We start from the raw sequence: 115,343 nt of genomic DNA on the forward strand, positions 1-115,343 counted from the left end.
CCACGGCCAGTTCAGAACCGAAGGTAGCGAAGTAAAGAACGTTCAGAACGGCCACCTGCTTGAACTGATACTGGTGAATAGCTGGCACAGGCTCGGAGAAAATGTGCTTGTTGACCTGCCAGACTTTCCAGACATCAAACAGGTAGATAGCAGTCAGACCGACATAAATAGCCGTTGAAATCCCGGCACTCAGCATGGCAACACCCTTAGGTGAAAGCTTCCAGGTCAGCAGAGCTAATGCCGCATACATGGGAATCTTCATGATCAGCAGCAAGGCAAAGTCGCCTTTGCTGGTGACTTCCATGGCGCCAATGTTCTTGGGGCGGAAGTAGGTAGCACCTTTAGGGGTATCTGTGACGTTTATGTAGAAGACGACACTGAACAGCAAGGAGATTAATCCGGTCAGGCCAATGGCGTAACGCCAGCCATCTTCTCCACCAAAGAGCAGTGCAATGGTGGGCAGAGACATGGCAGCAGCAGCAGAGCCAAAGTTGCCCCAGCCACCGTAAATACCTTCTGCGGTACCCAATTGGCGAGCGGGGAACCACTCAGATACCAGACGAATGCCGACCACAAAGCCTGCACCAATAGTACCCAGCATAAAGCGGGCTATGGCGGCCTGGGTAAAGTCATCTGCCATGGCATACATAAAACAAGGAATACTGCAGATGGCCAGGAGTCCGGAATAGACTTTTCTGGGACCGTAAACATCAGTGAGCATACCGATGATGACTCGAGCCGGAATAGTGAGGGCTACGTTCAGAATCAGCAGGGTTTTCAGTTCTTCACGAGTCAGGCCCAGAGACTCGGAAATAGCCAGGGCCAGAGGCGCATGGTTAAACCAGACCACAAAGCTAATAAAGAAAGCAATCCAGCTAAGGTGCAGAATCTTGGTCTTCCCGCTAAAAGAAAACAGGTTAAATGAATCGGGGTTGCTCATACATCCTCCTTGTTTAAGAAATTCCCCAAGCAAAAGCAAACATCAGGCCAATATGATAAATGCACCGATTTGACTTGCATTTTTATGCGTATTTAATGAATTTTCTCTTCTATGCAAGAAAGTTCTTTATTTGAGTGCGGGAAGTTTCTGAGAATTTTTATTCTTCTCACCAAAATGGTGCTCTTCAGCTGTTTGATTATTTTTGCGTGCATTATTTTTGTGCGAGCAGCTAAAGTTTCAGGAAAGAATTTCCTGTTTTTATCGTGTTTTGAAAGTGGGCACGGCAGTTGCATAGGCAGAAGAATTAGAAAAGAGGCTGGCTCTAAAGGATGCAGTTGCACCGGCCCAATGCTAGATACTAAAGAGGATGTCTGGGATGATCGGAAAAGAAACCCTGGTGGTTGTCGGTAACGGCATGGTAGGTCACCGCTTTCTGGAGAAACTGGTAGATGCTGGCGGTCTGAAACGCTTCGATGTGGTGGTATTTGGAGAAGAGATCCGTCCTGCCTATGACCGGGTTCATCTCAGTGAATTTTTCACAGGCCGCTCAGCGGATGACCTGTCTATGGTTTCTGAAGGCTTTTATGAGCAGGAAGGCATTAATCTTGTTCTAAATGAAGCTATCACATCAATAAATCGTGAGTCCTGTGAAGTAGTGACAGCCAGTGGCATGACTCAAAAGTACGATCAGCTGGTACTGGCGACAGGTTCCTATCCATTTGTTCCTCCCGTACCCGGGCATGACCGTAAAAACTGTTTTGTCTATCGTACCATCGAAGATCTGGAAGCGATTAAAGAAGCTGCCCGTAACAGTAAGATCGGTGCCGTTGTGGGTGGCGGTCTGTTGGGGCTTGAAGCAGCAAAAGCTCTGAAAGATCTTGGGCTTGAAACCCACGTGGTCGAATTTGCTCCCCGTCTGATGGCTGTTCAGGTGGATGATAGCGGTGGTGCCATGCTCAGACGCAAGATCGAGGGTCTGGGGGTCACGATTCATACCTCCAAAAATACCCGACAGATTGTTGATGGTGAAGGCGCTGTTCACCAGATGCAGTTCGCTGACGGCGAACAACTGAATACCGATATCGTACTGTTTTCAGCCGGTATTCGCCCAAGAGATGAGCTGGCGAAAGCTTCCGGACTGGAGTTGGGTGAGCGAGGCGGTATCGTTATAGATAACGACTGCCGTACATCTGATGAACGTATATTTGCCATTGGTGAGTGTGCACTCTGGAGTGGCCGTATCTTTGGTCTGGTGGCACCGGGCTACCAGATGGGGCAGGTGGTTGTAGATCAGTTGACGGGTAAGGACGGTAATCAGTTTACTGGTGCCGATATGAGCACCAAGCTGAAACTGATGGGTGTTGATGTTGCCAGTATTGGTGATGCCCATGGCAATACCGAAGGTTCCCTGAGCTACCAGCTGATTGATGAAGAGAAAGAAGTTTATAAAAAACTGGTGGTTTCCAGAAATAAGAAAAAGGTTCTGGGAGCTGTATTGATAGGCGATGCTGAAGAGTACGGCAGCCTGTTGCAGATGATGCTGAATGACATGCGTCCCCCGGAAAATCCTGCTGAACTCATTCTGCCTCAGACCGATGGTTCTGCAGCGACAGGTTTGGGCGTGGCTGCTCTGCCAGAAACGGCTCAAATCTGTTCCTGCTATGACGTCAGTAAAGGTGATCTGGTCAACGCGGTAGCCGGTGGCTGCATGGATATGGGGTCACTGAAAGCCGAAACCAGTGCCGGAACCGGCTGTGGTGGCTGTACGGCTCTGGTCAAACAGGTTCTGGATCATGAGCTGACGGAGTTGGGTGTTGAGGTCAAAAAAGATATCTGTGAGCACTTTCCACACTCCAGGCAGGAACTCTATCACCTGGTTCGTGTCGGTGAATTAAAGTCTTTCGACGAAGTTCTGGCAAAGCATGGCAAGGGGCGTGGCTGCGATATCTGTAAGCCTACCATTGGCTCTGTTCTGGCTTCCTGCTGGAACGAATATGTGTTGAAAGATCAGCATGCTCAACTGCAGGATACCAACGATTATTTTCTTGGAAACATGCAGAAAGACGGCACTTATTCCATTGTGCCAAGGGTTCCGGGCGGTGAAATTACGCCCGATAAACTGATCACCATTGGTGAAGTAGGACGGGACTTTAACCTCTACACAAAAATCACCGGTGGCCAGCGTATCGATCTTTTTGGTGCCCGTGTGGAACAGTTGCCAGAGATCTGGAAACGTCTTGTCGATGCCGGTTTTGAAACCGGTCATGCCTACGGTAAATCACTGCGTACCGTGAAATCCTGCGTCGGCAGTACCTGGTGTCGTTATGGGGTGCTGGACAGTGTCAGTATGGCGATTGCAGTTGAAAATCGTTACAGGGGCGTACGTTCTCCTCACAAAATCAAAATGGCTGTGTCCGGATGTACCCGTGAATGTGCTGAAGCCCAGAGTAAAGATGTGGGTGTTATTGCCACGGAAAAAGGCTGGAACCTCTACCTCTGCGGTAATGGTGGCATGAAGCCTCGTCATGCCGACCTGTTTGCCACCGAGCTGGATGATGAAACGCTGGTCAAATACATCGATCGTTTCCTGATGTTCTACATTCGCACTGCAGATCGTCTGCAGCGTACTTCTGTCTGGATGGAAAATCTGGAGGGTGGTCTCGATTACCTGCGCGAAGTGATTATTGAGGACAGCCTGGGTATCTGTCAGGAGCTTGAAGATGAGATGACCTACCTGGTGGGTACCTATCAATGTGAATGGAAAACCACCCTCTCAGATCCTGAGAAACTCAAACGTTTCAATCACTTTATTAACAGTGATGAAAGCGACACTAATGTGGTGTTTGTGAACGAGCGAGATCAGATTCGTCCGGCTACCCGTGACGAAAAAATTGCCCTTAAACAGCTGTAAACGAAGTGCCTATAGCGCTGAAAAACAGGAGACTTTAATCATGACTCAAGTGCTCACAGCCAGTACAGCCAATAAAGGTTGGACAACCGTTTGCAGTGAAAGTGATCTTATTCCTAACCTGGGTGTCTGTGCTCTGGTGGATGGTGTGCAGGTTGCGTTGTTTAAAGTAGACGACCAAGTCTATGCATTGGATAACTATGATCCATTCAGTCAGGCCAATGTTATCTCTCGTGGTCTGGTAGGTGATCTGGAAGGGCGTCTGGTAGTGGCATCGCCCATTTACAAGCAGCACTTTGATTTGACTACGGGTCAGTGTCTGGAAGATGAGAGCGTGGCGCTGAATGCTTATCCCGTAGAAGTGGTGGACCAGAGGGTTCAGGTCTCACTGGTATCGGTTTCCATTGAGGCAGCCTGATATGACAGCGGTATTCAAGGCGGCTGACGTTAGTCGTCAACCGCCATTGCAGCGGAAGCTGCTGGTGGTGGGAAATGGCATGGGCTCAGTCCGTTTTCTGGAAAAGCTGGTTGAGCAGAGCGGTCATCAATATCAGGTCACCGTCCTATCTGAAGAACCCTGTCCGGGCTACAACCGAATCCAGTTATCCAAGCTGTTGGCAGGCAGCGTCGATCTCCAGGGGATTCAGCTGCAGCCTGAGTCCTGGTATCAGGATCAGGATATCAATCTGTTATCGGGCTGTGACTATCGGGTCAGTGATCTCAATCTTGAGTTGAAGCGAGTCGAGACAGAGGGTGGTCAATGTTTTGATTACGATCATCTGGTCCTGGCGACGGGATCTCTACCCAATCGTATTCCCGTACCCGGGGCCGATCTGGAAGGCGTTATGGCTTTCAGGAATCTCGATGATGTTGAGCAGATGCTGACCGCTTCATCCGGTCCTGAGGCAAAGGCTGTGGTGATTGGTGGCGGACTTCTGGGGCTTGAATGTGCCAGTGGTCTTGCCAGACGGGGCATGAAAGTCACCGTGGTGGATACCATGTCCATTCCCATGGCCCGACAACTGGATGAAAAGGCCGGTAAGCTTTTGCAAGGAGCACTGGAAGAAAAGGGCATTGAGTTTCGTTGCAGTGCCATGCTCGATTCCTACACGGGCGAAAATGGCAAAGTGACTGGCGTGCAGCTGAAAGATGGCGAGTGCTTGCAGGCTTCACTGGTGGTCGTCACAGCAGGGGTTCGGCCCAATATAGAACTGATCAGGGAAACCGGGCTGGCGTGTGACAGAGGTATTCTGGTGAATGACAGAATGCAAACTTCTGACCCTTCAGTAACGGCAATTGGTGAGTGTGTTCAGTTGAATAGTGACCTGTTTGGTCTTGTGGCGCCGGTTTATGGGCACGCTCAAGTGGCCGTGCATCGCCTGTTGGGTACCTCGGGAGAGCGGTTTGAGCCGGTTCCGATTCCTACCAGCCTGAAAGTTGACGGTATTGATCTGTTTTCCAGTGGACAGTTTGTTGCGCAAGAGAGTGATGAAGAGATCATCATTGATGCTGCAGGGGTTGGCATCTACCGAAAACTGGTGATCCGTGATAACAAGTTGATGGGGGCTTTGCTCTTTGGAGATGCTTCCGATGGTCTCTGGTATCAGGAATTGATGGAAACAGGGCAGGATATTTCAGATATTCGCGACCGACTTGTTTTCGGCAAACGTTATCTGAATTCCTAGGAAACTATTAATAAAGGAAGTATGTCTATGTCTGGCAGCATCGATATCTGCAATAACCAGCAACAAGTCATCCATACGACGTGTGCCTATTGCGGTGTTGGCTGTGGTATCAAGGCGACGGTCACCAATAAAGATTTGCATCTTGTAGATATAGAAGGCCGCAAAGATCACCCCGCTAATTTCGGGCGCCTTTGTTCAAAAGGCAGCGCTCTTGGGGAAACGGTTTCTCTGGAAAATAGACTGCTAACGCCTTTTATAGGTGAACAGAGAGTCAGCTGGGATTCTGCTCTGGATGAAGTCGCTGAGCGACTGAAAGCCACAATAGAAGAGTACGGCCCTGAAGCGGTGGCTTTATACGGCTCTGGTCAATTACTGACAGAAGATTACTATGTGGCCAACAAACTAATGAAGGGTTTTATTGGTTCCAGCAATATGGACACCAACTCACGCCTCTGCATGGCTTCTACGGTAGCAGGTCAGAAGAGATCACTGGGTTCCGATACGGTTCCCGGCAGCTACGAAGATCTTGAATTGGCCGATATGATTGTTCTGGTCGGAGCCAATACGGCCTGGTGTCACCCGGTATTATTCCAGAGAATAAGAGCTGCAAAAGAGCAGCGTCCGGACATGAAGGTGGTTGTTATTGACCCCCGTGCCACTGACACCTGTGATATTGCAGACCTGCATCTTCCGCTGAAATCAGGCACGGACACCGCTCTCTTTAATAAGTTATTCAGTTATCTCGATAAGCACAATAAGCTGGATCAGTCGTACATTGATCAGCACACCCAAGGTTTTAATGAGGCTCTGAAAGCCGCCAGAAAAATAGGAAGCTTTTCAGAGGTCGCTGAACTTTGCGGGATTGAAAAACCTGCGCTCAAGCAATTTTGTGAGTGGTTTGCCGAGACCGATAAAGTCGTCACGGCCTGGTCTCAGGGTGTGAACCAGTCGGTTGCTGGCACCGATAAAGTCAATGCCATTATCAACTGTCACCTGATTACGGGTCGTATTGGTAAGCCGGGATATGGACCCTTGTCGCTTACAGGTCAGCCTAACGCAATGGGAGGGCGAGAGGTTGGAGGTCTGGCCAATCAGCTGGCTGCCCACATGGATTTTTCAAACACAGACGATGTAGATCGGGTCAGACGGTTTTGGAAGGCACCGAATATTGCCACTGTGCCGGGTAAAACAGCTGTCGATTTGTTTAATGCCATGGATAAGGGCGACATTAAGTTTGTCTGGATTATGGGCACCAATCCTGTAGTCAGTATGCCTGATGCCAATAAGGTTATCAGTGCGCTGAAAAAGTGTCCGACGGTTGTCGTGTCTGATTGTATTGGGAAAACAGACACCTCTGAGTTTGCCCATATTCGTCTGCCAGCGGCCGGCTGGAGTGAAAAGGATGGTACGGTCACAAACTCGGAGCGAAGAATTTCCAGACAAAGGGCCCTTTTTGATCTTTCCGGAGACTCTAAACCTGACTGGTGGATTATTTCAAAAGTGGCAGAGAAAATGGGTTTTGGTGACGCCTTTGATTATCAGAGGGCTGCTGATATTTTCCGCGAGCATGCGGCTCTTTCTGCTTTTGAAAATAATTCTGAGGGTCGTAGAAGAGATTTTAATATTGGTGCTCTGGCAGCTATCTCAGATGCAGAATACGAAGCGCTTGAGCCATTTCAGTGGCCACTGGTTTCAGGGCAGACGTCTCATCCACATACAAGATTGTTTGCTGAGGGTGGTTTCTTCACTGAAACAGGTCGTGCAACTATTGTTTCGACGAAGTTTGAGGTCTCCTACCATCAGCCCAATGCTGATTACCCGCTGTTGCTGAATACCGGCAGGGTTCGTGATCATTGGCACACTATGACACGCACCGCACTCTCTCCCAGGTTGAGTCAGCATATTGATGAGCCTTTCCTGGAAGTTCATCCTGCAGATGCTCAAAAATATGGGCTGGTTGATCAGGCATTGTGCCGATTGTCCACAGCCTTTGATTCCATTTTGATCAGAGTGGTTGTGACATCTACAGTAGGTAAGGGTAATGTTTTTATGCCCATGCACTGGACACGTCAGAACAGCAAGACCGGGCATTGTGGTGTGCTGGTGAAGCCTGCGGTAGACCCCTGGTCAAAACAACCGGGCTGTAAACACACCCCTGCAAGGATTGAGGCTGTATCTCTGAAACAACAGGCTGTGTTACTGAGTCGCAAAAAACAGGATTTTGAGCCATTTGATTATGCGACAGAGGTGAAATTCCAGCAGGGATTCCGATATGAGCTGGCAGGTCAGGGCATTGATTCTTCCATGCTGGAATCTATCGGCCCTGAGAGGGAAAGAATTGATTACACCGATCCGAAGACAGGCAGCGCCCGTAGCGCCTGGTTTGCTCTCGGCCAGCTACAGGCTCTTCTTGTTGTCGGCGAGTCATTGTCAGACTGTGATCGTGCATGGCTACAGGCTGCCTTTGAAAAAGAGGATATTCCTTTTTCGGAGCGCTGGCGTTTACTGGCAGGTATGCCACCTCAGGGAGAAGATACCGGCAAAGTAGTGTGTGCCTGTTTTGGTGTGGGGGAGAAAACCATTTGTCGTGCAATTGAAGAGGAAGGCTTCAGTGATCCTGCTCAGGTGGGCCTGTCTCTGAAAGCCGGAACAAACTGTGGCTCCTGTATTCCTGAGATTCGCAAATTGATCACCAGTGCGGCAGCACTGGCATAGACACACACTTCATTCATTCTGAGTTTTCGTCGAAGAGCGACCCGCACTTCGACAAGCTCAGCGTGAACAGTGTGAAGTAGAACCCTTAGCTGAACTAAATAATACCTGAGCCGATTTCACTTTCTTCTAATATCGGATACAGGTCGGCATCAGGCAATTGATAATGCCACCATTCGTTTTGTAAAGAGTCGAATCCAGCGACATTCATGGCACCTGCCAGTATTAACCGGTTTTTCTGTGCGAGCTCGGAAATCTGGTCATTGCCATGGTGAGCCAGAGGACGAAAGTCGTCAAACTCGGTACCCATTTCCAGTGTCCGCCCAAACCGATCAACCAGCGTGAGATCGATAGCTATTCCTCTGCAGTGGGTTCGCAAACCGGTTTTCGGGTGCGATACATATTCAGGGTCTGGTACACAGTTAAAGAGTTCTTGCTGGGCTTCCAGGGGGCGAAAGGCATCCCATATTTTTAATTTGAGCCCCATGGGTTGAAGAACTTCAATGACGTTTTGCAATTTGTTGGCGGCTTCTTCGTGCATCAGGCAGAGAGGTTTTTTATAAACCTGCTTACCGGTGAAGTTGTTCTCGGTGGCGTAGACTATCTCGAGAACAAGGTCGTGACTTTGCGGCGTGACTTCAACCAATGGATGCGAGTTCTTCATATGTTGATCTAACCTTCAGGCATTTTTAATTCAGGGTAAAGGTAATTATCGTCGACAGGTTCTTAAAGTTCTGGTTTTACAGGTTTTAACAGGTTGACAGCCAGAGCTGTTACCAGTGCGCCTGCGATAGTGGCCAGAATGTACCAGGAGCGACCGTCGACAACCGGTAGAACGATCCAGCCTCCCCAGGGAGCGTAGTTGATAACTTCGGCCATGAAACCTATAACATTGCCTGTAATACCTCCCAGAACAATGGCGGGTATGACCCGTATCGGGTCAGCAACAGCGAAGGGGATTGCCCCTTCTGATATACCTATCATACCCATGGCCAGAGCGGCCTTGCCAGCCTCTCGCTCTTCAGCAGTGTATTTGCCGGGTGACAGCAGAGTGGCCAGCCACATACCCAGTGGCGGGGTGCATATGGCGACGCCGACACCGCCCATAAGGTAGGGGTGGTTCTTTACCTGAGTCTGAGCAAACAGGGTAGCGACTTTATTGATTGGGCCGCCCATGTCAAAAGCGGTCATTCCTCCAAGAATGACCCCCAGTGAAACCTTCGATAATCCCTGAAGACTATGCAACCAATCGTTAAGGTGACTCATCATATTGGCGATGGGTTGTCCAATCACCCAAATCACCAGAGCGGAGGTCAGAAAAGTACCTGCCAGAGGGTAGACAAAGATGGTAGCAACAGGTTGCATGTTCGATGAGAAGGGGATTCTCTTGAGGGCATTGACGATATAGCCCGCGATAAGCCCGACAATCATAGCCCCCAGAAAACCGCATCCAAACTGAGCTGCCAGCCATGCTCCGATCATGCCAGGTGCCAGGCCGGGGCGGTTGGCAATAGACCAGGCTATGTAGCCTCCCAGAACCGGGATGAAGAGGGTAAAACCAGCGACTCCCATCTCCCACACATCTTTGAGAAAACCGGATTCGGGCGGGGCTCCCTTGCCATGAAACATAACAGACACCGATAGGAGCACTCCGCCAGCTACCACGAAGGGAATCATGTGGCTGGTGCCTGTCAGTAGATGGGATCTGAGCTTAATGAATTCTGCTTTCACGCTATTCATTAATATCACCCGTTTTAGTCATTGATGCCCTTTGAGGTGTCTGGGTAGAAGAATCTCCGGGGCAGGCCAACAGGCACAAGGGTCCCGGAGACTGGCTGCTTTTAATCCCGAATAAATTCCGTGAGAAGTGGCCAGGGAAGCCATATCTGAAACAGTTGAGCCTCATAGGGGTCTGTCCGGGCTTTAAATGTGAAAGCTGAAGTCTAGCAGCTCAGACGGATTGTCAAGTATGAAAGCGGGCTTCGCGTCTTCAAGAGTTTTACGGTTATGCCACCCCCAGCTGACTGCAACGGGAACAGCGCCAGCTTCTCGAGCTTCATGCAGGTCTCCTGAGGTGTCGCTAACGAAATAACAGGGCTGATCCGGGTGCTGTTTCATCACTGTTCGGATTTTGTCCGTTTTGATAAAGCTCTGTTCCATACCCATTATTCCCCTGAAACACCGGATATTCTGATTATTCAGGAAATGCTCTGCAGCTTGGGTAAAATTGGAGGTGATCAGGTACAGAGGGAAGTGTTGGCCAAGGTGCTGCAAGCTCTCATTGACATCAGGAATAGAGCGGCAGTTTTTCATGAACTCCAGGTGGGCAAGTCGTGCATGATTCATAAGAGCGTGTTGCACTTTGTCTCCGGCGACTTGCTGGCTTAGCTTTTTAAAAAAATTGCCTTCAAAAAGGGCGAGAACTTGCTCTTCTGTGGCCAGGTCTTCTGCGTCCAGTTTGATCAGAACTTCTGACCAGAAAGAGAAGAAGGGTTGCCAGGAGTCGGCAATCACGCCACCCATATCAAACAGAATCGGACAGGACATAACAGCTCCGGTGATAAGAGGGTGTTGCTCAATTGTTTGAGAATACTCCAATGCTACTTGTTTGTCGCAGACTGTCTCGATCGCAAACGGGTGTTGAGCATCTCGACGGCCATAGAAAAGGCCATGGCAAAGTAGATGTAGCCTTTTGGAATATGAAAGTCGAGACCTTCTCCCATAAGGGAGACTCCCACCAGAATCAAAAAGGAGAGCGCCAGCATTTTGAAGGTAGGATGATTGCTGACAAACTCTCCGATAGGGGCTGCAGCAAACATCATGATGCCTACCGAAATAACAATGGCGGTGATCATGACCCAGAGGTGTTCTGCCAGTCCCACTGCTGTAATGACTGAATCCAGGGAGAAAACAATATCGATGAGAGCAATCTGGATCAGGGTTATAACATACCCTCGTGGTTTAAGGTGAGATCCTTCATCTTCGCCGGGCTCAATAGAATCGTGAATCTCGTGAGTGGCTTTAATCAGCAGGAAGAGCCCGCCTCCGAGAAGAATCAGGTCGCGGCCGGATAGGGCATGATTGAACAGATGGAATAGAGGGGCAGTGAGACTCATGATCCAGGTAATGGAGAGCAGCAGGGCGATCCTTGTGAACATGGCCAGTAACAGCCCGAGTCTGCGGGCGCTGTTGCGTTGGTGTGCAGGCATTTTGTCGACAACGATCGTAATAAAAATGATGTTGTCGATGCCCAGAATAATCTCCAGAAGGGTCAGTGTTGCCAGAGCTATCCAGGGCTCCGGGGTCAGAAAAAGTTCAGTCATTGTTTCTATCGTATTCGCTCTATCGTATTAGCCGTTCTTGCCGGGATGCTCTTCCCTGAGCTACTCGTTAATAATATCGGTTAAAAATAGACGAGGCTGATAGCTGTGAAGAATGTTTTGACCCCCGGAAGTCTGAAAGGTTGTTCTGTCGGTGTTGTAAGCAATCAGCTCGAGGCGTTGTTTTTGGCCGCTTTCGAGAAAATGCTGGTCACGTCGCGAAGATGATGAAAGTGGGCAAAAAAGTCTGAGGCAGAAGGGAGGGCTGAAAGCCAATAAGACTTCGGCTTTCAGCAGGTAACGGGTATAGCAGTGATTAGCGATCGGAAACCGGGATAAAGTCTCTGGAAGTCTCGCCGGTGTATAGCTGACGCGGACGACCAATGCGGTATTCACCACTGATCATTTCATGCCAGTGAGCGATCCAGCCCGGAGTACGACCGGTTGCGAAGATTACTGTGAACATCTCTGTTGGAATGCCCAGGGCTTTCAGGATAATGCCGGAGTAAAAGTCTACGTTCGGGTACAACTTTTTCTCGACGAAGTATTCGTCTTCCAGGGCTATCTTTTCCAGGCGCTTGGCGATCTTGAACAGTGGATCGTCTTCCAGGCCCAGTTCACTCAGAACTTCGTCACAGGTCTGCTTCATAACCTTGGCACGTGGGTCAAAGTTTTTGTAGACTCGATGGCCAAAGCCCATCAGGCGGAAGGGATCATTCTTGTCCTTGGCGCGATCAATGAATTCATCGATGTGTTTCTCATCACCAATTTGGTTCAGCATCACCAGCACTGCTTCGTTGGCACCACCGTGAGCCGGTCCCCAGAGAGCTGCGATACCAGCAGCAATACAGGCGAATGGGTTGGCACCACTGGAGCCTGCCAGACGAACAGTCGAAGTTGATGCGTTCTGTTCGTGATCAGCATGCAGCAGGAAGATGCGGTCCATGGCGCGTGCCAGTACAGGATTAACCTCGTACTCTTCACAGGGAGTAGCAAACATCATGTGCAGGAAATTGCCGCCGTAACCCAGGTCATTGCGCGGGTAAACGAATGGCTGGCCGATGGAGTATTTGTAGGTCATGGCTGCCAGCGTAGGCATTTTGGAAATCAGGCGATAGGCGCAGATTTCACGGTGACGTTCGTTGGTGATGTCCAGTGAATCGTGATAGAAGGCAGAGAGAGCACCTACTACACCGCACATCACGGCCATGGGGTGAGCGTCACGACGGAAACCGGAGAATAGATCCACCATTTGTTCATGTATCATGGTATGACGCATGATGGTGTCTTCAAAATGCTTCTTCTCTTTGCTGTTAGGAAGTTCGCCATAAATCAGCAGGTAGCAGGTTTCCAGGTAGTCAGAGTGCTCAGCAAGCTGCTCAATCGGGTAGCCACGGTGCAGTAGCACACCCTTCTCACCATCTATGTAAGTGATCTTTGACTCGCAGGAAGCGGTAGATACAAAACCGGGGTCGTATGTGAACAGACCATTGGCAGTCAGGCTGCGAACATCAACAACATCTGGGCCCAGGGACCCCGTATGTACAGGAAGTTCCAGTTGTTTGCCGTCAATCGAGAGGGTTGCTTTCTTTTCAGCCATCATAGGCTCCTGTCTTGCCGTTTATTCTGTCGTTATCGTCTTCTCGGACCCATAATTATTATGCGTACAGAATAAGTTTTTTTGGTTGGGGCCCTTTACGGTTCGACCACTATAGGGCCAGAAATTTGTTTGTCAAACCTGTGTATCTGTGAAAAAGTCTGCGCAATAAGTTCAGAGGTCTATAGTAAATTTGCCTAGAGTGTTAATCAATTGTAATTGAAAACCGAACTGTTTATACTCCTCAGCCGAAGTCGTGGAGGACTTCATGAGGGGGGTGAGAAAAGAACGTTAACATGAATTAACGCGGCTTCTTAACCTGCATTCAGGGTAGCCTGTTCAGGCAAGCCTGATAAAAAGAGGGTATGAACCCGAGTGGGTCGTAGTCTCTGGATATTGTTGCTGATTCAGCTGTGCACGCCTCGGGCGTTGGGACAAAAAACGTGAATAGCAAAAGACCTGTCAATCTAGACATAACCACAATTAAACTACCTCTGCCAGCGTATACCTCGATCCTGCACAGGATTTCGGGAATATTGCTGTTTGTTGGGGTGGGTTTCCTGCTCTATGCACTGGATCTGTCGCTGTCTTCAGAGCAGTCCTTTGCCGAACTGAAAGCGCTCATGTCGGGTGGCCTGGTCAAATTTATTGTCTGGGTGTTGCTTTCCGGGCTGATCTACCACTTTGTTGCCGGTGTCAAGCATTTGTTAATGGATATCGGTATTGGTGAAGGTAAGGAGTCAGGTAAGGCTGGTGCGATCGTCACCGTTGTTTTATCAGCTGTACTGATTGTGCTCGCGGGGGTGTGGTTGTGGTAACAAATATTACCAACTTGTCCCGAAGTGGACTCTACGACTGGATGCTGCAGAGGTTGTCTGCCATCATTCTGGCTGCTTACACGTTGTTTTTAGGCGGCTATGTTCTTATAAATCCTGGTCTGGATTTTCAGCAATGGAACGGACTGTTCGAGCAGACCTGGATGAAGGTATTTACCTTGCTCGCCATTCTTTCCATTGCTGCCCACGCCTGGGTGGGTATGTGGACCATTGCCACTGACTACCTGAATGCTCGTGCACTTGGGAACAAGTCTGTTCTGATTCGTTTCCCCTTCCAGCTGATCTGTTTTGTAGCAGTATTCAGTTACATTGTCTGGGGCATTCAAATTCTCTGGGGGAATTGATCTATGACAGCTCTTCGCACACTGACTTACGACGCCATCGTAATCGGCGGCGGTGGCGCTGGCATGCGCGCTGCACTGCAACTGACTCAGGCCGGTATTAAAACGGCCTGTGTGACCAAAGTGTTTCCAACTCGCTCTCATACTGTATCTGCCCAGGGTGGTATTACCTGTGCTATTGCCAGTGCAGATCCTCAGGATGACTGGCGCTGGCATATGTTCGATACCGTAAAAGGTTCGGACTATATCGGTGACCAGGATGCAATCGAGTATATGTGTTCAGTAGGTCCCCAGGCTGTGTTTGAACTGGAGCATATGGGGTTGCCTTTTTCTCGTACTGAAGAAGGGCGTATCTACCAGCGACCATTCGGTGGTCAATCCAAAGAATTCGGTAAGGGTGGTCAGGCTGCTCGAACCTGTGCGGCTGCTGACCGCACAGGGCACGCTCTTCTGCATACTCTGTATCAGGCCAACCTGAAAGGTGGTACTACATTTCTGAACGAATGGTACGCCGTAGATCTGGTGAAGAATCAGAATGGTCAGGTGGCCGGTGTTATTGCGATTTGCATGGAAACAGGCGAAACCGTTTATGTTAAATCCAAAGCAACTGTTATGGCTACCGGCGGTGCTGGACGTATCTATGCTTCCACCACTAACGCCCTGATCAATACCGGTGACGGTATTGGTATGGCTCTGCGTGCTGGCTACCCAATGCAGGATATGGAAATGTGGCAGTTCCACCCAACCGGTATTCACGGTGCGGGGGTTCTGGTGACTGAGGGTTGTCGTGGTGAAGGTGGTTACCTGATCAACAGTGAAGGTGAGCGTTTTATGGAGCGTTATGCGCCCAATGCCAAAGATCTGGCTGGCCGTGATGTAGTAGCTCGCTCCATGATTCTCGAAATTCTGGAAGGACGTGGCTGTGGACCGGATAAGGACCACGTGCTGCTGAAACTTGATCATCTGGGTGAAGAAACTCTGAATCTGCGTCTGCCAGGTATCTGTGAACTGTCCAAGACCTTCGCTCATGCTGATCCGGTTAAAGTGCCTGTTCCGGTCGTTCCAACCTGTCACTATATGATGGGTGGTATTCCTACCAATGTGGGTGGGCAGGCTCTGTTTCCGGATGCTGAAGGTAACGATAAAGTTGTAGAAGGTCTCTATGCCTGCGGTGAAGCTGCATGTGTATCTGTTCACGGTGCTAACCGTCTGGGTGGTAACTCTCTCCTGGATCTGGTCGTGTTTGGTCGTGCAGCAGGTATCCAGATCGAGAAAAACCTGAGAGAGGGTTTCGATGGTGTTGATGCTTCTGACAGTGATGTTGAAGCGGCCATGTCCCGTCTGGATCGGCTGAACAAGTCCGGTAGCGGTGAAAAGGTTGCCGACGTCCGTAAGGATTTGCAAAACACTATGCAGCTCTACTTCGGTGTATTCCGTGAAGGCGATAGTATGCAGGAAGGTCTGAAGAAGCTGAATGAGTTGGGTGAGCGTCTGAAAAATACTCACCTCGAAGACAAGAGTCAGGCATTTAATACAGCCCGCATTGAAGCTCTTGAACTCGAGAATCTCTATGAAGTAGCTTATGCTACTGCGGTTTCTGCCGAAGAGCGTAAGGAGTCTCGTGGTGCTCATGCCCGGAACGACTTTACCGAGCGTGATGATGAAAACTGGTTGGCACATTCCGTGTATTTTCCGGCTGAAAAACGGGTCGGCAAGCGTCAGGTCAACTTTGCTCCTAAAACCATGGACGCTTTTCCACCGAAAGCCAGAACCTACTGAGGAGGAGGCAGGAATATGTTGGGTAGTTCATTAAGTGTCAGTGTCTATCGCTACAATCCGGAGACTGACTCCAAACCTTACATGAAAGACATTGAGGTGGATATTCCTGAAGGCAAAGACCTGATGGTGCTCGATGTATTAAACCTGATCAAGGAAAAAGACGAAACCTTAGTGTATCGTCGCTCCTGTCGTGAAGGTGTTTGCGGTTCCGATGGTATGAGCATTAATGGTACTAATGGTCTGGCTTGCGTAACATCTTTGTCGGAAGCCATGGGTAGCAAGAAGAAGTTGATTTTGCGTCCCTTGCCTGGACTGCCGGTCATCCGTGACTTGATCGTGGATATGAGTCTTTTCTATAAGCAGTACGAAAAGATCAAGCCCTTCTTGATCAATGAAGAGCCTGCACCGGCCATAGAGCGTCTGCAGAGTCCTGAAGATCGTGAGAAGCTGGATGGCCTGTATGAGTGTATTCTCTGTGCATGCTGCTCCACAGCCTGTCCATCTTTCTGGTGGAATCCCGACAAGTTTGTTGGTCCATCCGGCCTGCTGCAGGCCTATCGTTTTCTGGCTGACAGCCGTGATACTGCGACTCAGGAACGACTCGCGGAACTGGATGATCCGTTCAGCGTTTTCCGTTGCCGTGGTATCATGAACTGTGTGGCTGTGTGTCCAAAAGGCCTGAATCCAACCAAGGCAATTGGTCATATTAAACAGATGTTGTTTGATAGTGCATCCTGATCGGTTACTCTAAAAGGCGGCCTTAAGCGATTAAGCAGACAACAGGGGGGGCTCTTTTATTGCTGCACAAGAGACTCCCTGGAAGAGGAAGTTGTCGGAGAACTCGATTTTAGATCAATTTGAGGGTGGTCCGATTACATGAAATGTGCGAATGTTATGTGAGCGCACGTTTTTTCTATCAGCAGTATCTACACTGGTTTTCAAAACTAATTTTCAACATAAAGGGTCTGACGCTGACGCCAGAATTCTGGAGGAGCTGACGATCCAAAGAGAATTTCTGGCTATGGTCCCACTGTCGCACGAATTAAGTGGAACTGTAGTTTATTCTAAGCCTGACTGACTTCTGACTCTCCAAACCAATGAAGGGCAGGTCAGGCAGGTTTTATCAGCGGGACGGCCGGTCAATCACCGGTCTATCTGTGGAGTTTGAATAAGCGGGGGAGGCGAAAGCCCCGGTTTTCAGCGCTCTGCCTGTCAGGACAACAGACAGGCAGACCACAGTGCGACTCTCATGATTAGACAGCCCTTCATTCACGGGGTAGTGATGATGCAAGAAGGTGTGATGCAGCAAATGTGGGATACCTCACATATATCCGGGGGGAATGCTGCATACGTCGAAGAACTTTACGAACAATTCCTTCGCGATCCGAATTCGGTCTCTGAGGAGTGGCGTGATTATTTTGAAAAACTTCCTCAGGTCAATGGTGGTGGTCCGGATGTACCTCACTCCACCATCCAGGAAAATTTTGTCCTGATGGCGCGTCAGCGTCAGAGCACCCGCCCAATCCAAGCCGGCACCATTTCCAGCGATCATGAGCGCAAGCAGATTCAGGTGTTGCGTTTGATCAGTGCCTTCCGAATCCGGGGGCATCAGCAGGCCAGAATAGACCCATTGGGTTGTATGCAGCGTGAACAGTTTCCCGATCTGAGCCTTGAGTATCACGGGCTGAGCGAAGCAGATCTGGATACTGAATTTCAGACCAGTACCATTTTTATCGGTAAAGAGCGGGCAACGCTGCGCGAGATTATCGACTCTCTCATGGCCACCTACTGCGGCTCCATTGGTGTTGAATACATGCACATTGTCAACACTGAAGAACGTCGCTGGTTCCAAAGCCGCATGGAAAGTGTTCGAGGTCGTCCGGATTTGGGCCTTGAAGGTCGGCAGCATCTGCTGGAACGCCTGACTGCGGCAGAAGGTCTGGAAAAATACCTGGGAACCAAGTACCCGGGCACCAAACGTTTTGGTTTGGAAGGAGGGGAATCATTGATTCCCATGCTGGACGAAATTATCCAGCGCTCCGGTTCTTACGGCGCCAAGGAAATCGTGATCGGCATGGCCCACCGTGGTCGACTCAACGTATTGGTTAATATTCTCGGAAAGAACCCTTCTGAACTGTTTGACGAGTTCGAGGGTAAGAAAATGGCCGATACCGGCTCTGGTGACGTGAAGTATCACCAGGGCTTTTCCTCCAACGTCATGACACCGGGTGGTGAAGTTCACCTGGCACTGGCATTCAACCCTTCTCATCTGGAAATAGTGTCCCCTGTAGTAGAGGGCTCTGTGCGTGCTCGTCAGGATCGTCGTAACGATTCTGCCCGTGGTCAGGTTATACCGATTGCCATTCACGGTGATGCCGCATTTGCTGGTCAGGGGGTAGTCATGGAAACCCTGCAGATGTCCCAGACCCGTGCTTATAAGACCGGTGGTACTCTGCATATTATCGTCAACAACCAGGTGGGTTTTACAACCAGTAAACAGGAAGATGCCCGTTCTACAGAGTACTGTACGGATGTAGCCAAGATTGTCGGTGCTCCTATCCTTCATGTGAATGGTGATGATCCTGAAGCCGTCCACTTTGCGACCAAAATGGCGCTGGATTACCGAATGGAATTCAAGCGCGATGTTGTTATTGACATGGTCTGCTACCGTCGCCGTGGCCACAATGAAGCCGATGAACCTTCCGGTACCCAGCCACTGATGTATCAGATTATCAAGAATCACAAGACTACCCGTGATCTGTATGCAGAGAGACTGATGGAAGCAGGCATCATGGATGCAGAGAAGGACAAGGCGCTGGTAGACAGCTACCGTAATGCTTTGGACAACGGTGGTCATGTTGTTAAGTCGCTGGTAAAAGAACCCAACAAAGAACTGTTTGTTGATTGGGCTCCTTATCTTGGACATGAATGGACTGCGCGTCACGATACCCGCGTAGCTCTGGCTACTCTGCAGGGACTGGGGCAGAAGCTGTGCAAGGTGCCTGAAGGTTTTGTTGTTCAGCGTCAGGTCAGCAAGATTATAGATGATCGACTGAAAATGGCTGCGGGAGCACAATCCATCAACTGGGGTGCAGCTGAAACATTGGCATACGGTACCCTGATTATGGAAGGTCATCCGGTACGTATTACCGGTCAGGATGTTGGTCGAGGCACTTTCTCTCACCGTCATGCGGTGCTGCACAATCAGAAAGACGGTTCTACCTATGTACCACTGGCCAATATTTCCGAAAAACAGCCTGACTTCCAGATCTGGGACTCTTTGCTCTCGGAAGAGGCTGTGCTGGCTTTCGAATATGGTTATGCGACTACGACACCGGGCGCACTGGTTATCTGGGAAGCCCAGTTTGGTGACTTTGCTAACGGCTGTCAGGTAGTTATTGACCAGTTTATTACCAGTGGTGAGCACAAGTGGGGGCGTCTCTGTGGCCTGACCATGCTGTTGCCTCACGGTTATGAAGGTCAGGGCCCGGAGCACTCTTCAGCCCGTCTTGAGCGTTATCTGCAACTGTGTGCAGAGCACAATATCCAGGTGTGTGTGCCAACCACTCCGGCTCAGGTGTTTCACATGCTGCGTCGTCAGGTGTTGCGTCCGCTGCGAAAGCCATTAATAGCTTTTACTCCCAAGAGCCTGCTTAGGCACAAGCTGGCAGTTTCCACGTTGGAAGAGCTGGCTGAAGGCAGCTTCCAGACCATCATTCCAGAGGTTGATGTGCATGAAGCAGCGGAAATTACCCGTCTTGTCATGTGCAGCGGTAAGGTCTATTACGATCTGCTTGAGTATAAGCGTGCAAATGAACTGAAAAATTCAGCCATCATTCGTATCGAGCAGCTGTATCCTTTTCCTCAGGATGACCTTGATGAGGTGATTGCGCACTATCCAAACCTGAAGGATGTTGTCTGGTGCCAGGAAGAGCCGATGAACCAGGGCGCCTGGTATTGCAGCCAGCATCATATGCGCCGTGCTCTCGATAATCACTCTAACAACCTGCGTCTGGCCTATTCAGGTCGTGATGCTTCAGCGGCACCAGCATGTGGTTATATGTCCAAGCATGTAGAAGAGCAAGAAAAGCTGGTAGAAGACGCTTTTAACGTTTAATTGATGATGCCCCGGTAGCTCCGGGGCGATCGGTCGCAACCCCGAAAGGATCCATAATGGCCACTGAAATAAAAGCACCAACGTTTCCGGAATCTGTCGCTGACGGTGTGGTTGCCACTTGGCACAAGAAGCCTGGAGAAGCTTGCTCTCGTGATGAGCTGCTGGTCGATATAGAGACCGATAAGGTAGTACTGGAAGTTGTTGCTCCAGCGGATGGCGTGCTGAAAGAGATTCTCAAGAATGAAGACGAGACGGTCCTGAGCGAAGAGGTTATTGCCGTTTTTGAAGCCGGTGCAGCATCCACAGCCTCCGTTCCAGCAGCTGAATCAGCGTCGGCAACCAGTGAAGTGTCACCTAGTACGGAAGAGCCAGTATTGAGCCCCGCTGCTCGTAAGATCGCTAATGAAAAAGGCATTGACCCAACGACTATTTCTGGCACTGGCAGGGGCGGTCGTGTCACCAAGGAAGATGTCGTTCGTCATGCAGAGCAGCGGCCAGCTCAGGTAGCTGCTCCTGCTCCAACAGTCCATGCTTCTTCTGCGCCTGTGGTAGAAGCTACAACACCGGTATTTGCTGGCGAGCGCACGGAAAAACGTGTACCAATGACACGTCTGCGTGCTAGAGTTGCCCAGCGTCTGGTAGAAGCACAGCAGACAGCCGCCATGCTGACCACCTTCAATGAGGTCAATATGAAGCCGGTTATGGAACTGAGAGCCCGTTATAAAGATCAGTTCGAGAAGCGGCACGGTGTTCGTCTCGGGTTCATGTCCTTCTTTGTCAAAGCCTGTGCTGAAGCCCTGCGTCGTTATCCTGCAGTTAATGCCTCCATTGATGGTAATGATATCGTTTACCACGGCTATCAGGATATTGGCGTTGCTGTCTCCAGCGATCGTGGTCTGGTAGTACCTATTCTGCGTAATGCTGAAAACATGAGCCTCGCCGACGTCGAGGCCAAAATCCGTGAATACGGTAAAAAAGCCCAGGGTGGCAAACTGGATATTGAGGACATGACCGGTGGAACCTTTACTATTTCCAACGGCGGTGTGTTTGGTTCGCTCTTGTCTACACCGATTCTGAATCCACCTCAGTCCGCTATTCTGGGTATGCACAAAATTCAGGAGCGCCCCATGGCCGTCAACGGTCAGGTGGAGATTCTGCCCATGATGAATCTGGCTTTGTCCTATGACCACAGGTTGCTGGATGGCAAGGAAGCAGTCACTTTCCTCGTTACCATCAAGGAGCTGTTGGAAGATCCAGCCAGAATCCTGTTGGAATTGTAAGTTTTTATGGGTTATGCGGCGGCTCACAAGGCCGCCATTCTCATTTTCTTGGAATAGAAGATATGGCGAATCAGTTTGACGTTGTTGTCATCGGAGCAGGTCCTGCGGGTTACGTTTGTGCAATTCGTGCAGCGCAGCTGGGCCTTAAGACTGCTTGTATTGAAAAGTGGACTGATGACAAAGGAAAAACAGCTCTGGGCGGAACCTGTCTGAACGTAGGTTGCATTCCCTCCAAGGCGCTGCTGGACAGTTCTCATAAATTTGTTGAAGCTCAAAAAGACTTCAAGCTGCACGGTATCAATCACTCTGGTGTGGAAATGGACGTGCCGCAAATGATCGCCCGCAAGAGCAAGATCGTTAAAACCCTCACTACCGGCGTCGGTGGTCTGTTTAAAGCAAATGGTGTAACTCTGCTGGAAGGTGCTGGTAAAGTTCTGGCGAACAAGCAGGTTGAGCTGACCAAGGCTGATGGCACTGTTGAAGTTTATGAAGCGGGTAATGTTGTTATTGCTACTGGCTCCCGTCCGGTAGAAATTCCCCCTGCACCGACTGATGGTGATTTGATTGTTGATTCCACCGGAGCCCTCGAATTCCAGGAAATACCCAAACGACTGGGGGTCATTGGTGCTGGTGTTATCGGCCTCGAGCTGGGTAGCGTTTGGGGTCGTCTTGGCTCTGAAGTCATTGTTCTGGAAGCCATGGATCGTTTCCTGGCAGCTGCCGACGAGCAGATCTCCAAAGAATCCATGAAAATCTTCAAGAAGCAGGGACTGGATATCTGCTTGGGTGCCCGTGTCACTGGATCTGAAATCAAGGATAAAGAAGTACACGTTACCTATGCGGATTCTGATGGCAATGAACAGGTTGTTGTATTCGACAAACTGATTGTTGCTGTAGGCCGTCGTCCATACACAGAGAGCCTGCTGGCTGCAGACTGTGGTGTGAACCTGGATGAGCGTGGCTTTATTTTTGTCGATGATCACTGTGCTACTGACGTACCCGGTGTATACGCCGTTGGTGATGTGGTTCGCGGTCCAATGTTGGCGCACAAGGGCAGTGAAGAAGGCATTATGGTTGCTGAAATCATCGCTGGTCAGAAAGGCCATATGAACTACGATTTAATTCCTTCTGTGATCTATACCCATCCTGAAATTGCATGGGTTGGCAAGACCGAGCAGGAACTGAAAGCCGAAGGTGTTGATTACAAAGTAGGCACTTTCCCATTTGTAGCCAGTGGTCGTGCGCTGGCTGCTAATGATACGGAAGGTATGGTTAAGGTAATTGCTGACAAGGCAACTGATCGTGTTCTGGGTGTGCACGTAGTAGGCCCAAGTGCTGCTGAATTGGTTCAGCAGGGAGTTATTGCCATGGAGTTTGCTGCCAGCACTGAAGATCTGGCTCTGACTATCTTCTCTCACCCAACACTGAGTGAAGCTTTGCACGAAGCAGTTCTGGCTGTAGACGGTCATGCGATTCATATTCCTAATCGTAAACGTCGCTAGCTGAGCTTACGGGAATCATTTACTGATGTGTGTAAGACCTACTTGTATCAGTAAGCTTTCTCAATGGATAAACTGATTCGAAGAAGTGTCAGAGGGAATCTTAGCCTGTAGGACTTGAGACAATTTCATATCGAAAGTACAAGTTAGACAGGCGTCAGGACCCAAAGTTTAATTTCGATGCCTGAAGAGTTGGGGTCGAAACAAAGAAACCTTTTTATCCACGGATGTGGATAGGAATTTGATTAAAACAACAATGGTATTGTCAGTATGAATCTCCATGAATATCAGGGTAAGCAGCTATTTGCTGAGTATGGCCTGCCGGTATCCAAGGGTATTGCCTGCGATACACCGGAAGAAGCAGCTGCAGCCGCAGACCAAATTGGCGGAAATCAGTGGGTTGTTAAAGCACAGGTTCATGCAGGTGGACGCGGTAAGGCTGGGGGCGTAAAGCTGGTCAGCTCCAAGGACCAAATTCGTGAATTTGCCGAGAAGTGGCTGGGTAATAATCTGGTCACTTACCAGACAGACGAAAATGGTCAGCCAGTTAGCAAGATTCTGGTAGAAAGTTGCACCGACATCGCTCAGGAACTTTACCTGGGTGCTGTTGTAGACCGTTCTACCCGCCGGATCGTTTTTATGGCCTCCACCGAAGGTGGCGTTGAAATCGAGAAGGTGGCAGAAGAAACGCCAGAAAAGATTCTGAAGGCAACTATTGACCCTCTGGTCGGTGCTCAGCCCTATCAGGGTCGTGAACTGGCTTTCAAACTGGGTCTGAACGCTACACAGGTTAAGCAGTTTACCAAGATCTTCCTGGGTCTGGCGAAACTGTTCCAGGATCTGGATTTGGCTCTGCTGGAAGTCAATCCATTGGTTATCACTGAAGCCGGCGATCTGCACTGTCTGGATGCCAAGCTGAACATTGATAGCAACGCCCTTTACCGTCAGCCTCGTCTGAAGACCATGCACGATCCTTCTCAGGAAGACGCACGTGAAGCCCACGCTGCTCAGTGGGAACTCAACTACGTAGCTCTGGATGGTAACATCGGCTGCATGGTAAACGGCGCTGGTCTGGCTATGGGTACCATGGACATCGTTAAGCTGTCCGGTGGTGCTCCCGCAAACTTCCTGGACGTGGGCGGCGGTGCTACCAAAGAACGTGTCAGTGAAGCTTTCAAGATTATTCTGTCTGACGATAGTGTTAAAGCTGTACTGGTTAACATCTTCGGCGGCATCGTTCGCTGTGACCTGATTGCTGACGGCATCATCGGTGCAGTGAAAGAAGTCGGTGTTGAAGTACCTGTTGTTGTGCGTCTGGAAGGCAACAACGCTGAGCTTGGTGCTCAGAAACTGGCTGAAAGTGGACTCGATATTATCGCTGCAAGCAGTCTCTCCGACGCTGCAGACCAGGTAGTAAAAGCAGCGGAGGGTAAATAAGAATGAGTGTCCTGATTAATAAAGAGACCAAGGTGATCTGCCAGGGCTTTACTGGCTCTCAGGGAACTTTCCACTCCGAACAGGCGATTGCTTATGGTACTCGTATGGTCGGTGGAGTTACTCCAGGTAAGGGGGGGCAGGAGCATCTGGGTCTACCTGTATTCAACACGGTTGCCGAGGCAGTGGCTACAACCGGCGCTGAAGCCTCTGTAATCTACGTGCCTGCCGCTTTCTGTAAGGATTCCATCCTCGAAGCTGCCAATGCCGGTATTAAGCTGATTGTCTGCATTACTGAAGGTATTCCAACTCTGGATATGTTGGACTGCAAGGTTCGCTGCGACGAGCTGGGTGTTACTCTGATTGGTCCCAACTGCCCGGGTGTTATCACTCCGGGTGAGTGTAAGATCGGCATTATGCCAGGACACATTCATAAACCAGGCAAAGTTGGTATCGTTTCCCGTTCCGGGACCCTCACTTATGAAGCGGTTAAGCAGACCACTGACTTTGGTTTTGGTCAGTCCACCTGTGTCGGTATCGGTGGTGACCCGATTCCTGGCTCTAACTTCATCGACATTCTGAAGCTGTTTCAAGAAGATCCACAGACTGAAGCGATCGTTATGATCGGCGAAATCGGTGGTACAGCTGAAGAAGAAGCGGCTGCTTACATCAAAGAAAATGTAACCAAGCCAGTTGTTTCCTACATTGCCGGTGTTACTGCACCTCCGGGTAAGCGTATGGGTCATGCGGGTGCAATTATTTCTGGTGGTAAAGGGACTGCTGACGAGAAGTTTGCTGCTCTGGAAGAAGCCGGTGTAAAAACCGTTCGCTCTCTGGCAGAAATCGGTCAAGCTCTGAAAGAGAAAACAGGTTGGTAAGAGTCCGATCAAATTAGCTTTGGCTCATTATACGGCTCATCTCAGAGGAGATGGGCCCACTTTTATGAGTTCCTGAGTGACTAATCTCTTTCCTGTTTACCTACATGCTATCCGGGTTTCGGAATATCACCGTAGGCTCCAGCCGCTCAATGGTACTGCATAGTCCCGCATTTATCGCCACCCTCAGGGAATCCTCCAGTGGATACACCCAATCTTAATCCTGATAAATACCGTTTTGCGAGGGCGCTTAGGCCTTTTTCCTTCTCTGTTGCACTGATCACTTGTGGATTAGGGGTCGCCGTGGCTTTCTCAAAGGGAGAGGGTGACATTGCCAGAGCTGTGGCTGTTATGATTGCGGGTTTTTTTTTACAGGCAGCCAGTAATCTGGCCAATGATCATGCTGACTTACATTTCTGGGATGGCAAGACAGGCCAATTGGCAGAGCAGGTGATTCAGCAAATTCGCAGGAACTTTGCTTTTGCCGGACTTTTTGCCATGGTAGCAACTGCTATAGGACTCTGGCTTGTCTGGAAAACGGGCTGGCCTTTATTCTTACTGGGACTTTTAGGTGTGACTGCAGGGTACTTCTATACAGGAGAACCTGTCGTCTATAAACATCTCGGTCTTGGGGTTCCAGCCGCTTTTATTCTGACTGGTGTGCTGATGGTAAGCGGGTCTTACTATGCGGTTTCTGGTGTCTGGAATAATAAGCTACTTTGGGTTTCTATACCCGTGAGTCTTTTAACAGCTGCTCTACTGGTGTCGAATGAAATCCGAGATTATCTGGAAGATCAGTCTTCCAACATCAGAACCCTGACTGTCAGAATAGGGTTTGATACAAGTAAGAAACTATACGCTATATTGTTGCTGTCGGTATACCCGATCAGCTATTACCTCTACCTAAACAACTTGCTGATAAAACCTGTTTACCTGATATTTTCGTTATTACTCATCTTGCAGCCGATTAAATTGTTAAGATGTTCGCCGGGTGATTACGAGCTAAACAAATTGCCGCCTTTGTCTGGACGTTTTTTTCTGGTGTTCGGTATCTGCTTCATATTGAGTGTGTTTAGACCTTCTTGGGAATGAACGTCTGATGAAGGGCTCTTTGTTAAAAAAAATCAGAATGGTGAATTAATTTAGTTTCGACGGATAGATTTCAAAATAGACGACTTTTTTCTTTTTTATTGTCAGTTTTGTGAAAATTATAAGTCAAAAGTTTGCAAATAATTTTAAGGCAGTAAGCCTTTTATGAAAAACAGAAAAAGCCAGACTTCATAATCTGGCTTTTTCTAACTGGAAACTATTACTTGAATCCAGTATCAGTCACTACTTTGCCAGGCTTTTTTATCTTTCTTGCGCAGATCAAAGGCTTCTGGTTCGAACAGGGTAGATGGCTCTTCCGGTAGCATGTCAGGTGCCTTTTTGTTGTGCTGAATCACTTTCAACTTGGTGTAACGATCTTTGGTGGCTTTGGCCAGTGTTTCAGAGTTTCTCATGATGGTCGGTCTTATAAACAACATGAGATTTCGCTTCTGGTTCTTATCCTGTTCGAAGCGGAACAGGTTTCCGATGATAGGGATATCACCCAGAAGCGGGATTTTCTTCTTGGTCTGACTCTTGACGTTTTCAATCAGGCCACCAATGACAATGGTCTGGCCATCATCTACCAGAACGGTGGTTTTCAGAGTTCTGTTATTGAAGATCAGGTCATCATTCTTTAAAAGGGATTCTGAAGTACGAGTGTCCAGAGAAGAAACCTCCTGCTCCAGCTCTAGCCTGATGCCGTTACCTTCACTGAGGTGAGGGGTGATCTTTAGCTTAATGCCGACATCCTTCCGGTCAGTCGTAGTGAACGGGTTGTTGCTGCCACCACCGGCTGAGGTTTGATAAGAGCCTGTCTTGATAGGAATATTCTGACCTACAAGGAATTCAGCTTCCTGGTTGTCCAGCGTCAGCATACTGGGTGTAGATAGAATGTCGTTGTTAGACTTTGAACTCAAGGCAGATACCAGCACACCAAAATTATCCGCTCTCAAAGCCAGAGAGCCCAGGGTGATTGCCGCGTTATCGAGAATGTGTCCTGTTATGCTGCTCTTGCTGCCGACAACGGTTTTGGTTGATTTACCAGAAGGGTCTGTCTCGGTTGAGCCGCGAATGGTTTCCTTGCCATCAATACCCCACTGGACACCCAGAGCATCATCTATACCGCCAGAGACTTCTACGATGACGGCTTCCAAAAGTACCTGTGATCTTGGTACATCAAGCTGCCGAACGATATGCTCCATCTCTGCCAGAGTGTCCGGATCAGCAATCATGATGAGGGCGTTCTGGGATTCGTCGGCTTTAACGAACACGTTCGGTGCTGCTCCGGAACCCCTGCTTTTTCCGGAAGGCTGACCTTTGGTCTGAACCTTGGGAACAGAGGGGTGCGGTGGAACAGGCTGTTGTGATGAAGCCGAAGAATTGGATTTCTTTTCCTGACTCTCCTGAATCGTGGTAGATGCTTCTGCAAGGATTTCTGAAATATTCTTGGCATCGCCATAGCTGAGGAAGATCACCTTGGTAGTGGACTTGCGAATACCTTCCTTGTCCAGCGTTTCTACCAGTTTCCTGACTCTCTGGCGCTTACTGGAGTTACCTTTGATGACCAGTCGGTTGCTGCGCTCATCAGCAATGACTTGCAGTCCGCTTGGCATTTGCCCCTTGGCAGCTATCAGTGTGTCCTGAATGATTTTGGAAACATCACCCACCCAGGCATGCTTCAACTGAAGCACTTCGTAATCATTATTACCTGTCTTGTCCAGCTCCCTCACCAGCTTGGTGATTCGCTCAACGTTGTCTGCAAGGTCACTGACTATAACAGCGTTACTGGATGCGGAAGCGGCTGCGTGCCCATACTGGGCGATCAGAGGGCGAATAATGGGTATCAGTTCAATAGCCGATACACTGTGAAGTTCCAGAACCCGTGTGGTCATGACAGCATTACGTGGCTTCTGATTTCCACTGGGAGAGCTGGTTTTTGCTGTAGTACTGGGCACTATATTGATGATATTGCCCTTGGGTATTACGGCGTAGCCATTAGCTGACAGTACTTCGAGGAAAACATCGTAAACTTCGTCGCTGCTCAACGGTTTGGAAGAAATAACCGTTACAGTGTTACCCCCCTTGATTCTGGGGTCTATGACAAAGGTCTCACCAGTGATCTTGGCGATTTGGCCAATGAATTCACGAATGTCAGCGTTCTGATGATTCAGAGTCCACTTTTTGTCCCTGGCCGTTTCAGCCTTGAGGGCTTTTGTGGGAGGGGGTGCAGCCAGATTGACTACAGCAGTTTCAGCAGAAGGGGCCGCTGATACATTGCTCTGAAGGCTAAGGGCAAGCAATGCAGCAAACAGAGGTCTGAAGGCCATGCATACAAATGGACAGTCTTTAGTTTTCATCACTTAACCATATGAAAAAGTTTTAATTCTTGTATCAAATCCCTTGATTAGCCTGCTGAAGTTTATCTCTCAACTCCTGCATGCGCTGTTCAAGTGATTTTCCATCCGGCTCCTGAGTGAAGCCGGGGCGTTCTGTATTCTTATCCGTAGTGTCTGAGGGGCTCTTGAATTCCTGCAAAGCCCTGTCATCTTTACCTGCATCCGGAAAATAAAGGATTTCAAGCTGGCCATTGCGACTTAAAACCACATGATCTGAATGCACTTCCCTGAGTATGGCACCACCGGGCAGTGTGTCTTCGATGCCATAAAGCTTGTCCTGATTGTTGCCTTGGATAATAGCACTTGAATACTTATTCTTCTGGTCACGTTCTCCAAGAGTACCTCTGAGTACCAGATTTAACTTTGTTTTAGGAATATCGGCGGACTGTTTCGCGACTTCAGGCTGATGATTGGCACCAAAGAGTAATTCGAAGTCTTTAGGAGTAAGAATTTTTTCTTTTGGTTGATTTTGGTACACTTGTTCATAATTATCAAAAGCATCTTCCTTCGCCAGTGATTCATAAAAGAAAAATGACTGAGCGCCTAATGAAACAATCATGGTGATCGCCAGAAGGCAGGTCAGTGCTATGCAATTTTTTCGATGGCCCCATTTTAAGTAGGTGGCTATGACCTCTGAATTCATACTGTTCTCTAATTTCTCTATTTGATGTGTACTTGATTAAGGAAAGCGTTATGGGTCATGGGCTATTCTTAACCTAAATAAAGCATAAGAGTGCTATTTTTAAAAGCTGATGCTTTCACTAAAAACAGTTTTTAATTAATCATTTTTGATCAGGAATATCTTCTGGATCAAAAAAGTTGGGTTTGTGTTTGAATCATTTTTAAAATTCAGTTGTAAAATTTGGATATTGGATCACACTTCCTGTGACGTGCTTGAAGAATAATTCAATTTCCAGGGTTCAGAGCAAAAAATATCGGATTGTTTCTGGTTGTCCTCGATCAACCTAATAGAAGTTCTGGAATTATTAATTATCCAAGGAGTTAGCCTTGACTGACACAGCCAGCCTTCCAGAAGATCAGGCATCCCAAAATCAGGGACTGATTTTGCGTCGTCTGCCATTTACTTTTGCCAAAAGGCATGGGGTGGTGTTGGTCTGGGAGCAGGAACAGCCGGTGCTCTATTTTCGCTCGGTGCCTTCAGCTGATATCTTCTCTGAAGTCACACGAATTTCCTGCCAGTCTCCTGTTTATCGCAAGGTGGGAGCAGACCGGCTCTCCGAAGTCTTGTCCGAGTGTTATCACAATGACAGTTCCGAAGCTCTGCAGAATGCTGCCGGTATTAGTGATGATCTGGATCTGAGTAGTCTTGCTGAAGCAGTGCCGGTAACAGAAGACCTGCTTGAGCAGAGTGACGATGCCCCGGTGATTCGCCTGATCAATGCTTTATTGACGGAAGCGATCAAGGAAGGCGCATCGGATGTCCATATCGAAACTTTCGAAAATGTTCTGGTTGTCAGGGTGCGGGTAGATGGTGTTCTGAGAGAGATTCTCAGTCTGCAACGAACACTGGCTGCACTCCTTGTTTCGAGGATCAAGGTTATGGCTCGTCTGGATATTGCTGAAAAACGCATTCCCCAGGATGGCCGTATCTCTCTGAAAGTTGCGGGTAAAGAGGTGGATGTCAGGGTCTCAACACTACCTTCCAGTAATGGTGAGAGAGTGGTACTGCGTCTTCTTGATAAGGCAGCCGGTCGTCTTGAACTGAAGCATCTGGGTATGGAAAATCAGGATCTCCAATGCGTATCAAGCCTGCTGGCCAAACCCTATGGCATTATTCTAGTCACGGGGCCTACCGGTTCTGGTAAAACCACCTCTCTCTATGGTTGCTTGACCTCATTGAATGATAAATGTCGAAATATTCTCACCGTAGAAGATCCCATCGAATACAACCTCGAAGGTATTGGCCAGACTCAGGTGAATACCAAGGTTGATATGACGTTTGCAAGGGGGCTGAGAGCCATCCTACGTCAGGACCCGGATGTGGTCATGGTGGGGGAAATACGCGATACCGAAACAGCTGAAATTGCCGTGCAGGCCAGTTTGACCGGTCACCTCGTGTTATCGACACTTCATACCAATACTGCCATTGGTGCATTGACCCGCTTGCAGGATATGGGAATTGAACCTTTTCTACTCTCTTCCAGCTTGCTGGGTGTGATGGCTCAGCGTCTGGTCAGAGTTCTCTGTAATCAATGTAAACAGCCCTACCAACCTGATGAGGCTGAATGCAGGGAGTTGGGGGTTGAGTTAGCCAATGCGCCTGAACTGTACCACGCAAAAGGCTGTAAAGATTGCAATCACAGTGGATACCGGGGCCGGACCGGCATCTACGAAGTGGTCATGGTCGACGAGCAGGTCAGAAGAATGATTCATGCAGGAGAGGGAGAGCAGGTGATTACTGACTATGTCAGAAAGAGCTCTCCTGGCATAAGGGAAGATGGTGCCAAGAAAGTATTGGCTGGTCTGACAACACTGGAAGAAGTGCTCAGAGTGACCCAGAAAGATTAATCCGTATCGGAGGCGGATCACCGCACGACATGGCTGCATATGAATACATCGCCCTCGACCAGCAGGGCAAACAGCATAAGGGAACACTGGAAGCCGACAGTAACCGGCATGTCCGGCAGATGCTTCGTGATAAAGAGTTGACCCCCCTATCGGTCAATCAGGTCTCAGAGCAGAAACAGAATGCCGCCGGTGGGTTGTCCACGTTCTTTCAACGCGGTGTTTCTGCTGTTGAGCTAGCGACTCTGACTCGTCAGTTAGCCACTCTCATTCAGGCGGCCATGCCCGTTGAGGAAGCGCTTTATGGTGTCGCTTCCCAGCAGGAAAAGCGCAGGCTTAAAAATATTCTGTTGGCGATTCGTTCCAGGGTACTTGAAGGTTTCACATTGGCCCAGAGCCTTGAAGATTTTCCTCATATTTTCCCCCAGATGTTCCGGGCCACGGTGGCAGCCGGTGAGCATGCTGGATATTTGGACAAGGTGCTGAATCGGTTGGCGGACTACACCGAAGCCAGAATGAAATCCACCCAGAAAATTCAACAGGCTCTTTTGTACCCCGTCATATTGTTGATGGCGGCTCTGGGGATCGTTAGTTTCCTTCTGGGCTATGTGGTGCCGGATGTCGTAAAGGTCTTCGTCGACACGGGTCAGGATTTGCCCGGCATTACGGTTGCACTGATCGCTGCCAGTGAAGGATTCCAGACCTACTGGCCTGTTATTTTCGGTATTATTTTCTTTGGGATTGTTGCCTTCAGGCAGGCGCTGAAGAAGCCGGCCGTCCGGATGTCATGGGATCGTTTCTTTTTACGCTTACCCATTCTTGGTCGCTTCAGTAGAACATTAAGTGCTGCAAGATTTGCCAGCACTCTAAGCATACTCACCCGAAGCGGTGTTTCGCTGGTGGAAGCCCTGATCATTGCGGCACAGGTTATCGATAATCGGGCAATTTGTGATGCGGTTAAAGATGTTGCCCGAAGGGTCAGTGAAGGTTCCAGTCTGAATCGAGCCTTGGCTGAAACCGGTTATTTCCCACCTTTGATGCTTCACATGATTGGCAGTGGTGAATCGACAGGTGAGCTGGACGAAATGCTGGACAGAACAGCCCAGAATCAGCAGATGGAGCTGGATGGAAGAATATCCCTCCTGCTCGGACTTTTTGAACCCTTAATGTTGGTGGTTATGGGCGGTGTAGTCATGATGATTGTATTAGCCATTCTGCTGCCCATTCTTAACATGAACCAGCTTTTAAACTGAATGCGGTGAGCATGACTTTTACAGCAATGTTCGTAAAGGTTGAAACAGGACGTACACGACAGAATCTGCCGATTGACTGACAGATTTCTGGAAATGGAGGCAGTGATCCCATTTCCTCGGTACGGAATCCATTGATGAGGTCGTGAAAATGATGACAAGACAGGTACAAAGAGGTTTTACCCTCATAGAGATCATGGTGGTTGTTGTGATCCTCGGGATACTGGCTGCCATGGTGGCGCCAAAAATTCTCAGCCGTCCTGATCAGGCCAAGGTTACAGTGGCCAGGTCGGATATTGAAACGCTCTCCCAGGCGCTTGAATTATACAGACTGGACAATGGTTTTTATCCTTCGACGGATCAGGGTCTGGATGCCCTGATCAAGAAGCCTACCATCGCTCCTGAGCCTAGAAACTGGAATCCGGATGGCTATTTGAAAAAATCTCCGGTTGACCCTTGGGGAAATGCCTACATTTATCTGCAGCCTGGTGGTCATGGAAAATACGATCTCTATTCTCAGGGGGCTGATGGCCGTGAAGGCGGTGAAGGTCTTAATGCAGATATTACCAACTGGGAAGAGTCTTGAACTCAATTTTGATATCGGATTAATTCAAAGTTAACGGGGCTCAGTGAACAGTATGGTATCGGAAGTAAGCAGGGCAGGTAGTAACAAAAAACAGGGTTTTACTCTGGTAGAATTGCTCGTTGTCATTCTGATCATAGGCATATTGCTGGGTATTACGCTATTAAGCCCAATGACCGGCAATGTACAAAAAACAGTTCAGGAACAGGCGGCAAGATTACAGATTTTATTCTCTCAGGTCAGGGACAAAGCGCTCCTGGATAATGCCGAATACGGTTTTTCTATTGATGAGAATGGGCAGTACTACTGGTGGGTATTGCCACTGGAAAGTAATGAATGGATTGTGATCACAGAGACACCTTTTCAGCCCTACAGGATGCCGGAAAGTCTGGATGTTTATCTGTATACAGATGAGGACGATCTACCCTTTCTCGAACCCACAGATGTCGGCCCTGATGTTGTTTTTTATTCAGACTATCAGGTGACCCCTTTTTCTCTATTCGTGATCCCCAGTGAAAACAAAAAGCAGAGGGTGGTGCTGATAACCGATGGCTTGTCCGATGTCGAAGTCGTCCGCTAGTATTTTTGGTTTCACCCTTATTGAGGTGATGGTGGCTGTGGTCATTTTTGCTTTAGCCGCTTCCATGTTGATGCTGGCAGACGGTAACAGTATCCGCCAAACCCGCTATATGCAGGAAAAGGTTTTGGCTGCACAGCTGGCTGACCAGTATCTGAGCCGTATCCAGGCAGAAAAAAACTGGCCTGATAAAGGGGTCAGAGGAAAGGTTGAAAACTATGTTGGGTATGACTGGTACGTTCGTCAAACCGTCAGGGATACCACCAAGAGAGACTTCAGAAAAATTGTTGTGGATGTCTTTGTGGGTGTGCAGAAGCCTGATGGTGACGATATTCCGATATTCTCTCTGGAGTCCTATCTGAGGAAGCCCAGAAAATGAACGGAAGCAAGGGGTTTACACTGCTTGAGCTGATGATAGCCATAATGCTCTTTGCCATGATCAGCACGGCGGCCTACAAGTTGTTCGATTCAGTGAGTCGGGCTCAGCAGGTGACCGATGGCATTCTGGACAGTTTGGATGAAATTCAGCGGGCGAAGCTGATTCTGGAGAAAGATCTGTTCCAGTTGGCGGCAAGACCGGTACGGGATGAATTTGGTGAGATTCTACCAGCCGTCAAGTCTCCCAGTCTTGATGGCTTTGTTCTGGAATTTACCCGTGCTGGCTGGCGTAACCCGCTGATGGAGCTGAGGAGCAACCTGCAACGAGTTGCTTATAACCTGGAAGACGATGAGCTGGTTCGTTACTACTGGTTAATGTTGGACAGGGCTCCTGATCCGGTTCTGATAAGGCAGGTTATTCTCGACAATGTGCAGGCATTGAAAGTCCGTTTTATGGACGAAAAGAAGCGCTGGAAGAACAGCTGGCCACCGGAAAAAAAATCCCGGAGACCGAAACCGGCAACTGGAGCAAAGAAAACAGAAGATCCGGTGATGCCCCACGCAATAGAGCTGACGATGCAGCACGGGAATTTTGGAAAACTGGTAACGATTTTGCCAGCTCTAGACTACAAGTCCCCGAATGCTCATACAAAACCGGATCAGGAACAGGGTAAAGATCAGAATAGATCAGGGCGAATGTCTTTCATACCAGAGCTGTATGAGAGTGACTATGAAGAAGGTGATGAGAAAGAGGAAGAACGATGAGGCCAGTTAACCGGCAGCGTGGCATTGCCCTGATCTATGTGCTCTTGATCTTCGCGATGATTACCTTGATGGCTTCCCAGATGATGACCAGTCTCTGGCTCCACACTGAAAAAAATACCCATTATCTGGAGCGTATACAGGCCAGACATCTGGCTCTGGGGGCTGAAAACTATGTTGCTTTATTGCTAGAGCAGGATGCGGAAGAAGACAAGAAAAAGAAAAAAATCATGGATCACGAAAGTGAACGCTGGAATATACAAGAAGTGGGCTATGCCGTTGATCAGGGGGATATCGAGTTGGTCATTGTTGATGAAACCAGTCGGTTTAACCTGAACTGGCTCGCCGCAGATGCACTGGACGGACAAAAGTTTCGTGGAATGTTCGAGATCATACTGCAAAATCTGGGCCTGAATGTACAGATTGCCTCAGCCATCAAGGACTGGATTGATCATGACCAGGAACCCTCAGAAGACGGTGGAGAAGATAATAATTATCTGTCCATGGATCCGCCGAGAAGAACTTCTGATGCTCCGTTTGTTTCATTATCCGAGTTAAGACTGATTAAGGGCGTTGGTATTGATGAGTTTGAATTGTTAGCTCCTCTGGTAACCGCTTTGCCAGACACTACCAGTATCAACGTCAATACGGTGCTGCCTGAAGTAATGCGTTCACTGTCTGATAAACTCACAGAAAGTGATGTAGAGACTATTATTGATGCTCAGAGTGCAGAAGGGTTCGTCAGACTGGAAGATCTGGCCAGGCTGCCGGCCCTGAAAGATAAAACTGCCGCTCTTAAAGAAGTGCCTCTGGATGTTGCCAGTCAATATTTTACTGCTTACATCAAGGCAACGTATCGAGATACGTCATTCTATTTAAAAACCCTTATGTATCGTAATACAGAGGGACAGGTTCAAATCGCCGGTCGTGAGATTGGACCCAACGACTACTGGGTAAGTGCCAAGAAGGAATCCTGAGGTCTAATAATGAAAAACATCCTGTTGATTCGGATACCACCGCCGGTTTCCCGGATTGAGACGAACACTCGAGTTCAGTGGGGGGCTTTTGCCAGTAACGGACAGCTCTTGGGAGATGTCCATATCTCGGAGCTGGGTCAAGTCAAAAATGACTGGGTCCAGTTTGTTATCCATAAGCCTGATAACAAAGAGCTGGACGAGACCACTCTGGAAGATGAAATGCCGGACCAGGTGTTAGTGCTTTTGCCAGGGACTCTGGTCATGCACAAGCGGCTGCCTATTAACAGTGGTCAGCGAAAGCATCTTTCAACCGCGCTGCCCTTTATGATTGAAGAGGAACTAGCCGATGACATCGAGTCTATGCACCTGGCCAGTTATCTAAACAGGAAAAGTGAACAAGTTTACGTGTCGGCTGTTCCCCATGAGCAGATGCAATCTCTATTAGCCTGTCTTGACGAGCAGGGGGTTTCCGCCCAGCAAGTTATGGCTGAGCTACAGTTTTTTCAGGGCGTTCCGCGAGAATTAAACCTCCTTCTTGAAAATGATTCCTCTATTCTTTCTGCACCCGACCAAGCCAGTGTTTGTCTCGACTACGAAGCTCTCAAGTTTGTTTTGGGTCATTGGGGGGAAAAGGTCAGTGAAGATATTATTCACACGGATGAGGAGCTGATAGCTGAAGATGCTGAGGCTCTTGTTAGTGCCAGAATAAGATTTGCTGATGGTCTGGTGTCATTGGCTACTGAGAAGAGAGATCAGGTGAAACAATGGCTGGAAGAAAACGGCTGGCTGGTGGAAGAAGAACCATTGACTGGCACTGTTTTTGAGTATCTGGCGGCGTTGTATTTTTCATCCAAAAGATCTGCCGACTTAGTTGACCTTCGTTATGGCCCTTATCAATGCCCTAAAAGAGCTACCCGCAAGATGCGCCGCTGGAAGCCTCTGGCCCTGGTGGCTTCCATCTGGTTGCTGCTTGAGCTGGGTTTAAAAGTCGGGGAAGGAGTTTTGTATCAACAGAAAGCCCAAGAGTACTGGCAGGATAGCGCAGAGCTCTACTTGGAAGTCTTTCCACAGGATCAGCAGGTGCTTGAGGCCCAGACACATTCAGTTGGAAGCATTAACCTGAAGGGGCGTATGGAAAGTCGATTGAAAAACGTTGGTCAAAGTGCCACTGGAGAAGCCTTTTTACCTTTGCTGCAACAGGTTTCTGCTGTGTCATCTTCTTTGTCAGATTTTAAGCTGAAGCCGGTCAGCATGGATTTCAATGAAGCGACAGGAGCACTGGTGCTGGAGTTGAAAGCAGACAATCTTGAAGGGGTTGATAAGCTGTTGGCGGCAGTAAAATCATCCGGGCTAAGCGCACGCCTGGATAGTGCCAACCAGGAAAAAACGGGCGTCAATGCTCGAATGACGATAGGCAGGTGAAGCTGATGAAACTGACTCATCTACTCGAGAGAAGTCCGCTCTGGCTCCAGCTTCGGGCTAAGTACGAGCTGATGCCGGAGAAAGATCGAAGAGCATTGCATCTTCTGACAGCACTCCTTTTGTTGGCTTCAGTCTATCTGTTCGTTTGGAAGCCTATAACCGAATGGAGTGAAAAGCAGCAGGAAGAGTTCACTCACCAACAATCCATTTATGAATGGATGGCAGATAATGTTGATCAAGCAAAACAAGCTCAAAGGAAACAAAGGGCTGCAGGTGCAAAAAAAGACCTTTCTACTATTGTATCGGGCAGTGCCAGACAATCAGAACTGACATTAAGTCGTGTTCAACCTGATCGTAAAGGTTTGGGAGTCTGGATAGAAGATGCGGCCTATCAGAAGCTTCTGGCTTGGATGGTTGCATTGGATACCCGTTATGAAGTGACTATTCAGCAGATAAAAATCGATCGAGGTAAAGAAGAGGGTCGAGTGAAAGTCTATATGCATCTTGCAAATTGATTCTGGCAGATACGGGGGCTCCATCAAAAGCTTTCGTATCTCTGAATAAACGACAGCTTTAAGATTGAATTTTGGTGCTTTCTTCTTGGTTTTAAAGGAGAGTTTGAGTTGTCAAAAATAGACTCATGTTTTTGTAAACTCATTGATAGCATATCGCTGATATTGAAAACACAGAAAAACTCTCAGCTAGAACACAAAAGTTCTTCTTTTTACGTGTTTTTTTCCTTGACACTTTCATCTGATCTGCATAACATTCGCTCCACTTCAGCGCACTGCACCGCGCAGAGAGAGAAGTCGGGTGATTAGCTCAGCTGGGAGAGCATCTGCCTTACAAGCAGAGGGTCGGCGGTTCGATCCCGTCATCACCCACCAGTTTCTCTAAAGGGGTTGCGTGACCGCATACTGGCTACTTTGGGCGGTATGTGAAGGGTTCAGCGGACCGGTAGTTCAGTTGGTTAGAATGCCGGCCTGTCACGCCGGAGGTCGCGGGTTCGAGTCCCGTCCGGTCCGCCATATATCAAAAACCCTGTAGTCTGTCGTCTACAGGGTTTTTCTGTTTTGGCCCTACGTTTAAAGGGTTTTTGCAACTTTTGCCGGTTTTGCAAAACGGGCTTTTTCACTGTTTTTCCTCCTGTTCCTCTCTGTTTTTCTCTCTTCTCGGTTTTTTTGGAGGAACTGGGGTGTCACTTCCTCCACTTTGGTTTTTCTTTTCAAATCAGTACGTTAGTTTGGTTTTTGGGCTGGAGGTCGATGTCGGGTTCGTGGGCGATTTTATGGTGGGCAGATAAAACTGATTACAAACCAGAGTCTACTAATGTTGCGGTGGTTTGCTTTCTAAAATGTTCCCGCTGCTCAGACCAAAGCATTGGGAAGGGTTTCATACAGTCTTTCATCGACAGCTGCCACTTACCCTGGTAGCACAGAATATCCTCCTGAATATCCGGGGCCAGACAGGTCAGGCGGATGCACTTTGAGATCCTGGCCTTGTCCACCTTCTCTTTCTCAGCCAGCTGCTTGATGCCAGGGAGCGTTCTTTTCTAACCAGACAATCAATTTACTGATGTTGTCAAGCTAACCAGATCATGATGGCTGCTATCTGAAGCATTTTCATATAATTGCGTGCCAAGCGTTCATAGCGAGTTGCAACTCGCCGAAAGTTCTTGAGCTTTTGGAATAGTCGCTCAATTAGATTTCGCTACTTGTAGATTTCTTTGTCATATTTTCGCTGATCTATCCGATTTCGCTTCGGAGGAATCACTGCTTCAGCACCTGACTTCTTGACCTCGAGGAGGAGTGCATTTGAGTCATATCCCTTGTCAGCAAGAACGAAGTCCGCTGAAAATCCCTCTATCATGGCATTTGCCTGTTCTTACTCTGATGCTTGTCCAGCTGTGAGAATGAAGCGAACAGGATTACCAAGTGCATCCGTTGCAGTGTGGATCCTGGTTGTTAAACCTCCCCTTGATTTTCCAACTGCTTCGGCACTGTTATCCGTTTTTTTGGAGCACCGTGTTGATGAACACGGGTGATTGATCCGTCAACCATGAGGTATTCCGTATCACAATCCTGACTCAGTTCTTCAAAGACTTGATTGCATATTCCTTTCGAGCTCCAGCGACTGAATCGGTTGTATATTATTGTGCCAATCACCGAACTCTTCAGGCATGTCTCTCCACGGTACTCCGGTACGAGCAAGCCAGAGAATCGACTCAATGAATAACCTGTTGTCAGCTGTTGGTCCGGGGTCAGAGACTTTACCCGGCAGCATGTCTTTGACCCGATCCCATTGTTTATCTTTGAGTACTGTGCGAGTTGTAGCAGACCTAAACGCCGCATTCTAGATCACTTTCAGGTGTCTTTCCGGTCAGGTTACTGATGTTTTTATCTGTTCGGTCGGTTGGATAATAACGCGCCCTGGTCGAGGTTCAGGAGGATGCAGAGAGTTGGAGGACATTGTGCCTTTCAGCAAGCGTAAAGGCAGATTCTGGACGAGTGGTACAAATCATCGAGCCAGAAAGGCACTACTCACAGAATTAATGCTAATTGAGTAGTTACCACCGTTAATGATTGTTTTATACTCGTTGTTAAAAGCTCGAAGCCGTGTAAAATGGGCACCAGGTTATAAGTGCGTTTGATTCTTTATGTATAGATTTAGTGTTCTGAGCGTAGTGGCTCGTCCTGTTCTTCATAAGCGATAACAAAACTTCTAGCTTTACCGCCTTATCCGTGGCATACACGGCAAGGTATTTTGCTTAAAAAAATCAGGATATGATTATGTCTACTACTACCGGTACTGTTAAGTGGTTCAACGAAGAGAAAGGTTTTGGTTTCATCGCTCAGGAGAATGGTCCTGACGTGTTCGCCCATTTCCGTCAGATCGTTGGCGACGGTTTCAAAACCCTGACTGAAGGCCAGCAGGTTGAATTTCGAGTGACCCAGGGTCAGAAAGGTCCTCAGGCAGAAGACATCCGTCCTCTGTAAAGATTGAGCTACGTACTATGTAGCTGAGATGCTTCACATTGGTGAAGGTGAAAAGGCAATGCCTCAGGGTGTTGCCTTTTTTGCGTTCAGGGAAGAGTAAAAGGGAAGACCATGGCCACTACCAACATCTGGCAACAGTTCAGGCGCTTATCCCGGAAGGAAGCAAGGTTATAGCTACAATCACCGCGCTCAATGGCAATGGAACGAGTCAGTCAGAGCTAAGCGGTGGTTCAGTCGTGACAGTGAGAAGAGAGTCTGTGGGACTAGGGCAGAAGGCTTTTATTCAGGGGGAGAGGTAAAGGGGGCTGCGCCGGATTTGGCGCTGCATGAGGTGGAGGTTTGAGAACATCAGGCATCAGGGCGCAATTCAGGTTCTCGTAAATTTATTATTACCCGTCATTGTTTATTCCCCCTCCTGAACTGAAACTGTCATCGTATGAAGAACCAAATGAGCCATCAAATGATGAACTTAAAGAGCCATGCATATCGGAATCCAGGGAGTCATTCATATTTGTACCATTCAGGCTTCTGCCTATATCAATGCCGCCAATGCTGTCGTCCACCATTTTATCATTCTGATGACTATCAAGCTTCAGGCGGGTAATGGTTTTTCGAGCCAGTGCCTTTTGCTTGGCTGGCAGGGCTGGGTTAGGTGATATTTCATCGGGTGAAAAATTGATCACAAAGGTATGCTCCGCCATGCCAATAGTGCCTTCAACTGCTGATAAGGCTTCTTCTTTTCTTTCTGCCAACTGGCCCAATCCCGAATCAACCCGTTGCAAAGGGAAGCATTGCCAGCCCCCGCCAGTCCATCCCACACGTCTGAGGGTGAGAACACAAAAGCCGGGGTTCGCTCCTGAATATCTTCACCGTTCTTTTGCGGCAGCCAATAATTGCGGTGAGGGTCCCACACCGCAAAACGGCCATCAGTCATGGCGTAAAGCACCAGGCCAGGGTTGGCAGGGCGATCAGTTTAGCAAAATCGTCGTAAACCCTCGCCCAATCGAGGGTGTCGCAAAACTCTCTCCGGCGAGGGAACGCGTTGACTCCCGTCATTGCCGGCTTCATTCTCGTCATTCCCGCGAAGGCGGGAATCCACAATGACTCTCCACCAGAACCATACTGCCCGGTGTCCCCCTAGCCTTGTCATCCCCGAAAAGGCAGAGATCCACCGTTGGCGCTGGATTCCCGCCTTCGCGGGAATGACGACTTCAGAGCGTGAGAACGAGCTGTTGAAGTTTTGCGACACCCTCAATCGGGCGGGGATATAAGACGGGAACGCAGAGCGTTCCGGTTGAGTATTTGTACGTAGTTGGTTATATTTTCCATCGGTCTGTCTCTATGCAGAGACTCACGGTGACGAAAACCAAGCACTGTTAACAAAAAATTAAGGCAGAGAAAACTGCCCAACCGCCCTTGAAGAACCAGACGAGCCCATACCTGAGTGACCCGTTAAGGCTGCGGCAAATCAAACAAAAGACCAATAAATAACCGAGGGGCACCCGGTTACTGCTGATGGAGGCTTCTGTGTAAGTCCAGTCGCTATAGGCTGGCTGTAGCCTGTGAAGTGAGAAGCCTCGCCTGACAAGGCGGGGGAGTGTCACATGGTTGACAGCCATCAGTCGGTTACTGATTGTGGCTGGTTGCATAAGCTTGTTGTTAACTGTTGTGGGTCAAGCTGGCTACTGTATTGCTTGTATTAAGAAAAGACTGAGATACTGAGTCGTACACGCTATCAAGTGTTTTTTCCTATCCGGCTAAACATGTACGATAGTCTATGTTAAATGATTTTTTGACCAGAGCAGAGGAAGCTTTGGAGGGAGTTCAATATGTTTATTAACCTTGTTTGAGTAATCTTGATCACGCTTTAATAAACGTCTATGTTTCAGCTGTTTTTTTCTATACTCTTACCTGTTATTGGCCTAACGTCGGTTAACGGATGAAGATTAAGCAAGGTGTTGTTCTCGGTGAAGGGGGCAGATCACTAACAATAGAAAAAATAAACGCGGAAAATATCTATATACGAATGGCGCAAGGTAACCAATTGCGCATCATACCGGTCATCGTTGTTGGGGCGTTGTTAAAAGCGTTGGAAACAGGAAAAATTACGCTCCGGGACATTGATCGAACATATCGTAAAGAACATGATCTACCCCCTTTATTTGATTATCTTCATATTGATTTTGACAAGTATATTCTTGGTTATGACTCAACTATCAAGAGGATATGTGAGTACGAGTTGAGTGCGGTTGAACCTGCAGAAGTATCTGAAAACAATCGACTCAACCTCCCCAAACCCTTCCTCCTTCTGGCCGGAATCTCCGGCACCGGTAAATCCCGTTTTATCAGAAAGCAGGCAGAGTTCCATGATCCGGATGACCCTGAAGGGAACTTCTGTCTGATCCCGGTAAGGCCTGACTGGCATGAGCCTTCTGATCTGTTAGGTTATGTCTCCCGGGTTGATAAACCGAAATACATTGCCACCAAAGTGCTCGCGTTTATTATCCGTGCCTGGAAGTCGGTTGCGCCTGATGCCTCCGCAGCCGGAACCGGAACTCTGAATTCTGCTTCGCCTCCCTATTGGCTCTGTCTGGATGAGATGAATTTGGCACCGGTGGAGCAATATTTTGCGGATTACCTATCGGTATTGGAAACACGGGATTTCAACGAGGTTGGAGAGTATTGTTGTGAACCGTTGCTGGACTTGCAGGCACTGAATCAATCCGGTGACCTGGAGCTTCAGGCGGATTTAGGGCTGATGGATGATCCGCTGTGGGGTTACTTTCAACAGCACGGCATCGGCATACCACCCAATCTGTTGGTGGCCGGTACCGTTAATATGGATGAAACCACTCATGGTTTTTCCCGCAAGGTGATTGACCGGGCACTGACTTTGGATTATGGCGAGTTTTATCCTAATGATTATGGTCAGTTCTTTGAGGGACAACCGGAGAATAGAGTATTTCACTGGTCAGTGTTGACCTCGGCCAGGCGGGAGCAGCTGACAGGTACCTTCGACACTGATGGAAAGCGTACGGTTGCCTTTCTTGAGCGGGTGAATCAGGTGCTTAAACGAACCCCTTTTGAGTTGGCCTATCGCGCCCTGAACGAGTTGTTGCTCTATGTGGCGTGTTTGCAACCCGGAGATGAGCAAGCGCTGCAAGCGGTTTGGGATGATTTCATGATGACCAAGGTACTGCCCCGCATTGATGGTGATGAGGATAAGCTGCGAGTGGTGATCGATGAGGATGCGGTTAACCTGTTGGATAAACTGACCGACGAGCTCAAAGGCTTACTGCCCGATATCTGGGATGGGCAGCGTCCGGACCTGTTCCGTGATGTGGAAAAAGGCATCCCGTGTCGCTCCCGCAAAAAATTGGAGTGGATGAAAGCGCGGCTTGAGAGTCATACCTTTACCAGTTATTGGCCCTGAGTGAGTAGAGATTATGCCGGAACTGGCCGTTATTGAAACCGGGCATTTTGATTGCGTCATTTGGTCAAAAGATATTCGTACCAGTCAGCGGCGGCTGGAACGAACGCTGACGGAGCGTGGCAATGCCGTGCCGACTTCTGAGGTGCGGTTTTCTCCCCCGTTATTGTTAAAACATGCCACAGAGCCGGTGTTTGAATTATGTCTTGGTGAAGCGGTCTTCTTTGAAAACAAATATTACGAGATTGAGTTTCTGTTTCACCAGCCACCGGAAGCGGGTGATCCGCTGCCGACGGTGCAACATAAGCTAAAGGTTATTGAAGAGTCTTTTCGTTTCAGTCCCCGTAGCTGCTCTTTACGGGGAAGTATCAATGCGGGCAACCATGTCGGCACTTTTCAGTTTAAACTGGCCTATTCCTACCAGGGACGGCTAATAGAACAGTCGATTGCTTTCGATATTTTGCCGGTGAAGATGGATATGCAGTCGGATTTCAGGGCAATGAACGAGGCTGTTGATGCTGCGTTTCCACTGTGGCGTTACTCATTGGCAGAAGGCACCAGTCATTTATTAAGCGCCGTTAAAAAGCCGCACTCCCAATTCTTGCTGTTGTGGTTTGCACGATTTGAATCCCTTCATAAGGAGTTGTTGGCCGGGCTGAAGCATGTGGTGAATGCGCCGCATAGTCGGTTGATGGAGTATAAGCACACCGTTCCGATGAGTCGGTTGAGGGGCAGACTATCCAGACAGCAGGAAGAGCGGCTGGCGCTGGAAAAGGCCAATAAAAATTATGAGAAGTCTTTTACGCTGAGCAAAAAGCGACTCCACGTGGATACGCCGGAAAACCGTTTTATTAAAGCGGTGATTGGTCATGGCGTCACCAGGCTGACCCGGGTTCAACAGCTGGCGTGTCTGGCTCCGGAATCCGGTAAAGTGCGTTTTTCCGCCAGCTTTATGAAAGAGCTGGAAAGTTGGCAGAAGGCTTTGCGGCATTTTCAGAAACAGCCGTTTTTCAGGGACGTTGGAGAATACCGGGGGCTGAAGCGTGAGTCGTTGGTATTACAGCAAAAGCCTGGTTACTCGAAAGTTTATAAAATCTGGCAACAGCTTAAATGGTATCTCGAGCTTCTGGATGGGGCCGATCAACTCTCCTTGCGCAATGTGGCAGAGATGTATGAAGTCTGGTGTTTTCTGGAGATACGCAGGATTATTGTGGACCTGGGCTTTGAGGAGGTTCCTTGTGGGCGGATACCTCTGGTAGACAGTGGAATCCGTGTTTCGTTAAAGGATGGTATGGCCGGAGCTTTTCATTTCAGGCGGTCTGACGGGGTGAAAATCCGTTTGGCTCATGAACCGATATTCAGAAAGAAAGACGGTCAGATCAGAACCTGGTTGGTGACTCAAAAACCGGATATTTTGCTCGAGGCTACCTTTCCTGACGGGGCCGGGATTATCTGGTTATTTGATGCCAAGTATCGGATTGAGACGCCTGCGGATGATCAGGGAATCCCCTCAGGTTACGACCGGGTGCCTGATGATGCCATCAATCAAATGCATCGTTATCGGGATGCCCTGATTCATCGTTGTAAGTTTGATGACAGAGGGTTTGTGAAAACCCGTCCGGTGTTTGGTGCCTATGTGTTGTATCCGGGCTATTTCAATCAGCTTTGTGAATGCAACCCATACAGTGTCGCGATTAATGAAGTGGGCATCGGTGCTTTTAGTCTGTTACCTCAGGTTGATAACAAGGGGAGTCATTGGCTATCTGTTTTTTTGCAACGAAAACTGGGTGTTCCTGAGACAAAATATCCGTATGCGACCAGTGAACGGTATTTTGCGGAGGACGCTGCACGAATTCCGGGTAAAGGTTATTCGATCGCCCATTATCAGGGGCTGACTATTCTGGCAAATCAGTTGGGACCTGACCGGAATCAGGAGTATATAAACCAGTTTAAAAACGGCGATGCCCGGTTTTATCACACAAAGCTCGTTGCCTTTGAGCGAGAGAAAATCCAGCAACATATCGCTACCGAAGCTCGTTACCTTGCAGTGGCTCTGGATGATGCTGATGGTGTTCAGCGACGGGTGAACTATATTTATCCGATCCTGAAAGCAGAGCGTGTGCAAAGGGGGAACCTCACGGAAGAACAGACGGGTACTCCGGTTGTTTCCAGCCCGGATGAGTGGTTCTGGCTATTTAGCCTGGGATCTGCCTTACGTTTGAAAATACCGTTGTGGCAAGAGCGTAAGGTGCATTTTGAGTTAAAACTGGTCTCCAGGGATGACCTGACAGCAGGTTATGGATGGGATGAGCTGCCTGAACTTTATTCATCGTTAGTGAAGAAGTAAGGGGTAGATGTTTGCTTCTGGCAGATCACAGAGACCTGCCCGTTAGATCGACTCGGCTAACGACAATTGTCGGTTAAGAAATATGAGTTGATGAAAACTGCAGATGAGGGCGTTTAGTTACATTTTCATGCAGATGTTCCTGCCGATCTGAAAGCTTGTATGGATCTGGCTGTTTTAATGGCCTCTTGCGTGGAGCCCAATAGTCAAGGTTTCTTTGGCGCCACTACTCTCAGCTTTGAACCGGCTCATTAGATTCTTTATCAGCCGGACAATGCTTTTGCCAACCGCTAAACCTATGCCGGATGGTAAATACCCGATTTGTGCATTTTACACCATTGCGCCGGGCTCTATTTCGAGAAAAACGCTTCCAGCGTCGTTAGCCAAAAAACTACCGGGCTATCCTGTGCCTGTTTTTTTGCTAGCACAACTTGCGGTTCATAAAGGCTTCAAGGGTAGGGGGCTTGGAAAGATTGCTTTGATCAAAGCTCTTGAATACTTATACGACATTAATGCTCATATGGGGGCTTATGCTGTTATTGTTGATTGTTTGAATGATAATATTGCGGCCTTATATGAACAGTTTGGCTTTGAATCCTTAACGAAAGAAAGCGACCGGGAACGTATGTTCTTGTCCATGAAAACGGTGCAATTACTGTTTGATAAATGATGAAAAATAGTTGCACTCGTTCTTGTTGGTTTTGACATAAGGCTTAACAAACTGGGATGAGATTAACTTGACAGTATGCTCATATGTCTTAAGTAACTGATCCTGGCAATGAGCACTGCCACAGGCTTTCACGATAATAATACATGGCTCAAGATTGGCTTAGTATTCCAGCAGATGTTTCCTGGACAACTTCTTTCTGATAACTTTGCGACCCTGTTCATCAACACCAAACGATGGTAGCTGTTCTTGCCAATATTGATACCCAGTACTGAAATAGTCATGGGTGGTTCGCTCGGACTAATCCAGTTTAAATGGTTAACTCCATTTTGGGCTCATTTAAAGCCGTTTGGGAGGGGGAGCATCCCATGTTCTGGGTTGATGGACGCTATTATGACGATCGATGATCTTCTGGAACTGGTGTCGGGGGAATAGCCCTGAGCAACTGTTGGAAAACACTGTTACAACGTTTCCTTGTTAAAGTGGACAAAGCTTCCGAGCTTATCCCCGCTACCTGACTCTCAGGCACGTGGCTTGGAATTGCGACAAATCAGAAAGCTTCCGGGGTTCTGTTACATACGGTGCAGGACTTACCTCCTCGTTTTGTTATTTTGAACAAAAGAATAAAAACATTGTCTAAAGGAATAGGTGGTTTATAAGGTAGTAATCAAAAATGAATCTTGACCTAAGCATATCAGCCAAAAGTACGGAAAGTATAACAAGAGAGCATTGTAATTCAGCTTCTAAACAAGAATTTTCTGGTAATTTTTCACATTATACTGTGAGAGGGGTTGCTGAGAAGCTTGCAAAGCGTTTTCCTATTTCGGAAATAACAAATCTTACTCCAGAAACAACTTTCTGGTTCACTAACGAGTATCCGGGTGGTATTAGAGGCAGTGAACTTTCATTAGTCAGGACGATAACCGGGCTTCGTGAATTATGCCCCATAAGCGCAAGAAGAGTATCAATTGTCACGGGTGAGTCAGGCTTATTATCTTGTATTCCTGAGCTTTCATCCATATCAGAATTAATAATACAAGTTGACATTGATCCAGTACTTTTGAATTTTACTGGAGAGTTGCTAAAGAATTTAAGTAATTTAACTTCGGTTAATTCAAAAAAGTATTATGAGGTGGTTCATTTATCTTTGGATTTTTTAAAGCGTAAAGGGATTCCCATTGAGATATACGAATCAAAAGTTCTGAAATCTGCTGAAATGTACAAAGAAGCAATGGGAGAGCTACACTGCTTTTCATCTCAAAGACGATTTGATGAATTTAAGTCAGCCTTGAAAAATGCTATATACAGGCTCTAGAAGCAAACTATTTTTCAGAAAAAGACATGGCTAGTTTATTTAAAATACTGGTGGGAGAAGGACTTGAAGTGTCTTATTTCAATATTTCCAATGCCTATGAATACTTGTTTGATTTCTATGACATGAACCCTTATGTTGGATTGGTTAAGGGGCTGGAAAGTACCGCTTACATGAGAGCTATGCCTCTCGCTGAAGATGCAGTTTGTGCTTATTCTTCCCTTCTTTCAACTCACCACCATACTGGTACCAGCAGGAAAGATTTATTTTTTGACCGATTGCATAAAATAAATAAATCAAGGGCTTTATGTAAGATAAATCTGTTTTCCGGTACGAATGGATCTGATGCAGATAATATCACTTCTGCCTGTGTAGCATTAGCCAAAATTGATCGTATGAAGGTAAAAACAGCTATGTGTTTTTTAAGGCTGCTTTTGGCGAATATTACTAAAGAGGAATCTATCGCCTTGTCTTTCAAGGTGGCAGAAATAGATCAAATTCTAACAGAAAATAAAATGTATGACTCTGAGTCCGGAGATAAATTTATGGAAGTAATCAGAGCTTCGACAAAAAAATAAAAGTCATAGGCTTATGTTTTCGTCTCTATCACTCAACGTATCTTGAGTTGCTGTATTAGAAATTTTCTTTTCGTCTTTGTTTTAGGGGTGTTGCCGGTAGTTGAACTTTCACAAGGTATGCCATTGGTGCTTAATCCAGTTTGTCGGAATCAAAGAACAACTGTCTTTAAACGTAGAAGTGAGTACTTGCGCCTGATAATGTTTATTACATACCTTACTTGCCGAACTTTAAAACGGTAGAGCATCGCGTGAACATGAAGGCAAAGAGTGCCCCCATCCCTGAATTGATGAACGCCAGATCTGGCAATAAAGTAAATGTTTCCACCCGCTGAGACATAGATTCCGTATTTTACCTCGCTGTAATCTTCCGTTTGAAAATAAATAAAATGATAGGAATTCATTTCCAGTCGAATACTGGAAAGCTGATTGTGACTGTGCTGGCGACCAATGGTAATTTGAGCGATCGAGAATCCTCGCCCAGAGTGAAGCGATGAGCGGGGAGTGTCAGATATTTGAATATGTTAAGCATGATCCAGCTGGGTAGGTGGCCAGCCGAGGGATTGAGAAAGTTGCGCGTTCTCAGCCCTGACGGTTTTGTTTCTGACTATCACTGTTTGACCCATATTAACTGGTCAGTATCAAATCTGAGCTTGGCGGATTGTTGGATAAACCGTTCTTTTAACTTCTGGCTCACTTCAGGGGTTCGGGACAAAAGCCATAGATAATGCTTGTTATAACCGCTGACAAAAGCGTACTGGTAGTCCTTCTGGTCCAGTTCGAAGATGACATAAGAGGCATAAAAGGGGCCAAAGAAAGAGACTTTTAAATAGCCTTCATCACTGTGTCGAACGAACTTTGCCGTGCCTGTTGCCTGACGGTATTCATCGTCTTTTTCAGAGTAGCCAGAGTTGATCACTTTGACAGAACCATCCCGTTGTAGGGTGTATTCGGCAGTGACATGACTCAGTCCTCGCTCAAAGGAGTGATCCAGTCGGGCAATTTCAAACCACTTGCCCATATATTTTTCGATGTCAAAAGGTTTTACTGGCTTTACGTGTTCAGGAATTCCTGTGCAGCCTGAAAGTAGTGCGAACATAGCCAGGCAGGCAATGAGTTTCACAAGTAGTCATCCTCTTTTTATTCATGGTAATGATATGGGGATTTTAGGGGATTGGAAGCAATTAAACATCTATTGTCGTGAAGATGGGGTTTCCCCTCTGTCCAGAAAGATTATTGACCTTTACGTCCTCGGCAGCATCGCCAACGAATTGATGATTATGGTACTGATGGATTTATGCCAGAATTCGTTGGCTTTCGATCGAGACAATAATAACCACCCTGTATTAGCAGAACAGACCTTATCTTTCGCCTATCCTGAAGCATCTGGTCAATACGCATTAACGCTCTGATTCCTGACGAAAAGGTAAAATATCATGAAAAGATACTGGTACAGCCTATGGGCTATTCCACAGCTGGTTTTTGCCATTGGCTTTGAGTTCCCACCTTATCCTAACTACGACACAATGCCCCCGCCACATGTATTTGGACATGCGATTACTCCCTGCGCTATTCCAGCAGGGACCTACAGGCTTGATGCTAAATATCTGGCCAAAGTGCATAACATAGGCATTAACAAACTCCTCCTGAAACTGCATGTGAATCCTGGCGGTCTTATGATTTTGACTCTGCAACTGGTCCCTGATGGCAGAGAAGAGTATTTTTTGGTTAATCCCTATGGTAACTCAGCGGATTTGGCCAACCTGTGCAATGGCAATCATTTCAGCTTTTGGTTTCAGAACATCAATCTTTATGGGAAGACGCTAAGTGGGGAGATTAATGGTGAATTCACAGGAAAGGGTTCTAAGAGTTATCTGACAGTGCGAGGTGTTGTGGAGAGGTATGATCCTTCATGGCAATCAAAGGTGACTATAAAGCTTTCTAACCATCGAATGACGCTTGCATATCCTTACGTAGAATAAGGGTGGAGCCATGGATGGCTATCAATAACGATGATGTGGGACTTATGTTTGGGCATGCAGCTGTAGCCCTGAATTTTATCGGGTCCATCAATGGGGAGCTTGCTGGAAGGAAGGCTATATGGATTGGCACCCAGCACAAACTGCACTTCAGCGGAAGTGCAGATCGGGAAGTATCGATCAGCTATCGTTCATATACTGGCTTGGATCAATGTAGATACCCAGCGAGCGTTTGTCGATACGCTTTTCATTGCTCTGTTCTTTATAGCGGAAGACGATGGTATCGCCCACATTAACATCCAAGGTCTTGTCGGCTGAGAGGTACTTATACTCATCATCGGATATGGTCAGTGTATGAATGTAATAATCGGGCATACCCAGCCAGTCACTGTGAGGGCCTTCGGTGCTGATGTTCTCAAGCACACCGCGACCTTCCAGCTTTGGCTTGCGCTTTTGGAAGCTTCTTTGCATGGCAGTATTTGGATTACCGAGAAGTCAAAAAAAGTTTTCGAAACGTGAGTGCTTTAACTCATGGCGATAACTATAGGAAGACAGCGATCTCCTGTCCATAGTAATAGAATAAAAATGTCGCATTTTAAGTGAAATTTACCCTTTTATAACCCTGGACTGGAATACTGGCCATAGGGAAACTTGGGCAAAGAAGGGTCTATGACTTTTTGCATATTGTACGTTTGCGTCGCTGGCGCCAATTGTGAACGACATTCCAGCGCCAGTATAGCCTGATCAGCAGGTAGCCAAGAAAACCCAGAATTACACCGGTAACTAATGAACCCAGATACAGAGGTTTCCAGATTCTGGCCAATTCAACACCCACGCTATGTGCCGAGAGCTCAAAAGAGGTTTCGCTGATGGGGACATCCAGAATGTAGCATCCCACCTTATAGGTGAAATAAAATATGGCTGGCATAGTGACCGGATTGGTGATCCAGACCAGAGCCACCGAGAGGGGCAGGTTGCAGCGGAATACAACGGCCATGGCAGCAGCCACAACCATTTGGAAAGGGATGGGGATAAAAGCACAAAACACACCCACAAAAAAAGCACTGGCTGCAGAGCGTCGATTCAGGTGCCAGAGGTTGGCGTCATGGATAGTACTGCCCAGAAACCGAAGATGTCGGTTGTTCTTAATGGTTCCCGGATCCGGCAGATAGCGTTTTATCAGTTTCCTCGCCATGTCCCTTAACTGTACTCTTTCTTTGATCTGAGACTGACTTCCAGTCTTCAGTGTGGAAATACCGTTCCATAAGCAGCGAATCAAGTTTAGTGATTCTCACCTTAAAAGTCGGTCGTCTCCGGTTGTTTTGATCAGGCAATCTTGTGAGTGTTTATCACTCAGCCTGTCATTGCCTTGCAGAATTGGTTGGTTAAAAGCCATCTAACCAGCACACCTTTCAGCATAATCCAATCTTGATGACTATGCTGAGAGCCTGATCCAAGCGTTAAACTCATCATGGGTCTGACCCTTGTCTTCTCTGCAAAAAGCGCGACATTATGCACTGATTAAATGAAACACACTATCAATCTTCCCACAGGGTACTGTAGCTATTTATCGGGAATAGTGCTGACGGTTCTTTTTCCGACAATACCAGGCGATATGTCTATCAGGGTTATCGGCGTCCTGGGCGTGCTGTTGATTATAACGGGGCTGCTGTCTGTCATCATGGAGGCTGGAGCCGCCCAAACCGCAGATTCAGTGCCATTAAGCAGAGTGTCGAGATTCCGGAGGTTTTATAAAGTTTATCGAAGCCTTCGGAGCATTTTGCCCGGTGCTAGTTATTTCCCGAATGATTTTTCGGTGCCTGTTCTCCTTTATGTCGGGTTGGGGTTAACAGGAATCTTTACAGGATTTTTACATGCTGATGGGCTTAAGAAGAGCTGGATCAACACGGAGCAAGAAAGTAGAGCGATGATAGTAACAGGGTTTATCTCTGATATTCCTGCTTATCACCCGCATCTTACCCGCTTTGATTTTAATGTGAAAACGCTGGAGGGAGAGACTGCCGGGTATCTTAAAAAGATTCGACTCAGCTGGTACCGGGCACCTGAAGTTCAGGCTGGAGAGTTATGGACATTACAGGTTCGGATCAAGCACCCTCACGGCAATCGAAGTCCCGGGGCTTTCGACAGAGAGGCCTGGGCAGCCAGAGAGAATATTCAGGCTACGGGGTATGTCAAAACAGGCGAGAAAATAGCGACTTCAGATAGCATGGTTTTCTTCAGAAGTCGCCTTAGAAGTGCTGTGCGACACTGGCTCTATCAACATTGCAGCGAGCATTCTGCTGGCTTGTTATCGGCGCTGTTAATTGGTGACAAGTCAGGAATCTCTCAGCAGCAATGGCAGTGGTTGAATCAGACGGGTACCACTCATTTAATGGTGATCTCGGGTCTGCACATAGGTCTTATGGCAGCAGCAGGTTACTGGTTAATGATGATGCTGGCACGAACAGGCGTTGTTCCTCTGAGGAAGATTACCTTACCCCGGTACGCCGCTGGAGCAGGGCTCCTGTTTGCCCTGATGTATGCCTTTATGGCAGGTTTTACGGTACCGGTTCAGAGAGCACTGGTGATGACCGGTCTGGCATTATCAGGCCCTTTACTGGGTATTAAAGCCAGACCCCTGACGTTGTTCCTGTTGGCGCTTTGTGTCGTATTGTCTATCGAACCTCTGGCTATAACCAGTGCCGGATTCTGGTATTCCTTTTCGGCGGTGGGTATTTTGCTTTTCGGTTGTTGTGGACGGCTTTGCATGAAAGCTGATGACGATGTCAGTATGGGAGGCAGGTCGAAGCTTTGGCTGAGGCCTCAATGGCTGGTTTTCCTGATGCTGGCTCCCATGTTGTTATTCAATGAGCAGTCAGTATCTCTGTTTTCACCGCTGATTAATCTCGTTGCGATTCCTGTTATGGGACTGCTGGTCGTGCCTGCAGCTTTTCTTGCTTTGGCCCTTCAGCCAGTTTTCACTTCGGTCTCTAACGGGATTCTTCATTTTCTGGATGGTGCTTTCAGGTTATGGGATATGGGATTAGCCGCCGTGTCATCATTACCAGTCTTTTTGCCCGAGGCCAGCATAGGACTGATACAAGTTGTCCTGATGGCAGCAGCTGTATTGATTCTGGCTTCACCCAGAGGGCTTGGGTTAAGAGTGCTTTTCCCCTTTTTTCTTCTGCCTCTGTTTTTCCCCATCAAGGATTATCCTGAAACAGGTGAAGTGAAAGTAGCCGTACTGGATGTGGGGCAGGGTGTTGCAGTGGTCTTGCAAACTCGTCGAAAGACACTGCTGTATGATACCGGAGTGGCTTCCAGAGGTCGTTTCAACTCGGTGGATGGCATCATTGTTCCTTACCTTAATCGCTTTGGTATTGACCGGGTGAACCGTGTCATGATTTCCCATGGTGACAATGATCATTCCGGTGGGCTTGACGTGATTCATCAGCGATATCCTGAAGCAGAGATTATTTCAGGCTCTGCGGTTGCCGGGTTTGAAGGGGCAATGAGTCCCTGTCTGCCCGGAATGAAATGGCAATGGGATGGAGTGGCGTTCGAGGTGTTGTCAGGCAGTCGTTTATCGGTGACTGATAATGAGCGATCCTGTGTTTTGAAAGTGACAGCAGGCACTGAAAAGTTGCTCCTGACCGGCGATATTGGCAAAAAAACCGAGTCTTATTTAATCAGTCAGGTTGAAAACCTTGAGGCAGATTATCTTCTGCTTCCCCATCATGGCAGCCGCTTTTCAGGCTCAAAGGCGTTTCTATCTCAGGTCAACCCATCACAGGTATTGGTGTCATCGGGTTATCGAAATCCATTTGGACACCCGGCGGCAGAGACCCTGAGCCGGGTTGAACAACTGGGAGCGACTCTCTTCAGCACGGCCAGTTCAGGAACCCTCAGCTTTGTTATGGGGAAGGAGCCTGAGACCGTGAAGAAATACAAAAGTGAAAGTGCCAGATACTGGTGGCGCTGAGGAGGGGGTCTCCAATGTTTGCACTCGTGTTGTTGGCAATATTAGGGTTGATACGCAGGTGTGCGTGGTTTTAAACCGATGCTCTGTGATAAAGTCTTTCCATTAAACAGGCTTCTGGAAGGGAATGAGCTGTGTTCGAGTTGGTGAAATCCGGTGGTTGGCTGATGTTGCCAATCCTGCTTAGTTCTGTCATTGCCATGGCGATTATTTTTGAACGTCTCTGGACACTCAGACCGTCGCGTATTGCGCCCAGAAATACCTTGTCTCAGGTCTGGAAGTGGATAAAGAATAATGATCTGGACAACAAGAAAGTCAGTGGCTTGAGGGGTGGGTCTCCGTTGGGTGAAATCCTTGCTGCAGGCATCAGTAATGCCCGCTATGGCCGCGATATCATGAAAGAAAGTATTGAGGAGCAGGCTGGCAGGGTTATCCATGAGCTGGAGCGTTATCTCAATACTTTGGGAACGGTGGCTGCCATTGCCCCTTTACTGGGCCTGCTGGGCACGGTTATTGGCATGATTGATGTGTTTACAGTGATCATGCTGGAAGGGACAGGTAATGCCGGTGTGCTGGCCGGGGGGATCTCCAAAGCCCTGATCACCACTGCAGCCGGTCTGACCGTTGCGATTCCCAGTCTGATCTTTCACCGTTATTTTACCCGTCGTGTGGATGAGCTGGTGGTGACCATGGAGCAGGAAGCCACCAAGCTGGTGGAAGTGCTTCAGGGAGAGCGTAAGCTGAAAGACCGCGAGGGCAAGTGATGAAATTTCGTCGCCAGTCCCGGGAAGAAGTCTCGCTGAACCTGACACCGCTGATTGATGTGGTCTTTCTGTTGCTGATCTTCTTTATGGTCTCGACGACCTTCACCAAAGAGACCCAGCTGGCCATTGATTTACCGGAAGCCAGTGGCGAGCAGAGCGCGTCTGTTGAGAAAACTCAGGTGGAAATTACCATCAGCCGTGAAGGTCATTATGCGGTGAATGGCCAGTCTCTTGTGAACAGTGGTTTGGAGACATTGAAAAACGCTCTGGCAAAAGTCAGTGAGGGAGACTCCAATCTGCCTCTTACTATTACGGCAGACGCCAAGACACCTTATCAGTCAGTAGTCACCGCCATGGATGCTGCCGGTCAGCTCGGTTTTGCCAACCTCAGTATGACAACGCGCAAACCAGTAGAATCGGAACAGTAAGGGTAAATGAGCCTGAAAGGCCTGTTACCTCTGGTACAAACGCAGTCACGAAAGACTGCGTTGGCATTTTTTTCTTTATGAGAGCAACTGACCCCTCATGGAAAGCAAGGAATCTCGTCGTTGGCAGGCAGTACTCAGTGACTCGGTTCTCAAGTCATGGTATGGCCGTGGGTGCTGGACCCGACTGTTGCTTCCATTGTCCTTTTTATACGCTCGAATAGCCCAAAACCGCAGGTTAAAACTAGAGCGCTCCGAGCGCTGGCAGTCGCCTGTTCCTGTTGTTATCGTTGGCAACATTACGGTAGGGGGCACCGGTAAAACGCCTTTTGTGGCCAGTCTGGTGGCAAAATTAATCCAGCAGGGATTCAAGCCCGGGATTGCCAGTCGGGGCTTTGGGGCCGGAAAGGGTATTCATTTACCCGCAGAAGTATTGCCTGACTCTGATCCTGCTCTGGTCGGGGATGAGCCTGTGATGTTGGCTCAGCAGTTGAATATTCCGATTATGATCGACCCGGATCGGGTTTCAGCAGCGAAGGCGTTGATTGAACAGAAAAATTGTAATCTGATCATCGCTGATGATGGCCTTCAGCACTATAATCTTGATCGCCATGTTGAATTGGTGGTGATTGATGGCCAGAGAATGCTGGGTAATGGTCTTATTCTGCCTGCCGGACCTCTCAGGGAACCCCCCGGCAGACTCCGGGAAGTGGATCAGGTGCTGATCAATGGCGAGCCCTCCGGAACGCTGGATTGTCACTCTGAGCATTTTTCCCTTGAGCCAGGTGCGCTTAAGCCTGTCAATGGGCAAAAAGCAGGTCTGCCTCCTGCCTCCGGAAAAATACATGCAGTGGCAGGCATAGGTAATCCTGAGCGCTTTTTCAGAACGCTGGAAAAGCTCGGGTATGAGGTGATTCCCCATCCTTTTCCCGATCATTATGGGTTCAGGAAAGAAGATTTTCAGTTTCGGGACAATCTGCCCGTTATCATGACGGCCAAGGATGCAGTAAAATGTTCTGCTTTCGCAGAATCCCGTTTCTGGTTTCTGCCGGTCCAGGCACAGGTGCCTGAGCCGGTTTTTGAACGAATTCTGACACTGATTGAAACTCGAGGGCCGCAGAGCCGGCCTGATAAGGATACCCATGGACAAGAAGCTGTTTGAGATTCTGGCCTGTCCCCACTGCAAGGGCGATCTGAAATACGACAAATCAGCGGCTGAGCTGATTTGTCGTCCCTGCGGCATGGCCTATCCCATTCGTGATGGTATTCCTGTTATGCTGGAAAACGAAGCCCGCACCCTGACTGCTGATGAGCGGCTTGAAGGTGGTGAGGCGACTTCTTCCCAAGAGGATACGTCAGCCTGATGAGTGCTTCCAATGCTGCGTTTACTGTTGTTATTCCTGCCCGATTCAGCTCCAGTCGTCTGCCCGGCAAGCCGCTGATTGATATCTGTGGTAAGCCCATGATTCAGCACGTCTATGAGCGGGCCTGTGAGAGCCACGCCACTCGCGTCATTATCGCGACGGATGATGAGCGTATTGTCAAAGTGGCTGAAAGTTTCGATGCCGAGGCCTGCATGACGCTCTCCGGCCATCCTTCCGGAACCGATCGTCTTCAGGAGGTTACCCGCCTTTATGAGATGGGTGACAATGAGGTGATTGTTAACGTGCAGGGGGATGAGCCATTGATTCCGGCAAAAGTCATTAATCAGGTGGCTAATAATCTCATCCAGGCTGACTCGGCCGGTGCTGCGACCCTTTCGGAGCCTGTGCGAAATCGGGAAGATCTGTTTAATCCCAATGTAGTCAAGGTAGTAACTGATCATGAAGGGTTTGCTCTCTACTTCAGTCGTGCTCCTGTGCCATGGGCCAGAGATGACTTTGCTGACAGTGCTAAAGCTCTGCCTAAGGTGGATATTTTCAGACGCCATATCGGTATCTATGCCTATCGTGTCAACCTGTTGAATCAATACGTGCAGTGGCAACAGAGTCCGGTTGAGTCCGCTGAGTCGCTTGAGCAGTTGCGGCTGCTTTGGAATGGTCATCGTATTCATGTGGCCGACGCCATGGAGTCACCTCCCCATGGGGTTGATACGGAAGATGATCTTGAAGTGATCAGGGGGCTTATGGAGAACAGGCTGGCAGATATTTCCTGATTGGCAGCCAAGCAAGGGTAAAAGAATGATTCGGGTACTTTTTGTCTGTCTGGGTAATATTTGTCGTTCTCCCACCGCTCACGGTGTGTTTGTTCATTTAGTGGAGCAGGCCGGTTTATCTGGTCAGATCGGGGTGGATTCAGCCGGTACCAGTAGCTGGCACAAGGGAGCAGAGCCCGATGGCCGGTCAATAGCAGAAGCTTCACGTCTGGGCTATGATCTGTCGTTTATTCGTTCACGGCAGGTCTTGACCTCCGATTTTCAAGAGTTTGACTATGTGTTGGCCATGGATGAGAGTAATCTCGGGGATTTGCTGGATATATGCCCGCCTGAGTACCGCCATAAAGTACAACTTTTTCTGTCTTTCAGTGATGTTTCTGAACGTGAAGTGCCTGATCCCTATTATGGTGGGGCGCAGGGTTTTACCGAAGTGTTGTCTCTGGTTGAGAAAGGAGGGGCGTCACTGTTGGAGCACATCACAGATCATGATCGGAGCAAATTGCAGTAGTTCATGAGAATTCTTGAAAATTATTCCCTCCAGGCCCTGAATACCTTTGGTTTCAGGGTCAATGCCCGTTATTTTGTTGATGCCGTTTCGGTTGAGAATCTCCGTGAGGCCATTGCTTTTGCAAGCACAAAGAATCTACCCCTCGTCCCCCTGGGTGGTGGTAGCAATCTGGTGTTAAGTGGTGATCAGGAGGCTCTGTTTGTCCATATCAATATTCCTGGCAAAAAGGTCATCTCTCGTGAAGATGAATGTGTCACCGTGACTGCGGGAGCGGGTGAGAATTGGCATGAGTTTGTCCGCTGGACTCTGTCTGAACAGGCTTTCGGTTTTGAGAATCTTTCCCTGATTCCGGGGAGTGTGGGTGCAGCACCGATTCAGAACATTGGTGCCTATGGTGTTGAAATCAAAGATTACTTCCGGAGTTTGGATGCACTGGATATCCAGTCCGGAGAACTGAAAAGCTTTTCTCTTGAGGATTGCCGGTTTGGCTATCGTGACTCGATCTTCAAGCAATCAGCTCGAGATCGCTTTATTATCACGTCTGTTTCGTTTGCTCTTGATGCCAGGTGGTCGCCCAGACTCTCTTATGGCGATTTACAACAGGAAGCAGAGCGGCGCTCAGACGGGAGCCCAGACGCTTTTGTGATCAGTGAAGCTGTCTCTGATATTCGCAGGGAAAAATTGCCTGACCCTCTGAAACTGGGTAATGCCGGTAGCTTCTTTAAGAATCCTGTAGTGAATGAAGCACTTTTGAAGAAGATGCAGGCAGATTACCCTGATATCGTCGCTTATCCCTTTGAAGGCCGCTGGAAGCTGGCCGCTGGCTGGCTGATCGACAGGGCGGGTCTGAAAGGTTTTCGTCAGGGATCGGTAGGCACTTATCACAAGCAGGCTCTGGTACTGGTCAATCATGGTGGAGCAGAGCCCGATGATTTGCTGGGGCTGGCCAAGCATATTCAGTCTGTGGTTCGTAATAAATTTGGCGTCGAGCTGGAGATGGAGCCAAGAGTCTATTAATTTCTTGAGCTTTTCCAATCACGAGTGCCAGTTTTCTGGCATTCCCCTTCCCTTCTGATGATAAAGAAAAACTCCCTTTTTCAGGCTGTCTACTCTTAAGAAAGTACGAGATGTTTTCTGTTCGATGAAAGCCTTTTATGCAGTGAGGCTTGTACTGTAAATGGAGCTTTCATGCGTGGTTTTCTATCGTTAGTATTGCCGTACCTCTTTGTTAACCTATCTGCTACAACCGTGTCCGCCGAGGACTGGTTATCAGTCCCTTCAGTATCTTCAGATCCCGAAATCCAAATCAAGAGTGAAGGGTATTCACAAGCTGCTTCCAGTGAGCAGTTGATCAGCTGGATGTCGACAGCACCCCTGCATGGTATTGAATTTCCACAGAGTCAGTGGTTGCAGCTGGCGATTGATCCCTCCGAGCAGAATGTTCGAAAAGTCGCTTACGAATTTGCAGCTTATCTGGATACCGGGCGACTGGACAGAAGGGTTTATCAGCCGGGGTGGAGAATTGCAGACACAGCTACTTTGCCTGTATTGCAGGAGCATATGGACTCTAACTCGCTTGATATGATTGAGCCCAGGCTGCCGCAATATGAGTTGTTGATGAGAGCGCTACAACGGTTTTATACCTATCTGGAGGCGGCTGCTGATCACTTTCCGTCCAGTATGGTGCTGCAAGAAGGGGATCGGCATCCTTCCATTTTGATTCTGAACCAATGGTTATTTGATCTGGATCTGGCTGATCGTCTGCCGACAGGGTATTACAGTCGATCCCACATGTCAGTGGTCAAGACATTACAGAAGCAGTATCGAATTCGTGCAGACGGATATGTAGGTGAGCGCACTCGTCAGGCTCTGATTGCATTAACCCTTCAGAGAATCAAAGTCCTGAAGGTGAATATGGAGCGAATGAGGTGGATGCCCAGATCCTTGCCTTATCCTCATGTGCTGGTGGATATTGCCGGTTTTAATGTGGCCTGGGTGACGAGTCAAAGAAAACAGAGGCTTTATCGCGCCATTGTTGGCAAGCCTTCTCGCCAGACTCCGATTTTTCAGGAAAGTATAGAGAGTATTACAGTGAATCCATACTGGCGGGTACCTAGCTCTATTTCCTCGACTTCGATATTGAGGAGGGCTCAGAAAGATCCTGCATTCCTGAAACGTGAGGGTTTTTCTGTGTATGAAAGTTGGAAGTCAACTGCAAGAGAGCTGGATCCTGACACGATTAACTGGAAAAAATACAATCGCAGAGTCTTTCCCTATCGTCTGGAGCAGAAGCCGGGGAAGGTGAATCCACTGGGCAAATATAAGCTCGACTCTCCCAATGCCTACAGTATTTACCTGCATGATACTGACAAGCCGGATCTTTTTAAGGAATCTGTCAGAGCCTTCAGTTCCGGTTGCACCCGGGTTGAAAATATTGAACATTTAATTGGCAATATTCTTAAAAGCCAGGGAATGGAAAATGAAGCAAGGACTTTGCAAGCCACTTCGGAGACGGGCAAGTTAAAACTCAGAAAGCCTGTTCCACTCTATTTTGTTTACTTCACTGCCTGGCCAGACAGTCATGGTCGTGTCCGCTTCAGGCAGGATATCTACAATCTGGATGATGCATTGCTGTCCGGACTGTAATTGCAACCACTGGAGACGTTCGAATTTTCTTCGCCACGAGCATTTGAAGTTGGTATCCTGAAGGGATTGATTGGAATATCTCCATGGATTGACACTCTGCTGCGCAGGGTGTTTTAGCTGACAAGAGTTTTCGGATGACTGCCAAGACAGCTGCTGTATCTTCTATACCTCAGACCCATCGTCAGGAATTGATTGTTGATTTGATTCGTCAGCATGGCTTTATGACGACCGATGAATTGGTGCAACACTTTAAAGTGGCTGCCCAAACGATTCGCAGAGATTTGAATGAGCTGGACAAAAAGAACCTGATCTCAAGGCATCACGGTGGTGCAGGTATGCCGTCCAGTAGTACAGTCAACACGGCTTATTCAGAGCGCAAGATGAGCCTGAGTGAAGAAAAGGCTTGTATTGCTGCCGAGCTGGTAAAAAGAATCCCCGATGGTGCATCACTGTTTATCAATATCGGTACTTCAACTGAAGCTGTGGCCAGGGCATTGTTGAATCACAAGGCGTTAAGAGTCGTTACCAATAACCTTCATGTGGCGTCAATTTTGCTGCAGCGCGAAGACTTTACCGTTGTCATTGCAGGGGGGGAAGTCCGTAATCGTGATGGCGGTATTGTCGGTCAGGCAACCCGGGATTTTATTGAGCAATTCAGAGTGGATTATGCCGTCATGGGCATCAGTGGCATCGATATGGACGGTGCCCTGATGGACTTCGATTACCATGAAGTCAGGGTCGCTCAGGCCATGATTGGTAATGCCAAACACTGTTTCCTGGCAGCGGATCACAGTAAATATGGTCGCAGTGCTATGGTCAGGCTGGGTCATCTTGAGCAGATTGATGTCTTATTCACGGATGTTGAGCCTCCTGAGCCGCTTAAAGAGGTTATGGCAAATTGCGCGATAGAGATGGTAATTTGCGAATAACGGATCATTGTTGCGCATAAAAAGTGTTTTTTTCAAAAAAGGTTAATGGTTAAAGAGCACCAAATCGCCCTTATAGCCATACAAGATTCAACCTTCATCTGTCTAAGGACTTTCAGCCATACACCAGCCAGAATCCGGCGGACTTTCAGGTAAAGAGGATCAAGCTCTTATCTCAATGAGTAAGGCCCGTTGGTTTACATACTATCGCCATTCCTTCAGCTGTAGCGAGCTTCAATCAACAAATTTAAAAAATGCAAGTCATTGAGGTCAGGGTCCACCAAGTGCAGGATAGGTGTGAAGTTACCAGCCTCTCTTAAGATCTGAACAAATGGGTCCTCTTGCTGGATAGTCCTATCCTTGAGGGGAGTCCTACACATAGCACATACATCTCCATGCTCTAGCCAGGTTTCCAGACAGGATGTGTGAAAATTGTTGGCGCATTTGGTAACCGATACTTCTTTTTCTGCAAAACTAAAATAACAAATAGCACATTCGTCCTCTTGCATATATTCAGTAGCGGGCCAGTAATATTGGTCAGAAGGGGTTGTGATTCCGTTCATGATATTTACTCCTGTTTGCTTGGCTTATATTTATCTGACTTGCGTTATCTCTTTTAGTTCCCTGATCCTCTGTATTTTTTGTGGTTATTGAAAGCGGTAACGATGTAATCGGAGTTGCAACGTCAATCGTGTTTTCCAACTCCCGTAATAAGCATGAAGATATGAGTTTTAAGACAAGAAAGGAGGGGCATTGCCTCTCCTTTTTCTATGGGCGTCATTGCAACATGACAGCTTGAAATGATGAACTCTCATCACTGGAGTCATAACAGCCCGATGATAGTCCACCGGGCTTGATGATTAATTTTCCTGTGATGCAGAGACAGCAGGTTGCTCATCTTCAGATGGCTTGCTTTCGGGCTGCTGGGCTGTTGAAGCCTGCTGTTGCTCCTGACGACGCTTCATGCGAGGGTCGTTGTGAGCCCTGCTGCGTCTGCGGCGGGGGGCAGGTTCTTCTTTCTTGCTGAACTCAACAACATTTGATGTTGGCTCGGCTGCTGCTTCGGGTTCGGCAGCTTTGCGTGCTTCCTGCTGTTGAGGTGCTGCTTCAGCAACCGGTGCCGGAGCGGTTTCCCTGCTGCTCTCAATTGCTGGAGTTGCGGGCTTGGCAGGTTCTTCTGCTTTTGCGACTGTGGGTTCAACGCTTTGTTGAACCGGAACATTTGGCTTCTGGAGAGGGACTGCATCCCTGTGGCTGCTGGCAGCGACTGCCTTGGCCATTTCAGTCATGCGAGGCGCTGCAGTTTCAGGTGCCTCAACAACTGGTGGGTTAGCAGGTCGGGTATCTTCAGCCTGAGGCTTCTGCCCGTTGGCAGGAGCTGCCTTGCTAACCGCTTCCTCAGCCTGTCTTGTTGCTGGCGTTTCGGCAATAGCATCGACCCTTTCTGGCTGGTGGGATGCTTTCTGTTCAGATTCTCTGGCAGCCATCTTTTCAGTCGGTGCTTCCAGTGGGGCTTCTACTTCCTGAGAGGCCCTTAGGTCCTGCTGAAGAGCCGGTTTAGCACTCTGTTTTTGAGAGGTCTGTTCTACAGGTTCTTTTACAGCTGCACTCGTTCTGGCGGCAGCAGGTTGCGATGGTACTTCCGTCTTGCCTTCTTCAGGCTGAGACAGAGAGGGTAGTGAGGGCTGTTCCAGTTGGCTACGATCTCTCTGGGAGGGACGGTTGTTTCTTCTGCGATGTGCAGAGCCGGGACGACGACGGCGACGGTTATCTTCCTGCTGCTCGGAAATGGCCTGATCCTGATGTTTCTGATCTGTCAGAGGCTCACGGCGATCTCTTCTTTCCTGTTGCTGGCGACGAGAGCTGCGCTCCTCCGGCTGCTGGCGAGCAACGCGTTCCTGACGGGGCGAGTTCTCTCTTCTCTCGTCCTGTTGGCGACTACTGCGACGGCGCTCATTCCGAGCCTGACGATCATCAGCCTGCTCTTTGCGGTGCGGTGGCTTGTTGCGTTGCTGGCGTTGGCCACGATGATCTCGCTGCTGAGAGTCGCGCTGTTGACTATTGCGATCTCTTGGCTGGCGCTGCTGAGGAGCAGGCTTTTGGGTTTCAGCCTGGGTAGGCTTTTGTGAGGCTTCTTCGGCCGTAAAAAGACCACCAATTGCTTTGACAAAAGACTTCAGCAGGCCTTGTTTTTCAGCCAGAGCGGGTGCGGGTTGAGATGGAGCTAGGTTTTTAACCGCCGCTTCCTGACGTGGAGTTGCCCTGGTCTGTGAAGAGGTTACTTTTTCTTCCTGTGGCTCGTCAGCAGTGATGATTTCGTAGCTGCTCTCGGAGCCTTCCAGCACGTGATCATCTCTCAGACGCTGTACGTCGTAATGCGGTGTTTCCAGGTTTGGATTGGGAATCGCAACAATGCGAATCTTGTGACGCTTCTCAATCTTGGCGATGGTCTGGCGTTTCTCATTCAACAGGAAGGCAGCAACAGCGACCGGCACCTGGGCACGGATTTCAGAAGTCTTGTCTTTGAGAGCTTCTTCTTCCATCAGGCGCAGGATTGACAGGGCCAGGGATTCAATATCACGGATAGTGCCCTGGCCAGAGCATCTTGGGCAGACCACACCGCTGGTTTCACCCAGTGACGGGCGCAGACGCTGGCGAGACATTTCCAGCAGTCCGAAAAGAGAAATACGTCCGGTCTGCACGCGTGCGCGATCCATGGAGAGTGCCTGACGAATGCGATTCTCGACTTCACGCTGATTGCGGTTGTGGCTCATGTCGATGAAGTCGATCACGATCAGCCCGCCGATATCACGGAGCCTGAGCTGACGGGCGATTTCATCGGCCGCTTCCAGGTTGGTGTTGAGTGCCGTTTCTTCAATATCGCCACCACGGGTTGCCCGGGCGGAGTTAATATCTATGGAAACCAGGGCTTCAGTGGGGTCAATGACAATGGAACCACCCGAAGGCAGCTCAACTTCACGCTGAAAAGCTGTTTCGATCTGAGATTCGATCTGGAAGCGGTTGAACAGCGGGATGCTGTCTTTGTATAGCTTGACCTTGTGCTGGTACTGGGGCATAACCTGCGTGATGAAATCCACTGCTTCGTCAAATACGCTGGATTTGTCGATCAGAACTTCGCCAATGTCCTGACGCAGATAGTCCCTGATTGCCCGGATAATGACGTTGCTTTCCTGGTAAATCAGCATAGGTGCTGGCTTTTGTGCCGCATCCTTGATGGAACTCCAGAGTTGAAGCAGGTAATCGAGGTCCCACTGCAGTTCATCTCCGGAGCAACCGAGACCTGCTGTGCGGACAATAACACCCATTTCGGAAGGGATCTTGAGGTTGCTCAGGATTTCACGGAGTTCAGCCCGTTCATTACCCTCGATGCGACGCGAAATGCCGCCGGCTCTTGGGTTGTTGGGCATCAGAACCAGATAACGACCGGCCAGACTGACCAGCGTCGTGAGAGCAGCGCCCTTATTGCCGCGCTCTTCCTTATCTACCTGAACAATGACTTCCTGCCCCTCTTTGATAACGTCCCTGATGTTGGGGCGACCACCTTGATGAGGGGAGCTGAAGTATTCCCTGGAGATCTCCTTAAGGGGGAGGAATCCGTGACGTTCAGCACCAAAATCGACAAAAGCTGCTTCCAGGCTGGGTTCAACCCGGGTGATTTTTCCTTTGTAGATGTTAGCTTTTTTCTGTTTACGAGCGCCGGACTCGATGTCCAGATCGTAAAGGCGCTGGCCATCAACCAGCGCGACGCGCAACTCTTCAGACTGAGTTGCGTTGATTAACATTCTCTTCATAGAGTACCGAATACATTAAGAGGCTATCCTCTCAAGCCGGCACTGCCCGTTTTCTTGTCTTCCGGTCCGTCACTGATGCGGAACTGCCGGTTTATAATCTGTGCTATCAGGGTTACTTCCCAGTACTTCTTTAACCAGCTTTGTAACTATTTAGCATCAAACCGGTGACCAGGTCTTAATTCAGACGGGTCACCCTGGGCGGGGAAATTCAGTTTTACCGGGAATTTTCGGCGTTTATCGATAGCGATTGGCTCGATAAAAAAGTAGGCCGATTATAATGTCAATCTTCCCGGAGTTCTCCTCACGCCCGGAATCCGGGGGTGCACTGCTTGACAGAGAGTAGCGCTGTTTATCTTACACGGCTGGGCCGTGATGGTGTTTCATCTGTCCTGAGTGTCATCGGCTCTGGTTCAAGTGGCTTTATGGCTCTTTCGTACTTGCCAATTCCGCTGTCGGCCGCTCTCAGGATTCGTAAATCGAACTGCCTACTCGTATATGCATAAGGCAGTGCAACAACTATACCAGTAATCTGTAAGTGCTTCAAATGACGGAAAGCTGATACTATAGCGCAATGGATAGACATCAGAACGACTCCCGGCAAGCCGGAGAACCCCGCCCAGCGGTAAAAATGATCAATATTGACAGCGAAGATGCCGGGCAACGGGTCGATAATTATCTGGTACGGATTCTCAAAGGTGTGCCTAAAACCCGGGTTTACAGAATCATCCGTAAAGGTGAAGTACGAGTAAACAAAAAGCGCGTAACTGCAGATTACCGGCTTCAGGATGGAGATCTGTTAAGGGTTCCACCTGTCAGGATTTCTGAAAAGGCTCTCATGGCAACGCCTGGGGCTGTTATTATCCAGAAGCTGGAAGATGCCATCCTCTATGAAGACAAATCTCTGATTATCATCAATAAGCCAGCCGGTATTGCTGTTCATGGTGGCAGTGGTATCTCTTATGGCGTTATTGAGACTCTGAGAAACATCCGCCCTCAGGATCGAAGTTTGGAACTGGTGCATCGTTTGGACCGGGATACTTCGGGCTGCCTGATGATTGCCAGAAAGCGAAGCATGCTTCGTTATCTTCATGCTCAGCTGAAGGAAGATAAAATCAGTAAAATCTACAACGCCCTCGTCCTGGGTCGCTGGCCGAGCAGGAAAGTTCTTGTGAATGCCCCTTTGCTGAAAAATACCCTTCGATCCGGAGAGCGGATGGTGACGGTGGATATAGAGGGTAAGCGTTCAAAAACCCTTTATCAGGTGCTTGAGAGATTCAGTTACGCCAATGAAGCAGCCACTCTGGTAGAGGCCAGTCCGGTTACTGGTAGAACGCACCAGATCAGGGTGCATTGTCTGCACGCCGGGTACCCGATTCTTGGAGATGATAAATACACGCCAGATGAAGATAATAAACGATTCAGGCAGTTCGGGCTGAAGCGACTGTTTCTTCATGCCGCCAAACTTAAGCTGGTTCTGCCAGATGGCCAGCCTTTGACAATTGATGCCCCTTTGCCGAAAGATCTTGAGGATTTACTTGAGACGATCAGGAATTAATATTTTTTTGGATATTGATGGCGTCTTTTTTCTCGTGTTACAGACATCTGGACAAGCAGTAGAAGATTGATCAGGTATGAAGGAAAGAAAAGAGTATTCACTGGTTGTATTTGACTGGGATGGAACCTTGATTGATTCTGTGCCCAATATCGTAACCGCCCTGGTCAGGGCGGCAGAGAACATGGCGTTGCCTGTTCTTTCAAATGAGACTTATAAAAGCATAATTGGACTGAGCCTGGGGGAGGCGGTTGCAAGACTCTATCCTGAGCTGGATGACGGGCAGGTCGCCGCTTATCGTGAAGCGTACCGGTTCTTTCATCTTAAGCTGGAGCAGAAGCCATCCCGTCCTTTCCCCGGGGTTACCCGGGGGTTGGAGCATCTGAAAGGTACGAGGATCAAAATGGCGGTGGCTACGGGTAAAAAAAGAGCGGGCCTGGAGCGCTCAATGACCGCTAACGGTTACCAGTCATTCTTCGAGGCCAGTCGGACAGCCGATGATGCCCATTCCAAACCTCATCCGATGATGCTTGAACAGTTGCTTGCTGAGTTCGGTGTAACTGCAGATCAGGCGCTTATGGTTGGAGATTCCGGGTTTGATATGGCCATGGCTGCCAATGCTGGTATGGATAGTGTGGCAGTCACTTATGGCGCTCAGGATGAAAGCAAGCTGAAAGAGTATGATCCGGTGTATACGGTGGACTCTTTTGATGATTTGATTGATTGGCTGGGCAAACACTGACAGCCATAGAAAAAGAACTTTTTTTGTGCTCCGTTCGAATAAGGGACAGAGAAGTTTGTTGAAAATAGCAGGAGTGAGTTGAGTGAGTAGTTCATGGAATGAGAGTGATGACTATGAACAGTCAGGTGATAAAGAAGGGCGTGCCTGGAAGCTGGTTGAGAACCTGGCCCAGGGTGCTTTGAAAGAGCAGCGTCGTGCACGTCGCTGGGGGATTTTCTTCAAGCTTCTGACTTTTATCTGGTTGTTTGTATCCGTTGGTGTTTTCTACAACGCCATGCATGTAGATCTTTCTGGTGCTCCAGCCAGTGCATCCCATACTGCCCTTGTAGAGTTGGACGGTGTTATCGGAACCGATGATGTCAATGCCGACTCTGTGGTTACCGGGCTGCGTGCAGCCTTTGAAGATAAAGGTACCAAGGGGGTTATTCTTCGTATTAACAGCCCCGGTGGCAGCCCGGTTCAGTCTGGCTATATCTATGACGAGATCAGGCGGCTGAGAGGCTTGTATCCTAAGACTCCCCTCTACGCAGTAGTCATGGATATCGGTGCTTCTGGTGGCTACTACGTGGCGGCGGCGGCAGATAAGATTTATGCAGATAAAGCCAGTCTGGTCGGTTCCATTGGAGTGATTTCTTCCGGTTTTGGCTTTGTCGAGGCTATGAAAAAGCTGGGCGTGACCCGCCGTAACTATACGGCAGGTGAGTTCAAAGCCTTCAATGACCCCTTTCAGCCCGAGGACTTTGAAGCGACTCAGCGCTGGCAGCAGTCTCTGGATACGATCCACAATCAATTTATTAATGTCGTAAAACAGGGGCGTGGTGATCGTCTGTCTGATAATAAAGATATCTTTTCCGGCATGGTCTGGACAGGAGAACAGGCAATAAAACTGGGTTTGCTGGATGGTCTGGGTAGTGCCGGTTATGTAGCACGCGAAGTAATTGGTGAAGAAGAAATTGTCGACTTTTCTCTGCGTTTGACTCCTTTCGAGCGTTTTGCGAGAGATTTTGGTGCCGGGGTTGCTTCGACTGCGGTTAAGGTGCTTGGGTTGAACTCCTTATCGTTGCAGTGATGTTTTTCGAGTAAGACCCATCGTGCTTTCTAACTCCCGGGATGAGCATGGATATTTGAGCCTTAAGGCAAGGCGACGATCGCCAACGCAGGATTAAGGCTCAAATCTTCAGTGCAATAGGGAATTAGAAAGTTCGATTGGTATAATTAAACCTGGAAAGGCCAGCGATTTGCTGGCCTTGTTTGTTGCAGATCCAGTTGAGATCAGCTTTTCCAGCGTACAACGGAACCTCTGTCTTCTGGTCGTTTTCCAGTCTCTCTTTGAAGTTCCACTCACCCTGAATCCAGTCGTCACCCATGTCTTCTGGATTGAATCAATTTGGCTGCTTGCCCACGCTCCTCAGCAATTTAGTGACTCGTACTGTTTTGTCCTTACTGGTGGTCACCACATGGCGTTGGTCGGCGCTGAAGAAGGCTGATGTGATGGGCCCCTCGTGGGAAATGGTGGCTTTTTTTACCCATGATCCGTCGGCCATCTTGCCGTAGACTATTGCTGTGTGATCGTCACTGGCCGTTACCACATGGTTCCCATCAGCGCTGATGTTGGCTGATATGACCTTGTCATTATGGGAAATGGTGACTTTTTCTGTCCATAATTCATCGGCCCCCAGTTCATAAATTTTCGCCGTGCAATCGTCACTGGTGGTCACCAGATGGCGGCCATTGGCGCTGAAAGCAGCTGAACTGATTCGACCCTCATGGGTAATGGTGACTCTTTCTACCCATGATCCGTCGGCCATCTTGTCATAGACTTTGGCCGTGTGATCGTCACAGATGGTCACTAAGTGACAACCATCAGCGCTGAAGATGGCTGATCTGACCTTGTCCTTATGGAAAATAGTGGCTTTTTCTACCCATGATCCATCGGTCTCCCTGCCATAAATTTTTGCTGTGTGATCGTCACTGGCGGTTGCCAGATGGCGACCATCGGCGCTGAAGGTGGCTGAGTTGATCTTATCATTATGGGAAACGATGGTTTTTGCTTTCCATGATCCATCGATACCCCAGTCGTAGATTTTCGCTCTGTAGTCGTTACTGATGGTCACCAGGTGGTGGCCCTTGATGCTGAAGCTGGCTGAGTTGACAGGACCTTTATTAGAAATGGTGGTTTTTTCTACCCATGATCCATCGCCGTTCCGGCCAAGGATTGTCGCAGTGCCATTGTCCTTGATATCAATTGCATAGAGGCCTTGCTCGCTATAGACCGTTGAGCGGCTCCAACCAGTCACGGCGACGGTGTCTTCTTCTATCCATGATCCACTGGCCCCCCGGGTATACATTCTCAACCTGTTATCGCCACTGAGGATTATCAAATGGCGACCATCGTCACTAAAGCTGGCTGACTTCATGGGAGCATTATGCAAAATGGTATCTTCTTCGACCCATAATCCATTGAGTTTCAGATAGATTTTCGCCGTGTTATCGCTACTGAAGGTCACTACACGACAGCCATCGGCACTAAAGATTGTTGGTTTGTCCAAACCATTATTGGAAATGGTGGTTTTTTCTACCCATGATCCCCCAGCTTTATGGCTGTGGATTTTCACCGTATGATCGTCACTGGTGGTTACGACATGTTGGTTGTCGGCGCTGAAGGTGGCTGAGTTGACCTTATCAGTATGGTAAATGGTGGTTTTTTCTTCCCATGATCCATCGACGTTCTGGCCATAGATTTTCGCCGTGTGATCGTCACTGGCGGTCACCAGATGGCTTCCATCGGGGCTGAGCTCAGCTGACCTGATATTGCGAGTATGGTGAATGGTGATTTTTTCTTGCCATGATCCATCGACCTCCTGGCCAAGGATTTTCACACTGTGATCGTCGCTGATGGTCACGACCTTGCTGCCATCGTCGCTGAATCTGGCTGATTTGATACGGCCACTATGGGAAATGGTGAGTTTTTCTTCCAGTGTTCCATCCTCTCCCAGAGCATAGATTTTCACCCTATGATCGTCACCAACAGTTATCATATGGCGGCCATCGGCGCTTAAGGACGCTGAGTTGATGCTGCTGTTATGGGAAATGCTGGTTGTCTCTAATTTAAATGTTTTACATTGAGACATCACTTTACTGACAGTGAAAAAGAACAGAGCAGGAAAATAAACACTCTCGCGGCGTTTCATGACTGAATCGATTAACGCCTCATCATCGGTAAAGCGCTGCAACCATTCAGTGAGCTGTTTGTCATCTTTGTTACTGAGTATTCTCTTTAATTGAGTCTGGTGTGAAGAGGGAAACCGGCCATACCAATTCTTTGCCAGAGTATCGCCTTGTTTGGTAGCGCCCTGAAAAAGGCGGGATGCCCTTTCCAAGCTGCTAACAGAGCGAAGATCCAGATATTTAAAAATTTCCGATTGTGCCAAGGGGGGCAAATTTGCCAATGAATGTTGTGGCTTATCAGGTGCTGTTACATGCTTTCCCGAACTGACTCCGGTCGTTGTCTCTGACCGGGATTGCTTTGGTTCTGACAGGCCAACAATGCCGTAATTATCATTTATGCGAGTCATACTTGCTCCCTCCCTGGATAGATATTTTCCTGCAATCAAGAATGATATTCAGAGTTGGTTTAATAGATTAGAGTCTTTTTTGGGACAATAGTTCAAAAAATAGAGCCACATGCAAAGTTGCTGGTATGCTGATTTGCCATTAAGAATGAGTATTGATTAATGATTCTTATGTTTTTTTCTTTAAAGGTCAGAATGTGTCTTTGTAATTGAGTGCTTGAGAAATAAAGGCTGAAATGGATTTCTGTAAAAAAAAGCCAGCGATTTGCTGGCCTTTTTCGTGCTGTGCCTGATGGGCAATTAGAAGTAGTAACGCGCCTGCAGAGACAGGGTGTTGTCACCCTCCTTCTTGCCAAGATTATTTTTGCTGTCGTCGATGGCGTATTCAACGGCAAACTGCATTGGGCCAGTTTCATAAATGGCGCCAATCATGGTTTCTTTCAGAGTTTCCTTAAACTGGTCATCGTTTGCTGAACTGTTGTCTTTCAGCTCATTATAACCTGCTTCCAGAGAGAAACCCTGCAGAACATTGTTCATAGCCAGTCGACCATAAAGTTCAATACCCTTGGACTTGGCGTCGGCGTAGACGTCGTCGTTGCCATTCAGTTGAGTTTTATTTGTCAGCTCGCCGTACATGGCAGCCAGGTACAGTCTTTCGTTTTCAAATTTCAGACCGGCAGTGGCAGACTTGGACTTTTCCTGGTCTTTATACTTGGTTTCAGAGTAAGTGGCACCCAGAGAGAGGCCCATGGCCAGATCATAGCTGGCAGAGATGCCGTAACCAGAATCACGCTGGGCATCTGATACCGTGTGATCTTCCATTTGGTATTGAAGGCCGATGTTCAGACCACCGAAGCTGTTGCGGTACTGGATAACATCATCGGCTCGGGCAGTACCGTCGAAGTCGCCGCCTTTGCGACCGTCATAGATACCCAGAGCGCTACCACCACCGATGGCATACATGTCTGTCCAGCCGGAAACGTCATAAGTTACGCTCCAGTTTTTACCGGCAGCGAATGCACCCATTTCTTCATGGCTCAGGCCAACATAGCCCAGACGGTTAAAGAAAGTGTCTTTCTTCTCACCATTTTCGTATTCATCTTGAGCGCGGAAGCCCCACTCTGCAACACCCTGGCCGGTCCATCCACTGTCAAACTTGTGCGCGAATTTAAAATTAATACGAGCGCTGTCGTTGTTCAGGGTGTTATCGCCATTCTTATTCTTGGCAACAACACCAACACGGCCACCAATACTCAGGCTGCTTGTGCCGTCGTCAAAAACGTTCACTGCCATTGCTGGACCTGCCACTGCGGTGGCTACTGCTGCGGCCAGAATCTTTTTGTGCATGGTTACGTATCCCAACTGATTGTGTGTTTAATGTTGAGCCAAGATTGTTATGTAGTTGTACTAACGGGTCACGTTGAAAGCATCAATGGTTATATCGAAATCGCGAATGTGTTAGTTGGCCGCTTACCGTGTAAATTACTTATTGGTCAGTTCAATGGGCTGAGTGATTTCTTTCACTGGCTGAGAGGAGTCGGGGTGGGTAATCTAATCCTCATGAATCGTCTACTCCGGTTCATGTGTTGTGTGTATTTGCCGGCATCAACCCAGAGTCATTGATGCCGGCTTTTTTGTTTTCAGGGTTTATTGTCTTTAAAGTGTTTCCGGCATAATCGGATTGGTGAAAGGGTTTTGTCTTCTCCTCTTTATTGCAAGAGGCTAAAACAAAGTGCTTTCATAGAGCGTAAAAACAGTTTGTTTCAGTGGATCGAATGAGTTGTCCGTCAGGCTGCCAGGCAACCTTTTTTGCGATATGGGCATTTCAATGTCTAACAGAGAGAGTTGTACTCATGGCCAGTAATCGGCTGAAAATGAGTTTGCTGCCCGCTTTACAGGCAATTCTGGATACCGGAAGTGTAACCCGCGCAGCAGATCAGATGCATGTGACCCAATCCACTATGAGCAGGACTTTGTCACAGCTGCGAGAAGCCTTGAATGACCCCATTCTGGTCAGGGAAGGGAATCATATTTTTCTTTCCGAAAAAGCGCGTCAGATTCAGCCGTTGGTTTCAAAACTGATGGCAGACTCTGAGACGCTGTTTGAGAATCAGAGCTTTGACCCTGCAACCAGTGAACATCATTTCCGGATAGGGACAAGTTCGGTTGTTCTTGATAATTTTCTCATTCAGGCTTTGATTGAGCTTAAGCAGGTTGCGCCTGGTATCAGCAGTTCGGTGTCGCTGCCGAATGAGGAAACAATTTACTCAATGGAGTCGGGCGAGTTGGATCTCGGGGCCATTGTTGCTTTTCCTGATACCACTGAGAATCTCTGCAAAGAAGTGATTACCTCAGCGTCGTTTAATGTTCTGATGCGCAAGGGGCATCCGATGAGTGGTCGGGACACACTCGATCTGACCGAGATGGACCAGTATCCTTTTGTTGTAACCCAGGCGGTGATTGCCGCCAGTCCGTATATTAATGGATTGCGTGAACAGTATGCCTTTTTCAGAACCCATGGCTGAAGCTGCCAAGCTTCGAAGCTGCCTTGAAGGCGATTCGATCCAATGACGCATTTACCATTGTCACCAATGTAGAGTACCTGGCAATGGACCTGTTTGAGGATTATGTCCTCCTCCCTATTTTGTCAGATTCTCCACCCCTGACATTTGAACTGGTGTGGCCAGAGCATTGGCAGTTTAACCAGGCGCATCAGTGGATGAGAAGCTTTCTGTTAAGTAAATTCCAGGAATTTTTCAAACCGGTCGAAGGACTTTGAGCTGGTGAACCAGGGCTTATTTGCCCCGGTTTTTACGGTTATCGTTGATAATGAAGCCCGCTACTGCACAACCAAAAATAAGTGTGGCTGCAACCACCAATAATCCTGCGACCACGACCGTGTCCATATACATAATTGATTCTCCTGAGTTTTTGTTTTCCACAGGATAGAGCGGGGAATGGCGCAGGGTATTGATCCGGGTCAACTTTTTTCTTGATTGTTAAATTCTTAACTAATGACTAAGCAGAGGATTGATGCCTTCGTTGATCAGCATGTGGTTTAGTTGAATCAGGGGTAACCCAATCAGGCTGTTTGGGTCATTCCCCTCCATTCTGGAAAAAAGGCTGATGCCCAGTCCTTCACACTTAAAGCTGCCTGCGCAATCCAGTGGTTTTTCCTTCTTTATATAGTTCTCAACTTCGACCCTTTTCAGAGTTCTGAAATGAACGGTGTAAGGCACTACAGCAAGCTGGTATCGGTCAGTTTGGGTGTTGAGTAGGCAAAGGCTGGTGTAGAAGGTCACTGACTGGCCGTTGCACTTCAGCAGTTGCTCTATGGCTTGCTGTTCGGTTCCGGGCTTTCCAAGAGTGATATTGTTGAGTTGTGCTGCCTGGTCTGAAGCGATAATCAGATGCTCGGGATAGTGAGCTTTGAGCGTATCGGCTTTTTTCCTGGCAAGTCGTTGGGTCAGCATTTCTGCGGATTCGCCTGCAACGGGTGTTTCATCAATATCAGGTGAATGACATTCAAACGCGAGGTCAAGCCTTGCCAATAAGGATTTTCGATAGGGAGAGCTGGAAGCCAGAATGATTTTCATAAATTTTGGTTGTTCAGGTTGGAAAAGCTTTCATTGATAGAGGTTTTTGGCAGTCATTCCAAACGTTAAGGGATAACTACCCGGAAGGCCAGAATAAGACGTGACAGGGGCGGAAATTACCTATTGTTTTTGTTGCTCTGGAGTCTGCTGGCCCCATGTCTGAGCCTTAAACAGTCTAAAGCGGTTAAACCCTTTGACAGAGACTTTTCTTGCCCCTATTATTGCGCGCTTATGACAACCAACCCGTGAGCTCATGGCTATCGGACAATTACCCAAAACCTTTGATCCGCGTAAATTCGCGCGTCAAGGCAGGCAGTTTCAAGGTTCGCTGGCGCTGAGTCAATTCGACCGGCTGGTAAGCAGTCTGGTTGATGACAGAGGCGAAGTCCAGGTTGACCTTCGCTTTTCATTGAGCGAAAACAACCGGGTTGTGCTGGAGGGGCATGTTGAGGCGGAACTGAGCATGATCTGCCAGCGCTGTCTGGATGTGGCCAAGCTATCGGTGCGAGCTGATCTCCATTTGATGGGGGTACTGACCGACGAGCAGGCCAAAGCCCTGCCGGAAGACTTTGAACCGTTAATGTACGGTGATGAGCCGGTAGAATTATTGCCTATTCTCGAGGAAGAGCTGATTCTGGCACTTCCGCTGGTGGCCTATCATCCGCCTGAAGACTGTTCAGCTCAGCAATATTACACCACTGAGTCTGAAGAAGAGGCTCAGGCTGCTGCCATTGAGGCAGATAAAGAACGCAGGAGCAGTAACCCTTTCAGCGTTCTGGCCAAATTGAAAAAAGATACTACGACCCAGGAGAGTTGACACATGGCTGTTCAGCAAAACCGTAAAACCCGTTCCAAACGTAATATGCGCCGTTCCCACGACAGTCTGACTTCTGCTCAGCTGTCTGTAGAAGCAGCTTCCGGCGAAACTCATCGTCGTCACCATGTTTCTGCTGAAGGTTTCTACCGTGGCAAGAAAGTGGTTGAAAGCAGCGAAGATTAAGCCCCAGGCTGTGTTTGCCCAAAGGAGTGATACAGTGACTGTTTCGCTGTCTTTCAAAGGCATGAGATAAAATGACATCAGGTGCAAACGAAGATAGAACAATAACGGTTGCGCTTGATGTAATGAGCGGGGACGATAGTCCCCGTTCTCGTATCCAGGCGGCTGTCAGGTCGCTCAAGCATTATTCTTCTCTCCATCTTCTGCTTGTCGGCGATCGACAGCTCATGGAAGATTATATTTCCGATATCGAATTTTCTGATCAATCACGTTATACCCTGATTCATGCCAATAAAACGGTAGCCATGCATGACAGGCCTTCGCTGGCACTTCGTGGAAAAAAAGATTCCTCTATGTGGAAGGTGCTTGAGACAGTCTCAAAAGGTGAGGCGCAAGCCTGTGTAAGTGCAGGCAATACCGGAGCGCTGATGGCTATGGGGCGTTATGTGCTTAAAACCTTTGCTGGTATTGATCGTCCGGCAATAGCGGCCAGTGTGCCTACCTCTAATGGCAGTGCTCTGCTAATGGATATGGGCGCAAACGTTGACTGCACTTCCATGCATCTCTACCAGTTTGCCATTATGGGGGCTCAGTTAGCCTCGTCAGTTTATGGTGTGGAGTCTCCGAAAGTAGCTTTGCTGAATATTGGTTCTGAGGAAATGAAGGGGAACGAGCAGGTCAGGCTGGCTCACCATCTGTTGCTGGAAAAGCTTGAGGTACAGCAGGGGCTGGATTATATCGGTTTTGTTGAAGGGCATGATATTTTCAGTGGCCGGGCTGACGTGATTGTCTGTGATGGTTTTGTCGGTAATGTTGCCCTTAAAACCGGAGAGGGAGTTGCGAACCTGGTGCGTGATGGCCTGAGGGCTATTTTTCAGCGCTCTCTGTTAAACCGATGTCTTTATTTTTTAATATCACCTCTGCTGAAGGAATTTAATCGCAAGGTTGACCCAGTGTTGCATAATGGTGCCAGTTTGCTCGGTTTGCAGGGGGTTGTCATCAAAAGTCACGGTGGGGCCGATGAAGAGGGTTTCTATCGAGCGATTCTTCAGGCAGTAAAAGAAGCACAAAATGATGTTCCGGCAAGGATTGCCCGAGAGGTTGAAGAGCGGTTGCTCTGAGAGAGCCTGTTTGTCTGGCTACCCTTTTCGCTTGCTCAGCCTCCCGGAGCTGCTGGCAGACACAGTCAGAGGATTGTTATTTGTCAGGGGCTGCTGCTTTGTTGCTTTTGCCACGTTCTTCAGCTGGTGCTTTGTTCATCAGTGGTTCAATAATCCCCGTGAAACACAAGGCGGCCATGATTCCTCCGGTAATTGGGCCCAAAACATACACCGTCAAAAAGCCATAATGGTTATCGGGAAACGCCGCGCTCGCCCAGCCGGACATTGAGGCTAACAGACGAGGGGATAAATCTCTGGCCGGGTTGAGTCCTGCCTGGGTCAGTGGCGCAATAATTGAGATAATGGCGGCAACGGTTAAACCGATAAATAGCGGGGCCAGAGCCTGATCCGGCCGCCCTGTGTTGCAGGTTTCGGTAAGGGCGAGAATCATAAATACCAGAGTGAATGTGCCTGTACACTCGGCAAAAAAAGCATTGGTAGTGGAAACAGAGGCTGTTTCTCCGGCCATCGGGTTGGGGTAGTAGTCACCGAATATCATTGCACTGGCTATGGATGACTCGGAACCGCGGACAATGTCATGGGCTAATTCATATTGCACGATTGAACTGGAGAAAAGCAGGTAAAGCAGGGCGGCTGCCGCAAATGCTCCGGCAAACTGGGCAATCAGATAGCAGGGTAGCAAGGTCAATGGCATTCGACGACTGATCACCATAGCAATACTCACTGCCGGATTGAGATGCGCGCAGGAAAGACGTCGGGTGGCGTAAATCGCCAGCATCACTGCCAGTCCCCAGACCATGGCCACCTGAAAGAGTCCGGCATGGGCAGAAAATAGCACCGTGACGGCCACTGAGCCGCAGCCAAATAACACAAGGATAAACGTGCCTATAAATTCTCCGGCAAAGCCTTTTAGATAGTTCATTTGAGTCATTCTCCTGATTTGAAGTCTGGTCATCCGGTGCGCAGGCGGGGAGATAAACTGTTTCTGAAGCAATTTACAGAATGTTATGATCCCGGTGGTGAGTTCCTCCGGGGTGTTATCGCTTCTCCCGGGTGTCTCGGCAGGTCTGCAAGGGGCAGGAAAAAAGGTAGTTCACAGGCTTGTTTCTCGCAACTGGTCTCTGCTCGTCCGCTTTGTTGCAGGCTATCGGCAAACATAGACATTGAGCTTAAAAGTCATGGATTAATTTCATAGCGTGCATGGCTGTTTCAGAAGTAAACATAAATTTACCAACCTGAGGTTCGACTTTTTCTATAATTGTCAGGATTTTCAGGAAGAACTGAATCGCCGGGAAGGGCGTGCTTCTTTCAAAGGTTGGCTATATCAGGATTAGACCCAAAGCAATGACGGATTTACTTGCATTTGTTTTTCCGGGGCAGGGATCCCAGTCGGTGGGCATGCTTGCTGACCATATCGACGACCCTGTTGTCGTGCAAACATTCACTGAGGCTGCTGGAGTGCTCGGGTTTGATGTGCTGAGGCTGATCAGTGAGGGGCCTGCAGAGGAACTCAACAAAACGGAGAATACCCAGCCAGCACTGCTCACTGCGAGTGTAGCTTTGTGGCGTCTCTGGCTTGAGAAGGGCGGTGAGCAGCCTGTCTTTATGGCGGGTCACAGTCTGGGGGAGTACTCGGCACTGGTCTGTTCGGGGGTAATGAAGTTTGCCGATGCCGTTCGGGTTGTTCGTCAACGTGGTCTCTTTATGCAAGAGGCCGTTCCGACCGGTACGGGCGCCATGGCTGCCATCCTCGGACTTGAAGATCAGCAGGTGATTTCACTCTGTCAGAATGCTGCCCGGGGAAGTGTGGTCGAAGCGGTTAACTTTAATTCTCCGGGCCAGGTGGTTATTGCCGGTGAAAAAGAAGCAGTGGCCCGTGCAGTTGATCTGGCTAAGGAGGTGGGTGCCAGAAAGGCAATGCCTTTGCCAGTGAGCGTGCCCTCTCACTGCGCACTGATGAAGCCAGCGGCACAGAAGCTGGCTGTTGAGCTGGAGCTTGTTGAGTTGAGCCAACCTTCAATCGCTGTGATTCAGAATGTCACTGCAGAGCCTTGTTCAGAGCCGGATAAAATGCGTGAAAACCTGGTCAGGCAGCTCTATAGTCCTGTTCGTTGGGTGGAGACGATTCAGTATCTGAATGGAGCGGGAGTGGCTCGGTTTGTTGAGTGTGGTGCTGGCAAGGTGCTTGCTGGGCTTAACAAGCGGATTCTGCGCAGGTCACCTGTACTGACTCTTGAATCGGCATCCTCTTTCGATGATTTGCCAGGTCATTCTTGATTGTCATTTTCAGGTATGCGGTATCTGGCAGTTTGTCGGACTTGCATTACATTCAAGTCTGCAGGGCTGACTGGTACGCACTTCTGTGACTGATAGCTATAAGCGAAAAAACGTGCTTATTTTAGGCGCTTGGAAGAAGTAGTTTCGCACTAGAACAACAGGATATAACTATGTCGAACCTTGAAGGCAAGGTGGCTCTGGTTACCGGCGCCAGTCGCGGAATTGGCAAGGCCATTGCCTTTGATCTGGGCCAGCAGGGGGCTGTAGTGGTAGGTACCGCTACTTCCGGCCCGGGTGCTGCAAGAATCACTGAAATGCTGCAGGCTGAGGGAATAAAGGGCTGCGGTATGGTCTTGAATGTCTCTGAGACTGGAAGCTGTACTGAAGTGGTAAAAGCAGTGACATCCGAATTTGGTGCCCCGCAAATTCTGGTTAATAATGCTGGCATTACTCGTGACAATATCCTGATGAGAATGAAGGATGATGAGTGGGACGATGTCGTCAATACTAACCTGAGCTCCATATACAGAATGAGTAAGGCGGTATTGAGAGGCATGACCAAAGCCCGTTGGGGTCGTATCATCAACATCAGTTCCGTGGTAGGTTCCATGGGCAATCAGGGGCAATCCAACTATGCGGCGGCCAAGGCCGGAATAGAAGGCTTCAGTCGCTCTCTGGCCAGAGAAATTGGCTCTCGCCAGATCTCTGTGAATACAGTAGCTCCGGGCTTTATTGATACCGATATGACCCGTGAGTTGCCGGAAGAGCAAAGAACCTTTTTGCAGTCCCAGGTGCCTATGGCTCGCCTTGGGCAGCCCGAAGAAATTTCCGGTGTGGTGGCTTTTCTGGCCAGTGACGCAGCCGGTTACATTACCGGAGAAACCATTCACGTGAATGGTGGGATGTACATGGGCTAGTGTTTGGTGTTACTTGCACTTGACTCGTGTCAAAAACCCCTCCGATAAAGATGAAATTTTCGGTAATATAACAGGCCTGTCCTTGAAATTACCGCAAGCGTTTATATATAGTAATTGACCGCAGACAGGGTGGCTTTGAATCACCCTACTGCACCCGAATATCCATAGGAGCACAACCAGGTATGAGTACCATTGAAGAGCGCGTCAAAAAGATCGTTTGCGAACAGCTTGGCGTAAAAGCAGAGGAAGTCACCAACAGTGCGTCATTCGTAGAGGACCTCGGCGCGGACTCTCTGGACACTGTTGAGCTGGTAATGGCTCTGGAAGAAGAGTTTGAAACTGAGATTCCGGACGAGGAAGCTGAAAAGATCACTACGGTTCAGGAAGCCATTGATTACGTTGTTGCTCATTCCTGATTCTGTCCGGGTTGCATGCGAGTAAATGTGTCCTGAAAAAGCCGTACGCAATAAAATGCGTGCGGCTTTTGTGTTTTTACAGTGAGTAACCTGACTGGGATATAATGCCAATCGAACTTTCTAACTCCCTATTGCGCTGAAGATTTGAGCCTTAATCCTGCGTTGACGATCGTAGCCTTGTCTTGAGGCAAAAATCTCCGTGCTTATCACGGGAGTTAGAAAGCACGATTGGTATAAGCTACTCACACAAAGATAATGTCATCATTTTTACATAATCATTTAGCATGATTTTTTGTAAACCTGTGGCCTTAACTGGTTTATGACTCATGAAAGGGCTGAGCTCGATGATTAATTGTCAGCGCCCCCAATGCCCGGGTATAAAAAAAGAAAGTCAGAAGATCTGATGCAGGAGTGAATTGTTTTGTCGCACAGAAGGGTAGTGGTAACAGGGCTTGGAGCTTTATCTCCGGTAGGTCTGGGTGTTGATCAGAGCTGGCAGTCAGTGTTGGCTGGTCGCAGTGGTATTCATACCATCGATCATCTGGATACTGAGAAATTCAGCGTCAGTATCTGTGGTACAGTAAAAGGCTTTCGAGCAGGTGATCACTTCAACCCTAAAGATGCCCGAAAAATGGATGTCTTTATTCAGTACGCACTGGCGGCTTCTGTTGAAGCGATGAAAGATGCAGGGCTTGATGGCAGTGATTTGCTGAAAGGCGATAATGTTGGTCGCTATGGTGTTGTCATTGGTTCCGGTATTGGTGGTATCACTTCTATTGAACAGAGCTATGATACGCTTCAGAAGTCTGGCCCTCGTCGTATATCTCCCTTCTTCATACCAGCGGCTATTATCAATATGGCGGCGGGCTGGTTGTCCATGCACTACAACTTGCAAGGACCTAATTTTTCCACCTCCACTGCCTGTGCAACGGGTAGTCATGCCCTTGCTCTGGCTGCCAGAACCATTGCCTACGGTGATGCTGACATTATGGTCTCCGGCGGTGCTGAGAAAGCCTCTTCAGCACTGGGGATGGCTGGTTTTGCGGCGGCCAGAGCCCTGTCTACCAGGAATGACCAGCCTGAAGCGGCCAGCCGCCCATGGGATAAGGATCGCGATGGCTTTGTGCTGGGTGATGGTGCTGGTGTTGTGGTGTTGGAAGAATACGAACATGCTGTACGACGTGGAGCCACTATTTATGCTGAGCTCAGTGGCGTAGGAATGAGTGGTGATGCTTACCACATGACATCACCACCTGAAGATGGTCGTGGAGCCGCCAGGGCCATGCAATCAGCATTGGATGATGCCGGCCTCAAGGCAGAACAGGTGGCCTATATTAATGCCCATGGTACCTCCACGCCTGCCGGTGATATCGCTGAAACCAGGGCAGTGCACACTGTTTTTGGTCAGGCTGCCAGGCAGGTTGCCGTCAGCTCCACCAAATCCATGACCGGTCATTTGCTGGGGGCGGCCGGTTCGTTGGAGGCCGTGTTTGCAGTGAAATCGCTGCAGGATAATATGGCACCTCCCACGATTAATCTGGAAAATCCGGGTGAAGGTTGTGATCTGGATTATGTGCCCGGAAAAGCCAGATCCATTGAGATGGAGCATGTGCTCACCAACTCCTTTGGGTTCGGGGGTACTAATGTGACTCTGGCTTTCTCGAAACTGGGTTAAAAACTTTGGATAATCATCATCCTGTCAGCTGGGTCAATGGAGAGCCAGCTTCTGAAGTATTGGTCAGCGACAGAGGTCTGGCTTATGGAGATGGTCTTTTTGAGACCATCCGGGTTCAGGCCGGGGTCCCCACTCTTTTTGATCTTCATTGTAAAAGGCTCTGTTACGGTATTGCTGTGCTGGGTATTCCTTTTGATCTGGAAGCGTTTAAAAATGAAGTCAGAGGCTTTCTGCAAAAGCAGAATCTGAAGGAAGGAGTGCTCAAAGCGATAGTGACCCGTGGTTCTGGCGGTCGTGGGTACAACCCGGAGGGTTGTGACCGTCCCAGTCGGATTCTCTCCTTTCATCCATTTCCGGTCTATCCTGACGACCCCGCCATCACAGGTGTCAGATTGCATCAATGTAAAATCAGGCTCGGTGATAATGTCTTTGCAGGAATTAAACACCTTAATCGTCTTGAGAACGTCATGGCTCGCTCTGAATGGCAGGGTACCGAATGCCTGGAAGGTTTATTGCTGGGTATGGACGACAGGCTTATAGAAGGAACCATGAGCAATTTATTCCTGGTATCGGGTAAAACCTTGAGGACGCCCGCTCTCGACAAATCAGGTGTCAAAGGGGTTTGCAGGGATCTGATTCTGGAGCAGGCCTGTCAATGGGGTTTTCAAGCAGAGGTGGGGGATTATCGCCTGCAAGATCTTGCAAAGGCCGATGAAGTATTCGTTTGTAACAGCGTTAATGGAGTCTGGCCGGTGATCGCCTGCGGACATTTACACTGGTCAGTAGGCAGTGTGACCCGGACATTCAGAGACAAGGTTCAGGAAGTTTTGAATGCTTAAGAAGTTGTTGTTTGTTGTGGTAGGTCTCTGTCTTGCAGGGTTGCTGACAGCCGTCGTGTTTTGGGAGGCGTTGGGTTGGTACGGTGATCAACATGTGATGGTGCCCGACGGTAATGATAACCTGGAGTTTACTATTTCTCAGGGCGAGTCCATGACTGCTGTAGCAGACAGTCTGGCTGAGTTGGGCTGGCTTCAACACCCGAAAATCTTTGTACTGCTGGCTCGAATAGAGAAGGCTGCCGCCGGGATTCACGCCGGGGATTATCTGATTCCGGCTGGCATTAGTCACAGGGAGTTGCTGAAGATTTTTACTTCTGGCCAGGTGCGCTACTACAACGTGACACTGGTTGAAGGTCATACGCTGGAAGAGGTCGTGACTGCCTTGAATCAACACGAAAAACTATCCTCACCTATGGACGACAAGGCGTTGCAATCACTTTACAAAAGTCTGGCAATAGAATTGAACCCGGAAGGTCTGTTTTTTCCTGATACTTATTTCTTCCAGTCCGGTGCTTCTGTTGAATCCATACTCAGGCGAGCATATAACCGGATGGATTCAGTACTCGGCGAAGAATGGGGAAAACGTGCCGAAGGACTCCCTTACAAAAATCCTTACGAGGCACTGATTATGGCTTCTTTGGTGGAAAAAGAGACGGGTGTCGTTTATGAGCGAGGTGAAATAGCAGGTGTTTTTGTCAGGCGTTTGCAAAAAGGTATGAGGCTGCAAACTGATCCCACCGTGATTTATGGCCTGGGGGATAGCTATAAAGGAAACATTAGTCGTCAAATGCTTCGCAGAGCCACTCCATACAACACTTATTTGATAAAAGGATTACCTCCGTCGCCTATTGCCATGGCCGGTCGGGAAGCGATTCATGCTGCTTTGCATCCGAAAGATGGCAAAACACTCTATTTTGTCGCCAAGGGTGACGGTACTCACTATTTTTCGAAAACTCTGGCAGAGCATAATCGTGCTGTCAGAAAGTATCAGATCGAACAGCGTCGAGAGGATTACCGATCGACTGTGGAGACTCAATAATGGCTAATGCTCCCTCCGGTTTTTTCCTGACGATTGAAGGTGGCGAAGGTGCGGGTAAAACGACGGCGGTTGATTTTATCAAGAGCTGGATGACTAAGCATCAGCTGGCATTTACTGAAACCCGTGAGCCCGGCGGTACCCTGGTAGCTGAAGAGCTTCGCTCGCTTTTGCTGGGGCATCATGGCGAACCCTTGTCTGATATGACTGAATTGCTGATGATGTTTGCCGCTCGCTCGCAAAATATGTTTCATAATATTTTGCCCGGGCTGGAAGCGGGAAAAATCGTACTCTGTGATCGCTTTACCGATGCCACCTATGCCTATCAGGGGGGCGGTCGTGGTCTGAATACGCAACCGGTTGAGATGTTGGAGAACCTGGTGCAGGGCTCCCTGCGTCCGGACATGACCATTCTGCTAGATGTTGATCCTGAAACCGGTATGGCCAGAGCCAAAGGACGAGGCGGCAGGCTGGATCGGATTGAGCAAGAAAAAATGGACTTTTTTATCCGGGTTCGTAATGCCTATCTGGAAAGGGCAAAGCAGTCTCCGGGGCGGTTTGAAGTGATTGCTGCCGGACAGTCTCTTGAAAGTGTTCAACAACAGTTGCTGGAAGTGCTTGAGAGAAGACTGGGAGGTCGATAATGAAAGACTGGAGTATTTTTCCCTGGCAAAACGCTCAGTGGGAGCAGATGGTTCACTGTCAGCAGTCGGACAACCTGGCCCATGCCTATTTGTTAAGAGGTCTGCCAGGTACCGGAAAGCTCCAGTTTGCCAAAGCATTAGCGGCTTATCTGTTGTGTATGAATCCTCAGGCGACAGGGGCTTGTGGTCACTGCAAGGAGTGTGAGCTACTGAAGGCCGGCACGCATCCTGATTTTACAGTGCTGGAGCCTGATGATCCCGGTCGACCTATCCGGATTGACAGTATTCGAAAGTTGAACGAGTTTGCCCATAAAACAGCTCAGCAGGGGGGGCGCAGGGTGATTATCCTGAGTCCGGCAGAGGCGATGAATGTCAATGCGGCCAACGCGCTGCTCAAGTGTCTCGAAGAGCCGGGAGAAGATACCATTTTCCTGCTGGTCAGTGCTCGCTCCGGCGATATGTTGCCCACCATACGCAGTCGTTGCCAGCAATTAAACTTTGCGACTCCCAAAAGATCAGAAGCGGAGCAATGGTTAGCTTTGCAGCTGGAAGACTCAAGTCTGGTATCGCAATTGTTGGATCTCACCGCTAACTCGCCTTTGGAGGCCAAACGATTTGCCGATCAGGGACTCCTTGAAAAAAGAGAAGCCCTGGCTGATGGCATAAAAGGACTTTTCAAGGGAAAGCTAACCCCTGTTGAATTGGCAAAAAACTGGCAGTCAGCAGATTTGACTCTTACGATCAGCTGGATCATTGGTTGGCTCGATGATGCCGTTAAGCTGGGTTTAAACGGCGACCCTTCAGACCTTCGAAATCGCGACCAGTTGAAAATGCTCGAGTATCTGGCTCGAAAAAGCGATGCCAAAGCACTTCTGCAGGAGAGGGAGTGGTTGATGTCGCAAAGACAGTCACTACTCGAAGGGGGGAATCTTAACCCGCAGATATTAATGGAAGGTGTCTTCTGTCGCTGTCTTGAGTGGGTGTTGTAAATGATGTCGAATGAACAATGTCAGTTTTTCATCAGACAGACTGCAAGTTCAGGATTAGAGCCCTACAAACGCCCTCTTAACCTTACGTCCTCCCAAAAAGTGGCGGCAGGAAAATAAAAACGCATCGTCGCATCCGGGTAATCAGTTCGCTGCTGATTTTTGCTCATCACGGGGGCGCTTCTTCTTGGCGGCCTCCTCTTCACGCTCCTTGTTCAGAGTAGTCACCAGCTGCTCAAGCTCGGTGTCATCCAACCACCTGGAGGAGTGATCACGTTCAAGGACTAACAGCTCAACGTTGCGAGCACCAGAGTCGGCAACCTCCAGCAGGCCCTTCAGGGCGAATTTAATCGTTTCATCGCGGCTCATGTCATCCCTGTATTCTTTCTCCAAAAGCTCCAACACAGCCTTACTCTTCTGTCCGACAGAGCAGGCCTTCCAGCTGGCGCAGACACCGGCGGGCTCAGTCTGCCAGAGCTGAGGGGTACCATCCATGTTGAAGCCACCAATGACACAGGCAACACCGAAAGGGCGACAACCTGCAGAGTGAGTAGCTTTCTGCTGGATTTCAGCAATATGACGGGCTATGCAGTTGATATCCATAGCGTCCTCGTAGGACAAACGGTAGCTCTGGCACTCCAGCTGAGCCTTCCGGATCAGAATACGGGCGTCAGCAGACAGACCAGCGAAGGCCAGATGAGCGTGCTCATCAAGCCTGACGATTTTACCGATAGTGTGGCTCTCCAGCAGCTGCAACGACTTCTTTCTCACAGCCAGGACGACGGTATCGGCAGACTTTACTCCGACCACGCAGAGACCAAGACCGACAGCCTCTCCAGCGTACTCCACTTGTAACAGACGACCGTCTCCGGAGAACATACGACCGTCTCCAGAGGACAGACCACCACCAGCAGCCGTATTTTTCTGTGGGTTGATCCGTATTTGCCTGCCATGCCTTTCGTTAGAGGCTGTGTCGGGTTCCGAGGGGCGTTCTGAATGATCAGGATGGAAAGGCTTCTTGCGAATGCAGCGGTTCCATTCATGCCAACCACCACCCGCTGGCAGCGATGGGCCGAAAATCTCCGGATACAATGACTCAAGAAAGTTCTGGCTGAACTGACTGAACCGCAAGCAGGCCTCAATCCTGCTGATAAATAACAGCTTGCCGTTGTCCTGGATGATGTATGACGGTTGCCCATTACTGTCCTGAATATAAAAAGCGGTGCCATGGGTGAATGCGAGAAATCTTAATAGCGGGTCATCGAATAATGAGTCCAGTGTCAGTTTATTAGCCCATCTGAAGACAGATCTGACACTGCCGGTGTCACTCTGAACAGATTCAGCCGCAATGAATTGCGGCCAGTTTTCCCCGGCAATATCGCTGACTCTCGCCGCAGCAGCAAACTCAGAAGGCGCAAGAATCAGCGATTCTTCTTGATCAAACCTCAGCCAGATTTCATCCTGAAATAAAACCGGAATACCGGATTCAACATAACGGATTGACAGAGGCAAGGGGCTACGAAGGAGACAGATTAACGGGTTTTCGACTGCGTCAAGGTCATTGTTTTCAGAGCTATCAAAACCACTGCCTGCAGCCAGAGTGACTGGTAATTTTATCTGAGCGTATTGTGGAGAAACGACAGAAAGCTTTTTATCAAAAGGACATGAGCTACTTCCGACATGCTGAGCAGGCTGTGGTGGCGTATTCAGGTCAGGCAAATGGTGTTTTGTTTCGGGAATAGTCCGGTAAACAGTGGCCATAAGAGGCAAAAGCGAACTTAATGACATCTGCCCGGAGATGCTATTGACGGCCACTGCCAGCTGAATCGTTGCCAGTTGCACCATAAAACAGGACGAAAGAAATTTGCAAACAGCAAGTGCGTAATATGTTTTTTTCATATCACTCTGGTATCCGTCATACACTATCCTGTTCAGGCTTCAATCACCGAACATGAAAATTACAGTCAAAGAACTTTCCGCAATGCCAGCCAGGTGCTTTTCCGTCCGAACAGTTGTTCAGAGATGAATGCGTTCAGTCCATAACGAATTCGATGCCAGATAGCAGGATAGACTATCAGACAGAGGGTCATTATCGACTCATGACCATCACCCTCACGATGCAGTGATGATGTCCTGCATCGGCAATGCTCCTGAAAGCTCCCAAGTCATCACTGACGGTGCGACAGGAAGTGTCGACCAGATCTTTTTGTGCGCACAAATCGGAGTTTTTCTTGTGAAAATAGTCTCTGTCAACTCATCGATGGACGGGTTACACTGACTGAAAGATAAGCTCAAATTCAGTCTGGGCTATGGGAAAAAGAAGAATCACAATAACAGGAGAAGAATGATGAACCGTGCAAAGGGTGGTATGTCAGGCATTTTGTCATTGACGATCAAAGACTCCTCTTCTCTCTATTCATCCTATATGCCTTTTATAACGGGTGGTGGGTTATTTATTCCGACTTCAAAGCGTTACTCACTGGGAGATGAGGTTTTTATTCGTCTGACTCTGATGGATGAAGCGGATAAATTACCTGTTCCCGGCAAAGTGGTCTGGATCACACCCCAGGGCTCTGCCCGAATGGCCGGGATAGGTGTTCAGTTTACTGACGCAACAGACACGGTCAGAACTAAAATAGAAATGTATTTGGCGGGGGCGCTCAAGTCCGATCGCGAAACCAGTACCATGTAGAGCTTTGACCTCAGGCAGTTTCTCTGCCTGAGGTTGTAATTACCGGGACAGGTATTCATTCACCGTTATAAACTTCCTCATCCAGATCATCCTCCCATTCCGCTATCATCACTGCAGCATGAATACTGATCCAGTTGACGGCCCTGCAGGGTTGTCGCCCAGAACAGCATGATATACAGAACAAAGGTTTGAGCTCAATTCTGCACGGCAGTTGAGGAAAGGAGAGGGCGCATAAGGTATCATGACCGATCATCTTATCTGAATACCATTGAATTTATTGCGACTGAATATGTTGATTGATTCACATTGCCATCTCGACCGTCTCAAGCTCGACAGCTACGACGGTGATCTGGAAGCAGCACTCAATGCGGCAAGGCAGGCGGGGGTTGAAAGAATACTTTGCGTGGGGATTGATCTTGAGCATGCAGATGCTGTGGTTGGTCTGGCTGACAAATATCAGGATGTGTATGCCTCGGTTGGAATACACCCTCTCGAAAAAGAGGCCGCCGAGCCGGATCTGCAAACCCTGTTGCATTATGCGGCACACCCAAAAGTGATTGCACTGGGTGAGAGTGGTCTTGATTATTATTACTCGGCTGACAATAAAGAAAAGCAGCAGGAACGGTTCAGAATTCATTTGCAGGCAGCTCAGCGGTCACAACTTCCAATGATTGTCCATACCAGAGACGCAAGAGAGGATACCCTTAAGTTGATACGCCAGCATGGCGATCTGGAAAAAGCAGGAGTGCTGCACTGCTTTACAGAGAGCTGGGAGATGGCGAAAGAGGCGATGGAGTTGAACTACTTCATCTCTATTTCCGGCATCGTAACCTTCAGGAATGCGACTGAATTAAGAGAGGTCGTCAAGAAGGTGCCTCTGGATCGGCTGCTGATTGAAACCGACTCCCCTTACCTGGCACCCGTTCCTCATCGAGGCAAACCCAATGAGCCTCGCTATCTGCCTGATGTTGCAAAATGTGTGGCAGAGTTAAAAGGTATCTCACCAGAAAAGCTGGCTGAAGTCACTTCTGAAAATTTTTTCCGGTTGTTCCCCAAAGCGGCTTCTGACTGAAGAGAGGGTTGGTTGTAAATGCAGGCATCCAATCAATTAGCCGACTCTCCAGATTGTCGGTAACGATCAATGAGTGGATATTCACTGAGTCGATCTCCACTATCAAGATAATGGTGACTTCTTTCTACATTAAGGGATTCCACGATCATTCGCCTATGGCATATCCAGAAGACTGTCTTTATAATTGCGCAACCATTTTTTTTCAATGGTGAGCCGCTGCGGCCACATAACGATGAATTGATGTGCGATTTTACTTGAGTCTCAGACAGAAGCCTTTCGGACTTATGCTTTCAAGCATGAAGCCGACACGCTCTTCGACAGCATGAGGCTTGGGGATGTTAATCGTCATTTTGCTTGGATCAGAATACTGCCAAACAGGGTTCATTCTACCGGGGTGCGTTCTTCAGGGAGCCTGCAGGACGGACTCAGGTCTGACTGACACCCTTCTGTGTATCTGATTGAAGTAGAGATCATAGCTTGAATTCTGACTTTCCGGTTGGAGAAAAGCTGTGTATTCGGGTTTGTTCTGGTCAGTTGTCGGTTATCACTGGAGAGGCGGGTTTATTCCGGACCTGAAAATTGATTGATTAGGCGAAAGGTATGATCAAAATCAAACAGGGGCTGGATCTTCCGATTACAGGGGTGCCTGATCAAAGCATATCCGATGGCCGAGCAGTTCGCTCTGTCGCCGTGATTGGCTCTGATTATGTAGGTATGAAACCTACAATGGCCGTCGCTGTCGGAGATCGAGTTAAAAAAGGGCAAGAGCTCTTTACTGATAAGAAAACACCGGGTGTGCGCTACACTGCGCCTGCCGGCGGTGTGGTTGCTGCGATTAATCGTGGTGAAAAGCGGTTACTACAATCCGTTGTTATTGATGTCGATGGTGACGATGAAGTCTCGTTTACTGAGCACAAGCCAGAAGCACTGTCAGCTTTGACTGCTGATCAGGTAGAAGCACAACTGAATGAATCCGGATTGTGGACTGCCCTTCGCACCCGACCCTTCAGTAAAGTGCCAGCCTTGGGTTCTCGCCCGGTTTCCATTTTTGTTACTGCCATCGATACCAATCCTCTCTCAGCTAACCCGGAAGTCATTATCAGTGAGCATGCTGAAGCGTTTGAACAGGGCATCAATATCCTCGGCAAACTCAGCGGTGGCAAAATCTTCCTGTGTAAAGCACCCGGTGCTCGTATTCCGGCCGGTATTGCGACTGCTGAAGAGTTTGATGGGCCTCATCCGGCTGGACAGCCCAGTACCCATATTCACTTTCTGGATCCGGTGAGTGCTGAAAAGACCGTTTGGCAGATTAACTACCAGGACGTTATTGCCGTTGGCAAACTGTTCACCACTGGTAAACTCTTTACTGATCGTGTTGTAGCTCTGGCAGGTCCTCAGGTTGAGAAGCCTCGTCTGATGCGGACCCGACTGGGTGCCAGCACTGATGAGCTGTCTGCAGGTGAACTGAAAGAGGGTGATAACCGTATTATCTCTGGTTCTGTGTTTGGTGGCCGTACTGCTAAAGGCTCCTTTGCATTCCTGGGTCGTTATCACACACAGGTTTCCGTTCTGGAAGAAGGCAATGAGCGTTTGTTCATGGGGTGGATAAACCCTACTGTGAACCGTTACTCTGTGCTGAATGTTCTGACTTCCGGCTTGAGCAGAAGCAAGCTGTTCAACTTTACAACCACCACCAACGGCAGTGAACGTGCCATGGTACCAGTGGGACAGTATGAAAAAGTCATGCCTCTGGATATCCTGGCGACACAATTGCTGCGTGCGATTGTGGTTGGCGATACGGAAATGGCCCAGAAACTGGGCGCCCTGGAACTGGAAGAAGACGATCTGGCACTGTGTACATACGTGTGTGCCGGCAAGTATGAATACGGTCCCATCCTGCGCGACAACCTGACCCGTATCGAGCTGGAGGGCTGAGAAATGGCTTTGAGAAAACTCCTTAACTCCCTCGAGCCCCACTTTGTCAAAGGTGGCAAGCACGAGAAGTGGTATGCACTGTATGAGGCAGTAGACACTCTGCTCTATACAGCTCCTAACAAGACCCATAACACCGCTCACGTTCGCGATGCGATCGACCTGAAGCGTATGATGGGCATGGTTTGGCTCTGCACCTTCCCGGCCATGTTCTTTGGTATGTGGAATGTTGGCTTCCAGGCCAACACGGCTATTGCTGGTGGTCTGGCTGCTCCTGCTGACTGGCACGGTGCCCTGATCAGCCTGCTGGCGGGTCATGATCCGGCAAGTCTGTGGGATAACTTCATCTATGGTGCTGTTTATTTCCTGCCTATTTATGCCGTGACATTCCTGGTCGGCGGTTTCTGGGAAGTACTGTTCGCTATCGTTCGTGGTCACGAAGTCAACGAAGGTTTCTTTGTCACTTCTGTCCTGTTCGCCCTGATTGTTCCCCCCAGTATTCCGCTTTGGCAGGTAGCCCTGGGTATTTCCTTCGGTGTTGTAATCGGTAAGGAAGTGTTTGGTGGTACCGGCAAGAACTTCCTTAACCCGGCGCTGACGGGTCGTGCGTTCCTGTTCTTCGCTTACCCTGCACAGATTTCCGGTGACCTGGTCTGGACTGCTGTAGACGGTTTCTCCGGTGCGACTGCCCTGAGTCTGGCGCAGCAGGGAGGTATAGATCAGGTAGTCTCCAATGGCATTACCTGGTTTGACGCTTTCCTGGGTACCATCCAGGGTTCTGTCGGTGAGACCTCTACTCTGGCAATTTTCATTGGTGGTGCTGTGTTGCTGGCGACACGTATTGCTTCCTGGAGAATCGTCGCCGGTACCATGCTGGGTATGATTGCAACGGCAACCCTGTTTAACATGATTGGTTCCGAAACCAACATGATGTTCAGTACTCCATGGTACTGGCACCTGGTTATGGGTGGTTTTGCTTTCGGTCTGATCTTTATGACAACCGACCCTGTATCCGCTTCCATGACCAATACCGGTCGCTGGTATTACGGTATTCTGATTGGCATCATGGTCATCCTGATCCGTACCGTTAACCCGGCTTACCCAGAGGGTATGATGTTGGCCATTCTGTTCGCCAACCTGTTTGCGCCGCTGATTGACCACTTCGTGGTTGAAGCCAACATCAAGCGTAGGGAGGCTCGTGCCTGATGGGTAACGATAGTATCAAGAAGACGTTATTTGTAACGATTCTGCTCTCTCTGGTGTGCTCCGTTGTGGTATCTGCTGCAGCTGTTTTCCTGAAGCCGCAGCAGACCCAGAATGTTGAGCTCGACGTTCAGCGCAACATTCTGAGTATTTCTGGTCTCACCAAAGATGCCAAGGCGCTGAGCAACAGCGAAGTGGCCGAACTTTACAAACAGGTTCAGCCGCGACTGGTTGACCTCAAAACAGGCAAGTTCGTTGAGGAAACACCTGAAGGTCAAACCGCTGATAACTACGACCAGCGTGTTGCAGCCAAGATTCCTGATGAGTCCCGTGCCCTGAGTGGTGCTGAAGATATTGCCAGCATCAAGCGTCAGGCTGACATTGCCAAGGTCTATATCGTTGAGAAAAATGGCAAGCTGGAAACCATCATTCTGCCCGTACACGGCTACGGACTCTGGTCTACCATGTATGGCTTTATGGCTCTGGATAGCGACCTGAACACCGTTAAGGGATTCGGTTTCTACGACCAGAAGGAAACTCCGGGACTGGGTGGCGAAGTAGACAACCCACTTTGGAAGGACAAATGGCCTGGCAAGAAGATCTACGACAATAAAGGTGTAGTGGAAGCAGGCCTGGTAAAAGGCGGTGCGGATCCCAGGTCTCCTTACAAGGTCGACGGTCTTTCCGGCGCCACTCTGACCAGTAACGGTGTAACCAATCTGATTCATTTCTGGATGGGTAAAGATGGCTTCAAACCGTTCCTTACTAATTTGAAAGCGGGGGATGCATAATGTCTGAGAAGACTAAGGATATCCTGCTGGAACCGGTCGTTAACAACAACCCCATAACCCTGCAGATCCTCGGTATCTGCTCGGCACTGGCGGTGACCACCAGCATGCAGGTCAGCCTGGTAATGGCCATGGCGGTAATCGGTGTTACCGCCTGTTCCAACCTGGCGGTATCTCTGATTCGTAACCACATTCCCAACAGCATTCGTATCATCTGTCAGATGACCGTAATTGCTTCCCTGGTAATCGTGGTAGATCAGATTCTGAAAGCTTACGCTTACGATATCTCCAAGCAGCTGTCTGTGTTTGTAGGTCTGATCATTACCAACTGTATCGTGATGGGGCGTGCTGAGGCCTTCGCTATGAAGAACGGTCCCAGGCTGTCGTTCCTGGACGGTATTGGCAACGGTCTGGGTTACGGTGCGGTGCTGCTGATTGTGGCATTCTTCCGTGAACTGTTCGGTGCCGGCAACCTGTTCGGTGTTGAAATCCTCAAGACTGTTAACAACGGTGGCTGGTACCAGCCTAACGGCCTGATGCTGCTGGCTCCAAGCGCGTTCTTCCTGATCGGTCTGCTGATCTGGGTGATTCGCAGTCGCAAGCCGGATCAGGTTGAAGACAACGAGTTCAAAATGGCTCCTAACACCAAGTTCAGCGAGGCCCACTAAGCCATGGAACATTTCATCTCACTTTTTGTGAAAGCAGTGTTCGTGGAAAACATGGCATTGGCTTTCTTCCTGGGTATGTGTACCTTCCTGGCGGTGTCCAAGCAGGTGAAAACAGCTCTGGGTCTGGGAGTTGCTGTAGTGGCCGTATTGACCATTACTGTACCCATTAACAATCTGATTTATCAGAATATCCTGAAAGATGGGGCGCTGGCACCCGGTATCGATCTGAGCTTCCTGGGTCTGATCACCTACATCGGTGTTATCGCCGCTCTGGTCCAGATTCTGGAAATGTTCCTGGACAAGTTTGTACCGTCACTTTATAACGCGCTGGGTGTATTCCTGCCGCTGATTACCGTGAACTGCGCTATTATGGGAGCTTCCCTGTTCATGGTTGAGCGTGACTATAATCTTGGCGAGTCTGCGGTATATGGGCTGGGAGCTGGCGTTGGCTGGGCTCTGGCAATCGCCGCCCTGGCCGGTATCCGTGAAAAGCTGAAGTACAGTGACGTGCCTTCGGGCCTGCGTGGCCTGGGCATCACCTTCATAACTGTTGGTCTGATGTCACTGGGCTTCCTGTCATTCTCTGGCGTACAGCTGTAAGGAGGTCGTGTAAATATGGATTCTACTATCGTATTGGGCGTAGTCATGTTTACCGTTATCGTGCTGACGCTCGTAGCGGTCATTCTGGCAGCTCGCTCGCGGCTGGTCAGCACCGGTGATGTGACCATCAACATCAACGAAGACCCCGATAAGGCCGTCACCACGGTGGCCGGTGGCAAGCTTCTGACGACTCTGTCAGGTGCGGGCGTCTTCCTGCCATCTGCCTGTGGTGGTGGTGGTACCTGTGCACAGTGCAAGTGTAAAGTACTCGATGGTGGCGGCGAGATGTTGCCCACCGAACGTTCTCACTTCACCAAGCGTGAAGAGAAGGAAGGCTGGCGCCTGTCCTGTCAGGTGAACGTCAAGCAGGACATGGAAATCGAAGTTGAAGAAGAACTCTTCGGTGTTAAGAAGTGGGAGTGTGAAGTTGTTTCCAACGAGAACGTTGCCACCTTCATCAAAGAGCTGGTTCTGAAACTGCCAGAGGGAGAAGACGTTAACTTCCGCGCCGGTGGTTATGTGCAGCTGGAAGCGCCTGCGCACACGGTTGAGTACAAGAACTTCGATATTCAGGATGAGTACCGTGGCGACTGGGACAAGTTTGACCAGTGGAAGTACGTTTCCAAGGTGGATGAAGAGACCATCCGTGCCTACTCCATGGCTAACTACCCTGAAGAGAAAGGTATCCTCAAATTCAATATCCGTATCGCTTCACCGCCTCCGGGTACTGACTTTGAGCCGGGCAAGATGTCTTCTTACGTCTTTAACCTGAAGCCAGGTGATAAGATGACTGTTTATGGACCCTTCGGTGAATTCTTCGCGAAAGACACCAACAACGAAATGGTCTTTGTCGGCGGTGGTGCAGGTATGGCGCCTATGCGTTCTCATATCTTCGATCAGCTGAAGCGTCTGTCTTCTACCCGCAAGATCTCTTTCTGGTACGGTGCCCGCTCCCTGCGTGAAGCATTCTACGTAGACGAGTTCGACAAGCTGGCAAAAGATAACCCTAACTTCACCTGGCATTTAGCTCTGTCTGATCCTCAGCCAGAAGACAATTGGGAAGGTTACACCGGCTTTATTCACCAGGTGCTGTTTGACAACTACCTGAAGCAACACGCTGCACCTGAAGACTGTGAGTTCTATATGTGTGGACCTCCCATGATGAATGCTGCGGTAATCAAGATGCTTGAAGATCAGGGCGTTGAACCTGAAAACATCATGCTGGACGACTTTGGTGGTTAATCACTTCGGTGGTTAATCCAGCAGTCTGATGCAGATGTTTATTCGTGAGCGCTCAGTTGTTCTCGATACAAAAAACCGGTGATACTCTCAGAGTTCACCGGTTTTTTTGTTGGATTTATCATTGAACCAATATCCGACGGTTAACTTCAGAAACTTTTTGCCCATGACTATTTTCATGTTGCCCTCTATATTTTGATCTCTGCTACGCCACTCCTTTTACCATTGAAGAAGAGTAATTACGTTGAGTTTAAAGTCCAGGCACCAATCTACGACAGAGCTAGATCACCTTCGAGACATCTTGACAGACGTGATTAGCTCATTAGGTGAAGCAAATAGCAATATTAAAAAGCTCGAGATTAAGGTTGATGAACGCTTTGACAAAATTGATAAACATTTTGACAAAACCGAAGACACTCTCTCCATTAGCGTGAATTACCTCAAGAGATAATCACGTCACTCAGCAAAAAAAATAATAGCTATTGGTATAATCAATGTGTAAATTCGACTAGCAGAAGTAATGGAGGTAGTTGAAGTGGCTGAAGCAGTTGAAGCAGTTGAAGCAGTTGAAGCAGTTGAAGCAGTTGAAGCAGTTGAGGTAGTTGAAGCAGTTGAGGTAGTTGAAGTAGCTGGAGCAGTTGAAGTAACTAAATCAGTCCACTCAGAATCATTTGATGTCAATGCATCATAAAAGTATGTTTGATTAGCTGATGAATTAAGGTAAATGTTTTTGGTTATAAAATCAGCGTTAGTGAATATTGGCGTGTAGATTATCGGGCTTCCATTGTAATTAGACCCGGTTGAATGTATACCAATTAGATATTCAGTATTATTAAACTTATAAAATAGCGGTGAGCCTGAATCTCCATCTTTTCCATCCCCTGGATAGTTTAAGATATATCTAAGATCCTTATGTTGGCACATCCGCCGTGTTAGCCATGATAAGCTCACTTTTTTAAGTACTGAGGTTCCCTGGTAGCCTGCTGCAAAAGGGGTTCTTATAGAACTGGCTAGATTTGAACAATTATATATTGAAAAATCAAGAAGGGGATGGTTGTCAAGAATGACATTTTCTGAAAGCTCCATAATTGCAATATCTGTTTTTGGGATTTCAAGATTCGGATGAAGAATGAATCTTTTAACTTTAATTCTTTTTTTGCTATCCATGTTTTTGAGATCGACATATGAATCTAATGCTTCTTTTTCAGAAAGGAAACAGTGAGCAGCACTTAAAACATGTCTTTGAGTGATCAAAAATGCGGTACACCTTATTATACAACAGGGATCAAAAATATTATTTAGCTGTACAATCCAGGGAAGCTGCCCTATGGGAACTACTTCTGCTGGATCAGTGTACCTTTCCACCCTGTCTCTTGCCAACAACTGCATTGGGTAACATAAGATAAAAAATGTGAACACAAGTTTCAGCAAATTCATGTACTTACCTTCGAATTATGAAAATCGAAGACATAAGGCTAGAACACATTACCAGCGCGAGCCATATAACATCGACTTGTAGGTTGAGGCAGAGTAGGTGCTGATGACATTTTCGCCCATGAGTTATGTCGATGCTCAGTTCTATCAGGCATTATCTTCAAAAACTGTGGCGGTGGCCCACAGTTGACCTATAAATTTCATAACCTGTCGGGCTTCTCGCTCTGCTATTTTTCGACTGAAGGATTTTGCCCTCCTATTTATTTTTTTATGGATCTGACGACTAAATGCTGATAAGACGGGAAAAGACTTAACAGGAAGTCGAGTTTTATTCGTAGGCAGAGTGGAGAAAGATGTTTCGGCAATCCGTAAATAGTTAGCATATAAACCTATTATTTCTCTGTTGAAAACTAGTTAATATGTTAATGCTAAGATTGTTTATTTCAGGCAGTGGCACTGCCATTGCCTGGGTGAAGCATTATTAAGATAGATAGAGGGGACCTCTTCATGCTTTGGGTTCAGTTAGCGGTTGTACTTGGGGCTATTTTTCTTGGGGCTCGGCTGGGTAGTATCGGGATTGGTTTTGCTGGTGGTATGGGGGTACTGGTATTGACTCTGGGCCTGGGGCTCGAACCCGGGGCAATACCTATAGATGTTATCCTGATCATTATGTCGGTGATCGGTGCAGTGGCTGCCATGCAAGTGGCTGGGGGTCTGGATTATCTGGTTGAGCTGGCCGAGAAGCTCCTTCGCAGTAAGCCAAAGTATATTACCTTTCTTGCACCGACTGTCACTTACGTTATGACTCTGCTGGCAGGTACAGGTCATACTTCTTATTCTACTCTGCCGGTAATTGCAGAAGTGGCTAAAGAAAACGGTGTTCGTCCATCTCGCCCACTGAGTATCGCTGTGATTGCTTCCCAGATTGCCATTACTGCGTCACCTGTCTCTGCTGCAGTTGTCGTGTTTAGTGGCTTTCTTGAGCCCTATGGCATTGATTACCTGCAACTGCTGGCCATCTGCATTCCTACTACTTATGCCGCAGTTATGCTGACCGCTGTTATCTGTAATTTCATGGGCGTGGATCTGGACAAGGATTCTATCTATCAGGAAAGATTGAAAGCCGGTCTGATTACCTTGCGTGAGACTAAAGCCCGTCAGGGCAGCAGGAAAGGCGCTGGCCTCTCTGTGGGTATTTTTGCACTCAGTATTTTGGCTGTGGTGCTATACGCTACGGCTATCAGCGGTAACGTCGGTCTGATTGAAAATCCTGTTTTGCCCCGCGACTCTGCCATCATGGTATTTATGATGATTGCGGCTGGTCTGATTACTATCTTCTGCAGGATTGATTCTGGCAATATCCTCAATGCCCAGACCTTCAAGTCCGGTATGAGTGCCTGTGTCTGCGTACTGGGTGTTGCCTGGCTGGGTAATACGTTTGTCGGGGCGCATATCGATTCTATCCAGGCTCTGGCGGGTAATGTACTGAACAGCTACCCATGGCTGCTGGCGGTTACACTGTTCTTCGCCTCCATGCTTCTATACTCTCAGGCTGCTACCACTCGAGCCCTAATGCCTGCTGCTCTGGCTCTGGTTGATCCTGTGACCGCTATCGCTTCTTTCGCAGCGGTATCCGCTCTGTTTGTTCTGCCTACTTATCCAACACTGCTGGCAGCCGTAGAAATGGACGAGACCGGGTCTACCCGTATCGGCAAACTGGTATTTAACCACCCATTCTTTATGCCGGGCACTGTCTGTATTGCACTTTGTGTTGCCTTTGGTTTTGTTTTTGCGCCAATGGTTATTTAAAGCGGGCAAAACAGAAACCAGCTTATCACTGATAAAAAAAGCCCGGTTAACCGGGCTTTTTCGCAGAGCTTAGCCGCGATAGTAACGCTGTTCAATAAACGGCATACGACTCACAGTCATAGGCAATTTTTTGCCGCGCACCTGCGCGAAAACTTCTGTTTCCAAGGCAGCATATTCAGTTGTAACGTAGGCCATTGCGACAGGAGCACCAACAGTGGGTCCAAAGGTTCCCGAAGTCACAACGCCGATCTTCTCGCCATCGGCGTTGACGATTTCAGTTCCTTCACGAACCGGTGCACGACTGCTGCCGATCAAGCCAACACGTTTGCGGGTGAAGTCTTTGTTTTCAATCTGGCTCAGGATCTTGTCTGCACCGGGGAAGCGGCCAGCACGCTCACCATCCTTACGACGGTTTTTGCTGATGGCCCAGATCAGGCTGCTTTCGATGGGAGTGGTATCTGTATCCAGATCGTGACCGTACAGGCAGAGTCCACTTTCCAGACGCAGGGAGTCACGGGCACCCAGACCAATGAACTCGACTTCCGGCTGATCCAGCAGCATACGACAGAATTTGTCAGCGTCTGCTTCAGGGATTGAGATTTCAAAACCATCTTCACCGGTGTAACCCGAGCGGCTGATGTATACGTCAACGCCTTCAATGGTCATGTGAACAGAGTCCATGAAAACCATCTTTTCTGTTTCAGGCGCAAAACGGGTCATAACGGATTTTGCTTCAGGACCCTGAATAGCGACCAGAGCACGGTCATCCAGAACCTCCAGCTTAACATCCTCAGGCAGATGAGCCTTCATGTGAGCAATGTCCTGATCCTTACAGGCGGCGTTGACAACAATGTACAGGCTGTCATTGCCTTCGTTGGTGACCATCAGATCGTCCATTACGCCCCCCTGTTCATTGGTGAACAGGGCGTAGCGTTGCTTGCGCTCAGGCAGATCAATAATGTCGACAGGTACCAGAGCTTCCAGAGCCCTGGCCGGATTGTTGCCTGTCAGACGAACCTGCCCCATGTGGGAGACATCGAACAAACCCGCTTTTGCACGGGTGTGCAGATGCTCGGCTTTAACCCCCAGAGGATATTGAACCGGCATATCGAAGCCTGCGAAAGGAACCATTTTCGCGCCCAGCTCCTGGTGCAGGCTATGCAGTGGTGTTTTTTTAAGTTCGGTCATTAGGGATACTCCCTGAAATTGTGAAGAAGCCGGGGAAGTGACTTCCCCGTTTCAATGCTGGTTCTCAGACGACTTTAGTCTTGTTCTTGATAGCTTTCGATAGATGGGCAGGAGCAGATAAAGTTGCGATCGCCGTAGACATTATCGATACGGTTGGCAGTGGGCCAGTATTTGCCATCGATAGAGCCTTTCAACGGGAAGACGGCTTCTTCACGACTGTACGGATGGCTCCATTCGCTGTCTACCAGATCTTCCATAGTGTGCGGAGCGTTGCACAGCGGGTTATCTTCGGCAGGCCATTCGCCTTCCTGTACCTTGCGAACTTCTTTGCGGATCGCAATCATGGCACTCACGAAACGATCGATCTCGTCTTTGGACTCGGATTCGGTCGGCTCAATCATCAGAGTGCCGGCAACCGGGAAGGACATGGTCGGTGCATGGAAACCGTAATCCATCAGGCGCTTGGCAATGTCTTCTTCGGTGACACCGCAGGCTTCTTTGATCGGACGAATATCGATAATGCACTCATGAGCCACCTTGTTGTTGCGACCACGATACAGAACGTCGTAATGAGCAGCCAGTTTCTCAGCCATGTAGTTGGCGTTGAGAATGGCGACTTCACTGGATTGTTGCAGACCCTGCTGTCCCAACATGACAATGTACAGATAACTGATGGGCAGGATAGAGGCGCTGCCAAATGGCGCTGCTGATACTGCACCCATACCTTCGTTATCGCCTTCAATCGGGCTGACGCAGTGGTTTGGCAGGTAAGGCGCCAGATGACTTCTGACGCCGATGGGGCCCATGCCGGGACCACCGCCACCGTGAGGAATAGCGAAGGTTTTATGCAGGTTCAGGTGCGAAACGTCGGAGCCGAACTTGCCAGGTTTGGCGATGCCGACCAGAGCGTTCATGTTGGCGCCGTCCATGTACACTTGACCCCCGTGCTCGTGAACGATGTCGCAGATATTGCGAATCTCTTCTTCATAAACACCGTGGGTGGAAGGGTAGGTCACCATCAGGCAGGACAGGTTTTCACTGTGCTGTTCAGCTTTGGCCTGAAGATCGGCAACATCGACGTTACCATTCTCGTCACAGTCAACGACCACCACTTTCATGCCGACCATAGCGGCAGAAGCTGGGTTGGTGCCATGAGCGGAAGAGGGGATCAGGCAGATATTTCTGTGTGCCTGATCATTGGCCTCCTGATAGTTACGGATGGCCAGCAGACCGGCATACTCGCCTTGGGCACCGGAATTGGGCTGCATGGAGATTTTGTCGTAACCGGTGATTTCTTCCAGTGCCGCTTCCAGTTCGTTGATCATGGTCATATAACCCTTGACCTGTTCTCTGGGCGCAAACGGGTGGATGTTGGCAAATTCAGGCCATGACACCGGAATCATTTCAGCAGCGGCATTCAGTTTCATGGTGCAGGAGCCCAGAGGAATCATGCCGTGGGTCAGGGAGTAATCCTTGTTCTCCAGACGCTTCAGGTAGCGCATCATATCGGTTTCGGAATGATAGCTGTTGAAATTCGGGTGAGTCAGTACGGCATCAGTACGACGATGCTCGTCTTTGAGGCCGGACACTGCAAACTGGCTGTCAATGGTCTGAATATCCAGATCCTGACCCTGTCCCAGAATGATATTGAACAGCTGTGTGATGTCTTCCGCTGTTGTGGTCTCATCAATGCTGATGCCCAGTTGATCGAAGCTGATGCGACGCAGATTGCAGTCAGCTTCGAGGGCGCGGTTATAGATCGCTTCCTGCTGGCTGCCCACTTTCAGGGTCAGGGTGTCGAAGAAAGTATTATTACACTGAACGCCCAGAGTGGTCAGGCCTTTATGCAGAATAGTGGTCAGGCGGTGGATGCGCTCAGCAATGGTCTTCAGACCTTGTGGCCCGTGATAAACGGCATAGAACGCAGAAATGTTGGCCAGCAGAGCCTGGGCAGTACAGATGTTGGACGTCGCTTTTTCACGACGGATGTGCTGCTCACGAGTCTGCATCGCCATGCGGTAAGCCTGGTTACCACGGCGGTCGATGGAAACACCAATAATACGACCGGGAATGGAGCGCTTCAGTTTTTCACTGGCAGCAAAGAAAGCGGCGTGCGGACCACCAAAGCCCATAGGGACACCAAATCGCTGGCTGCTTCCCAGAGCAATGTCAGCCCCCAGCTCACCGGGTGACTTCAGCAGCATCAGAGCCATCAGGTCGGTGGCGACAGACACCATGGCTTTTTGTTCTTTGGCTTTGGCGACGATGCTGGCGACATCGGTAATCTGTCCGTAAGTGCCAGGGTACTGCAGCTGTACACCGAAGATGTCGTGTTTTTCGAGATCGGTAACTGGGTTGCCGACTTCTACCCGGATGCCCATGTGCTCAGCACGGGTTTTGATGACGTCGATGGTTTGCGGGTGGACGTCGTCTGCAACAAAGAACACCCTGTTCTTGCTGCGGCTGGATCTATGGCAAAGTGCCATCGCTTCTGCAGCGGCGGTGGCTTCGTCCAGCAGGGAAGCGTTGGCGACTTCCATGCCGGTCAGGTCCATGACCATTTGCTGGAAGTTCAGCAAAGCTTCCAGACGGCCCTGGGAGATTTCGGGTTGATAAGGCGTGTAGGCAGTGTACCAGCCGGGGTTTTCCAGAACGTTTCTGAGGATGACGTTTGGAATATGGGTGTTGTAGTAGCCCATACCTATGTAGGACTTGTTCACCTTGTTCTGGTCAGCCAGCGAACGCAGGTATTCCAGCGCCTGAACTTCTGTCTTGCCCGCTGCAACCGCCAGGGTGTTCTCTCCTGGGGTAGTGGATGGGCGAATGGCTTTGGGAACGGTCTGTTCAATCAGATCAGACAGTGACTCCAGTTTCAGTTCGGACAGCATTGCCTGTTGCTGAGCCTGATCCGGGCCAATGTGACGACCGGTAAATGCGTTGCTCTGTTCCAGAGCGCTGAGTGCCTGTTTATCAACAGCCATGTTTCTACCTTTCTCTGACGGCCGTCGGTGGATGGGACAGCCCTGTGATGGTCTGAAAATACCTGAACCACGGACCTCGGCCCATGCTCCCATGGGAATGCTCCGGGTTATACGGAGCATTCCGGGTATTTGTGCTGATTATTTTTGCTTTTATTGGCATCTGTCACGAGTCTCAGCACACGACAACATTGACTGCCAGTCCGCCAGTGGCGGTTTCCTTGTACTTATCCTGCATGTCCAGGCCAGTCTGGTGCATGGTTTCTATCACGCTGTCCAGTGAGACCCGATGCTGGCCGGTACCCTGTAGGGCGAGTCGTGCCGCATTAATGGCTTTGACTGCACCCATAGTGTTTCGCTCTATGCATGGCACCTGAACCAGACCTCCAACCGGGTCACAGGTCAGTCCCAGGTTATGTTCCATACCAATTTCTGCCGCATTTTCTATCTGTTCATTGGTGCCGCCCAGAACGGCGCAGAGTGCCCCTGCTGCCATGGAGCAGGCTACCCCGATCTCGCCCTGACAGCCCACTTCAGCGGCTGAAATGGAGGCATTTTTTTTGTACAGCATACCAATGGCGGCTGCGGTAGCCAGAAAAGCCTGAATGCCCTGTTCGCAGCTGCCGGGAACAAAGCGATCATAATAAGCCAGAACGGCGGGTATGACACCGGCAGCACCATTAGTCGGTGCGGTGACGACCCGGCCCCCTGCTGCATTTTCTTCATTCACGGCCAGGGCAAAAAGACTTACCCAGTCCATGCTTTGCAGGTCATCCCAATGCTCTTTTGGCTTGTTGATTAAGCGTTTGTGTATGTCACTGGCGCGGCGGGCAACATCCAGTCCCCCGGGCAGTTTCCCGGTTTGCTGGCAACCGCGCTGGATGCATTGATCCATCACCTGCCAGATGGCCATCAGATCCCCGGAAATATCCTGACTGCGACCCAGATGTTTTTCGTTTTCAAGCACCAGCTCGGCGATGGATAAACCACTGTTTTTGCCGTGGTCCAGTAGGTCCTGACCTTTTTCAAAAGGGTAGGGAATGGGGGCAGCTTGAAGGTTGGTGGATAGATTGGAAGAGGCTTCCTGCTCGTTGAGAACAAAACCGCCACCTACCGAGTAATATCGGTTCTTGTAAAGGACTTGCCCATCGGCATCGAGAGCCGTAAGTGACATGCCATTGGGGTGATTGGGCAGGGAGTTTCCAAAATGAAATTGCAGATCAGTATCGAAATGAAATGTTATAGTCCTGATTCCACCCAGCTTGAGTCGATCGTTGTTCTTAATGTCAGAGACGTATTCAGGCACTTTGTCGGGACTCACGCTATCAGGGTGTTCGCCCAGAAGTCCCAGAAGGACGGCAACATCTGTAGCGTGTCCTTCTCCGGTCATGGCCAGAGAACCATAGAGGTCGGCCTTAATGCGGTGTGTCTGCTCGAAGTGCTGGTTGGTGTGGAGTTCATCCAGAAAACGGTTGGCAGCCACCATGGGACCCACGGTATGTGAGGATGAAGGCCCGATGCCAATTTTAAAAAGGTCGAAAATGCTCAGTCCCATGATCTGCTCCCTCTGTATTCTTATCTCATAAAAACCTTTTGTATTTTAGATTTTTATCGGACTAACGATTCTGGTCTGAAAGAAGCCGTTGTTTTTCCACGATAAGATCCCTGAATTAAACGACTAAAAAAATTCAACATACATTCAGAGAATTGGCAGAGTAGCAAATCTGGAGGTTTCACATCAACCCATTTGTTTCCTATAGGAAACGAAGTGGGTAAAAATTTATAAAAATCAATGATTTATAAGATTTCGGGAAAAGCAATGGTAACAGTGCTGCTGTCTTGTCCACTCTTGTATGAGCCCATTCATTCACGCTTGCACCACTTAATGTCATTGCATCTGGTAGTTGAGACTAAGCACCCAGCCATTCGGAATCGAATAGTTCGTATGGTCTAGCTGGCATCATCATCGCTATCAAGTATTGCTTGATCATCCAGTTCGAAGTACTCAGGAGCAGATACAATTTCCTTCTTTGGCGGTATTTTCTCTGCACACTCGTCTTCATCCTCCGGGTCGCCCATTTTGTCAGAATCCAATTTATAATTGTCAGCAACAGTTACAAATCTCTCCCCTGGCAATGCTCCTCTTAAAATCTTATTTTCTGCTTTCGTGTCGGAAATGTGCTTTGCCATTTCAGTGTTCTTAACCTGCAGGTACAAATTTTCCATTTTAATGTTTTGTAATTCTTCTTCCAGGTATGCCAAACGAGTTTTTGCCTTTTGTCTGGTTCTTCGAGCAGACTCCCTGTTCTTCAGCCTTCTTGTTTCAGGTGATCTTGCTTTTTTATTCCTTGACTTCTTGCTTCTGACTGCTGCGGATGAAGAAGGCCCTGTTGCTGTTTCGACTTCTACGACACAAGCTACCTGAACAACTTGATCCAGCTGGCAGGCAGTGATGGAGCTCCAACTCGACAGGCTCTTGCCTGTCAATGAAAAATTCTGCGGGCAAATCGATATTTTTTTTGCAGGCTCTGGGGTGACGTGAGAAGTTGCCACCCTTTCCAGCACAGGTATTTCTTCTGTGGTCGTTAGAGTATCAGTAAGCTCCTGCGAAAGACTGGCATAACAATGATCCAGTGCCACAATACTGCATTTTGCATCAGCCTTATCAGTTTCATCACTACTGCCCTCAGCGTCTTTTGTCGACACAAGATTCAATGAGGAAGTGCTCGGAGTCGAAGATATATTCATTGTTGCTGTCTCTGTTTATTTATGACTGATAAAACCTAGACACTCTCCATACATGGAATGTTCCGTTTCTGACAGTAAATCTGACAACTTTGTTATAGGGAGAGTGGGTACTCGCCAGCAGTTACAACTGCAAGCTTATTAACTCAATCTGAATGATTCCCGCCTTTGAGGCTGTCGCAAAACTCCAACATCAGGGGAGGTATGCATTCCCACGCAGAGCGTGGGAACGAGTTGTTAAATAGAAAAATCCTGAGTTTTGATTAATATTGAGAGTTTGGCTTCGTTCTGGCTACAGAGGTTATAGCTGTTGAGAGGAATTCCGTCATTATGAAACACTCCGCTTCCTATCTATTGCCTTTGATGTCCACTTTAACTTTACAGTCAGGCTTTACTCAGGTTTTCGATTCGTCGCTGCCTCCAACTCCAGCGATGGCTGGACGGTTATGGGCGGGTGCTTTATTTTTAGGTGCCGGGCTTGATAGCTCAAGGATCATGCCGAGTTCAAGCGCGCCATATAGCAGTAGTGAAGATGACAGTCCGTTTACCTTTACGGTTAGGTTGGCCCCATCGAGTACAGGCAGTTATGCTGAAAGCACCACTGCTGGTAGCACAGAAACAATTTCATCAAATGATTATTCTTTAGCAACATTCAATTCAGGGTTTCCGGTAGCATCCGCGACTACACATGTTGCGGCGAGCAGTTCTGACACAGTATTACTGACCTCGGATCCAGGCTTGGTAGTAATAGCAAGTCAGAAGAGAGCCGTTGACGAAGAATTAATGGAGGCGGTAAGTAATTATGATTTTGAAAGAGTTGAAGACTGTTTGAACAGAGGGGCTGATCCAAGTTACAGGCAGTCCACAGATCAGGACGATCCAAACGGGTTTATACAACCGATTACGCCTTTAAGATTAGTAATGTTTCGTATTTCAGACTGTGAATTAACTGATGAGGATTTGAGAGAGTTTTATAAAATCGCCAGATGCCTTTTATATCATGGAGCAGACCCCAAACCTGCCATAAAAATAGCAGAAGAGAGATATGGAAAATATGAAGATGCTTTGGGAGGCGACACTCATGTTGTGTTTATGGATATATGGCGAATTGTACACAATGCCCGAACGAATTAAATCCAACAGGCTCAAATGACCTACAGCTCTGGATTTGAGCCAGGAAGACTGATCATCGTGATGCACCCCTGAACGGGACAGGTGATCTGGCAAAGGTTGCAACCGACGCACTCCCCCGGAATGACTTCAAAGGTTCGGTCTTTTCCGTCATCAGATGTTTGCAAGGCTATGGCCTGATGTTCAGTATCTTCGCAGGCCGCAAAACAACGGCCACACCGAATACACTGATTCTGGTCAATATGAGCAACACTTTTGTAGCTCAGATCCAGTCTGTTCCAGTCGGTAAGGCTGGCAACGGCAGCCCCACGAAATTCAGACAGCGCCCGGTAACCTTTCTGATCCATCCATCTTGAGAGTCCGTCAACCAGTTCATCAATGATCTTGAATCCATTCAGCATCACCGCTGTGCAGACTTGCAGGCTTGTTGCCCCCAGTGACAGATATTCTGCAGCATCCCGCCAGGTCGTGATTCCGCCCATGGCGGATATCGTGAGTTTGGCTGTTTCATCGTGTCGTGCCAGTTGTCCCACCATATTCAGGGCAACAGGTTTGACGGCCTGGCCGCTATAACCACCGCTGGTGTAATAATTGCCGACGGCCGGGTAGCCGACCATGGTATCGAGATTGATGCTGGTAATGGAGTTAATGGTATTGATCAGTGAGACAGCGTCTGCCCCGCCAGCGAGAGCGGCACTGGCAGTCTGGACAATATCGGTGACATTAGGCGTCAGCTTAACAATAACCGGCAGTCGTGTATGTTGTTTACACCATCCGGTGACTTTGGTAATGAGCTCGGGGACTTGCCCTACCGCCGCGCCCATACCGAGCTCCGGCATGCCATGGGGGCAACCAAAATTGAGTTCGACGCCGTCACAGCCGGTTGCTTCAACCTGATTGAGAATACGTTGCCAGCTCGCTTCTTCGCAGGGTACCATCAGGGAGACAATTAAAGCCCGGTCGGGCCAGTCTTTTTTGGTCTGTTTGATTTCATCCAGATTGACTTGTAACGGGCGATCTGAAATCAGCTCAATGTTATTGATGCCCAGAATCCGCCCGTGAGTATCCCGATGAGCAGAGTACCTTGAGCAAACATTGGCCGGCGCCGGGTCTTCACCCAGAGTTTTCCAAACGGCACCTCCCCAGCCTGCAGAAAATGCCCGGTAAATGTTGTATGCCTTATCCGTGGGCGGTGCTGAGGCTAACCAGAATGGATTGGGGGACCGAATCCCGAGAAAACCGGTGCTAAGGTCTGCCATCATCTTTTACTGCCTATACTTCGAGCGGTTGCAGAAACCGGTTGATGGCTTCAGCAGCCAGTTTGCCATGCTGGACTGCATGGACGGTGAGATCCTCTCCTTTATCAACACAGTCACCTCCTGCCCAGACATTACCGATAGAGGTCCTGAATTGATCGTCCACTCTGATTTTTCCGTTTTGACTCCGGTCAAGCTTTCCAGAAGAAAAGCACTCTGCTGTTAATGTCTGGCCAATGGCCTTGTAAACCCGGTCAGCGGGAATCACTGTCTGTTCGCCGGTTTCAATCAGTTGGCCAGCAGAGTCCTGAGTGGTTTTCACAAAGCGGATGCCATGCAATTGCCCGGCTTTTGTCTCAAAACCTTTGGGCTTCAACCAGGGAATAATGCGAACACCGCTTTCTTTCGCGAATGATTGTTCATGATGAGTTGCCGACATCTGTTGAAGACCTCTTCGATAAGCGATCGTCACTTCATCGGCTCCCAGTCGGCGCATTTGGCTGGCCACATCAATGGCCGTATTACCTCCGCCGATCACAACGACCTTTGCAGCCACGGGCAGTTCGGCGAGGTTTTTGGTTTGACGAATGGTTTCAATGGTGCCAAGCGCTTCCTGGATGCCTCTGGATTGCTCACAGGGCAATCCAATGGCTTTCGCAGACCCTAGTCCAATGGCAAGAAAGACGGCATCAAACTGAATGGTCAGGTCGGGAAGCTGTTTCTCAAGGTCGATTCTGCTCCCTGTCTCAAGGTTTATGCCGCCGATTTCGAAAATGAATCGGATTTCTTCCTGGGCATAATCCTCTACCAGTTTGTAGGCAGCTATGCCGTACTCGTTGAGCCCGCCGGGTTTGCTGTGAGCATCGAAGACGGTGATGTCATGTCCCAGTCTGGCTAATTTGTGTGCACAGGCCAGACCGGCAGGACCCGCACCCACAACTGCGACGTTTCGGCCTGTTTTTTGTGCGCGGGTAAATGGGTGAGCAGCTTTCTGTCGGTGGTCAATAGCGTACCTTTGTAAACGGCCAATCATCACCGGTTTGCATTCTGGCGAGTGGTTTCGAACGCAAGCCTGCTCACAAAGGACTTCTGTTGGACAGACCCGGGCACAGCTCCCCCCCAGAATGTTTTCTTCCAGAATAACCCGGGCGGCGCCGTCTTCATTATGATCAGCGATTCGGTGGATAAACGAGGGAATATTGATACCTGTCGGGCAGGCAGAAATGCAGGGGGCATCGTGACAATAAAGGCAACGACTGGCTTCCATATTGGCCTGATAGCAGGATAACGGAGGCTTGATATCAGAAAAGTTCTCCTGATAAACCTCGTCAGACATTCGATGGTTCCTGATATCTTTACTGGTCATAAAAAAGACTCCTGACCGGTAACTGAAACGACAGATTCTGGAATAGTAGCAGTGACAGGGCTGTCGGGTAGCGCTTTTTTATGGCCCTCTGAATATGTTTCAGGGTTTGGGTAAGGCGTGAAGTACTCAAGAATGAGAGGGTGGGAAAGAAAGCTGCAAACAGATGGTCGATCTGTTTGCAGCTTCGTTGGAGCTGATTAGAGGCACTGTTTACTCAGTCACTGCCTCTGATGCTTCAGATTGCTTGCCGAAGTATTCACGCACCAGCTTGAATACAACGGGGCTTAGCAGCGCCAGGGCAATCAGGTTGGGAATAGCCATCATAGCGTTCATAGTGTCAGCTACAAGCCAGATGAAATCCAGGCTCACAGTAGCGCCCACTGGAACGGCGACAATCCAAAGGAAGCGATAGGCTTTTACCGCTCTTGGGCCCATCAGGAATACTATGCAACGCTCGCCGTAGAAGCTCCAGCCCAGAATGGTTGTAAAGGCGAAGATAGCCAGAGAAATGGCAACCACATAGTTACCGACACCCGGCAGTGCCTCAGCAAATGCGGCAGAAGTTAACGCGGCCCCTGTCACACCTGAGGTCCAGGCACCGGAAGTAATGATGACCAGGCCGGTGATGGAGCAGACGATGATGGTGTCCAGGAAAGTACCCAGCATGGCAATCAGGCCCTGACGAACGGGGTCGTTGGTTTTTGCTGCCGCGTGAGCGATAGGCGCAGAACCCAGACCGGCTTCGTTAGAAAACACACCACGAGCGACACCAAAGCGGATAGCAGCCCATACCGCAGCGCCAGCAAAACCACCGGTAGCCGCAGTAGGTGTAAAGGCGTGGGTGAAGACCAGGCTCAGGGCGGCAGGAATTTGCTCAGCATTGATAGCCAGAACAACCAGACCGGCGACCAGGTAGGCAATGGCCATCAGGGGAACCAGAGTACTGGCCACTGCGCCAATTCTACGGATGCCGCCAATCAGTACAGCACCCACCAGGAACATCAGAATAAAACCGGTCACGACGGGAGGCAGGCTGAAGTTACTTTGCAGGACGTCAGCCACCGAGTTGGACTGAACGGTGTTGCCGATACCGAAGCCGGCGATCGCACCGAAAATAGCGAAGGCTGTACCCAGCCAAGCCCAGCGTGAACCCAGACCATTCTTGATGTAGTACATAGGGCCACCGTAGTGCTTGCCGTTTTCGTCGACCTCACGGTATTTTACGGCCAATACGGCTTCCGAGAATTTGGTGGCCATACCCACCAGAGCAGTACACCACATCCAGAACAGCGCACCGGGACCCCCCATGAAGACGGCCGTTGCAACACCGGCAATGTTACCGGTACCGATGGTGGCAGAAAGGGCGGTCATCAGGGCCTGGAAAGGAGGGATTTCACCGGAGTCGCCGGACCCGGCACTGCGGCCTTGCCAGAGGAGTTTAAAGCCGGTGCCCAGCTTCAGGATGGGCATCAGTCGCAGGCCCAGCATCAGGAATAGTCCTATCCCCAGCATGAGGACCAGCATCATGGGTCCCCAAACGACGCCATTAATGGCACCGATGATTTCGGTCAGTGTTTCCATTATGAAACTTCACTCCACGCTATTGGATGTTCTGTTATTATTTTCAGGTCTTTGTTATACGACACTAAAGGGTGTCAGCTCAGACAGATGATCAGGGTCAGGACGAGACCTGCAGTACAAAGGTTTCTTATCCTGACGGTACGCCTAACTTAATGAATTAATTGAGTAAATACAACGCTGAATGTTTTTTGACAGATTTTAGGGGAATTTAATTTCCGGGAAGCTTATTTCTTTTTACGGGAAGCTTATATAGTATCAAGTACGTCTGGAAGTAGAGATAACTATAAATGTCAGAACAGGAAATATCAGAGCAGGCGCACTTTCTGAAGCAGGAAAAACAGTCGGTCATCCTCTCCCGCAGTAACAGGGAGGCTGCTGTTGAGCCGTTGCAACTGGGACAGCGAGTCCGTGAAATCCGTCTGAGCCTCAATCTGACACTGGAAGAAGCCAGCCAGAAAACCGGCCTGGCCCGATCAACCCTCTCCAAGATAGAAAATGAGCAGATATCGCCCACCTTTACTGCTGTGACCAAACTGGTAAGGGGTCTGGGTATTGATATCCCCCAGTTGTTCACCCAACCTTCGGAAAAGAAGGCCGCCAGCGGTCGCCGGGACATTACCCGAAAAGGGCAGGGGCGCCCACACCCCACCACCACTTACGAACATGAGCTGCTGGCGACTGAGTTGTCGGGCAAGAAGATGGTGCCCTTCAAAACAACGGTTTGTGCCCGGTCATTTGAGGATTATCAGGATTGGGTAAGGCATGAGGGTGAGGAATTTTTGCTGGTTCTCAGTGGCAAAATCATGCTTTACACAGAGTTTTATCAACCGGTAGAACTCAATGAGGGTGACAGCACCTATTACGATGCTGAGATGGGACATGCTCTGATTTCCCTCAGTGAGGAAGATGCCGTTATTCTTTGGGTGACCGCCTGACCTGCCTTTCCTGATGCGTGGCGTATTCAGCCCGCTTGTCTAAACTTATCCGTTTTATTGAGCCCTTGGCAATTTGTTGAGTCAAATTTCATAAAGGCCAAGCACTTATGGCTTTATCCATTGCCCTGATTTCGAGGTTTTTATGATTCGGACTTTTAAAGCCCTGTTGTTTTCATCTGTCACGCTGCTTTCCTCACCGAATTCACAAGCTAAGGAAACCTTGGTGTTTCAGCTTGGTGCAGTCAACAGCGACGGTAACGCAGTTGTTATCGAAAGCAGGCCAGGTAGCAAGGCTTGGAAAACGGTTTTTAATGGCAACCTTCCCGGTTGTTTAATGAATGAATTTACCAATATTCCCCTGACCAGCAAAACTATGGCTCATCGTTACAGTCTGAGCTCTTTTCACATACCTCTGGGAAGCAATCGGTTCGCTTTTGGTTGTTCCAACGGTTTGGTGTTTGTTGGGGGCGAAGGAGAGGAGCCTTTCTCGGTAAATTCTCCATCTCCTAATCTTGGTTACTTCAATTTATCCTATGCCAACTCGCCTGTTTATCTCGCCCACAGTGCCGAATTTAATCAGCGCTACAAGAAAAACTGGTTGTTTGCTGCCCAGCATGGACACCTGTTTATTATCGATATCGACAAGAGGCAGCTGGTTAGGTTTCCGCATTGGATAGAAGGAAACTACCTCTCTATGTGGGATTTCCGCATGGGTGTTGATTACTCTATGCCCATGACCGGGCTGGATATCTACCAGGACAAAAAAGGGACTTTCCATGTGTTGGGTGTCATGCAAAGAAATCTGGAGAAAAAAAAGCGTCATTATTCCAGAGCACTCCTGCAACATGTAACGCTCGAAGATGGAATCCCTTACAGCTATTGGGATGATATTGACGATGAATCGATCAACAGGGCAGGAGATGGTCTGTTACAGTTTGGTGAAACCCTGTTTATAGCAGATGAAGAAAATGGGATACACCACCCTGGTACGAATACCTCTTTAAGAGGAGACCTCAGTGGCCTCAATGTTGACCCTTATACCCGGGCAATGGTGCTAAGGGGCAGGCATCATCAGCTGGTCATTGTTCGATACCCTGAAGAACCCGTAAACGTGGCCTATATCGGTGCTTGGGGAAAATTGGTGAGCTCAAAAAAACTGGATGGCAAAGAGCCTCCATTGCTTAAAGATGGTTATTCCAAGACATTCAGAGTCAACCATGACTTTCAGTATGATTCTGATCTACTGCCGGTCAATGAAGATAAGAAGAAACGCTATGCGCATCACCATATGATCAGTATGAAAAAAGGCATTATCTTTTCTGCAGAAGCAGACTCCGAAGGTTTTGGGCAGTACGTCTATCAATGCGATACCGGTCTGACCTCCGGAGAAGCCTGGAAAAAAGGTGCCTGGATAGAGCCCAGGCAATGCAATTGGGAAAAAGCTTCTGCCAGATTCACCCGGCCCGACAAGCTGGAGGGGCTGAACTATCGATTAACCGGATTGAACTACTACCATTCCTTCACGGCCCGAGTGATGGACGAAATCCATTTCTTCAGCGATCGGGTGGAGGACGAAACGGGCGTTATTCATCCCAATGATCCCAAGCCAAGAGATGAACTCTAACAGGACTCCCCGAAAAGGGCAGGGGCATCCACATCCCATCACCTATGAACATGAACAGCTGGCTACCGGGTTGTCGGGCAAGAAGGTGGTGTCCTGCAAAACGACGGTCTGTGCCCGGTCAGCCTGACCTGCCTTTCTTAACTTTTGCAGTGTGTGGCCTATTCAGCCCGCTCGTCTAAAATTGTCGGTTTCATTGAACCCTTGGCAATTTACTGAGTCAAAACTCATAGAGGCCATTACATTATTACCCTGATAAGGAGGTTTGTATGATCCGGACACTTAAAGCCCTGTTGTTGTCGTCTGTCACGCTGGTATCCTCACTGAATTCACATGCTGAGGACACCCTGGTATTTCAGCTTGGAGCTGTCAATAGTGACGGTAATGCAGTTGTTATCGAAAGCAGGCCAGGCAGCAAGGCCTGGAAAACGGTTTTTAATGGTAACCTTCCCGGTTGTCTTATGAATGAATTTACCAATATCCCTCTAACCGGAAAAACCATGGCTCATCATCACAGTCTGAGTTCATTCCATAAGCCTCTGGGAAATAACCGGTTTGCTTTTGGTTGTTCCAACGGTTTGGTATTTGTTGGGGGCGAAGGAGAGGAGCCTTTCTCAATCGATTCTCCATCACCAAATCTTGGTTTCTTCAATTTATCCTATGCCAACTCGCCTGTTTATCTGGCGCATAGTGCTGAATTTAACCAGCGCTATAAGAAAAACTGGTTGTTTGCCGCTCAGCATGGACATCTGTTTATCATCGATATTGACAAGAAAGAGCTGGTGACAGTACCGGGCTGGGAACACCGAACCTACCTTCCAATGGAAGATTTCCGCAAGGGGGTTGATCACTCCAAACCCATGACCGGGCTGGATATTTACCAAGATAATGAAGGAACTTTCCATGTACTGGGTATCATGCAAAGAAATCTGAA

The 115,343-nt window shown here is 48.8% G+C and carries 99 protein-coding genes, 2 tRNA genes and 1 pseudogene (2 of these 102 running past the window's edge); 73 read left to right on the forward strand and 29 right to left on the reverse strand.

From position 1 onward, the window contains the following. Positions 1-940, reverse strand: the 5' portion of a protein-coding gene (locus tag ACOMHB_RS10865; RefSeq protein ID WP_422133289.1) for a NarK family nitrate/nitrite MFS transporter. The gene continues 530 nt to the left of window position 1, outside the view; the window shows 940 of its 1,470 coding nt (coding positions 1-940); its start codon is at positions 938-940; its stop codon lies off the left edge, out of view. Positions 941-1,316: 376 nt separating this feature from the next. Between ACOMHB_RS10865 and nirB the strand changes: the two genes are divergently transcribed. Genes nirB through ACOMHB_RS10885 form a run of 4 tightly spaced genes read left to right on the forward strand, consistent with a single transcriptional unit; the run spans position 1,317 to position 8,248 of the window. Further along, positions 1,317-3,851, forward strand: a complete 2,535-nt coding sequence (gene nirB, locus ACOMHB_RS10870; protein ID WP_448216635.1) for a nitrite reductase large subunit NirB — start codon at positions 1,317-1,319, stop codon at positions 3,849-3,851. Between the two features lie 40 nt (positions 3,852-3,891). Further along, on the forward strand, positions 3,892-4,266 hold the full coding sequence (gene nirD, locus ACOMHB_RS10875) for a nitrite reductase small subunit NirD (protein WP_422133291.1): 375 nt from the start codon (positions 3,892-3,894) through the stop codon (positions 4,264-4,266). A gap of 1 nt (position 4,267) precedes the next feature. Beyond that, a complete protein-coding gene (locus ACOMHB_RS10880) occupies positions 4,268-5,533 on the forward strand; it encodes an NAD(P)/FAD-dependent oxidoreductase (protein WP_448216636.1) in 1,266 nt (421 codons plus the stop codon). A gap of 27 nt (positions 5,534-5,560) precedes the next feature. Then, positions 5,561-8,248: a molybdopterin-dependent oxidoreductase gene (locus ACOMHB_RS10885; protein WP_448216637.1), complete on the forward strand. Its 2,688-nt coding sequence runs from the start codon at positions 5,561-5,563 to the stop codon at positions 8,246-8,248. Between the two features lie 94 nt (positions 8,249-8,342). Here the strand turns inward: ACOMHB_RS10885 and ddpX are convergent, their stop codons facing one another. The 5 genes from ddpX to gltA form a co-directional block, all read right to left on the reverse strand. Continuing rightward, positions 8,343-8,909 carry a D-alanyl-D-alanine dipeptidase gene (gene ddpX / locus ACOMHB_RS10890; protein ID WP_422133294.1) on the reverse strand — a complete coding sequence of 189 codons (567 nt, stop codon included), beginning with the start codon at positions 8,907-8,909 and terminating at the stop codon, positions 8,343-8,345. Positions 8,910-8,971: 62 nt separating this feature from the next. Continuing rightward, on the reverse strand, positions 8,972-9,985 hold the full coding sequence (locus ACOMHB_RS10895) for a PTS fructose transporter subunit EIIC (protein ID WP_448216638.1): 1,014 nt from the start codon (positions 9,983-9,985) through the stop codon (positions 8,972-8,974). 183 nt (positions 9,986-10,168) lie between these two features. Beyond that, positions 10,169-10,792 (reverse strand): HAD family hydrolase, encoded by a 624-nt coding sequence (locus ACOMHB_RS10900; RefSeq protein ID WP_448216639.1) that lies wholly within the window; start codon positions 10,790-10,792, stop codon positions 10,169-10,171. 53 nt (positions 10,793-10,845) lie between these two features. Continuing rightward, the gene (locus ACOMHB_RS10905; protein ID WP_422133297.1) at positions 10,846-11,568 is read right to left on the reverse strand and encodes a TerC family protein; all 723 of its coding nucleotides are present in this window, start codon (positions 11,566-11,568) and stop codon (positions 10,846-10,848) included. Positions 11,569-11,881: 313 nt separating this feature from the next. Further along, entirely contained in the window at positions 11,882-13,165 is a 1,284-nt protein-coding gene (gene gltA / locus ACOMHB_RS10910) for a citrate synthase (protein WP_422137092.1), read from the reverse strand. Between the two features lie 440 nt (positions 13,166-13,605). On the opposite strand from gltA, the gene sdhC reads away from it, so the two are divergent. The 10 genes from sdhC to ACOMHB_RS10960 all read left to right on the forward strand — a co-directional run bounded on the left by sdhC (position 13,606) and on the right by ACOMHB_RS10960 (position 26,415). After that, positions 13,606-13,980, forward strand: a complete 375-nt coding sequence (gene sdhC, locus ACOMHB_RS10915) for a succinate dehydrogenase, cytochrome b556 subunit (protein ID WP_448216640.1) — start codon at positions 13,606-13,608, stop codon at positions 13,978-13,980. Beyond that, positions 13,974-14,342, forward strand: coding sequence for a succinate dehydrogenase, hydrophobic membrane anchor protein (gene sdhD, locus ACOMHB_RS10920; protein ID WP_422133299.1), 369 nt, complete (start codon positions 13,974-13,976; stop codon positions 14,340-14,342). The genes sdhC and sdhD overlap by 7 nt, the downstream gene beginning before the upstream one ends. A gap of 3 nt (positions 14,343-14,345) precedes the next feature. After that, entirely contained in the window at positions 14,346-16,118 is a 1,773-nt protein-coding gene (gene sdhA / locus ACOMHB_RS10925) for a succinate dehydrogenase flavoprotein subunit (protein WP_422133300.1), read from the forward strand. Between the two features lie 15 nt (positions 16,119-16,133). Further along, a complete protein-coding gene (locus ACOMHB_RS10930; protein ID WP_422133301.1) occupies positions 16,134-16,856 on the forward strand; it encodes a succinate dehydrogenase iron-sulfur subunit in 723 nt (240 codons plus the stop codon). 547 nt (positions 16,857-17,403) lie between these two features. Then, on the forward strand, positions 17,404-20,235 hold the full coding sequence (locus ACOMHB_RS10935) for a 2-oxoglutarate dehydrogenase E1 component (protein ID WP_448218630.1): 2,832 nt from the start codon (positions 17,404-17,406) through the stop codon (positions 20,233-20,235). Positions 20,236-20,291: 56 nt separating this feature from the next. Further along, positions 20,292-21,515, forward strand: a complete 1,224-nt coding sequence (odhB, locus tag ACOMHB_RS10940; RefSeq protein ID WP_422137654.1) for a 2-oxoglutarate dehydrogenase complex dihydrolipoyllysine-residue succinyltransferase — start codon at positions 20,292-20,294, stop codon at positions 21,513-21,515. 62 nt (positions 21,516-21,577) lie between these two features. Beyond that, complete coding sequence (lpdA, locus tag ACOMHB_RS10945) at positions 21,578-23,017, forward strand: dihydrolipoyl dehydrogenase (protein ID WP_448216641.1); 1,440 nt, start codon at positions 21,578-21,580, stop codon at positions 23,015-23,017. Between the two features lie 267 nt (positions 23,018-23,284). Beyond that, positions 23,285-24,451 carry an ADP-forming succinate--CoA ligase subunit beta gene (sucC, locus tag ACOMHB_RS10950; RefSeq protein WP_448216642.1) on the forward strand — a complete coding sequence of 389 codons (1,167 nt, stop codon included), beginning with the start codon at positions 23,285-23,287 and terminating at the stop codon, positions 24,449-24,451. A gap of 2 nt (positions 24,452-24,453) precedes the next feature. After that, positions 24,454-25,326, forward strand: coding sequence for a succinate--CoA ligase subunit alpha (gene sucD / locus ACOMHB_RS10955; protein WP_448216643.1), 873 nt, complete (start codon positions 24,454-24,456; stop codon positions 25,324-25,326). Positions 25,327-25,524: 198 nt separating this feature from the next. Then, entirely contained in the window at positions 25,525-26,415 is an 891-nt protein-coding gene (locus ACOMHB_RS10960; protein ID WP_448216644.1) for a prenyltransferase, read from the forward strand. A 233-nt stretch (positions 26,416-26,648) separates the two neighbouring features. Here ACOMHB_RS10960 and gspD read toward each other — a convergent pair whose 3' ends face one another. Beyond that, complete coding sequence (gspD, locus tag ACOMHB_RS10965) at positions 26,649-28,769, reverse strand: type II secretion system secretin GspD (RefSeq protein WP_448216645.1); 2,121 nt, start codon at positions 28,767-28,769, stop codon at positions 26,649-26,651. A gap of 34 nt (positions 28,770-28,803) precedes the next feature. After that, positions 28,804-29,451 (reverse strand): type II secretion system protein N, encoded by a 648-nt coding sequence (locus tag ACOMHB_RS10970; protein ID WP_448216646.1) that lies wholly within the window; start codon positions 29,449-29,451, stop codon positions 28,804-28,806. A 365-nt stretch (positions 29,452-29,816) separates the two neighbouring features. Here ACOMHB_RS10970 and gspE point away from each other — a divergent pair, with 365 nt between their 5' ends. From gspE to ACOMHB_RS11025, 11 genes are all read left to right on the forward strand, one after another. After that, complete coding sequence (gene gspE, locus ACOMHB_RS10975) at positions 29,817-31,337, forward strand: type II secretion system ATPase GspE (RefSeq protein WP_448216647.1); 1,521 nt, start codon at positions 29,817-29,819, stop codon at positions 31,335-31,337. 29 nt (positions 31,338-31,366) lie between these two features. After that, positions 31,367-32,587 carry a type II secretion system inner membrane protein GspF gene (gene gspF / locus ACOMHB_RS10980; protein WP_448216648.1) on the forward strand — a complete coding sequence of 407 codons (1,221 nt, stop codon included), beginning with the start codon at positions 31,367-31,369 and terminating at the stop codon, positions 32,585-32,587. A 148-nt stretch (positions 32,588-32,735) separates the two neighbouring features. Next, complete coding sequence (gene gspG, locus ACOMHB_RS10985) at positions 32,736-33,170, forward strand: type II secretion system major pseudopilin GspG (protein ID WP_448216649.1); 435 nt, start codon at positions 32,736-32,738, stop codon at positions 33,168-33,170. Positions 33,171-33,222: 52 nt separating this feature from the next. Then, a complete protein-coding gene (locus tag ACOMHB_RS10990; protein ID WP_448216650.1) occupies positions 33,223-33,747 on the forward strand; it encodes a prepilin-type N-terminal cleavage/methylation domain-containing protein in 525 nt (174 codons plus the stop codon). Next, the gene (gspI, locus tag ACOMHB_RS10995) at positions 33,728-34,123 is read left to right on the forward strand and encodes a type II secretion system minor pseudopilin GspI (protein ID WP_422133313.1); all 396 of its coding nucleotides are present in this window, start codon (positions 33,728-33,730) and stop codon (positions 34,121-34,123) included. Before ACOMHB_RS10990 ends, gspI begins: the two co-directional genes overlap by 20 nt. Next, positions 34,120-34,887, forward strand: coding sequence for a type II secretion system minor pseudopilin GspJ (gene gspJ / locus ACOMHB_RS11000; RefSeq protein WP_448216651.1), 768 nt, complete (start codon positions 34,120-34,122; stop codon positions 34,885-34,887). Before gspI ends, gspJ begins: the two co-directional genes overlap by 4 nt. Then, positions 34,884-35,861 (forward strand): type II secretion system minor pseudopilin GspK, encoded by a 978-nt coding sequence (gene gspK / locus ACOMHB_RS11005; RefSeq protein ID WP_422133315.1) that lies wholly within the window; start codon positions 34,884-34,886, stop codon positions 35,859-35,861. Before gspJ ends, gspK begins: the two co-directional genes overlap by 4 nt. Positions 35,862-35,870: 9 nt before the next feature. After that, a complete protein-coding gene (gspL, locus tag ACOMHB_RS11010) occupies positions 35,871-37,283 on the forward strand; it encodes a type II secretion system protein GspL (protein WP_448216652.1) in 1,413 nt (470 codons plus the stop codon). Between the two features lie 5 nt (positions 37,284-37,288). After that, on the forward strand, positions 37,289-37,798 hold the full coding sequence (gene gspM / locus ACOMHB_RS11015; protein ID WP_422133317.1) for a type II secretion system protein M: 510 nt from the start codon (positions 37,289-37,291) through the stop codon (positions 37,796-37,798). Between the two features lie 296 nt (positions 37,799-38,094). Next, positions 38,095-38,170, forward strand: a tRNA-Val gene (locus tag ACOMHB_RS11020). A gap of 64 nt (positions 38,171-38,234) precedes the next feature. Beyond that, positions 38,235-38,311: transfer RNA gene (locus ACOMHB_RS11025), tRNA-Asp, on the forward strand. Positions 38,312-38,864: 553 nt separating this feature from the next. Here ACOMHB_RS11025 and ACOMHB_RS11030 read toward each other — a convergent pair. Continuing rightward, positions 38,865-39,608, reverse strand: a pseudogene (locus ACOMHB_RS11030) (IS5 family transposase); the annotation flags it as partial. 464 nt (positions 39,609-40,072) lie between these two features. Here ACOMHB_RS11030 and ACOMHB_RS11035 point away from each other — a divergent pair. Both ACOMHB_RS11035 and ACOMHB_RS11040 read left to right on the forward strand, forming a co-directional pair. Continuing rightward, the gene (locus tag ACOMHB_RS11035; protein WP_257275284.1) at positions 40,073-40,279 is read left to right on the forward strand and encodes a cold-shock protein; all 207 of its coding nucleotides are present in this window, start codon (positions 40,073-40,075) and stop codon (positions 40,277-40,279) included. Positions 40,280-40,359: 80 nt separating this feature from the next. After that, complete coding sequence (locus ACOMHB_RS11040) at positions 40,360-40,578, forward strand: hypothetical protein (RefSeq protein WP_422442369.1); 219 nt, start codon at positions 40,360-40,362, stop codon at positions 40,576-40,578. Between the two features lie 90 nt (positions 40,579-40,668). Here ACOMHB_RS11040 and ACOMHB_RS11045 read toward each other — a convergent pair whose 3' ends face one another. Beyond that, positions 40,669-41,031 (reverse strand): hypothetical protein, encoded by a 363-nt coding sequence (locus ACOMHB_RS11045; RefSeq protein WP_448216653.1) that lies wholly within the window; start codon positions 41,029-41,031, stop codon positions 40,669-40,671. Between the two features lie 1,187 nt (positions 41,032-42,218). Here ACOMHB_RS11045 and ACOMHB_RS11050 point away from each other — a divergent pair. The 5 genes from ACOMHB_RS11050 (at position 42,219) to ACOMHB_RS11070 (ending at position 48,610) form a co-directional block, all read left to right on the forward strand. Then, the gene (locus ACOMHB_RS11050; protein WP_448216654.1) at positions 42,219-43,712 is read left to right on the forward strand and encodes an McrB family protein; all 1,494 of its coding nucleotides are present in this window, start codon (positions 42,219-42,221) and stop codon (positions 43,710-43,712) included. Between the two features lie 13 nt (positions 43,713-43,725). Beyond that, positions 43,726-46,056, forward strand: a complete 2,331-nt coding sequence (locus tag ACOMHB_RS11055; RefSeq protein ID WP_448216655.1) for a DUF2357 domain-containing protein — start codon at positions 43,726-43,728, stop codon at positions 46,054-46,056. 271 nt (positions 46,057-46,327) lie between these two features. Further along, positions 46,328-46,723: a GNAT family N-acetyltransferase gene (locus ACOMHB_RS11060; RefSeq protein WP_448216656.1), complete on the forward strand. Its 396-nt coding sequence runs from the start codon at positions 46,328-46,330 to the stop codon at positions 46,721-46,723. A 670-nt stretch (positions 46,724-47,393) separates the two neighbouring features. Beyond that, entirely contained in the window at positions 47,394-48,035 is a 642-nt protein-coding gene (locus ACOMHB_RS11065) for a hypothetical protein (RefSeq protein WP_448216657.1), read from the forward strand. A 26-nt stretch (positions 48,036-48,061) separates the two neighbouring features. Further along, positions 48,062-48,610, forward strand: coding sequence for a hypothetical protein (locus ACOMHB_RS11070; protein ID WP_448216658.1), 549 nt, complete (start codon positions 48,062-48,064; stop codon positions 48,608-48,610). Positions 48,611-49,217: 607 nt separating this feature from the next. Here the strand turns inward: ACOMHB_RS11070 and ACOMHB_RS11075 are convergent. Then, the gene (locus ACOMHB_RS11075; RefSeq protein ID WP_448218631.1) at positions 49,218-49,706 is read right to left on the reverse strand and encodes a lipocalin family protein; all 489 of its coding nucleotides are present in this window, start codon (positions 49,704-49,706) and stop codon (positions 49,218-49,220) included. On the opposite strand from ACOMHB_RS11075, the gene ACOMHB_RS11080 reads away from it, so the two are divergent. Further along, positions 49,681-50,019 carry a hypothetical protein gene (locus ACOMHB_RS11080; protein WP_448218679.1) on the forward strand — a complete coding sequence of 113 codons (339 nt, stop codon included), beginning with the start codon at positions 49,681-49,683 and terminating at the stop codon, positions 50,017-50,019. The two genes, ACOMHB_RS11075 and ACOMHB_RS11080, sit on opposite strands and share 26 nt — an antisense overlap. Before the next feature lie 24 nt (positions 50,020-50,043). After that, a complete protein-coding gene (locus tag ACOMHB_RS11085) occupies positions 50,044-50,589 on the forward strand; it encodes a hypothetical protein (protein ID WP_448216659.1) in 546 nt (181 codons plus the stop codon). A 177-nt stretch (positions 50,590-50,766) separates the two neighbouring features. On the opposite strand, the gene ACOMHB_RS11090 is transcribed toward ACOMHB_RS11085, so the two are convergent. Together ACOMHB_RS11090 and ACOMHB_RS11095 are read right to left on the reverse strand one after the other, a co-directional pair. Continuing rightward, entirely contained in the window at positions 50,767-51,057 is a 291-nt protein-coding gene (locus tag ACOMHB_RS11090) for a hypothetical protein (RefSeq protein ID WP_422133327.1), read from the reverse strand. Between the two features lie 196 nt (positions 51,058-51,253). Further along, positions 51,254-51,781, reverse strand: a complete 528-nt coding sequence (locus ACOMHB_RS11095) for a DUF2062 domain-containing protein (protein WP_422133328.1) — start codon at positions 51,779-51,781, stop codon at positions 51,254-51,256. A gap of 486 nt (positions 51,782-52,267) precedes the next feature. Here ACOMHB_RS11095 and ACOMHB_RS11100 point away from each other — a divergent pair, with 486 nt between their 5' ends. The 10 genes from ACOMHB_RS11100 (at position 52,268) to ACOMHB_RS11145 (ending at position 61,992) form a co-directional block, all read left to right on the forward strand. Next, on the forward strand, positions 52,268-54,568 hold the full coding sequence (locus tag ACOMHB_RS11100) for a DNA internalization-related competence protein ComEC/Rec2 (RefSeq protein WP_448218632.1): 2,301 nt from the start codon (positions 52,268-52,270) through the stop codon (positions 54,566-54,568). 131 nt (positions 54,569-54,699) lie between these two features. Further along, positions 54,700-55,329 carry a MotA/TolQ/ExbB proton channel family protein gene (locus ACOMHB_RS11105; RefSeq protein ID WP_422133329.1) on the forward strand — a complete coding sequence of 210 codons (630 nt, stop codon included), beginning with the start codon at positions 54,700-54,702 and terminating at the stop codon, positions 55,327-55,329. Continuing rightward, complete coding sequence (locus tag ACOMHB_RS11110; RefSeq protein ID WP_448216660.1) at positions 55,329-55,757, forward strand: ExbD/TolR family protein; 429 nt, start codon at positions 55,329-55,331, stop codon at positions 55,755-55,757. Before ACOMHB_RS11105 ends, ACOMHB_RS11110 begins: the two co-directional genes overlap by 1 nt. Positions 55,758-55,854: 97 nt before the next feature. Continuing rightward, positions 55,855-56,916, forward strand: a complete 1,062-nt coding sequence (gene lpxK, locus ACOMHB_RS11115) for a tetraacyldisaccharide 4'-kinase (protein WP_448216661.1) — start codon at positions 55,855-55,857, stop codon at positions 56,914-56,916. Beyond that, on the forward strand, positions 56,897-57,118 hold the full coding sequence (locus ACOMHB_RS11120) for a Trm112 family protein (RefSeq protein ID WP_448216662.1): 222 nt from the start codon (positions 56,897-56,899) through the stop codon (positions 57,116-57,118). Before lpxK ends, ACOMHB_RS11120 begins: the two co-directional genes overlap by 20 nt. After that, on the forward strand, positions 57,118-57,909 hold the full coding sequence (gene kdsB / locus ACOMHB_RS11125) for a 3-deoxy-manno-octulosonate cytidylyltransferase (protein WP_448216663.1): 792 nt from the start codon (positions 57,118-57,120) through the stop codon (positions 57,907-57,909). The genes ACOMHB_RS11120 and kdsB overlap by 1 nt, the downstream gene beginning before the upstream one ends. Positions 57,910-57,934: 25 nt before the next feature. Next, positions 57,935-58,417 carry a low molecular weight protein-tyrosine-phosphatase gene (locus tag ACOMHB_RS11130; RefSeq protein ID WP_448216664.1) on the forward strand — a complete coding sequence of 161 codons (483 nt, stop codon included), beginning with the start codon at positions 57,935-57,937 and terminating at the stop codon, positions 58,415-58,417. A gap of 3 nt (positions 58,418-58,420) precedes the next feature. Continuing rightward, complete coding sequence (gene murB / locus ACOMHB_RS11135) at positions 58,421-59,434, forward strand: UDP-N-acetylmuramate dehydrogenase (RefSeq protein WP_448216665.1); 1,014 nt, start codon at positions 58,421-58,423, stop codon at positions 59,432-59,434. 342 nt (positions 59,435-59,776) lie between these two features. Further along, entirely contained in the window at positions 59,777-61,063 is a 1,287-nt protein-coding gene (locus ACOMHB_RS11140; RefSeq protein WP_448216666.1) for a L,D-transpeptidase family protein, read from the forward strand. Positions 61,064-61,227: 164 nt separating this feature from the next. After that, positions 61,228-61,992, forward strand: a complete 765-nt coding sequence (locus ACOMHB_RS11145; RefSeq protein WP_422137096.1) for a DeoR/GlpR family transcriptional regulator — start codon at positions 61,228-61,230, stop codon at positions 61,990-61,992. Between the two features lie 215 nt (positions 61,993-62,207). On the opposite strand, the gene ACOMHB_RS11150 is transcribed toward ACOMHB_RS11145, so the two are convergent. Both ACOMHB_RS11150 and rne read right to left on the reverse strand, forming a co-directional pair. Beyond that, positions 62,208-62,552: an RING finger domain-containing protein gene (locus ACOMHB_RS11150; protein ID WP_448216667.1), complete on the reverse strand. Its 345-nt coding sequence runs from the start codon at positions 62,550-62,552 to the stop codon at positions 62,208-62,210. A gap of 297 nt (positions 62,553-62,849) precedes the next feature. After that, on the reverse strand, positions 62,850-65,801 hold the full coding sequence (gene rne / locus ACOMHB_RS11155; protein WP_448216668.1) for a ribonuclease E: 2,952 nt from the start codon (positions 65,799-65,801) through the stop codon (positions 62,850-62,852). A 571-nt stretch (positions 65,802-66,372) separates the two neighbouring features. Here rne and rluC point away from each other — a divergent pair. From rluC to ACOMHB_RS11170, 3 genes are all read left to right on the forward strand, one after another. Further along, positions 66,373-67,356, forward strand: a complete 984-nt coding sequence (rluC, locus tag ACOMHB_RS11160; RefSeq protein ID WP_448216669.1) for a 23S rRNA pseudouridine(955/2504/2580) synthase RluC — start codon at positions 66,373-66,375, stop codon at positions 67,354-67,356. Between the two features lie 76 nt (positions 67,357-67,432). Continuing rightward, on the forward strand, positions 67,433-68,095 hold the full coding sequence (locus tag ACOMHB_RS11165) for an HAD family hydrolase (protein WP_448216670.1): 663 nt from the start codon (positions 67,433-67,435) through the stop codon (positions 68,093-68,095). Between the two features lie 82 nt (positions 68,096-68,177). Next, on the forward strand, positions 68,178-69,164 hold the full coding sequence (locus ACOMHB_RS11170) for a S49 family peptidase (RefSeq protein WP_422133341.1): 987 nt from the start codon (positions 68,178-68,180) through the stop codon (positions 69,162-69,164). A gap of 313 nt (positions 69,165-69,477) precedes the next feature. On the opposite strand, the gene ACOMHB_RS11175 is transcribed toward ACOMHB_RS11170, so the two are convergent. Together ACOMHB_RS11175 and ACOMHB_RS11180 are read right to left on the reverse strand one after the other, a co-directional pair. Then, positions 69,478-71,670 carry a WD40 repeat domain-containing protein gene (locus ACOMHB_RS11175; protein WP_448216671.1) on the reverse strand — a complete coding sequence of 731 codons (2,193 nt, stop codon included), beginning with the start codon at positions 71,668-71,670 and terminating at the stop codon, positions 69,478-69,480. 297 nt (positions 71,671-71,967) lie between these two features. After that, positions 71,968-73,014 carry a porin gene (locus tag ACOMHB_RS11180; protein ID WP_448216672.1) on the reverse strand — a complete coding sequence of 349 codons (1,047 nt, stop codon included), beginning with the start codon at positions 73,012-73,014 and terminating at the stop codon, positions 71,968-71,970. Positions 73,015-73,520: 506 nt separating this feature from the next. Here ACOMHB_RS11180 and ACOMHB_RS11185 point away from each other — a divergent pair. Beyond that, positions 73,521-74,192, forward strand: a complete 672-nt coding sequence (locus ACOMHB_RS11185; protein ID WP_448216673.1) for a LysR family transcriptional regulator — start codon at positions 73,521-73,523, stop codon at positions 74,190-74,192. A 270-nt stretch (positions 74,193-74,462) separates the two neighbouring features. On the opposite strand, the gene ccoM is transcribed toward ACOMHB_RS11185, so the two are convergent. Both ccoM and ACOMHB_RS11195 read right to left on the reverse strand, forming a co-directional pair. Beyond that, positions 74,463-74,579 carry a cytochrome c oxidase subunit CcoM gene (ccoM, locus tag ACOMHB_RS11190; protein WP_422133346.1) on the reverse strand — a complete coding sequence of 39 codons (117 nt, stop codon included), beginning with the start codon at positions 74,577-74,579 and terminating at the stop codon, positions 74,463-74,465. A gap of 99 nt (positions 74,580-74,678) precedes the next feature. Beyond that, complete coding sequence (locus ACOMHB_RS11195) at positions 74,679-75,263, reverse strand: Maf family protein (protein ID WP_422133347.1); 585 nt, start codon at positions 75,261-75,263, stop codon at positions 74,679-74,681. A gap of 253 nt (positions 75,264-75,516) precedes the next feature. On the opposite strand from ACOMHB_RS11195, the gene ACOMHB_RS11200 reads away from it, so the two are divergent. The 3 genes from ACOMHB_RS11200 (at position 75,517) to plsX (ending at position 77,381) form a co-directional block, all read left to right on the forward strand. Then, on the forward strand, positions 75,517-76,080 hold the full coding sequence (locus ACOMHB_RS11200; protein ID WP_422133348.1) for a YceD family protein: 564 nt from the start codon (positions 75,517-75,519) through the stop codon (positions 76,078-76,080). Positions 76,081-76,083: 3 nt separating this feature from the next. Further along, entirely contained in the window at positions 76,084-76,263 is a 180-nt protein-coding gene (gene rpmF, locus ACOMHB_RS11205) for a 50S ribosomal protein L32 (protein ID WP_422133349.1), read from the forward strand. 71 nt (positions 76,264-76,334) lie between these two features. Next, positions 76,335-77,381 carry a phosphate acyltransferase PlsX gene (plsX, locus tag ACOMHB_RS11210; protein ID WP_422137726.1) on the forward strand — a complete coding sequence of 349 codons (1,047 nt, stop codon included), beginning with the start codon at positions 76,335-76,337 and terminating at the stop codon, positions 77,379-77,381. A 76-nt stretch (positions 77,382-77,457) separates the two neighbouring features. Here plsX and ACOMHB_RS11215 read toward each other — a convergent pair whose 3' ends face one another. Continuing rightward, on the reverse strand, positions 77,458-78,303 hold the full coding sequence (locus ACOMHB_RS11215) for an MIP/aquaporin family protein (protein ID WP_448216674.1): 846 nt from the start codon (positions 78,301-78,303) through the stop codon (positions 77,458-77,460). Positions 78,304-78,725: 422 nt separating this feature from the next. On the opposite strand from ACOMHB_RS11215, the gene fabD reads away from it, so the two are divergent. The 8 genes from fabD (at position 78,726) to ACOMHB_RS11255 (ending at position 86,174) form a co-directional block, all read left to right on the forward strand. Next, positions 78,726-79,658 (forward strand): ACP S-malonyltransferase, encoded by a 933-nt coding sequence (gene fabD / locus ACOMHB_RS11220; RefSeq protein WP_422133352.1) that lies wholly within the window; start codon positions 78,726-78,728, stop codon positions 79,656-79,658. 170 nt (positions 79,659-79,828) lie between these two features. Continuing rightward, positions 79,829-80,575, forward strand: a complete 747-nt coding sequence (gene fabG, locus ACOMHB_RS11225) for a 3-oxoacyl-ACP reductase FabG (protein WP_422137727.1) — start codon at positions 79,829-79,831, stop codon at positions 80,573-80,575. A 182-nt stretch (positions 80,576-80,757) separates the two neighbouring features. Further along, a complete protein-coding gene (gene acpP, locus ACOMHB_RS11230; RefSeq protein ID WP_034842413.1) occupies positions 80,758-80,991 on the forward strand; it encodes an acyl carrier protein in 234 nt (77 codons plus the stop codon). A gap of 421 nt (positions 80,992-81,412) precedes the next feature. After that, complete coding sequence (gene fabF, locus ACOMHB_RS11235) at positions 81,413-82,666, forward strand: beta-ketoacyl-ACP synthase II (RefSeq protein ID WP_422133354.1); 1,254 nt, start codon at positions 81,413-81,415, stop codon at positions 82,664-82,666. A 5-nt stretch (positions 82,667-82,671) separates the two neighbouring features. Further along, a complete protein-coding gene (gene pabC, locus ACOMHB_RS11240; protein ID WP_448216675.1) occupies positions 82,672-83,505 on the forward strand; it encodes an aminodeoxychorismate lyase in 834 nt (277 codons plus the stop codon). Next, positions 83,498-84,544, forward strand: coding sequence for an endolytic transglycosylase MltG (gene mltG, locus ACOMHB_RS11245; RefSeq protein WP_448216676.1), 1,047 nt, complete (start codon positions 83,498-83,500; stop codon positions 84,542-84,544). The genes pabC and mltG overlap by 8 nt, the downstream gene beginning before the upstream one ends. Further along, complete coding sequence (tmk, locus tag ACOMHB_RS11250) at positions 84,544-85,185, forward strand: dTMP kinase (RefSeq protein WP_448216677.1); 642 nt, start codon at positions 84,544-84,546, stop codon at positions 85,183-85,185. Before mltG ends, tmk begins: the two co-directional genes overlap by 1 nt. Continuing rightward, positions 85,185-86,174 (forward strand): DNA polymerase III subunit delta', encoded by a 990-nt coding sequence (locus ACOMHB_RS11255; RefSeq protein WP_448216678.1) that lies wholly within the window; start codon positions 85,185-85,187, stop codon positions 86,172-86,174. Before tmk ends, ACOMHB_RS11255 begins: the two co-directional genes overlap by 1 nt. 141 nt (positions 86,175-86,315) lie before the next feature. Here ACOMHB_RS11255 and ACOMHB_RS11260 read toward each other — a convergent pair whose 3' ends face one another. After that, complete coding sequence (locus tag ACOMHB_RS11260; RefSeq protein WP_448216679.1) at positions 86,316-88,070, reverse strand: Ntn hydrolase family protein; 1,755 nt, start codon at positions 88,068-88,070, stop codon at positions 86,316-86,318. Positions 88,071-88,518: 448 nt separating this feature from the next. On the opposite strand from ACOMHB_RS11260, the gene ACOMHB_RS11265 reads away from it, so the two are divergent. The 9 genes from ACOMHB_RS11265 to ACOMHB_RS11305 all read left to right on the forward strand — a co-directional run bounded on the left by ACOMHB_RS11265 (position 88,519) and on the right by ACOMHB_RS11305 (position 96,816). Beyond that, positions 88,519-88,863: a PilZ domain-containing protein gene (locus tag ACOMHB_RS11265; protein WP_422137097.1), complete on the forward strand. Its 345-nt coding sequence runs from the start codon at positions 88,519-88,521 to the stop codon at positions 88,861-88,863. A gap of 289 nt (positions 88,864-89,152) precedes the next feature. Next, complete coding sequence (locus ACOMHB_RS11270; RefSeq protein WP_448216680.1) at positions 89,153-89,935, forward strand: TatD family hydrolase; 783 nt, start codon at positions 89,153-89,155, stop codon at positions 89,933-89,935. Positions 89,936-90,535: 600 nt separating this feature from the next. Next, the gene (locus ACOMHB_RS11275) at positions 90,536-91,870 is read left to right on the forward strand and encodes a Na(+)-translocating NADH-quinone reductase subunit A (protein ID WP_448216681.1); all 1,335 of its coding nucleotides are present in this window, start codon (positions 90,536-90,538) and stop codon (positions 91,868-91,870) included. Between the two features lie 3 nt (positions 91,871-91,873). After that, positions 91,874-93,073: an NADH:ubiquinone reductase (Na(+)-transporting) subunit B gene (locus ACOMHB_RS11280; RefSeq protein ID WP_422133362.1), complete on the forward strand. Its 1,200-nt coding sequence runs from the start codon at positions 91,874-91,876 to the stop codon at positions 93,071-93,073. Beyond that, the gene (locus ACOMHB_RS11285; protein WP_422137733.1) at positions 93,073-93,861 is read left to right on the forward strand and encodes a Na(+)-translocating NADH-quinone reductase subunit C; all 789 of its coding nucleotides are present in this window, start codon (positions 93,073-93,075) and stop codon (positions 93,859-93,861) included. Before ACOMHB_RS11280 ends, ACOMHB_RS11285 begins: the two co-directional genes overlap by 1 nt. Next, positions 93,861-94,526 (forward strand): NADH:ubiquinone reductase (Na(+)-transporting) subunit D, encoded by a 666-nt coding sequence (locus ACOMHB_RS11290; protein ID WP_422133364.1) that lies wholly within the window; start codon positions 93,861-93,863, stop codon positions 94,524-94,526. The genes ACOMHB_RS11285 and ACOMHB_RS11290 overlap by 1 nt, the downstream gene beginning before the upstream one ends. Positions 94,527-94,529: 3 nt before the next feature. Further along, a complete protein-coding gene (nqrE, locus tag ACOMHB_RS11295; RefSeq protein ID WP_317141965.1) occupies positions 94,530-95,126 on the forward strand; it encodes an NADH:ubiquinone reductase (Na(+)-transporting) subunit E in 597 nt (198 codons plus the stop codon). Positions 95,127-95,141: 15 nt separating this feature from the next. Continuing rightward, complete coding sequence (gene nqrF / locus ACOMHB_RS11300) at positions 95,142-96,368, forward strand: NADH:ubiquinone reductase (Na(+)-transporting) subunit F (protein ID WP_422133365.1); 1,227 nt, start codon at positions 95,142-95,144, stop codon at positions 96,366-96,368. Positions 96,369-96,666: 298 nt separating this feature from the next. Next, a complete protein-coding gene (locus tag ACOMHB_RS11305; RefSeq protein ID WP_448216682.1) occupies positions 96,667-96,816 on the forward strand; it encodes a hypothetical protein in 150 nt (49 codons plus the stop codon). Between the two features lie 5 nt (positions 96,817-96,821). On the opposite strand, the gene ACOMHB_RS11310 is transcribed toward ACOMHB_RS11305, so the two are convergent. Further along, positions 96,822-97,802, reverse strand: coding sequence for a trypsin-like serine protease (locus ACOMHB_RS11310; protein ID WP_448216683.1), 981 nt, complete (start codon positions 97,800-97,802; stop codon positions 96,822-96,824). Between the two features lie 504 nt (positions 97,803-98,306). Here ACOMHB_RS11310 and ACOMHB_RS11315 point away from each other — a divergent pair. After that, positions 98,307-99,608, forward strand: a complete 1,302-nt coding sequence (locus tag ACOMHB_RS11315) for an anaerobic C4-dicarboxylate transporter (RefSeq protein ID WP_448216684.1) — start codon at positions 98,307-98,309, stop codon at positions 99,606-99,608. 69 nt (positions 99,609-99,677) lie between these two features. Here the strand turns inward: ACOMHB_RS11315 and gcvT are convergent, their stop codons facing one another. The 4 genes from gcvT to ACOMHB_RS11335 form a co-directional block, all read right to left on the reverse strand. Continuing rightward, positions 99,678-100,796 carry a glycine cleavage system aminomethyltransferase GcvT gene (gcvT, locus tag ACOMHB_RS11320; protein ID WP_448216685.1) on the reverse strand — a complete coding sequence of 373 codons (1,119 nt, stop codon included), beginning with the start codon at positions 100,794-100,796 and terminating at the stop codon, positions 99,678-99,680. A gap of 74 nt (positions 100,797-100,870) precedes the next feature. Beyond that, positions 100,871-103,777, reverse strand: a complete 2,907-nt coding sequence (gene gcvP, locus ACOMHB_RS11325; protein ID WP_448216686.1) for an aminomethyl-transferring glycine dehydrogenase — start codon at positions 103,775-103,777, stop codon at positions 100,871-100,873. Between the two features lie 172 nt (positions 103,778-103,949). Continuing rightward, complete coding sequence (locus tag ACOMHB_RS11330) at positions 103,950-105,329, reverse strand: L-serine ammonia-lyase (protein WP_422137738.1); 1,380 nt, start codon at positions 105,327-105,329, stop codon at positions 103,950-103,952. Positions 105,330-105,724: 395 nt separating this feature from the next. After that, positions 105,725-106,522 carry a bZIP transcription factor gene (locus ACOMHB_RS11335; protein ID WP_448216687.1) on the reverse strand — a complete coding sequence of 266 codons (798 nt, stop codon included), beginning with the start codon at positions 106,520-106,522 and terminating at the stop codon, positions 105,725-105,727. Between the two features lie 327 nt (positions 106,523-106,849). On the opposite strand from ACOMHB_RS11335, the gene ACOMHB_RS11340 reads away from it, so the two are divergent. Beyond that, positions 106,850-107,653 (forward strand): hypothetical protein, encoded by an 804-nt coding sequence (locus tag ACOMHB_RS11340; protein WP_448216688.1) that lies wholly within the window; start codon positions 106,850-106,852, stop codon positions 107,651-107,653. A 20-nt stretch (positions 107,654-107,673) separates the two neighbouring features. Here ACOMHB_RS11340 and preA read toward each other — a convergent pair whose 3' ends face one another. From preA to ACOMHB_RS11355, 3 genes are all read right to left on the reverse strand, one after another. Further along, entirely contained in the window at positions 107,674-108,909 is a 1,236-nt protein-coding gene (gene preA, locus ACOMHB_RS11345) for an NAD-dependent dihydropyrimidine dehydrogenase subunit PreA (protein ID WP_448218633.1), read from the reverse strand. A gap of 13 nt (positions 108,910-108,922) precedes the next feature. Then, positions 108,923-110,272, reverse strand: a complete 1,350-nt coding sequence (locus ACOMHB_RS11350) for an NAD(P)-dependent oxidoreductase (protein WP_448216689.1) — start codon at positions 110,270-110,272, stop codon at positions 108,923-108,925. 210 nt (positions 110,273-110,482) lie between these two features. Continuing rightward, complete coding sequence (locus tag ACOMHB_RS11355) at positions 110,483-111,853, reverse strand: alanine/glycine:cation symporter family protein (RefSeq protein WP_448216690.1); 1,371 nt, start codon at positions 111,851-111,853, stop codon at positions 110,483-110,485. A 287-nt stretch (positions 111,854-112,140) separates the two neighbouring features. Here ACOMHB_RS11355 and ACOMHB_RS11360 point away from each other — a divergent pair, with 287 nt between their 5' ends. From ACOMHB_RS11360 to ACOMHB_RS11370, 3 genes are all read left to right on the forward strand, one after another. After that, on the forward strand, positions 112,141-112,788 hold the full coding sequence (locus ACOMHB_RS11360) for a helix-turn-helix domain-containing protein (protein ID WP_422133376.1): 648 nt from the start codon (positions 112,141-112,143) through the stop codon (positions 112,786-112,788). Between the two features lie 223 nt (positions 112,789-113,011). Next, positions 113,012-114,412 (forward strand): hypothetical protein, encoded by a 1,401-nt coding sequence (locus tag ACOMHB_RS11365; protein WP_448216691.1) that lies wholly within the window; start codon positions 113,012-113,014, stop codon positions 114,410-114,412. A gap of 266 nt (positions 114,413-114,678) precedes the next feature. Next, positions 114,679-115,343: the beginning of a hypothetical protein gene (locus ACOMHB_RS11370; protein ID WP_448216692.1), read on the forward strand. It continues 781 nt past the right edge of the window; only the first 665 of its 1,446 coding nucleotides appear in the window; it begins with the start codon at positions 114,679-114,681; its stop codon lies beyond the right edge, outside the window.

The sequence above is a fragment of the Endozoicomonas sp. 2B-B genome (assembly GCF_053470045.1).

Excerpts from the sequence above, each read along its gene's own strand:
- ddpX (WP_422133294.1), bottom strand. The coding sequence starts at position 8,909 with ATGAAGAACTCGCATCCATTGGTTGAAGTCACGCCGCAAAGTCACGAC.
- ACOMHB_RS11315 (WP_448216684.1), top strand. The coding sequence starts at position 98,307 with ATGCTTTGGGTTCAGTTAGCGGTTGTACTTGGGGCTATTTTTCTTGGG.
- ACOMHB_RS10880 (WP_448216636.1), top strand. The coding sequence starts at position 4,268 with ATGACAGCGGTATTCAAGGCGGCTGACGTTAGTCGTCAACCGCCATTG.
- ACOMHB_RS11165 (WP_448216670.1), top strand. The coding sequence starts at position 67,433 with ATGAAGGAAAGAAAAGAGTATTCACTGGTTGTATTTGACTGGGATGGA.
- ACOMHB_RS11340 (WP_448216688.1), top strand. The coding sequence starts at position 106,850 with ATGAAACACTCCGCTTCCTATCTATTGCCTTTGATGTCCACTTTAACT.
- ACOMHB_RS11285 (WP_422137733.1), top strand. The coding sequence starts at position 93,073 with ATGGGTAACGATAGTATCAAGAAGACGTTATTTGTAACGATTCTGCTC.
- sucC (WP_448216642.1), top strand. The coding sequence starts at position 23,285 with ATGAATCTCCATGAATATCAGGGTAAGCAGCTATTTGCTGAGTATGGC.
- gltA (WP_422137092.1), bottom strand. The coding sequence starts at position 13,165 with ATGGCTGAAAAGAAAGCAACCCTCTCGATTGACGGCAAACAACTGGAA.
- ACOMHB_RS11350 (WP_448216689.1), bottom strand. The coding sequence starts at position 110,272 with ATGACCAGTAAAGATATCAGGAACCATCGAATGTCTGACGAGGTTTAT.
- rpmF (WP_422133349.1), top strand. The coding sequence starts at position 76,084 with ATGGCTGTTCAGCAAAACCGTAAAACCCGTTCCAAACGTAATATGCGC.
- ACOMHB_RS11085 (WP_448216659.1), top strand. The coding sequence starts at position 50,044 with ATGAAAAGATACTGGTACAGCCTATGGGCTATTCCACAGCTGGTTTTT.
- acpP (WP_034842413.1), top strand. The coding sequence starts at position 80,758 with ATGAGTACCATTGAAGAGCGCGTCAAAAAGATCGTTTGCGAACAGCTT.
- ACOMHB_RS10905 (WP_422133297.1), bottom strand. The coding sequence starts at position 11,568 with ATGACTGAACTTTTTCTGACCCCGGAGCCCTGGATAGCTCTGGCAACA.
- sdhA (WP_422133300.1), top strand. The coding sequence starts at position 14,346 with ATGACAGCTCTTCGCACACTGACTTACGACGCCATCGTAATCGGCGGC.
- ACOMHB_RS11260 (WP_448216679.1), bottom strand. The coding sequence starts at position 88,070 with ATGAAAAAAACATATTACGCACTTGCTGTTTGCAAATTTCTTTCGTCC.
- ACOMHB_RS11035 (WP_257275284.1), top strand. The coding sequence starts at position 40,073 with ATGTCTACTACTACCGGTACTGTTAAGTGGTTCAACGAAGAGAAAGGT.
- ACOMHB_RS11180 (WP_448216672.1), bottom strand. The coding sequence starts at position 73,014 with ATGCACAAAAAGATTCTGGCCGCAGCAGTAGCCACCGCAGTGGCAGGT.
- ACOMHB_RS11110 (WP_448216660.1), top strand. The coding sequence starts at position 55,329 with ATGAAATTTCGTCGCCAGTCCCGGGAAGAAGTCTCGCTGAACCTGACA.
- ACOMHB_RS11275 (WP_448216681.1), top strand. The coding sequence starts at position 90,536 with ATGATCAAAATCAAACAGGGGCTGGATCTTCCGATTACAGGGGTGCCT.
- ACOMHB_RS11195 (WP_422133347.1), bottom strand. The coding sequence starts at position 75,263 with ATGAAAATCATTCTGGCTTCCAGCTCTCCCTATCGAAAATCCTTATTG.
- gspG (WP_448216649.1), top strand. The coding sequence starts at position 32,736 with ATGATGACAAGACAGGTACAAAGAGGTTTTACCCTCATAGAGATCATG.
- kdsB (WP_448216663.1), top strand. The coding sequence starts at position 57,118 with ATGAGTGCTTCCAATGCTGCGTTTACTGTTGTTATTCCTGCCCGATTC.
- ACOMHB_RS11310 (WP_448216683.1), bottom strand. The coding sequence starts at position 97,802 with ATGAATTTGCTGAAACTTGTGTTCACATTTTTTATCTTATGTTACCCA.
- murB (WP_448216665.1), top strand. The coding sequence starts at position 58,421 with ATGAGAATTCTTGAAAATTATTCCCTCCAGGCCCTGAATACCTTTGGT.
- lpdA (WP_448216641.1), top strand. The coding sequence starts at position 21,578 with ATGGCGAATCAGTTTGACGTTGTTGTCATCGGAGCAGGTCCTGCGGGT.
- gspI (WP_422133313.1), top strand. The coding sequence starts at position 33,728 with ATGTCGAAGTCGTCCGCTAGTATTTTTGGTTTCACCCTTATTGAGGTG.
- plsX (WP_422137726.1), top strand. The coding sequence starts at position 76,335 with ATGACATCAGGTGCAAACGAAGATAGAACAATAACGGTTGCGCTTGAT.
- fabG (WP_422137727.1), top strand. The coding sequence starts at position 79,829 with ATGTCGAACCTTGAAGGCAAGGTGGCTCTGGTTACCGGCGCCAGTCGC.
- gspD (WP_448216645.1), bottom strand. The coding sequence starts at position 28,769 with ATGAAAACTAAAGACTGTCCATTTGTATGCATGGCCTTCAGACCTCTG.
- ACOMHB_RS11330 (WP_422137738.1), bottom strand. The coding sequence starts at position 105,329 with ATGGGACTGAGCATTTTCGACCTTTTTAAAATTGGCATCGGGCCTTCA.
- preA (WP_448218633.1), bottom strand. The coding sequence starts at position 108,909 with ATGGCAGACCTTAGCACCGGTTTTCTCGGGATTCGGTCCCCCAATCCA.
- ACOMHB_RS11200 (WP_422133348.1), top strand. The coding sequence starts at position 75,517 with ATGGCTATCGGACAATTACCCAAAACCTTTGATCCGCGTAAATTCGCG.
- ACOMHB_RS11255 (WP_448216678.1), top strand. The coding sequence starts at position 85,185 with ATGAAAGACTGGAGTATTTTTCCCTGGCAAAACGCTCAGTGGGAGCAG.
- gcvP (WP_448216686.1), bottom strand. The coding sequence starts at position 103,777 with ATGGCTGTTGATAAACAGGCACTCAGCGCTCTGGAACAGAGCAACGCA.
- ACOMHB_RS11360 (WP_422133376.1), top strand. The coding sequence starts at position 112,141 with ATGTCAGAACAGGAAATATCAGAGCAGGCGCACTTTCTGAAGCAGGAA.
- ACOMHB_RS11100 (WP_448218632.1), top strand. The coding sequence starts at position 52,268 with ATGGAGGCTGGAGCCGCCCAAACCGCAGATTCAGTGCCATTAAGCAGA.
- ACOMHB_RS11070 (WP_448216658.1), top strand. The coding sequence starts at position 48,062 with ATGGCTAGTTTATTTAAAATACTGGTGGGAGAAGGACTTGAAGTGTCT.
- ACOMHB_RS11075 (WP_448218631.1), bottom strand. The coding sequence starts at position 49,706 with ATGTTCGCACTACTTTCAGGCTGCACAGGAATTCCTGAACACGTAAAG.
- ACOMHB_RS11130 (WP_448216664.1), top strand. The coding sequence starts at position 57,935 with ATGATTCGGGTACTTTTTGTCTGTCTGGGTAATATTTGTCGTTCTCCC.
- gspK (WP_422133315.1), top strand. The coding sequence starts at position 34,884 with ATGAGGCCAGTTAACCGGCAGCGTGGCATTGCCCTGATCTATGTGCTC.
- ACOMHB_RS11150 (WP_448216667.1), bottom strand. The coding sequence starts at position 62,552 with ATGAACGGAATCACAACCCCTTCTGACCAATATTACTGGCCCGCTACT.
- nqrE (WP_317141965.1), top strand. The coding sequence starts at position 94,530 with ATGGAACATTTCATCTCACTTTTTGTGAAAGCAGTGTTCGTGGAAAAC.
- ACOMHB_RS11270 (WP_448216680.1), top strand. The coding sequence starts at position 89,153 with ATGTTGATTGATTCACATTGCCATCTCGACCGTCTCAAGCTCGACAGC.
- ACOMHB_RS11050 (WP_448216654.1), top strand. The coding sequence starts at position 42,219 with ATGAAGATTAAGCAAGGTGTTGTTCTCGGTGAAGGGGGCAGATCACTA.
- ccoM (WP_422133346.1), bottom strand. The coding sequence starts at position 74,579 with ATGTATATGGACACGGTCGTGGTCGCAGGATTATTGGTGGTTGCAGCC.
- mltG (WP_448216676.1), top strand. The coding sequence starts at position 83,498 with ATGCTTAAGAAGTTGTTGTTTGTTGTGGTAGGTCTCTGTCTTGCAGGG.
- ACOMHB_RS11290 (WP_422133364.1), top strand. The coding sequence starts at position 93,861 with ATGTCTGAGAAGACTAAGGATATCCTGCTGGAACCGGTCGTTAACAAC.
- ACOMHB_RS11185 (WP_448216673.1), top strand. The coding sequence starts at position 73,521 with ATGGCCAGTAATCGGCTGAAAATGAGTTTGCTGCCCGCTTTACAGGCA.
- gspL (WP_448216652.1), top strand. The coding sequence starts at position 35,871 with ATGAAAAACATCCTGTTGATTCGGATACCACCGCCGGTTTCCCGGATT.
- gspJ (WP_448216651.1), top strand. The coding sequence starts at position 34,120 with ATGAACGGAAGCAAGGGGTTTACACTGCTTGAGCTGATGATAGCCATA.
- lpxK (WP_448216661.1), top strand. The coding sequence starts at position 55,855 with ATGGAAAGCAAGGAATCTCGTCGTTGGCAGGCAGTACTCAGTGACTCG.
- nirD (WP_422133291.1), top strand. The coding sequence starts at position 3,892 with ATGACTCAAGTGCTCACAGCCAGTACAGCCAATAAAGGTTGGACAACC.
- gspM (WP_422133317.1), top strand. The coding sequence starts at position 37,289 with ATGAAACTGACTCATCTACTCGAGAGAAGTCCGCTCTGGCTCCAGCTT.
- odhB (WP_422137654.1), top strand. The coding sequence starts at position 20,292 with ATGGCCACTGAAATAAAAGCACCAACGTTTCCGGAATCTGTCGCTGAC.
- nqrF (WP_422133365.1), top strand. The coding sequence starts at position 95,142 with ATGGATTCTACTATCGTATTGGGCGTAGTCATGTTTACCGTTATCGTG.
- ACOMHB_RS11055 (WP_448216655.1), top strand. The coding sequence starts at position 43,726 with ATGCCGGAACTGGCCGTTATTGAAACCGGGCATTTTGATTGCGTCATT.
- ACOMHB_RS10900 (WP_448216639.1), bottom strand. The coding sequence starts at position 10,792 with ATGTCCTGTCCGATTCTGTTTGATATGGGTGGCGTGATTGCCGACTCC.
- fabD (WP_422133352.1), top strand. The coding sequence starts at position 78,726 with ATGACGGATTTACTTGCATTTGTTTTTCCGGGGCAGGGATCCCAGTCG.
- ACOMHB_RS11120 (WP_448216662.1), top strand. The coding sequence starts at position 56,897 with ATGGACAAGAAGCTGTTTGAGATTCTGGCCTGTCCCCACTGCAAGGGC.
- ACOMHB_RS11175 (WP_448216671.1), bottom strand. The coding sequence starts at position 71,670 with ATGACTCGCATAAATGATAATTACGGCATTGTTGGCCTGTCAGAACCA.
- tmk (WP_448216677.1), top strand. The coding sequence starts at position 84,544 with ATGGCTAATGCTCCCTCCGGTTTTTTCCTGACGATTGAAGGTGGCGAA.
- ACOMHB_RS11265 (WP_422137097.1), top strand. The coding sequence starts at position 88,519 with ATGAACCGTGCAAAGGGTGGTATGTCAGGCATTTTGTCATTGACGATC.
- ACOMHB_RS11065 (WP_448216657.1), top strand. The coding sequence starts at position 47,394 with ATGAATCTTGACCTAAGCATATCAGCCAAAAGTACGGAAAGTATAACA.
- ACOMHB_RS10970 (WP_448216646.1), bottom strand. The coding sequence starts at position 29,451 with ATGAATTCAGAGGTCATAGCCACCTACTTAAAATGGGGCCATCGAAAA.
- ACOMHB_RS10990 (WP_448216650.1), top strand. The coding sequence starts at position 33,223 with ATGGTATCGGAAGTAAGCAGGGCAGGTAGTAACAAAAAACAGGGTTTT.
- ACOMHB_RS10935 (WP_448218630.1), top strand. The coding sequence starts at position 17,404 with ATGCAAGAAGGTGTGATGCAGCAAATGTGGGATACCTCACATATATCC.
- rne (WP_448216668.1), bottom strand. The coding sequence starts at position 65,801 with ATGAAGAGAATGTTAATCAACGCAACTCAGTCTGAAGAGTTGCGCGTC.
- ACOMHB_RS10930 (WP_422133301.1), top strand. The coding sequence starts at position 16,134 with ATGTTGGGTAGTTCATTAAGTGTCAGTGTCTATCGCTACAATCCGGAG.
- ACOMHB_RS11090 (WP_422133327.1), bottom strand. The coding sequence starts at position 51,057 with ATGCAAAGAAGCTTCCAAAAGCGCAAGCCAAAGCTGGAAGGTCGCGGT.
- ACOMHB_RS11095 (WP_422133328.1), bottom strand. The coding sequence starts at position 51,781 with ATGGCGAGGAAACTGATAAAACGCTATCTGCCGGATCCGGGAACCATT.
- ACOMHB_RS10895 (WP_448216638.1), bottom strand. The coding sequence starts at position 9,985 with ATGAATAGCGTGAAAGCAGAATTCATTAAGCTCAGATCCCATCTACTG.
- rluC (WP_448216669.1), top strand. The coding sequence starts at position 66,373 with ATGGATAGACATCAGAACGACTCCCGGCAAGCCGGAGAACCCCGCCCA.
- ACOMHB_RS10885 (WP_448216637.1), top strand. The coding sequence starts at position 5,561 with ATGTCTGGCAGCATCGATATCTGCAATAACCAGCAACAAGTCATCCAT.
- ACOMHB_RS11215 (WP_448216674.1), bottom strand. The coding sequence starts at position 78,303 with ATGAACTATCTAAAAGGCTTTGCCGGAGAATTTATAGGCACGTTTATC.
- sucD (WP_448216643.1), top strand. The coding sequence starts at position 24,454 with ATGAGTGTCCTGATTAATAAAGAGACCAAGGTGATCTGCCAGGGCTTT.
- ACOMHB_RS11280 (WP_422133362.1), top strand. The coding sequence starts at position 91,874 with ATGGCTTTGAGAAAACTCCTTAACTCCCTCGAGCCCCACTTTGTCAAA.
- gcvT (WP_448216685.1), bottom strand. The coding sequence starts at position 100,796 with ATGACCGAACTTAAAAAAACACCACTGCATAGCCTGCACCAGGAGCTG.
- gspF (WP_448216648.1), top strand. The coding sequence starts at position 31,367 with ATGGCTGCATATGAATACATCGCCCTCGACCAGCAGGGCAAACAGCAT.
- nirB (WP_448216635.1), top strand. The coding sequence starts at position 1,317 with ATGATCGGAAAAGAAACCCTGGTGGTTGTCGGTAACGGCATGGTAGGT.
- ACOMHB_RS11060 (WP_448216656.1), top strand. The coding sequence starts at position 46,328 with ATGCTTTTGCCAACCGCTAAACCTATGCCGGATGGTAAATACCCGATT.
- ACOMHB_RS11140 (WP_448216666.1), top strand. The coding sequence starts at position 59,777 with ATGTCGACAGCACCCCTGCATGGTATTGAATTTCCACAGAGTCAGTGG.
- ACOMHB_RS11335 (WP_448216687.1), bottom strand. The coding sequence starts at position 106,522 with ATGAATATATCTTCGACTCCGAGCACTTCCTCATTGAATCTTGTGTCG.
- ACOMHB_RS11355 (WP_448216690.1), bottom strand. The coding sequence starts at position 111,853 with ATGGAAACACTGACCGAAATCATCGGTGCCATTAATGGCGTCGTTTGG.